The sequence below is a fragment of the Prevotella sp. AM34-19LB genome (assembly GCF_003468525.1).
In the GTDB taxonomy this organism is placed as follows: Bacteria; Bacteroidota; Bacteroidia; order Bacteroidales; family Bacteroidaceae; genus Prevotella.
In genome coordinates this window covers 57,672-139,342 of the sequence record NZ_QSIG01000003.1, presented here as the reverse complement: position 1 = coordinate 139,342, position 81,671 = coordinate 57,672, and the positions used below count along the sequence as shown (strand labels likewise).

The 81,671-nt window shown below is 46.7% G+C and carries 55 protein-coding genes, 4 tRNA genes and 8 pseudogenes (1 of these 67 only partly in view); 39 read left to right on the top strand and 28 right to left on the bottom strand.

The genetic code is table 11. The features are described 5' to 3' along the window. Positions 1-153: 153 nt before the first annotated feature. From DW830_RS01925 to DW830_RS01900, 7 genes are all read left to right on the top strand, one after another. Positions 154-3,378 (top strand): SusC/RagA family TonB-linked outer membrane protein, encoded by a 3,225-nt coding sequence (locus DW830_RS01925; RefSeq protein ID WP_233544336.1) that lies wholly within the window; start codon positions 154-156, stop codon positions 3,376-3,378. A 34-nt stretch (positions 3,379-3,412) separates the two neighbouring features. Beyond that, positions 3,413-4,996, top strand: a complete 1,584-nt coding sequence (locus tag DW830_RS01920) for a RagB/SusD family nutrient uptake outer membrane protein (protein WP_119248662.1) — start codon at positions 3,413-3,415, stop codon at positions 4,994-4,996. Positions 4,997-5,021: 25 nt separating this feature from the next. Continuing rightward, entirely contained in the window at positions 5,022-5,864 is an 843-nt protein-coding gene (locus DW830_RS01915) for a hypothetical protein (RefSeq protein WP_147487177.1), read from the top strand. 94 nt (positions 5,865-5,958) lie between these two features. Beyond that, entirely contained in the window at positions 5,959-7,590 is a 1,632-nt protein-coding gene (locus DW830_RS01910) for a C10 family peptidase (RefSeq protein ID WP_119248660.1), read from the top strand. Positions 7,591-7,778: 188 nt separating this feature from the next. Continuing rightward, positions 7,779-7,922 carry a hypothetical protein gene (locus DW830_RS15710; protein ID WP_158573411.1) on the top strand — a complete coding sequence of 48 codons (144 nt, stop codon included), beginning with the start codon at positions 7,779-7,781 and terminating at the stop codon, positions 7,920-7,922. Positions 7,923-7,926: 4 nt separating this feature from the next. Further along, a complete protein-coding gene (locus DW830_RS01905) occupies positions 7,927-8,547 on the top strand; it encodes a hypothetical protein (protein WP_119248659.1) in 621 nt (206 codons plus the stop codon). A 233-nt stretch (positions 8,548-8,780) separates the two neighbouring features. Continuing rightward, positions 8,781-9,668 (top strand): Rpn family recombination-promoting nuclease/putative transposase, encoded by an 888-nt coding sequence (locus DW830_RS01900; protein WP_119248658.1) that lies wholly within the window; start codon positions 8,781-8,783, stop codon positions 9,666-9,668. Positions 9,669-9,758: 90 nt separating this feature from the next. Here DW830_RS01900 and gluP read toward each other — a convergent pair whose 3' ends face one another. Beyond that, the gene (gene gluP, locus DW830_RS01895) at positions 9,759-10,967 is read right to left on the bottom strand and encodes a glucose/galactose MFS transporter (RefSeq protein ID WP_233544335.1); all 1,209 of its coding nucleotides are present in this window, start codon (positions 10,965-10,967) and stop codon (positions 9,759-9,761) included. A gap of 126 nt (positions 10,968-11,093) precedes the next feature. On the opposite strand from gluP, the pseudogene DW830_RS01890 reads away from it, so the two are divergent. Further along, a pseudogene (locus DW830_RS01890) lies at positions 11,094-12,286 on the top strand (SGNH/GDSL hydrolase family protein). 68 nt (positions 12,287-12,354) lie between these two features. Here the strand turns inward: DW830_RS01890 and xpt are convergent. Continuing rightward, positions 12,355-12,921 carry a xanthine phosphoribosyltransferase gene (xpt, locus tag DW830_RS01885; protein WP_119248656.1) on the bottom strand — a complete coding sequence of 189 codons (567 nt, stop codon included), beginning with the start codon at positions 12,919-12,921 and terminating at the stop codon, positions 12,355-12,357. A 169-nt stretch (positions 12,922-13,090) separates the two neighbouring features. On the opposite strand from xpt, the pseudogene DW830_RS01880 reads away from it, so the two are divergent. Further along, positions 13,091-14,076 (top strand): annotated as a pseudogene (locus DW830_RS01880) (YqiA/YcfP family alpha/beta fold hydrolase). 61 nt (positions 14,077-14,137) lie between these two features. Here the strand turns inward: DW830_RS01880 and DW830_RS01875 are convergent. Continuing rightward, positions 14,138-15,385 (bottom strand): uracil-xanthine permease family protein, encoded by a 1,248-nt coding sequence (locus DW830_RS01875; RefSeq protein ID WP_233544334.1) that lies wholly within the window; start codon positions 15,383-15,385, stop codon positions 14,138-14,140. A gap of 140 nt (positions 15,386-15,525) precedes the next feature. Beyond that, the gene (locus DW830_RS01870) at positions 15,526-15,993 is read right to left on the bottom strand and encodes a nucleoside deaminase (protein ID WP_119248655.1); all 468 of its coding nucleotides are present in this window, start codon (positions 15,991-15,993) and stop codon (positions 15,526-15,528) included. A 200-nt stretch (positions 15,994-16,193) separates the two neighbouring features. Between DW830_RS01870 and DW830_RS01865 the strand changes: the two genes are divergently transcribed. The 3 genes from DW830_RS01865 (at position 16,194) to DW830_RS01855 (ending at position 20,895) form a co-directional block, all read left to right on the top strand. Further along, positions 16,194-19,700 (top strand): DEAD/DEAH box helicase, encoded by a 3,507-nt coding sequence (locus DW830_RS01865; RefSeq protein ID WP_119248654.1) that lies wholly within the window; start codon positions 16,194-16,196, stop codon positions 19,698-19,700. 214 nt (positions 19,701-19,914) lie between these two features. After that, complete coding sequence (gene greA, locus DW830_RS01860; protein WP_119248653.1) at positions 19,915-20,382, top strand: transcription elongation factor GreA; 468 nt, start codon at positions 19,915-19,917, stop codon at positions 20,380-20,382. A gap of 111 nt (positions 20,383-20,493) precedes the next feature. Next, positions 20,494-20,895, top strand: a complete 402-nt coding sequence (locus DW830_RS01855; protein ID WP_089544840.1) for an HIT family protein — start codon at positions 20,494-20,496, stop codon at positions 20,893-20,895. 43 nt (positions 20,896-20,938) lie between these two features. On the opposite strand, the gene DW830_RS01850 is transcribed toward DW830_RS01855, so the two are convergent. Next, positions 20,939-22,030: a mannose-1-phosphate guanylyltransferase gene (locus DW830_RS01850; RefSeq protein WP_119248670.1), complete on the bottom strand. Its 1,092-nt coding sequence runs from the start codon at positions 22,028-22,030 to the stop codon at positions 20,939-20,941. A gap of 210 nt (positions 22,031-22,240) precedes the next feature. On the opposite strand from DW830_RS01850, the gene DW830_RS01845 reads away from it, so the two are divergent. Together DW830_RS01845 and DW830_RS01840 are read left to right on the top strand one after the other, a co-directional pair. Continuing rightward, positions 22,241-22,322, top strand: a tRNA-Leu gene (locus tag DW830_RS01845). 50 nt (positions 22,323-22,372) lie between these two features. Next, positions 22,373-22,454 (top strand) — tRNA-Leu (locus DW830_RS01840). Between the two features lie 155 nt (positions 22,455-22,609). On the opposite strand, the gene DW830_RS01835 is transcribed toward DW830_RS01840, so the two are convergent. The 9 genes and pseudogenes from DW830_RS01835 to DW830_RS01795 all read right to left on the bottom strand — a co-directional run bounded on the left by DW830_RS01835 (position 22,610) and on the right by DW830_RS01795 (position 34,711). Further along, positions 22,610-23,218: a ribonuclease HII gene (locus DW830_RS01835; RefSeq protein WP_119248652.1), complete on the bottom strand. Its 609-nt coding sequence runs from the start codon at positions 23,216-23,218 to the stop codon at positions 22,610-22,612. A 60-nt stretch (positions 23,219-23,278) separates the two neighbouring features. Beyond that, complete coding sequence (locus DW830_RS01830) at positions 23,279-24,493, bottom strand: aminotransferase class V-fold PLP-dependent enzyme (protein ID WP_119248651.1); 1,215 nt, start codon at positions 24,491-24,493, stop codon at positions 23,279-23,281. 11 nt (positions 24,494-24,504) lie between these two features. After that, a pseudogene (sufD, locus tag DW830_RS01825) lies at positions 24,505-25,847 on the bottom strand (Fe-S cluster assembly protein SufD). A 13-nt stretch (positions 25,848-25,860) separates the two neighbouring features. Continuing rightward, on the bottom strand, positions 25,861-26,616 hold the full coding sequence (gene sufC / locus DW830_RS01820; protein WP_119248650.1) for a Fe-S cluster assembly ATPase SufC: 756 nt from the start codon (positions 26,614-26,616) through the stop codon (positions 25,861-25,863). Between the two features lie 43 nt (positions 26,617-26,659). Beyond that, positions 26,660-28,111: a Fe-S cluster assembly protein SufB gene (gene sufB / locus DW830_RS01815; RefSeq protein ID WP_119248649.1), complete on the bottom strand. Its 1,452-nt coding sequence runs from the start codon at positions 28,109-28,111 to the stop codon at positions 26,660-26,662. Between the two features lie 90 nt (positions 28,112-28,201). Then, positions 28,202-31,096, bottom strand: coding sequence for a translation initiation factor IF-2 (gene infB / locus DW830_RS01810; protein ID WP_119248648.1), 2,895 nt, complete (start codon positions 31,094-31,096; stop codon positions 28,202-28,204). A 63-nt stretch (positions 31,097-31,159) separates the two neighbouring features. Continuing rightward, a complete protein-coding gene (nusA, locus tag DW830_RS01805) occupies positions 31,160-32,422 on the bottom strand; it encodes a transcription termination factor NusA (RefSeq protein WP_119248647.1) in 1,263 nt (420 codons plus the stop codon). A gap of 2 nt (positions 32,423-32,424) precedes the next feature. Next, positions 32,425-32,892, bottom strand: a complete 468-nt coding sequence (gene rimP, locus DW830_RS01800; RefSeq protein WP_117661810.1) for a ribosome assembly cofactor RimP — start codon at positions 32,890-32,892, stop codon at positions 32,425-32,427. Positions 32,893-33,046: 154 nt separating this feature from the next. After that, positions 33,047-34,711 carry a S41 family peptidase gene (locus DW830_RS01795; RefSeq protein WP_119248646.1) on the bottom strand — a complete coding sequence of 555 codons (1,665 nt, stop codon included), beginning with the start codon at positions 34,709-34,711 and terminating at the stop codon, positions 33,047-33,049. A gap of 211 nt (positions 34,712-34,922) precedes the next feature. Here DW830_RS01795 and DW830_RS01790 point away from each other — a divergent pair. Further along, positions 34,923-34,997: transfer RNA gene (locus DW830_RS01790), tRNA-Asn, on the top strand. 322 nt (positions 34,998-35,319) lie between these two features. On the opposite strand, the gene pnp is transcribed toward DW830_RS01790, so the two are convergent. Beyond that, positions 35,320-37,638, bottom strand: coding sequence for a polyribonucleotide nucleotidyltransferase (gene pnp, locus DW830_RS01785; protein WP_119248645.1), 2,319 nt, complete (start codon positions 37,636-37,638; stop codon positions 35,320-35,322). 194 nt (positions 37,639-37,832) lie between these two features. On the opposite strand from pnp, the gene DW830_RS01780 reads away from it, so the two are divergent. The 9 genes and pseudogenes from DW830_RS01780 to DW830_RS01740 all read left to right on the top strand — a co-directional run bounded on the left by DW830_RS01780 (position 37,833) and on the right by DW830_RS01740 (position 48,016). After that, positions 37,833-39,011: a TlpA disulfide reductase family protein gene (locus DW830_RS01780; RefSeq protein WP_119248644.1), complete on the top strand. Its 1,179-nt coding sequence runs from the start codon at positions 37,833-37,835 to the stop codon at positions 39,009-39,011. A 120-nt stretch (positions 39,012-39,131) separates the two neighbouring features. Beyond that, positions 39,132-40,585, top strand: a pseudogene (locus DW830_RS01775) (sialate O-acetylesterase). Between the two features lie 63 nt (positions 40,586-40,648). After that, a complete protein-coding gene (locus tag DW830_RS01770; RefSeq protein WP_119248643.1) occupies positions 40,649-41,182 on the top strand; it encodes an NUDIX domain-containing protein in 534 nt (177 codons plus the stop codon). A gap of 106 nt (positions 41,183-41,288) precedes the next feature. Beyond that, positions 41,289-43,625: a type I DNA topoisomerase gene (gene topA / locus DW830_RS01765; protein WP_119248642.1), complete on the top strand. Its 2,337-nt coding sequence runs from the start codon at positions 41,289-41,291 to the stop codon at positions 43,623-43,625. A gap of 1 nt (position 43,626) precedes the next feature. Further along, on the top strand, positions 43,627-44,154 hold the full coding sequence (locus tag DW830_RS01760) for a shikimate kinase (RefSeq protein ID WP_119248641.1): 528 nt from the start codon (positions 43,627-43,629) through the stop codon (positions 44,152-44,154). A 108-nt stretch (positions 44,155-44,262) separates the two neighbouring features. Then, positions 44,263-46,155 carry a biosynthetic arginine decarboxylase gene (gene speA / locus DW830_RS01755; RefSeq protein WP_119248640.1) on the top strand — a complete coding sequence of 631 codons (1,893 nt, stop codon included), beginning with the start codon at positions 44,263-44,265 and terminating at the stop codon, positions 46,153-46,155. Positions 46,156-46,174: 19 nt separating this feature from the next. After that, a complete protein-coding gene (gene argB, locus DW830_RS01750) occupies positions 46,175-46,948 on the top strand; it encodes an acetylglutamate kinase (protein WP_119248639.1) in 774 nt (257 codons plus the stop codon). Positions 46,949-47,013: 65 nt separating this feature from the next. Then, on the top strand, positions 47,014-47,529 hold the full coding sequence (locus DW830_RS01745) for an RNA polymerase sigma factor (protein ID WP_119248638.1): 516 nt from the start codon (positions 47,014-47,016) through the stop codon (positions 47,527-47,529). Further along, positions 47,519-48,016 (top strand): pyruvate ferredoxin oxidoreductase, encoded by a 498-nt coding sequence (locus DW830_RS01740; RefSeq protein WP_119248637.1) that lies wholly within the window; start codon positions 47,519-47,521, stop codon positions 48,014-48,016. The genes DW830_RS01745 and DW830_RS01740 overlap by 11 nt, the downstream gene beginning before the upstream one ends. A 476-nt stretch (positions 48,017-48,492) precedes the next feature. Here DW830_RS01740 and DW830_RS01735 read toward each other — a convergent pair whose 3' ends face one another. The 4 genes and pseudogenes from DW830_RS01735 to DW830_RS01720 all read right to left on the bottom strand — a co-directional run bounded on the left by DW830_RS01735 (position 48,493) and on the right by DW830_RS01720 (position 53,985). Beyond that, entirely contained in the window at positions 48,493-49,455 is a 963-nt protein-coding gene (locus DW830_RS01735; RefSeq protein ID WP_233544333.1) for a hypothetical protein, read from the bottom strand. A gap of 68 nt (positions 49,456-49,523) precedes the next feature. Further along, positions 49,524-50,357 carry a CPBP family intramembrane glutamic endopeptidase gene (locus tag DW830_RS01730; protein WP_119248636.1) on the bottom strand — a complete coding sequence of 278 codons (834 nt, stop codon included), beginning with the start codon at positions 50,355-50,357 and terminating at the stop codon, positions 49,524-49,526. A 51-nt stretch (positions 50,358-50,408) separates the two neighbouring features. Further along, positions 50,409-51,346: pseudogene (locus DW830_RS01725) on the bottom strand (bifunctional riboflavin kinase/FAD synthetase). A gap of 1 nt (position 51,347) precedes the next feature. Continuing rightward, positions 51,348-53,985: pseudogene (locus DW830_RS01720) on the bottom strand (calcium-translocating P-type ATPase, PMCA-type). Positions 53,986-54,160: 175 nt separating this feature from the next. Here DW830_RS01720 and DW830_RS01715 point away from each other — a divergent pair. The 3 genes and pseudogenes from DW830_RS01715 to pafA all read left to right on the top strand — a co-directional run bounded on the left by DW830_RS01715 (position 54,161) and on the right by pafA (position 58,278). Then, positions 54,161-54,234 (top strand) — tRNA-Ile (locus tag DW830_RS01715). A gap of 384 nt (positions 54,235-54,618) precedes the next feature. Beyond that, a pseudogene (locus tag DW830_RS01705) lies at positions 54,619-56,586 on the top strand (heavy metal translocating P-type ATPase). Positions 56,587-56,667: 81 nt separating this feature from the next. Next, positions 56,668-58,278, top strand: a complete 1,611-nt coding sequence (gene pafA, locus DW830_RS01700; protein ID WP_119248669.1) for an alkaline phosphatase PafA — start codon at positions 56,668-56,670, stop codon at positions 58,276-58,278. A gap of 126 nt (positions 58,279-58,404) precedes the next feature. Here pafA and aat read toward each other — a convergent pair whose 3' ends face one another. The 5 genes and pseudogenes from aat to DW830_RS01675 form a co-directional block, all read right to left on the bottom strand. Then, on the bottom strand, positions 58,405-59,070 hold the full coding sequence (gene aat, locus DW830_RS01695; RefSeq protein WP_119248634.1) for a leucyl/phenylalanyl-tRNA--protein transferase: 666 nt from the start codon (positions 59,068-59,070) through the stop codon (positions 58,405-58,407). A 6-nt stretch (positions 59,071-59,076) separates the two neighbouring features. Next, positions 59,077-61,310 (bottom strand): annotated as a pseudogene (locus tag DW830_RS01690) (AAA family ATPase). A 68-nt stretch (positions 61,311-61,378) separates the two neighbouring features. Further along, positions 61,379-61,681 (bottom strand): ATP-dependent Clp protease adaptor ClpS, encoded by a 303-nt coding sequence (locus DW830_RS01685; RefSeq protein WP_117663422.1) that lies wholly within the window; start codon positions 61,679-61,681, stop codon positions 61,379-61,381. Between the two features lie 10 nt (positions 61,682-61,691). Beyond that, the gene (locus DW830_RS01680) at positions 61,692-62,198 is read right to left on the bottom strand and encodes a flavin reductase family protein (protein WP_119248633.1); all 507 of its coding nucleotides are present in this window, start codon (positions 62,196-62,198) and stop codon (positions 61,692-61,694) included. Between the two features lie 276 nt (positions 62,199-62,474). After that, the gene (locus tag DW830_RS01675; protein WP_119248632.1) at positions 62,475-63,896 is read right to left on the bottom strand and encodes an AAA family ATPase; all 1,422 of its coding nucleotides are present in this window, start codon (positions 63,894-63,896) and stop codon (positions 62,475-62,477) included. Positions 63,897-64,232: 336 nt separating this feature from the next. Between DW830_RS01675 and DW830_RS01670 the strand changes: the two genes are divergently transcribed. Together DW830_RS01670 and DW830_RS17045 are read left to right on the top strand one after the other, a co-directional pair. After that, the gene (locus DW830_RS01670; RefSeq protein WP_317125365.1) at positions 64,233-65,672 is read left to right on the top strand and encodes a TonB-dependent receptor plug domain-containing protein; all 1,440 of its coding nucleotides are present in this window, start codon (positions 64,233-64,235) and stop codon (positions 65,670-65,672) included. Positions 65,673-65,677: 5 nt separating this feature from the next. Beyond that, positions 65,678-66,289, top strand: a complete 612-nt coding sequence (locus tag DW830_RS17045; protein ID WP_317125364.1) for a TonB-dependent receptor domain-containing protein — start codon at positions 65,678-65,680, stop codon at positions 66,287-66,289. Between the two features lie 50 nt (positions 66,290-66,339). Here the strand turns inward: DW830_RS17045 and DW830_RS01665 are convergent, their stop codons facing one another. Further along, positions 66,340-67,323 (bottom strand): cation diffusion facilitator family transporter, encoded by a 984-nt coding sequence (locus DW830_RS01665; RefSeq protein ID WP_410524476.1) that lies wholly within the window; start codon positions 67,321-67,323, stop codon positions 66,340-66,342. A 308-nt stretch (positions 67,324-67,631) separates the two neighbouring features. Between DW830_RS01665 and DW830_RS16060 the strand changes: the two genes are divergently transcribed. From DW830_RS16060 to DW830_RS01640, 6 genes are all read left to right on the top strand, one after another. Beyond that, positions 67,632-68,117 carry an AAA family ATPase gene (locus DW830_RS16060; RefSeq protein ID WP_199656031.1) on the top strand — a complete coding sequence of 162 codons (486 nt, stop codon included), beginning with the start codon at positions 67,632-67,634 and terminating at the stop codon, positions 68,115-68,117. Between the two features lie 50 nt (positions 68,118-68,167). Beyond that, positions 68,168-68,962 carry a DUF4143 domain-containing protein gene (locus DW830_RS16055; RefSeq protein WP_199656029.1) on the top strand — a complete coding sequence of 265 codons (795 nt, stop codon included), beginning with the start codon at positions 68,168-68,170 and terminating at the stop codon, positions 68,960-68,962. A gap of 163 nt (positions 68,963-69,125) precedes the next feature. Beyond that, positions 69,126-70,355 (top strand): nucleoside recognition domain-containing protein, encoded by a 1,230-nt coding sequence (locus DW830_RS01655; RefSeq protein WP_119248631.1) that lies wholly within the window; start codon positions 69,126-69,128, stop codon positions 70,353-70,355. 16 nt (positions 70,356-70,371) lie between these two features. Beyond that, positions 70,372-71,835: an oligosaccharide flippase family protein gene (locus DW830_RS01650; RefSeq protein WP_119248630.1), complete on the top strand. Its 1,464-nt coding sequence runs from the start codon at positions 70,372-70,374 to the stop codon at positions 71,833-71,835. A gap of 49 nt (positions 71,836-71,884) precedes the next feature. Next, positions 71,885-72,427, top strand: coding sequence for a hypothetical protein (locus DW830_RS01645; protein WP_233544332.1), 543 nt, complete (start codon positions 71,885-71,887; stop codon positions 72,425-72,427). A 43-nt stretch (positions 72,428-72,470) separates the two neighbouring features. Then, positions 72,471-73,157: a hypothetical protein gene (locus DW830_RS01640; protein ID WP_119248629.1), complete on the top strand. Its 687-nt coding sequence runs from the start codon at positions 72,471-72,473 to the stop codon at positions 73,155-73,157. A gap of 66 nt (positions 73,158-73,223) precedes the next feature. Here the strand turns inward: DW830_RS01640 and DW830_RS16050 are convergent, their stop codons facing one another. Then, positions 73,224-73,901, bottom strand: coding sequence for a hypothetical protein (locus DW830_RS16050; protein WP_199656027.1), 678 nt, complete (start codon positions 73,899-73,901; stop codon positions 73,224-73,226). 562 nt (positions 73,902-74,463) lie between these two features. Here DW830_RS16050 and DW830_RS15705 point away from each other — a divergent pair. From DW830_RS15705 to DW830_RS01620, 4 genes are all read left to right on the top strand, one after another. Next, complete coding sequence (locus tag DW830_RS15705) at positions 74,464-74,622, top strand: hypothetical protein (RefSeq protein ID WP_158573410.1); 159 nt, start codon at positions 74,464-74,466, stop codon at positions 74,620-74,622. A 410-nt stretch (positions 74,623-75,032) separates the two neighbouring features. Continuing rightward, complete coding sequence (locus DW830_RS15700; protein ID WP_158573409.1) at positions 75,033-75,173, top strand: hypothetical protein; 141 nt, start codon at positions 75,033-75,035, stop codon at positions 75,171-75,173. 387 nt (positions 75,174-75,560) lie between these two features. Continuing rightward, entirely contained in the window at positions 75,561-76,727 is a 1,167-nt protein-coding gene (locus tag DW830_RS01625; protein WP_119248627.1) for a Fic family protein, read from the top strand. Positions 76,728-76,759: 32 nt separating this feature from the next. Beyond that, positions 76,760-78,901, top strand: a complete 2,142-nt coding sequence (locus DW830_RS01620; protein WP_119248626.1) for a S46 family peptidase — start codon at positions 76,760-76,762, stop codon at positions 78,899-78,901. A gap of 243 nt (positions 78,902-79,144) precedes the next feature. On the opposite strand, the gene DW830_RS16220 is transcribed toward DW830_RS01620, so the two are convergent. Further along, positions 79,145-80,308: a hypothetical protein gene (locus DW830_RS16220; RefSeq protein WP_233544331.1), complete on the bottom strand. Its 1,164-nt coding sequence runs from the start codon at positions 80,306-80,308 to the stop codon at positions 79,145-79,147. After that, positions 80,305-81,671: the 3' portion of a hypothetical protein gene (locus DW830_RS16215; protein ID WP_233544330.1), read on the bottom strand. Its footprint extends 133 nt past the window's final position; 1,367 of the gene's 1,500 nt are visible here — the last part of the coding sequence; its start codon lies beyond the right edge, outside the window — the gene reads right to left on this strand; the stop codon is at positions 80,305-80,307. Before DW830_RS16215 ends, DW830_RS16220 begins: the two co-directional genes overlap by 4 nt.

Sequence of the window (81,671 nt, the reverse complement as noted above, 5' to 3'; positions counted from 1 at the left end):
ATGGTGGCTACATATTGATGTTGTGCTGTTGCTTTTTACTGAAAGCTGCTACTAACGACTCATAAATCTACCCTTAATCGTGTATTGGATGATAGTTGCGGATTTTAGGATTATAAACATTATATATTCATTTATTAAAAACGAGAGAGATTTATGGAAAAAAGACTCATGACGGTAGTTGCAGGTCTTGCTCTCAGTACGAGCATGGCTTTTGCACAAAGTCAAATCTCTGGTCACGTAACCTCTTCTGAGGATGGCAGCCCTGTTATCGGTGCTTCTATCAAGGTTGCGGGCACTAACACAGGTACAGTTACCGATATTGACGGTAACTTCTCATTGAACGCTCCTGCCGGAGCCAAGTTGGAGATTACATACATCGGTATGCAGTCTAAGACTGTAAAGGCTGGCAAGAACGTTAAAATTATGTTGGATCCAGATGATACTTTGCTGGATGATGTTGTTGTTGTGGCTTATGGCACAGCTAAGAAGTCAGCTTATACTGGTGCTGCTTCAGAGATTAAGTCTGCCAAGATTGAGGCTCGTCAGATTTCTAACGTGTCAGCAGCTTTGGTAGGTACAATGTCTGGTGTTCAGACTTTCCAAACTAGTGGTCAGCCAGGTTCTGATACATCAATCCGTATTCGTGGTATCAGCTCTATTAATGGTACCAACTCTCCATTGTATGTTGTTGATGGTGTTCCATTCGATGGTGATCTCTCATCAATCAACTCTCAGGATATTGCGTCTATGACCGTATTGAAGGATGCTGTATCTACATCTCTTTATGGTTCTCGTGGTTCTAACGGTGTCGTTATGATTACTACCAAAAAGGGTCAGCAAGGTCGTACTCAGATTACTGCTGATGCTAAGTGGGGTGCCGTTTCACGTGAGAATAAGAATTATGACGTAGTAACTGATCCTGGTCAGTATTATGAGTTGTTGTACAAGGGCTTCTATAATGGCTATCGTTACAACAGTGGATTCTCTGCAAATAAGTCTTTCCAACTTGCCAATGCAGATTTGAGCAAGACAGGCTATCAAATTTATACAGTTCCTGCTGGTCAGTACCTGATTGGTAAGAATGGTAAACTCAACCCAGAGGCTACATTGGGTTATACTGATGGTGTTAACTACTTTACTCCAGATGATTGGGAAGATGAGACTTTCAAGACAACCATGCGTCAGGAATATAATATAGGCGTTTCTGGTGGCTCAGATAACTTCTCTTTCTATACATCATTTGGTTATTTGCAGGATGATGGTACCATTAAGGGATCTGGCTTCGATCGTCTTACAGGTCGTACTAATGTAGAATACAAGGCTTATAAGTGGTTGACTCTTGGTTCTAATATGGGTTATACCCATACAAATAGCAGAAATCCTGGAGACCAGGATGCTAACAGTACTGCATCATCAGGTAACGCATTCTATCTTGCTAACGAGATAGCTCCTATCTATCCAATGTACGTTCGCGATGCTCAAGGCAATATCACATATGATAAGGCTTCTGGTAAGAAGATGTATGACTTTGGTGATGGTGCAAGTACTTCTGCAACTCGTAACTGGATGTCTATGTCTAACCCTATCGGTACCCTTATTTACGACAAGGAAGAGTACAATATGGATATCTTCGAGGGTAACTGGTTTGCCAAGGTTGACTTGACCCATGGCTTCACCGCTACAGCTCGTTTGGGCTTGAATGTTGATAATACAATCAACTTTAGCTATAGCAACCCTCTCTATGGTCAGAGTAGCAGTTATGGTGGTGAGGTATCAAATACCCAGGCTCGTACAACTGCTTTGACCCATCAGTATCTCTTGAACTATCAGAATGCTTTTGGCAAGCATAATGTAAGTGCTATGGCTGGTTTCGAGGGATATCGCCTGAAGTATGTATATTTCTATGGCAATGCTAATCAGTTGTATAAGATGGGCGACTTTACCCTTGGTAATGGTACATCTCAGTATAGTGCTAGTGGTCAGCAGCATAAGTATAATACTGCAGGTTTCTTCTTCACAGCTAACTACAACTATGATGAGAAGTATTTCGTGAATGTGGGTTATCGTCGTGATGGTACCTCAGCATTTGCAAAGAACAATCGTTGGGGTGACTTCTACAACTGCGGTTTGGGTTGGAATATGAATAGAGAGGCTTGGTTGGAAGATTTCACTGCTCTTGATCAGTTGAAGCTCAGAGCTTCATTTGGACAGACTGGTAACGATAACCATAATTACAGTTCATATTATTATGGCTGGTATGCTTATCAGGATATTTTCCAGATGACAGGTACTGATGGCGTATTCTCTGATGGTACCTTGAAGTATAAGGGTAATCCTAACTTGAAGTGGGAGAAGACCAATGCATTCGACTTTGGTGTAGATTACTCATTCTTTAAGAGCCGTCTTTATGGTTCCTTGGATTTCTACTTCCGTGCCACAAGCAACCTTCTTGATTTTAAGCAGGTAGCAATCTCTAATGGTTACTCAAAGATTCCTGTCAATATGGGTACCGTACAGAACTATGGTGTTGAATTCGAGGTAAACTATGATATCATCAAGAATCAGGATATGCAGTGGGGTGTATCTCTCAATGGTACATGGACAAAGAACCGCATCCACAAGCTCTCATCTGATTACGAGAATGGTCAGTATATCAATGGTAGCCGTATCTTTAGAGAGGGTTCTTCTATCTACAACCTGTATCTCCCACACTATCTTGGTGTGAATGAGAAGGGTGAGGCTCTCTATCTTGGTGTGAAGACAGTTAAAGATGCTGAAGATAATGAGACTCCTGTTAAGGATGAGAATGGCAACTACATAGAGGAGGCAACTACAGACTATCAGAATGCTTACAACTACAATCGTAAGGAGACTGGCAATATCTTGCCTAATGTTTATGGTGGCTTCGGTACGAACTTCGCTTGGAAGGGCATAGATTTCGCAATCCAGACTAGCTTCCAGCTTGGTGGTAAGGTATATGATCAAGGTTATGCTAACTTGATGACAACAGGTGGTACAGGTTTCACTGCTGGTCATAACTTCCACAAGGACGTGTTGAAGGCTTGGAGCGAGGATAATGTAAATTCCGATATTCCACGTTTGGATGTTGTGGATCAGTATGCAACAAACGAGTCAGACCGTTTCATGACAAGCTCTGATTACTTCTCTATCGATAACATCACATTGGGTTATACACTTCCTAAGGCTTGGACTTCTCGCATCGGTATCTCTGGCCTGCGTTTCTATGGCTCAATTGAGAACGTAGCTTTGTTTACTGCTCGTCAGGGTATGGACCCACGTATGAGTCTTACTTCCGTATCTAGCAGTTGGTACACAGCTCGTAGAACAATCTCTGGTGGTGTGAAGATTACATTCTAAAGTCAAACAAGAATAAAATTAAAATTAAACATTTATGAAATTAGCAAAATATATCATGATGGCCTCTGCGCCTCTGCTCTTTGCATCTTGCCTTGACACAGAGCCATTAGGAAATTACGTAACTTCTGACGAGAAGGCTGAGACTGTAGAGCAGAATCCAGACCGTTTGGAAGCTAGTGTTACTGCTATCACGACTAACTTCAGTACATTTGGTGCTGTTCGTGGTTCAAATGTGCATAGCGATATTGGTTACCCTGGTATCATGCTCCTCTTGGACTCAAGAGGTATTGATATGGTAGGTCAGAATATAGGTTACAACTGGTTTAGCTTTGCCTTGACTTACGATGACATAGATTATACTTATGGTGATAATCGTATGATTTGGCAGGGTATGTACAACCAGATTTATTCTGCCAATAATGTAGCCAAGTCAGTTGCTGCGGATACAGAGAATCCACAGCTTCAAGGTTATTTGGCACAGGCTTTGGCCATCCGTGCATTCGATTACTTCACATTGGTACAGTGTTACCAGAAGACTTATGGTGATGTTGATCCTAATACCGCTCTTGGTGTGCCATTGATTACTGAGGCTAACCAGGATGATGCTGCAACCAATGGTTGTCCACGTGCAACTGTAGCTGCAACTTATGAGCAGATTCTTGGTGACTTGAACAAGGCCATCGATCTTTTGGAGAAGAGTGGTTATAAGCGTACTGATAAGCGCTATGTTGATGTTTACACAGCACGTGCCATTCGTTCACGTATCTATCTCGTGATGAAAAACTATAGTGCTGCGCTTGAGGATGCAAACTTTGTTATTAACAATAGTGGTGCTAAGCCATTGTCTATTGCAGAAGCTAGTCGTCCTGGTTTCAATGATATCACTGCCAACAACTGGTTGTGGGGTATTAAGATTAACGAAACAGACCGTGTTGTAACAACAGGTATCTGTAACTTCCCATCTCATATGGGTTCATTGTGCTATGGTTATGCAACTGTTGGTGCATGGAAGAAAGTTAATAAGAAACTCTTCAATGAAATCAATGAAACAGATGCTCGTAAGGGCTGGTTCCTCGATGGTGATGGAAACTCAGCTAATTTGAATTCAACAGAGAAGGCTTATCTTGCAGCTCAGGGTGCACCTGCTTATACTCAGGTAAAGTTTGCTCCTTATCAGGGTAAGGTTGGTACATCTACCAATGCTTCTGACATTCCTTTGATTCGTATCGAGGAGATGTATATGATTAAGGCAGAGTGTGAGGCTCAGACTGCTCCTGCTACAGGTGCAGCAACTTTGCAGGCGTTTGTTCGCCAGTATCGTGACCCACAATATACATTGAATGCTTCTACCAAGGAAGGTGTTGTAAATGCAATTCTTGAACAGCGTCGTGTAGAGTTCTATGGTGAGGGTATTACATGGTTCGACTTCATTCGTTTGGATAAGGACTTTGATCGCCGTGGTGCAGGTTATGATGCAACAGAGGTTTATAATATCAAGGCTGGTGACAATTGCTTGATTTGGCGTATTCCTTATAATGAGCAGCAGTATAACAAGCAGATTTCAGAGGAGCAGAACAATCCTGTAGGTACAAAGCCAACAGCTGTGGCTGATATTTAATGTTTCATAGATTAATAAGACAATTATGAATAAGATATTCAAATATTTAATGATGGTTGTCGTTGCCATCGCAGGCTTGTCATTGGCATCTTGCTCTGACGATGATGACAACTACACTGTTGGTGAGGCTTCAGATGGTGCATACCTCTATACTGATATTGTCTCCAAGACATATTTGCCAGATGAAAACCAGACCTTCACTATCAATGTGGGTCGTACAAATACTACTGGTGAGCAGAGTTTTGAACTGAAGTGTGATAACGAGAAGTTCACAGTTCCTTCAACTGTTAATTTCAAGGCAGGTGAATCTGTGGTTGCTGTTCCTGTTACTTTCAACATTGGTTTGGGTGATACAGAAACTGCCAAGTTTATTATTCCGTCAAAGGAGGCTAGTGCTTATGGTAATGATACTATTTCAGTAACTGTTTCTCGTGACTACACTTGGGAGAAAATTGGTACGGCAGACTTTACTGATGGTATTTTTACGGGAGCAGCTGCAACGGTAGATGTAAAGAAAGCAAAGGAAGGTACAAATTTATATAAGTTTGTTGCTCCTATGCGTACTCTTTATAAGCAGAATGGTGAGACCACACTTCCAGGTGGTGTTGATTTGATTTTCACCATGGATGAAGAAGGTAATATCACCATGGATCAGGGTACCTATGAAGTAGAGAGTGGTACATCTTTGATAGCAGAAGGTAATGCTTTACTCTATTATGATTGTAAACAATATCCTGATGCGTGCTTCTTTGATAACAACAATGGCGTAATTACATTGAGTACATTAGTAGCAATCGGAGAAAATTTGCAAGGTCCATTTACATGGACATTTGATTGGAACAAAGGTTATCCATATGCTGCAAAGTAATGATGGATAATTTGAAATGATAATATGATATAGTGGAATGATATGCTTTTTTTAGAGAATATCATTCCACTTCTTGTTTATAAATAGCTTAGATGTGAAAGAAATAGTTTTCTCTTTCGCTTTGTTATGGATAACTCTTAGCATTTTCGCTTCTTCAAGAAGTTATTCGGAGAAATTGGCGATTGCCAAAATGGTTCTTCAAGATTTACCTTCTTCTGCGACACGGGCAAGTTTCTCGAAGTTGCAGATTTTGCAGGAAAATCAGGCTCTTTCTGTTATCGGTTATTCCCAATGTGGTTATGTTGTCATTGCTAATGATAATCGTTTTAATGCTGTTATTGGTTATTCAGCCAAAGCTTTTCAGGAAAATAATCCTGGGTTAAAATGGTGGCTAAATACGATTAGTGAGGTGATGACCTCAAATCAGACAAGTGCTTCTGAAACCAATCTTGCTGATAGCAAGGAGGCTATTCCTCAGTTAATGAAGTCTGAGTGGGGACAATCTGCTCCTTTTAATAATTTGTGTCCGATGGGTGCAAGTGGCAGATGTCCTGCTGGATGTGTAGCAACAGCGATGGCACAGGTTTTTTATTATCATAAATATCCCGTAAAAGCAATTGGTAAAGGTAGTTGTACCTATGGAGGAAAAACTTATGCACAGAATCTTTCTGGAATAGAATATGCTTGGGATAAGATGCTTCCTAAATACGATACACCCTCTGGCGTAGGAAGTGAAGATGTGGCAACGTTACTTTATGATTGTGGATTATCTATAGGTATGAATTACGATGACAATGGTAGCGGTTCGTATAATTTTGAGGCATGTAACGCTATCAATGAACATTTCAATATGTATGCTACCTATTATGATCGCTCATATTATACAGCTTCCGATTGGATGAATATCTTGTACCAACAGTTGAGCCAGAAAAATCCTGTAGTTTATACAGGTGTTTCTAAGGTTGAAGGTGTGGCTAGTGGACATTGTTTTGTAATTGATGGCTATAGAGAAGATGGACTGGTTCATGTAAATTGGGGATGGGATGGACAAGGAGACGGATATTATGATATAGCCTTGTTGAATCCTGTGGTTGGTGACTCTATGAGCTTTAGTTCAATGCAAGATATGGTTATTTGCCAAAAGAATTCAATAGAGGTTTTTTCAAACATAGGTATGAAGGGGATAACAATGAAGGTTGCTGATGATAATCATTTCACGGTAATCATTTCATCGGTAACTAATCTCCTTCCGCAAGATTTTAATGGTGAGTTAGCCATTATTGCCGAAGCAAATGGCAAGAAGTATATACTGAAGAGTGTTTCTAAAAAACTTGTGTTTGGAGTTAATTATTCTTCCCTGTTTGAGGATAATAAATGTTCTGTTGAAGACTTGGAAGATGGAGAATATCGAATTTATGCTGCTGCTAAATCTAAGGATGATTCCGATTGGCAAGTGTTCCGCTCTTCTTATGGTGGGAAAAACAGCTATATCTTGACAAAGGCTAATGGTAGTATAAAATTGGTTGCAGACCGCAAAGCATGGTCAACGGGAATCTCTCTTCCTATAGTTGGTGATAGCGTTTCGCCTATTACTTATGTTTATGATATGAATGGAAGATTGGTGTATCAGGCTACGACCTCTGATTTTTCTCCTTCGAATATTCCTGCTAAGGGTTTATTTGTAATAAAACAAGGAGATAAATATCAGAAGATAGTTAAGCAATAACTATTCTCTAGCATGATCCCTCTATAATGTGTATCTTCGCTTGCCCATACATCGGGCAAGTGAGGATACACCTTTTTCTTTTTATCTCCCTCACTCTCAAACATTTTTCAATAATTCCTTGCTTCTTTCAGAAGAAAAGCGTATCTTTGCAGCACGAAAGTTGAATCATTAAAATAAGGAGGTAGAAAATGGATTTATTTGATAGCAAAAGACAAGAAAGATTAGAGGCTGTAAGAAAGGCTTCTACTGCCAGTAAAGAAGCAGCAAGAAAATTTCTCATTGAGGCAGGAATCTTGTTGCCAAACGGAGAAGTTGCACCACATTTGAGATAAAACTATGGACAAGTCTTTGTATTCAAGGCGCTCCAACCTGGTAATTGGATTTCATGGTTGCGACAAGTCTGTTGTCGATGCCGTAGTTGCTGGAAAGACCGATCTTCTTTCCAGTACTAATGACTATGACTGGTTAGGTAATGGTATTTACTTTTGGGAGAATAACGAAGAAAGAGCTTGGCTATGGGCTAAAGATTTAGCAAAAAGAAGAAATTCGCAAGTAAAAGAACCGGCTGTTGTTGGAGCAATAATAGACTTAGGTTATTGTTTTGACCTTACGGACAGTTCTTATCTTCAGGAATTAAAAGATGCGTATGAGTCTATGGTTGAACTTTATAAAGAGTCAGGATTAGAATTACCCAAAAATACATCTATCGGTAAATCTACAGATTTACTGATTAGAAAATTGGATTGTGCTGTTGTTCAAACAGCATTAACATACAACAAAAAGGCTAATGCCCATCCTTATGATTCTGTAAAAGGTGTATTTTGGGAAGGGCAGGAACTATATCCTAATGCAGGATTCAGAGAAAAGAATCATATTCAGATATGTGTCTGCAATCCAAATTGCATCAAGGGTTATTTTCTTCCTAGAGGTATCAATCAAGATTATCCTAACCCATAATATAAAATGGTGTATCCTTCTTGCCCCATATATCGGGCAAGCGGGACACACCTTTTTCTTTTTATCTTCCTCAGCCTCAAATATTTTCCAATAATTCCTTGCATCTTTCAGAAGAAAAGCGTATCTTTGCAGAAGATTAGCAGCGCTCGGCAATTTGTAAGCAAGCTTATATCACGCTCGCTAGCATAATCTTTGCAGCACGAAAGTTGAATTATTAAAATAAGGAGGCAAATATGACAGAGCTAAGAGATAGATACATAAGATTTGACTGGGCTATCAAGCGTTTGCTTCGCCAAAAGGCGAACTTTGGTGTGCTTGAGGGCTTCTTGACTGTGTTTCTGAATGAACCTATTAAGATTGTTGATATCCTGGAAAGCGAAGGAAACCAGCAACAGGCTAATGATAAGTTCAACAGGGTAGATATCAAGGCGAAAAACAGCAAGGGAGAAATCATTATCGTCGAGATACAGAACACAAGCGAGCTGTATTACCTGGAGCGTGTGCTATATGGAGTAGCTAAAGCTATTACAGAGCATATCAATCTGGGAAATACATACAAAGAGGTGAAGAAAGTATATTCCATCAGCATTCTGTACTTTGATCTGGGAAAGGGATCAGACTACATCTATGTGGGACAGAATAACTTCGTGGGCTTGCATACCCAAGACCATCTGATCATCAGCACCAAGGAGAAAGATACGATAGTGAGGAAATCGCCTTCCGAGATTTTCCCAACTTATATTCTGGTTCGTGTAAACGAATTCAACAAGGTGGCTAAATCACCATTGGAAGAATGGGTTGAGTATCTGAAGAATGGTGTCATCTCTCCAGAAACCCAAGCGCCAGGTCTGCAGGAAGCTCGTGAGAAGCTGAAATACTATTCCATGTCGGATGCAGAACGCTATGCATACGATGAGCACATCAATGCCATCATGATTCAAAATGACGTTCTGGGAAATGCAAGATTGGAAGGTATGGAAGAAGGCAGAGCTGAAGGCAGAGCTGAAGGTAGAACTGAAGAGAAAAATAACATTGCTCGCAAAATGCTGGCTAATGGATTGAGCATAGAGCAGATAGCTTTAATTACTGGTTTGACAGAGCAGGAAATTAAAAGACTATAATATAAAAGGTGTATCCCCTAGCCTTTCATCATCGAAGGCTATAGAGGATACACCTTACTTTTTTATCATCTCAGCTGATAAGAAACGATACTATGAACGGATCTTGTAGCCGTGGATGCTGTAATACAAAATGTAGAGGAAGCAAGGGAGACAGAGCCAATATGCCTGCTGAGCACCTACTGCATCCTTCAAACTGCCATAGAGCGTAGGAAGAACGGCTCCACCAAACATCGCCATGATGAGCAGGGAAGAACCAGACTTGGTAAACTTACCCAGATCTGCCATTGCCAATGGCCAGAGAGCAGGCCACATCAGAGAACAACCCAATGCCATCAATGAGATGAAATAGATGGAAATCTCGGCTGGAGTAAGAACCACCAGCAAAGCTCCGGCGATTGCCAGGAACGAACAGAGCTTCAAGGCTACCGCCTGACTGATGTACTTAGGAATCAGGATGATACCGCAGATATAACCGATAACAATACCGATAGGAGCAATCCAGGCATAGTTAGCTGCACCAGGCAAACCCAGGGAATTGGCATAATCTACCAATGTACCGAGAGAAACCGTCTCAACACCTACATAAAGGAACAGCGCCAGACAGCCCAAAAGCAAGTGAGTGAACTGGAAGACAGAGGTCTTGGTTGCCGCATAAGCGCAGGCTGCAGATTCCTCCTCCTCTGATTCATCCTCTCCGGCAGCCTTTACCTCTGGTAATGGAGCCAGGAATGCCAGAACACCCAAAGCCAGGAACGCTACGATGATGATCCAGAATGGCTTGGACAAATCCTCGATTCCGATGAGATGAACATCCTTGCTCAACAGCCATACGATGAACATAGATGGGATTGGCCAAGCCAGCTTGTTGCAGATACCCATCATACTGATACGCTTGGCTGCACTATCCAAAGGACCCAGAATGGTGATGTAAGGGTTGACAGATGCCTGAAGATAGGCATTGGCAGCACCACTCACAAACGAAGCAAGCAGGAACAGAGGAAAACTCTTCTCATCTGCAGAAAGGATGAAGAGATAGAATGCTGCTGCGAAGATGACAAACGACAGCGACATCGTCTTCTTGTAACCGATAGCCTTGATGGTGAGTCCGGCAGGATAACCGAAAATCAGGAACGGAATGAAGGTGGCTGCGATGATGAGATAAGAGGCAGCATTGGAAATACCCAGCGAGCCCTGCAATACAGGCACCAGTAAGGAATTAATACCCAGGGCAAAGCCCAAAGAGAAAAACATGATTCCAATAAACGACAATGGAATCGCAAAACTTTTTGTTGGTTGCATAGACTTATATTTTAGTTAGAATTTTGGGCAAAGGTACAACTTTTCTCTATATTCTCCAAAGTTTTATGAAAAAAGTTTTTAAATTTCTTGGTTTTATTGCCTTTTCTATCTAACTTTGCACGTATGATGAAAAGATTATTAGTTTTCTTTATGGTGTTCTGTGCCATATCAACTGTTTCATTTGCACAGAACTGGGTAGGCACCTGGGCCACAGCTCCGCAAACTGTAGTCAAATCATTTATGCCCTATAACAATTGCATGACTAACCGTTCGGTACGCCAGGTGGTAAAGGTTAGCATAGGAGGTGACGTGATTCGCCTCAAGTTGAGTAACATCTATTCGATGCAATCCGTGGAAATCCGCTCCATCTACATCGCTCATGCCAAGGATTCCTTTGCCATCGATGCCAAAACGGCACAATACTTCAAATTCGGCAACAGCTACAAGACCGTCATCCCTGCCGGCAAGCAGATTGTGAGCGATGCCTGAAGTTCAATCTCAGAAATCTGGAACGGGTAGCCATCACCATCAACTATACCTCGGCTCCCGAAGTGCCGACCGTACACATGGGTTCCCGCACCACCTCTTATATCATGAAGGGAGTAACCAATGCCCACTCCAACTTTGAGAAGGCTTTCCGGGAGAACCACTGGTACAACATCAGCGGCATCGATGTCTATACGATGAACAACAACATGAGTGCCATCGCCATCATCGGAAATTCCATCACCGACGGAAAATGCTCTACCGACAATGCCCAGAACCGATGGCCCGACGTGATGTCGGAGATGCTGCAGCTGAAGCATAAGATAACCAATCAAGGTGTGCTGAACCTGGGCATCGGCAACAACCGCGTAACCGTACCGGGCGGTTTCGGAGCCCTCGCCAAGGAACGTTTCGACAGAGACATCCTGATGCAGAGCGGCGTCAAGAAGGTGGTGATCTTCGAGGGAGTCAACGACATCGGTGCAGCCAGAAGCGGCAGCAGCGAAACCGTAGCCAGGAAGATCATCGAGAGCATCCAGGGAATGGTGAAGAAGGCGAAGGCAAGGAAAATGAAGGTTTATCTGGGCACCATCACCCCTTTCAAGGGCGCAGGATATTATACCCACTTCCACGAAGCTGCCCGACTCTATGTAAACGACTGGATCCGAAGTCAGGCGAAGAACGTGGATGGCATCCTGGATTTCGCCAAGCTGCTTCAAGATCCGAATGATGACAGAAGAATGAAGCGGGAATATGCCAGCAGCGACTGGCTCCACCCTAACCCAACAGGCTATAAGGCGATGGGAATCTATGCAGCAGACATTGTAAAATAGCAGATATAAAAAACAGCAAAAGCCGCCTTGTCATGTGGGCGGCTTTTGTTATATATAAAATAGGTGTATTATTTCAGGATAATCTTGCAATCTTCCAGGCTCTCTACAGTAGCGAGCGCCTCATAACGGATTCCCTCCTTGCGCAGGAAGTCACCACCATGCTGGAAAGCCTTCTCGATGATGAAGCCCATCGCCTCGATCTTGGCACCAGCCTTCTCGCAGAGATCCATCACACCCTTGGATGCGTTACCATTGGCGAGGAAGTCGTCGATGAAAATCACGTGGTCCTCAGGAGTCAGATAGCTGTTGCTCACACAAACCGTATAGTCACGATCCTTGGTAAAAGAGTGAACCACAGAGGTAATCATACCCTCCATCGTCTTAGGCTGCTTTTTCTTGACGAAGACAACAGGAAGATTGGTCAGGTAACCCACCATGATGGCAGGAGCGATGCCCGAAGCCTCAATAGTAACAATCTTGTTGTACTTGATGTCCTTGAAAAGGCGCACGAATTCCTTAGCCAGGTCCATCATCAGGATTGGGTCCATCTGATGATTTACGAAGCTATCTACTTTTAAGATTCCACCAGGAAAGCAGCGGCCCTCCTGCATAATTCTTTCTTTCAGTAAATCCATTATGACTTGAACTTTTTGGTTATTGGATGCAAAATTACTACTTTTTTCGCAAACAAGAAAGTTTATCGCCCAATAATTTTGTTTTGTCTGCAATTTACCGTAATTTTGCAGCAAAATAACTGGGGGTGAAAGAAGTTAAGGAGTTACCCCCAATAAAAATTATAAGAATATGAATCCATATATCAAGCAATTCCCCGACCTGATGTCGGGCAAGAAAATCATGTATGTGCACGGTTTCCTCTCTTCTGCTCAGAGCGGCACCGTGAAGATGTTGCAGGAACTGATGCCTAACGCCATTCTCGTGGCTGAAGACATCCCGGTTCATCCGGAAGAAGCCATAGAGATGCTGCAGAAGATGGCAGAGACTGAGCAACCCGACCTCATCATCGGTACTTCGATGGGCGGAATGTACACCGAGCTGCTGAAAGGATTCGACCGCATCCTCGTAAACCCAGCCTCGAGATGGGCAACACGATGAGCAGCATGACCGGCAAGCAGGAATTCCAGAACCCGAGAAAGGATGGAGTGAATGAGCTGATGGTTACCAAAGGTCTTATCAAGGAATACCGCGACTTCACCGAGCGATGCTTCCAGGATATCACTCCCGAGGAACAGGAGCGGGTATATGGCCTCTTCGGCGATGAAGATCCGGTGGTACATACCTTCGACCTCTTCCATGAGCACTATCCACAGGCCATCCACTTCCATGGCGAGCACCGACTCATCGACAAGGTGGCATTCCACTATCTCTGTCCGGTAATCCGATGGATTGACGACAAGCAGAACGGCAAGGAGCGCCCTATCGTATATATCGACTTTGATGCCCTGCACGACAGTTACATGAAGGCAACCAGTTCAATGCACAAGGCTTACGAGATGCTGATAGAGCATTACAACGTATATATCGTAGCCCCAGCGCCAACCAACGACCATGAATATATGGCGAAGGTGCAGACCTGGGTAGAGGAATATCTCTCTACCCCAACCTACAACCACATCATCTTCTGCAATCAGAAGAACCTGCTCTACGGCGATTACTTCATCGACCCTCGCCCATGCGACGGTTTCATGGGTACAACCATAGAATATGGCAGTGATGAATTCAAGACCTTCGAAGAAATCATCACCTTCTTCGAAAGACTGGGTGGACAGTAATCTTATGCCTTATCCAGATTCTTTGGCAATACGAGGTTCAGGATCACGGCAAGCAGGAAGACTACTGCCACACAGTTATCAGCAAAAACGGTGCGTACAATCTCAGGGAAGATATTGAACATACCTGTTGCTGATGTAAGCCGAGACCCACGCTGAGTGAAAGACTCACGATGACCATGTTGCGCTGAGAGAAACCCGTGCGAGCCATCATACCAAAACCGGCAAAAAGGATGCTACCAAACATCATGATGGTACAGCCTCCCAATACTGCCTGAGGGATGGTGGTGAGCACATATCCGATAGCAGGGAATACACCACCGATAATCATGATGATGGCACCCAAGGCTATGGTAAAGCGGTTTACAACTCCCGACATGGCTGCCAAACCTACATTCTGGCTGAAGGAAGTGATAGGAGTACATCCGAAGAGACCCGATACGGAGCTGACAAAACCATCACAGCATACGGCAGCACCCATCTCCTTGGTATTAGGATCGCGCTTCAAGGCACTGTTGCAGAGCGCAGAAGTATCACCGATGGTCTCTGTGGCAGAAACCAGATAAACTGCTACCACCGAGAGGATGGCACCGATATTGAATTCAGGAGTGAATGGCAACAACTTTGGCAAGGCAATGATAGAAAGACCAGAAAGTCCGCTAAAATCTATCATTCCCATAAAGAGCGCCAAGACATAACCTACCAGCAGACCAACCAATACCGACAGAGAGCGGAGGAATCCCTTGGCAAAAATCTGGCAGAGGAGACATGCGAGCAAGGTTACTGAACCCACAACCCAATTGTTCATGCTTCCGAAGTCGGCAGCACCCTGACCACCGGCAAAAGAGTTCGCACCTACTGGAAGCAGCGAAAAACCGATGGCTGTTACTACGGTTGCTGCCACTACAGGCGGAATGAGCTTGATCCAGTACTTGGCAAAGAGACCGAGTGTACCTTCTACCAGACCGCCGACGATAACCGCTCCCACCAGGGTACCTATGCCATGAGCACCGGCAATGGCGATGGCAAGCGAAAGGAAGGTGAAGGAAATACCCATCACGATAGGCAGACGGGAACCGATGCGCCATACAGGATAGAGCTGTATCAAAGTACCGATACCGGCGATGACCATACAGTTCTGGATGAGCACGGCGCTCACCGAACTATCCAATCCAATCGCACCGGCAAGAATCATAATTGGAGCAATGTTGCTGACGAACATCGCCAAGACATGCTGAAGACCAAATGGGAGTGCTTTACCGACGGGCACTCTACCGTCAAGCTTGTAGAGATTTTCTATTGGCTGTTCCATTGTCGTTATAATAATTAGAGAATTTCCATATAATCAGAGAATTCAGGGTTTTTCTGAATTTGGCGGCAAAATTACAAAGAAAATCCGAGAAATCGGTTCTTTTAGTAGAATAATTCGTTGAACAATAAAAAAACGGAGTGTTAATACTCCGTTTTTTCTGTATTTTCCTCCCACATGCGGAAAGCGCCCAGCGCCTCATCGCGCATCAGGGCAATCATCGGCTTGTGGCGGTCTTCTATCTTGCGGTCTATCTCCTCGTAGATAAACTCATCGTCGAAACCTATCTTTGCCGCATCCTTTCTATCATTGGCATAATAGATTCTGTCGAGATGCGCCCAATAGATAGCACCCAGGCACATCGGACAAGGCTCGCAGGAAGTATAGATCTCGCAACCCTCCAGGTTGAAGGTCTTCAGCTTGCGGGTAGCCTGGCGGATGCAGTTTACCTCGGCATGAGCCGTAGGATCGAGGTCGATGGTTACACTGTTGGAAGCCTCAGCGATGATGATTCCGTCCTTGGCGATAACGGCACCGAAAGGTCCGCCACCCGTCTTCACGCTATTCTTTGAGAGCTCAATGGCTCTATGCATCAATTCTTCTTTTGTCATAGTTTATTTTTTTAGATGAATCATATCCCATCTTTTCATTTGGGGGCTACAAATATACAAAAAAGAAATGATACGGCAAGCATTTCTTACCTATATTTTAGAAAAAGCCCTGCTGCTTTTTTCTTTTATCTCTATTTTCTTGCTTTTATCTATAAATTAATGTATCTTTGTACCTACATTTCAAGAATTAGCAATATCTCATGAATCAGAACAATATCAGCGCCGCAGAACTTTTCCAAAGGGTAAGGGAACTCCTGATGCTCCCAGAACTGGAACCGCAGACTCGCAACAAGATGATGCATGATACCCTCATCCTCTGCTGCCACGAAGGAGTGAAGGATACCAGACAGGCTTTCGGTAACCTTTTCTCCCAGGTGGACTATCTATGCAAGGCACGCGGTATCAAGGTGGCAGACAAGATTGCCATCCAGACCATGCGCCGACACAGCAACTCGCAGGAACCGCTTTCGGGCGAAGACCTGAAATACGATGCACGTGCCCTCGCCCTCTTCATCTCCGCAGTATTCGGAGTGGATGTTCCCCACAAACTCAACGTACTCATTCCGCATACTCCCCGACCTTATCAGAAGGGACTGGAAATCAACAACCGCCGTATCCGATGCATCGTGAAGAACTGGGACGGAGATTTCATCCGTGTGGACATCGACCAGGATGCCGATGAGGAGGAATATCTCGTGCAGTTGAAGGATGAGGAGAATCATATCGACCATACCTATCTCTGGGATATCCTGAAGGAAGGGATGCAGCTCAACCTGCTCGACTGTCAGGTGAAGCAGCCCATCATCACTCCCCGCCTCATCGTGGTGGAACCGGATTATCTGGTAGATATCAGTAGCATCGCCACCTGTTTTACGGCTTTCGGTCATCATCCCCTGCTCTATCTTCTCAACCTGATGAAGCCCAGAGCCAACACCCAGGCTACCCTGCTGGGTAACTTTGCCGGAGCTGCGCTGGATGACATCATCAACAGCCACGGCAAATACCAGATGAACGAGACGGTGAAGACAAACTTCCGGGAGAAAGCCCTGGAATTCTGCACCTGTCCCTGGTTTGACCCCAAGAAGTTCTATACCGATGCCAGCCTGCAGGCTTTCAATCTGCAGCAGGTTGTGGATATCCTCTTTCCCCGCACCGCATCTCAGGCACAGATGTCAGCCTTCCGTGGCGAAAGTCTTTACGACCGGAAGAAAGCTATCCTGGAACCTTCGTTCGTCTGCGAAGCCCTCGGCATTCAGGGACGTGTAGATTTGATGACCACCGACTGCAAGCTGCTGGTGGAACAGAAATCGGGACGCAACATGAATATCGAAAACCATCAGGTGGATCCAGGTTATCACAGTTATCAGTTGGAGCCTCACTATGTGCAGCTCCTGCTCTACTATGGTGTATTGCAGCACAACTTCAAGTTGAGCAACGACCGCGTGAACATCCGATTGCTCTACTCCAAATACCGTCCACAGGACGGACTGATGGTGGTAGCCTACTACCAGAAGCTCTTCAAGGAAGCCATCCAATACCGCAACCAGCTAGTAGCCGCCTCCTTCGAGATAGCCAAGGAGGGTTTCGAACATGCGCTAAACGAGTTTACCCCCGAGGTATTGAATGTGGCAGGCACTCAGGACTTCTTCTACAACAAGTATCTGAAACCACAGATAGAAGCCATCACCAAGCCGCTCCATACCCTATCGCCCCTGGAGGAAGCCTACTTCTGTCGCATGATGACCTTCGTATTACGGGAACAGATGATCAGCAAGGTGGGTGCACAGGAAGGAACGAACACATCGAGCAGCGACCTCTGGACCATGCCACTCACCGAGAAGAAGGATGCCGGAAATATCTATACCGACCTGCACATCATCCGAAAGGAACAGAGCTGCGCCGGAAGCGGATATGATACCATCACCCTGAGCGTACCCGACCAGGGCAAGGACTTCCTGCCCAACTTCCGCATCGGCGATATGGTGTATCTCTATACCTACAAGCTGAAGGAAGAACCGGATGTGAGAAAGGCTATATTATATAAAGGTGTGCTGCAGGAGATTCACAGCGATGAAATCGTGGTTCACCTGACCGATGGACAGCAGAACGCCGACATCTTTGAGAAGAACCTGCCGTATGCCATCGAACACGGAACGAGTGATGCCTCTACGGGGGGAAGCATCCGCAACCTGCACCAGTTTATCTGTGCACCAAAGGACAAACGCGACCTTCTTCTGGGCCAGCGTGTTCCAGAGAGAGACACTTCGCAGGAATTGACCAGACACTATGACGATGTATTGGACGACATCATCCTCCGTGCCAAGCAGGCACAGGATTACTTCCTGCTCGTGGGACCTCCTGGAACAGGAAAGACCAGTCGTGCCCTGAAGTTCATGGTGGAAGAAGCACTGAACGACGGAACTGGGATGCCTACAGCAGAAAGCATCGCCGCCGGAGGCAAGTCGGCTTTTCAGCCTGCGTCCTCTATCCTGCTGATGAGCTATACCAACCGTGCCGTGGATGAAATCTGCGAGATGCTGGTAGATTCCGGCATCCCATTCCTTCGCCTCGGCAACGAGTATTCCTGCGATGAGCGATTCCGCCCTTATCTGATAGAGAAAGCTATCAGCGACTGTCCGAAGCTGGAAGCCATCAAGCAATATATAATAGGTACGCGCGTGATTGTGGGCACCACTTCGATGATGACCTCCAAACCCTTCATCTTTACGCTGAAGCACTTCAAGCTTGCCATCATCGATGAGTCGAGCCAGATACTGGAGCCCAATCTCATCGGTCTGCTATCGGCTGTAGATAAGTTCATCCTCATCGGCGACTACAAGCAGTTGCCAGCCGTCGTGCAGCAGAGCGAGAAGGATTCGGGCATTCCTACCATCAACGACAGTCAGAAAGGGGGTGTCATCGATATGAGTATCCTGCAGGACATCTGCCTCACCAACTGCCGCAACTCCCTCTTCGAGCGCCTGATCAGATGGGAAGACCACGAGGAGCGCACCGAATTTATCGGCATCCTGCGCCGCCAGGGAAGAATGCACCCGGAAATTGCCGAGTTCCCTAACCGAATGTTCTATCGCCGGGAGCAGCTGGAGCCCGTACCTTGTCCGCATCAGTTGGAGCCGGAACTGTCGTACACCCTCCCATCAGAAGATTCACTCGATGACCTGCTGAAGGAACACCGCATGATCTTCCTCCCTTCCAGATTCTGCAAGGAACCGAATGTGTCGGACAAAATCAATGCCAACGAGGCAGAAATCGTAGTGGATATGCTTCGCCGCATCCACCGTTTCTACGGCGACAGGTTTGATGCCCAGAAGACGGTGGGCGTCATCGTACCCTATCGCAACCAGATAGCCATGGTGCGCAAAGGCATCGAAAAGCTGGGCATCCCGGAACTGGAAAAGATCAGCATCGATACCGTGGAGCGATACCAGGGCAGTCAGCGTGATGTCATCATCTACAGTTTCACCATCCAGAACATCTGGCAGCTCGATTTTCTTGCCGGCAACAGCTTTGTGGAAGACGGAGCCATCATCGACCGCAAGCTGAATGTCGCCATTACCCGAGCCAGGAAACAGATGATTATGACCGGCAACCCGGAGATACTGCGCAATAATCAGATTTTTAGCGAATTAATAGAATATGTAAGAGGCAAGGGAGGATATTTGGAAAGAAAAGCGACGGAAAGTTGAATAAAAGCAGGAAAAGCTTCTCGTTTTGCAAAATTTCCCCCAAAAAGTTTGGTGATTCAGAAATAAAGTCCTATCTTTGCAATCGGATTATAAACAAAAGGATAAACAAGAGACACAATAAGATATAGGATTCCGGTGCTCAACAGGCACTGGAATTCTTTATTTTTTATGCCTCCTGCCAACTTAATTAATAACAATAAACAAAAAGAAAATTATGGCTTACATGTCACAAGAAGGCTACGACAATCTCGTAGCTGAGCTGAAACAGCTCGTAACTGTAGAGCGCCCTAAGGCATCAGCCGCAATTGCTGAAGCCCGCGATAAGGGTGATTTAAGTGAGAACTCTGAGTATGATGCCGCTAAAGAGGCTCAGGCTCATCTAGAAGATAAGATCAATCGTCTGAAGCTCACCATTGCCGAGGCTAAGATCATCGATACCAAGCTGCTCAGCACCGACAGCGTGCAGATTATGTCGAAGGTAGAGATGACCAACATGGCTAACAAGGCAAAGATGACCTATACCATCGTGAGCGAGAGCGAGGCTAACTTGAAGGAAGGCAAGATTTCCATCAAGACCCCTATCGCACAGGGATTGCTCAACAAGAAGGTTGGTGAAATTGCAGAAATCAAGATTCCTCGCGGCACCATCAGTCTTCGCATCGACAAGATTTCATTTGAATAAAAAAGAATAAAGGAACTATCATACGGACAGTGATGCCCGTATGACGGTTCCTTTTATGTTATATGTAAGCCCATCAAGATATATTATTCATTTTAAACAGAAATAGAGATTATGGCAAGCATTTTTTCAAAGATTGCAGCGGGAGAGATTCCTAGCTACAAGTGTGCAGAAAGCGACAAGTTCTATGCTTTCCTCGACATTAGCCCTATCGGCAAAGGTCATACTTTGGTGATTCCTCGCAAGGAAGTGGACTACATCTTCGATATGGAGGATGCAGACCTGGCAGAGTTTGAGGTATTCGCCAAGAAAGTAGCCAAGGCTATCAAGGCAGCCTTCCCATGCAAGAAGGTGGCTCAGGTGGTTTTGGGCCTGGAAGTTCCTCACGCTCACATCCATCTCATTCCTATGAACAGCGAGGCTGACGTGAACTTCCGCAAGGAGCATCTCAAGCTCTCAGAAGAGGAGTTCAAGGAAATCGCCAACAAGATTTATACAGAATTCCAGAAGTTATAAGCATAGAAAAAGAGCAGCGAAGATTCGCTGCTCTTTTTCTATACTATACGTATTCATCGCCCTTCTTCATCTGTATCTCATTCACATACTTGCGAATCAGGGCAGAGGAATCTTCCTTCTTGCATACCAGGAGCACATTGTCTTTCTCGGCAACGATAAAGCCATCAAGACCATTGAGTACGGCAAGCTTGCCCTTCGGCATCTTCACCACCGTATTATGGCAATCCTCGATGATGACATCGCTGTCTATCACCACATTGTCATCCTCGCTCTTCTGCATCGCCTCATAGATACTGTGCCAGGTACCCAGGTCGGCCCATCCGAAATCGCATTTCATCATGCAGGCATTGGATGGCTTATCCAATATGCCAAAATCTACCGAGATGTTAGGATAGGAAGAGAAGCTCTCCTTCATATAGACATTCTCCGTCTCTATGCTGAACTCCGGATATTTCTTATCGTACTCACGAAGCACGGGAGGCAGAATCTTGCAGAAGCACTCACGCAGATGCTTGACATTGCTCAGAAAGATACCCGTATTCCAATAGAACTCTCCACTTTCAACAAAAATCTTGGCGAAATCACGTTCAGGTTTCTCCGTAAACGACTGTACGGCATAGATATCCTCTTCTACCACATCGCCCATCTGGATATAACCATAACCCGGTTCAGGACGGGTAGGCTTGACAGCCATCGTCAGGAAACGGTCGTTAGCTGCAACAAACGCCAATCCCTCCAAAACATTCTTGCGGAAAGCCTCTTCATTGAAGATGGCCTGATCGGAAGGAGTATTGATGATGCACGCATCAGGGTTCAGCATGGAAATGCGATGGTTAGCCCAAGCCATACTTGGAGCCGTATTGCGATGAATAGGCTCAGCCATAATGCGGTCGGCAGAAACCTCTGGCAATTGCTCTTTCACCAGATCTACATATTCCTCGTTGGTATTGATATAAATATGGTCGGCAGGTACTATCTTTGCCATGCGATCGAATGTCTGCTGCAATTGGGTACGTCCGACTCCAAAGAAGTCAATGAACTGTTTTGGATGACTGCTCCGACTACATGGCCAAAGTCTTCGACCTTTTCCACCTGCGAGAATCACACAATAATTATTATTATCATTAAGTGTCATATTATAGTTCATTTTTTATAAGTTACTAAATTCAAGTGTAAAATTACTCATTATCTGCGAAAAAGCCAAATCTTTTCTAAGAATTTAATAAAGAATAGGAGAAATAAAACACATTTTTAGCTTTTTTCGCCCTTGGAATTGTTTTTCAGAAAAAAAATCACCAAAAAGTTTGCTATTTCAATTTTTATTTGTACCTTTGCACCCGCAATCGCCCAGATGGCGGAATCGGTAGACGCGCTGGTCTCAAACACCAGTGGAGCAATCCATCCCGGTTCGATCCCGGGTCTGGGTACAAGGAGCTGCAAGTTTTTACTTGCGGCTCTTTCCTTTGCAAACACCATCGCCCAGATGGCGGAATCGGTAGACGCGCTGGTCTCAAACACCAGTGGGGCAACCCATCCCGGTTCGATCCCGGGTCTGGGTACAAGGAGCTGCAAGTTTTTACTTGCGGCTCTTTTTTTTGCCTGATTAGGAAAAGGGCATCACCCTCGACTTCTAATCAAAATCAAAAGCCGCTCAACAGGCAAATCTGTTGAGCGGCTTTTTTATATGGAAATCATAGCACTGCAGCTATGATGCCTAGTCTTTAAAATCGAGTGAGAGTTCACCTGTGCCTAGAAGATTGTAGCTCTTGCGATGATAAGGCGTAATGCCAAACTCCCTGATGGCGTCACGATGCTTCTTGGTAGGATAACCCTTGTTGCCCTTCCAGTCGTACTGTGGATATTCCTCTGCAAGCTCATCCATATAGTCATCACGATAAGTTTTGGCAAGAATGCTCGCCGCAGCTATCGAGAGATACTTTCCATCGCCTTTTACAATCGTGGTATAAGGCAGGTCCTTGTAAGGCTTGAAACGATTACCATCCACAATCACCGCCTCAGGACGTACCTTCAGCTGGTCCAAGGCACGATGCATCGCCAGGAAACTCGCATTCAGAATATTGATCTGATCGATTTCTTCGGGAGTAACAATGCCCACAGCCCAAGCCACAGCATCCCGCTCTATCTGTTCACGGAGCGCCTTGCGTTTCTTGTCAGTCAGCTTTTTGCTATCATTGAGGTCAGGGTTGTGATAATCGGGAGGAAGAATCACTGCTGCAGCATAGACGCTACCAGCCAGACAACCTCTGCCCGCCTCATCGCAGCCCGCCTCAATCATATCCTTATAATAATGACTTTCTAACATATTCATATCTACTTAAGAAGATAAATGAAGTTAAGAAGACGAACAAGTTCACTGTCCGACCTAGAACATCTGAGAAACGCGTTTTACGCCTGCTATAAGCGCATCAACCTCCTCCTTAGTGTTGTACAGGGCGAAGCTTGCACGAACGGTTCCCAGAATGCCATAGCGGTCCATCAAAGGCTGTGCACAGTGATGGCCTGTACGAACGGCGATGCCCAGGCGGTCGAGCAAGGTTCCCATATCCATGTGATGAATATCACCAACCAAGAAGCTGACAACGGCATCCTTGCCTTCCTGCTCACCAAAAAGCCTGATTCCATTGATGGTTCTCATCTGGTCCATACAGTAGCGGGTGAGTTCCTGCTCATGCTTGGCAATGTTATCCATACCGAGCGCAGAGACATAATCGATGGCTTTTGCTAAACCATGGGTAGCTACATAATCAGGAGTACCAGCCTCGAACTTGAATGGCAACTTCTCGAAAGTGGTCTTCTCGAAGCTCACACTCTCAATCATCTCGCCACCTCCCTGATATGGAGGCAACTTCTCCAGCCACTCTTCCTTGCCGTAAAGCACACCGATACCGGTAGGACCATAGATTTTATGACCGCTGAAAGCGAAGAAATCACAATCCATATCCTGTACATCCACAGCAAAATGAGGAGTACTCTGAGCGCCATCCACCATGACAGGCACATCGTGCTCATGAGCAATCTTTATCATCTCTTTTACCGGATTCACCGTACCGAGCACGTTGCTCACCTGGGCAATGCTCACGATTTTGGTGCGTTCGGTAAATAAATTGGCGAATTCATCGAGGTTAATCTCACCTTTATCGTTGATAGGGATTACACGGATGGCGATTCCCTTCTTGGCAGCCTGCAACTGCCAAGGCACGATATTGGAATGATGCTCCATGGTAGAGATAATCACCTCGTCGCCCTCGCTCATAAAGGCATCGCAGAACGATGAAACCATGAGATTCAGACTCTCTGTAGTGCCACGGGTAAAGATGACTTCCTCAACCTTAGGCGCATTGATAAACTTGCGCACGGTTTCGCGGGCTGCCTCATGAAGGTCGGTAGCCTGCTGAGAGAGATAGTGAACGCCACGATGCACATTGGCATTTACATTGAGATACTCGTCGCGCATGGCATCGAGCACGCACAATGGCTTCTGCGTGGTTGCCGCATTATCCAGATACACCAATGGCTTATCATAGACCTTTCTCGATAAAATCGGGAAATCTGCTCTTACTTGATTGATATCATACATAGCAAAATAGTTTATTTACAGAGTTTACAACCCTCGCACTTATTGAGTTCACCACGGAATCGCTTCTCTACGAGATGATGCAGGCGGTCACGCAATGGCTCCAGCTCCATCTTGTCGATGACTTCGTTGATAAATGCAAACTGAAGGAGCAACCTTGCCTCCTCGCGGCTCACACCACGCTGCTGCATATAGAACAGGGCGGCATCGTTGAGCTGACCTACAGTACTACCGTGTGCACACTTCACATCGTCAGCATAGATCTCCAGCATCGGCTGGGTGAACATGCGGGCAGTCTTCGTAGCACAGAGGTTCTGGTTGGTTTCCTGCGAAGTGGTTTTCTGGGCACCATGACGAACCAGCACTCTGCCGGCAAAAGCGCCACGTGCCTCACCATCGAGTACATACTTATAAAGCTCGTTGCTGGTACAATGACCCACCTGATGATCGATGAGCGTATTGTTATCAACACCTGGTTCTTGTCGGCTATCACACAACCATTGCAGAAGCACTCAGCTCCCTCGCCCTTGAATACGAGGTCAAGACGGTTGCGGGTAATACCGTTATGAAGCGTGATGACGTTATGGTTCACGCGGCTGTTAGCCTGCTGCTCGATATACACGTTGCTTACACGGCGGTTCTTGTAATGAGTCTCCTCCAGGCAATAGAGGTCGAGACTGGCATTCTCGCCTACAAATGCCTCGATAACCTGGGTTGCGAGGAAGTTCTTGTCATCGGCTGCATGGTCGCAGAAGAGGAACTTAGCCTCAGCACCCTGTTCCATGACGATGAGAACACGGCGGTTTACCATCAAATCTACATCCGAACGGAGAATATTGATGACCTGAATGGTACGCTCCACCTTCACGTTCTTTGGAACATAAATCAGCAAGCCATCCTGCGCCAGGAAAGTATTCAATGCGGTGATGCCATCTTCATCGGTTTTGGCAATCTTAGCGTAGTATTTCCCGATGAATTCAGGGTTTTCTGCAGCAATCTTGCTCAAAGAATCCACGATTACACCCTCCGGCAACTCTACCTTAGGCAGTGCCTTGCTATAGAAAGCATCATTTACCACAAAGTAGAGTGAGGTGCTCAGATTAGGCACATCGCAGCGGAAAGCCTCGTATGGATCTACCGGAATTTCCAGACGGTTCAAGTTCAAGCCATAGTCTGGCTCGAAGATGGCACTCATATCTGTGTACTTATATCTTTCTACCTTTCGGGAAGGGAAGCCCAAGCGACGGAAGTCCTCGAAAGCAGCATCGCGCACCGCATTGAGAACCTCAGCACTGTTCTTCTTGATCATTCTCGAAGAAGACTGATACAAGTCTAAATATTGTTTTTCTGAAAGCATAGCCATCCTCCTATTATTTCTCATCTACTTCAGCCTTGATCCAGTCGTAGCCACGAGCCTCAATCTCCTTGGCAAGTTCAGGACCGGCAGTTTTCACGATTCTACCCTTATAGAGAACGTGAACCACACTTGGCTTAATCATATCGAGCAGACGCTCATAGTGAGTGATGACAATGGCAGAAGTCTGGTCGGTATGCATCTTGTTTACACCGTCAGCCACAATACGCATCGCATCCACGTCGAGACCAGAGTCGGTTTCATCGAGGATAGAGAGCTTTGGCTCCAACATTGCCATCTGGAAAATCTCGTTACGTTTCTTCTCACCACCAGAGAAACCTTCGTTTACAGAACGGCGAGCCAACTTGCTGTCCAGTTCCACCAACTCGCGTTTCTCACGCATCAGTTTCATGAATTCGCTGGTATTCAATGGCTCCAAACCCTGATACTCACGCTTGGCATTGATAGCCGCACGCATGAAGTTGGTCATAGATACGCCAGGAATCTCCACTGGATACTGGAAAGAGAGGAACAAGCCTTCACGGGCACGGTCCTCTGGCTTCATATCCAGAAGGTTCTTACCGTTGAAGATAGCCTCACCCTCGGTTACGGTATAGAGAGGGTTACCTGTAAGCACAGCGCTCAAGGTTGACTTACCTGAACCGTTAGGTCCCATAATCGCATGTATCTCACCATCCTTAATGGTCAGGTTGATACCTTTCAATATTTCTTTGCCTGCAATAGTAGCATGCAGATTCTTTACCTCTAACATAATTTTAGTCAATTTTTATCGATTTCATCGGGAATTATGATGATTATCCTACGGTTCCTTCGAGTGAAACACTCAGGAGTTTCTGTGCCTCTACGGCAAACTCCATAGGCAACTTGTTGAGCACATCCTTGGCATAACCGTTTACGATCAGACCGACTGCCTCCTCAGTAGGAATGCCTCGCTGATTGCAATAGAAGAGCTGGTCTTCTGAAATCTTCGAGGTGGTTGCCTCATGCTCGAACACGGCTGTGTCGTTATGGGCATCCATATATGGGAAGGTATGCGCTCCACAATCGCTACCCAGCAACAAGGAGTCGCAGGAACTGTAGTTGCGCGCATTGTCGGCATTGGATGTGGCACGAACCAGACCACGATAGGAGTTCTGGCTATGACCTGCCGAGATACCCTTCGAGATGATGGTACTCTTGGTGTTCTTACCCATGTGAATCATCTTGGTACCCGTATCAGCCTCCTGATAGTTGTTGGTAACAGCCACACTGTAGAACTCAGCTACAGAGTTATCACCACGCAAGATGCAGGAAGGATACTTCCATGTGATTGCAGAACCAGTCTCTACCTGAGTCCAACTCAACTTAGAGTTCACACCACGCAAGTCGCCTCGCTTGGTTACCAGATTCAGCACGCCACCCTTACCATGTTCATCACCAGGATACCAGTTCTGAACGGTAGAGTACTTCACCTCAGCATTGTCCTTGACAATAATCTCTACGATAGCTGCATGGAGCTGGTTCTCATCACGCATTGGCGCTGTACATCCCTCCAGGTAAGAAACGTAGGCATCATCATCGGCGATGATCAATGTACGCTCAAACTGACCGGTGTTACGGGCATTGATGCGGAAGTAACTGCTCAACTCCATCGGACAGCGGACACCCTTAGGAATATAAACGAATGAGCCATCACTGAATACGCAACTGTTCAAGGCTGCATAAAAGTTATCACGATAAGGAACTACGGTTCCCAGATACTCTCTTACCAAATCAGGATGCTCCTTCACAGCCTCACCAATACTGCAGAAGATGACGCCCTTCTCACGGAGTTTCTCCTTGAAGGTAGTCTTCACCGACACAGAGTCCATGATGGCATCTACGGCGGTGCCGCTCAAAGCCAGACGCTCCTCCAGAGGAATACCGAGCTTGTCGAATGTCTTCTCCAGCTCTGGGTCTATCTCCTTGTTCTTCGGCTTCTTAGCCAAAGGATCGGCATAGTATGAAATCTCCTGGTAGTCAACAGGTGGCACGTGCACGTGTCCCCACTTTGGCTCCTTGAGCGTCTTCCAGTAATTGTAGGCTTTCAGACGAAATTCGAGCATCCAGTCTGGCTCTCCCTTCTTCTGCGAGATCAGGCGCACAACATCCTCGTTGAGACCCTTTTCTATGATTTCAGTATGTACTTCGGTGGTAAAACCATACTCGTATTTCTGGTCTATCACGTCCTTGACAACCTGATTCTGTTCTTTCTCTATTTCTGCCATTTTATTTAGAATAACCTTTCGTTATTTTAACCCTAAATAGGGATAAGCCACCAAGGCTCATCCCTACCTTATTATATAATATATGCTATATTACAATTTCTGCTCTACCTCGATCTCAGTGAAGGTCTCGATAACGTCGCCCTCCTGGATATCGTTGTAGTTGACGAGGCTCAAACCGCATTCCATACCGGTAACCACCTCCTTGACATCGTCCTTGTAACGCTTCAAGGCACCGATTTCTGCTGTACGGATCACGATACCGTCACGGATGACGCGAGCCTTATCCTTAGCGTGTACCTTACCCTCAGTAACGAGACCACCGGCAATAGTACCCACCTTGGAAATCTTGAAGGTCTGCTTCACCTCTACCTGACCGGTAACGATTTCCTTCTTCACCTTGTCGAGCATACCTACCATCGCGCTCTTGATATCATCGATAGCATCGTAGATGATAGAGTATGTGTTGATTTCAACACCCTCACGGTCGGCAGCCTTGCGAGCATCGGCAGATGGACGAACCTGGAAACCAACGATGACTGCATCTGAAGCAGATGCCAGCATCACGTCGTTCTCTGAAATCTGACCTACTGCCTTGTTGACTACGTTCACCTGAACCTTCTCGGTAGAAAGCTTGATGAATGAGTCGCTCAATGCCTCAACAGAACCATCGGTATCACCCTTTACGATGACGTTCAACTCGTGGAACTCACCACGTGCGATACGGTGAGAGATATCACCCAAGGTCAAGCGCTTCTGAGTACGCAAGCCCTGTTCACGCTGCAACTGCTCACGCTTGTTGGCAATTTCGCGAGCCTCCTGCTCTGTCTCGATTACGTGGAACTGGTCACCTGCTGTAGGTGCGCCGTTCAAACCGAGGATGATAGCTGGCTCAGCTGGAGCAGCCGACTTGATATTGGCATTACGCTCATTGAACATCGCCTTGACACGACCCCAAGAAGTACCTGCGAGAACAATATCGCCTACCTTCAAGGTACCGTTGGCAACCAATACGGTAGAAACATATCCACGACCCTTGTCGAGCGAAGACTCGATGATGGTACCTGTGGCACGACGGTTAGGGTTAGCCTTCAAGTCGAGCATATCAGCCTCGAGGAGCACCTTGTCGAGCAAATCGTGAACACCGATACCCTTCTTGGCACTGATTTCCTGGCACTGGTACTTACCACCCCACTCCTCAACGAGCAGGTTCATGTTAGCCAAGTCCTCACGGATACGGTCTGGGTTAGCACCTGGCTTATCAATCTTGTTGATAGCGAATACCATTGGCACACCGGCAGCCTGCGCATGGGCGATAGCCTCCTTGGTAGTAGGCATCACAGAGTCATCGGCTGCGATGATGATGATGGCGATATCGGTGGCCTGAGCACCACGGGCACGCATAGCGGTAAACGCCTCGTGACCTGGGGTATCCAGGAAGGTTACCTTGCGACCGCTGTTCAGGGTCACACTGTAGGCACCGATGTGCTGGGTAATACCACCCGCCTCACCGGCAATCACATTGGTATTGCGGATATAGTCGAGCAAAGAGGTCTTACCGTGGTCAACGTGACCCATCACGGTTACGATTGGAGCACGTGGAACCAAGTCATTCTCATCATCCTCTTCCTCGCTCACAGCCTCCTGAACCTCGGCACTCACGTATTCGGTCTTGAAACCGAACTCCTCAGCCACCATGTTGATGGTCTCTGCATCCAGACGCTGGTTGATAGAAACCATGATACCTACACCCATCAGGGTAGAGATAACCTGAGTAACGCTGATGTCCATCATCGTAGCCAACTCGCTAACGGTAACGAACTCAGTAAGCTTCAGGGTCTTGCTTTCCTTCTGCTCCTGGCGAGCCTGGTCCTGCAACTTCTCCTGTACAGCCTCACGCTTCTCCTTACGATACTTAGCACCCTTCTTGTTCTGGCTCTTGCTGGTCAAACGGGCAAGAGTCTCCTTTACCTGACGTGCTACAGCCTCGTCGTCCACCTCAATCTGACGCTGGTTGCCACGGTTGTTATTGTTATTGCCGCGGTTATTATTATTATTGTTATTATTATTTCTATTCTTGTTCTTATTCTTCTTGTTGTTGCCACCATTATTGCCCTTATTCTGGCCATTACCATCGGCACTGTTGTTCTTAGCCTCGGCATTAATGTCAACACGCTCCTTGTTGATACGAACACGCTTCTTGCGATCATTGTGCTGCTGCGCCAACTTCTCCTCACGCTCCTTGCGGCGCTCCTCCTTAGACTTCTTCTTAGGACGAGTGCTCTGATTGAGAGAAGAAAGATCAATCTTACCCAACACCTTAGGTTCATTTGAAGTATATTTCTTCTCACTCTTCAATGTGAACACGCTAGAAGGCTGGCTGTTGCCAGCAGTCTTCTGCTCAGCATTCTGCTGCTGAGTCTCTACATTCTTATTACCTTGTGCAGCATTCTTCTGACCCTTAAAGTCGTTCATCTTTGGCTGCTGTGACTTTTGCTGATTCTCTTGTTTCATCTCTTGTTTTTGATGAGATCCATGGTTAGATCTCTGGTCATGTTTTGGCTCATTACGATGAGCTTCTTTCACTGGCGCAGGACTGACGGCAGCAGTCTCATGCTTCGGTGCCTCCGACTTTTTAGCAGCAGACTCTGCAGACTTACCCTTTCCGATGCTATTCAAGTCGATCTTACCCAACGGCTTATACTGCTGCTGGTTGCTCGACTCCAATAAGCTTTCGGCACGATGGTCCTTCTGCTCAGGCGCACGCTTCTTATCCTTGGCCTTTTTGGTGATGAGTTTCTCGGCCTGATCACGAACCTCCTTATCTTGACTGAAGGCATCGTTCAATGCCTTGTATTGCTGGTCGCTGAGTTTGAAGCTAGGTTCGGCCTTGACCTCTCCCAGGTCCTTTCTTTTTTCTAGGAATTCAACTGCCGTCTGAAGTCCTATATTCAATTCACGTAGTGCTTTATTTAATCTGATGCTCATAAATTATTTTATTCTCCTATTTTTAAAGTTAGATTCCCCGCAAGCACTCGCCAGCTAGGGAAATTATTGTTCGAATTCAGCTCTCAATACCTTGAGTACGTTATCCACGGTTTCCTCCTCAAGGTCAGCCTTCTCTACGATCATATCACGTGGGGCATTGAGCACCTGCTTAGCAGTGTCATAACCGATACCCTTGATGGCATCGATAACCCACTGGTCAATCTCGTCAGAGAATTCATCCAAGTAGATATCCTCGTCAGCCTCATTCTCATCTACCTCACGGAATACATCGATGGTATATTCTGTCAACATAGAAGCCAACTTGATGTTCATACCGCCACGGCCGATAGCCAGGCTAACCTCCTCAGGCTTCAGGAACACCTCTGCCTTCTTGTTCTCCTCGTCGATGTTCACAGACGTAATATTGGCTGGTGCCAAGGCACGCTGGATAAACAGCTTGGTATTAGAGCTATAGTTGATGACGTCGAGGTTCTCGTTGCAAAGCTCACGAACGATACCGTGAACACGGCTACCCTTAACACCTACACAAGCTCCAACTGGGTCGATACGCTCATCGAAGCTCTCTACAGCAATCTTGGCACGCTCGCCAGGGAGACGGGCAATGCGACGGATAGCAACCAAGCCATCTGCAATCTCAGGAACCTCAGCCTCCAACAGACGCTGCAGGAAGATTGGTGCGGTACGGCTCAAGATAATCTTAGGATTGTTATTATCGTTGTCAACACGAAGGATGACGGCACGTACAGTCTCGCCCTTACGATACATATCGCCAGGAATCTGCTCTGCCTTAGGCAACATCAACTCATTGTTCTCGTCATCAACGATAAGAACCTCGCGCTTCCAAACCTGATAAACCTCACCAGAGATTACCTGTCCAACACGGTCTTTATATTTATTGTAGAGTGAGTCGTGCTCAAGCTCAAGAATCTTAGAAGCCAAAGTCTGGCGAAGAGTCAAGATGGCACGGCGACCGAACTTATTGAAATCTACCTTCTCGCTCACATCCTCACCTACCTCATAGTCAGGCTCAATCTTGCGTGCTTCGGTAAGCGTAATCTCCTTGTTCTCATCTTCTACCTCACCATCAGCAACAACGACACGGTTACGATAAATCTCGAAATCGCCCTTGTCTGGGTTTACGATTACATCGAAATTCTCATCACTACCGAAAATTCTGGCAAGTACATTGCGGAAGCTTTCCTCCAATACACTTACCAATGTTGTACGGTCGATATTCTTGGTTTCTTTAAACTCGCGGAATGTATCAATCATACTCGCTGTTAATTCTTGCTCTTTTTTAGCCATAGCTATTTGAAACTGATTATATATTTTGTATATTTTACTTTATCCATCTGGTAAACATGGTCAACCTCCTGCTTTACAGGACGCTTCTTGCCCTCTACCTTCACTTTTTCTTCTACGCCTACTGTGAAATCATTGCCATCCACAGCCTTCAAGATGCCCTTTACCTTGATACCGTCAGCATCGAGCACCTCTACCTCCTTGCCAATGAAGTTGATATACTGCTGTGGAACCTTAAATGGTTGACCCAGACCAGCAGAGCCTACTTCCAGCTCGTAGTCCTCGTCATCACGACTCAATCGTTCCTCGATATATCTACTCAAAGCCACACAATCTTCAATCCATACACCGTCAACATGGTCAATCTCGACTACGATACGATTGTCTGGACTGATTTCAATGTCCACCAAGAAATATTCCTGATCTTGGAGCCATTCATCAACTAATTTTTTTACGACGTTTTTATCTATCATATATACCTATTTAAAATAAAATGAGGAACTCTTGCGAGCCCCTCATTCCACTGAACGTGTGCAAAATTACTAATATTTTTGAAAATCTCCAAAGAATTTTCTGTTTTTTATTCATAACCTGCGCAATTTTAGGCGATTGTGCAGGTTTTTGTTGTCATTTCTTCACGGGATGGAGTATTTTTCCGTATTCTTCCGGTGAATTTAACAACTTAACGGCAGCCTTAATCTGCTTGTCGTAGCGCAGGGAATTCTGGATGGCTCCAGCCTGGAAATAATAAGCTGCCACGATGTCGTTTTCCAAAAGCTGCTTGATGTAGTCTTTGTTGAAATCCAAGTCTTTTGCCACATTGTGACTCAACTTCTTTTTCAACGCCTCGAACTCTGGCTTTGCATCTTCGTAATATCCTTCAAACTTAGCAAGTTTCTCCAAATCCTTGAGATATTTTTCAGTCTCACGGTCGTACTTGAAATCCGCTTTCAGAACGCGGGACTTAAACTCATCATAGTCGGCATCTGTCAAAGTAAAATCCTTGGCTGGTGCGATAGCAGGATGTTTGGCGATATAATCCACTTCGTAATTGAGCATCACCTCATTACTGTCGCGGGCACCGGCGAGATAGAAAGCAATGTTTGGCAAGGAATCCGGCTTCACCTCTACATCCGGCTTCACACCGCCTCCATCACGCACCTCTCTGCCACCGGCTGTATAGAACACCTTGGTAAGTGAATCTGGAACATGCTCTACATAACCACCTTTGGTATGCTTGTAATTAAGCGCCTGCACGCACCTGCCACTTGGAATGTAATACTTGGCTGTGGTAAGTTTCATCTGTCCATTGTATGGCAAATCCATCGTGGTCTGTACCAGACCTTTTCCATACGTGCGCGTACCTAATATAATAGCACGGTCATAGTCCTGCAGACAACCGCTCATAATCTCGCTGGAACTGGCTGTGTTTCCACTCACCAGAACTACCATCGGCATCACAGAGTCAACAGGTTCTACCGTTGTCTTGTATTCATTGTTGGAACGTTGCAATCTGCCCTTCATCTTCAATACGGTCTTTCCCTTTGGCAAAAACATATTGACGATGCTCACGGCCTCGCTCACCGAACCACCGCCATTGCTTCTGAGGTCGAAGACGAGTCCCTTGGCTCCCTGCTTCTTCAGGTCGATGAAAGCACGGCGCACATCCTTGGCACAATTATCGGTGAAAGAATTGAAGTTGATATAACCGATACCACCTTCCATCATTCCGTAATATGGCAGGAAAGGCATCTGGATAGTACGGCGAGTTACCTTTACCTTCAGTATTTTACCTGTACTTGGTCGCTTTACCTTCAACATAAAGGAAGAACCCGGTTCTCCACGGAGATGATCGCTTACATAGCTAACTTCCTTATTGGTCATATCCTCGTCATCGATACTCAGGATGATATCACCCTTCTTCAATCCCACTTCTGCAGCGGGCATATTGGCATAAGGTTCACTAATGCACACACGCTGCAACTGGAAGTTGTAGCGCACCACAGCGCCCACACCAGCATATTTGCCGGTGAGCATATTCTTCAGTTCGTTGACTTTTTCCTCCGGATAGTAGGTAGTATAAGGGTCGAGGCTTCCCAACATCGCCTTAACGCCATTTCCCACCACCTCATCAGCATCGAGCGTATCAACGTACATCAAGTCAAGATTCTTATAGATGGCATTGAAGATATCCATATTCTTAGCCATCTTGAAGTCGTGATCTTTATCTGTTTGTGCAATAGATGGCACCACGAGGAGCGCCATCAGCAATGAAACCAATACTTTTTTCATGTTTACCTTGTTATATGATTATTCGACCACAAAAGTACTCATTTCTTCTCGAAAACTGCCATAATTGATGCAAAAAGTAGTGAAAACTACCGAAAAATGCACTTTTTTAAGGAAAAACAGAAAAAAGTTGCCGAAAAATTTGGCTGATTGAAGAAAAGTTAGTACTTTTGCACACGCAAATAAGGAACGCAATATTCCTGCAATGCAAAATGCTTCAATAGCTCAGTTGGTTAGAGCACCTGACTGTTAATCAGGGGGGTCGTTGGTTCAAGCCCATCTTGAAGCGCAGAAAGCAAAGCCTTGCAAGTTTCACTTGCAGGGCTTTATTGTTTTTTAGACATCTCGAAGTTTCCCGGTATTTACACCCGTTATCCTTAGACCATCTCTCCCATTACACTCATCGCGAATCTTTTACATATAATTCAGCAATTAAAAGTTTCCTTAAGAGAAAATATTTTTTTCCTTAAGGGAAAATATTTATTTCCTTAAGGGAAAGTGTATTTTTCGTTAAGGGAACTATTTCATAGGGTTCTGACAAAAAACGGGTGCATTCCGCTTTTTTGACGAAATACACCCATCTATATTTATTAATGTATATAATACTAGGATTATTCTACATCATTGTTGTGATCCAAAGAATCGTTGAAATCCTTAGGAGCCTGCTCCTCATTACGATGCTCGTAACGACGTGGCTGACGAGCTGGACGCTCACCACGACCCTCATGACGATCATCACGACGACCGCGACGCTCACCACGCTCTGGACGTGGACGACGCTCACGCTCCTGATAGCCCTCTGGCTTCTCCATCAACACACGGTGAGAAAGCTTGTACTTACCAGTCTTAGGATCAATCTCCATCAACTTCACCTTGATCTTGTCGCCTTCCTTGATGCCAGCCTCTTCAACTGTCTCAAGACGCTTCCAATCGATCTCAGAAATATGGAGCAAACCATCCTTACCTGGGAGAATCTCTACGAAGCAACCGTAAGGCATGATAGAGCGAACAGTACCCTCGTAAACCTCACCAACCTCAGGAACAGCTACGATAGCCTTGATCTTAGCCAAAGCAGCATCGATAGAATCCTTGTTAGGAGCAGATACCTGTACGTGACCCTTACCATCAGTCTCCTCGATAGTAATAGTAGCACCTGTATCCTCCTGCATCTGCTGGATAATCTTACCACCAGGGCCGATGACAGCACCGATGAACTCCTTAGGAATATCGAATGCTACGATACGTGGAACCTGTGGCTTCATCTCAGCACGTGGCTCAGAGATAGTCTCCATCATGCAGTTGAGGATGTGCTCACGACCAGCCTTAGCCTGCATCAAAGCCTCCTCAAGAATCTCGAAGCTCAAACCGTCACACTTGATATCCATCTGTGTTGCGGTCAAACCATCGCGGGTACCAGTGGTCTTGAAGTCCATATCACCCAAGTGATCCTCATCACCGAGGATATCACTGAGGATAGCGTACTTGTCCTCACCTGGGTTCTTGATAAGACCCATAGCGATACCTGAAACTGGCTTCTTCATTGGAACACCTGCATCCATCAGAGCGAGTGTACCTGCACAAACAGTAGCCATAGAAGAAGAACCGTTAGACTCAAGGATCTGGCTTACCAAACGAACTGTGTAAGGGAAGTCTGTAGGAATCTGGCCCTTCAAACCACGCCATGCCAAGTGACCGTGACCAATCTCACGACGACCTACGCCGCGCTGAGCCTTAGCCTCACCTGTAGAGAATGGAGGGAAGTTATAGTGAAGGAGGAAGCGCTGGTAGCTCTTCTCGAGCACACCGTCGATAAGCTTCTCATCCATCTTTGTACCAAGAGTACATGTAGAGAGAGACATGGTCTCACCACGCTGGAAGATAGCGCTTCCGTGAGGCATTGGAAGTGGAGATACCTCGCACCAGATAGGGCGGATATCTGTAGTAGCACGACCATCAAGACGCAAGCCCTCATCGAGGATGCAACGACGCATAGCATCGCGCATTACGTCATCATAGTAGCGGGTAGCCTCAGCGTGCTTCTCCTCCAAGTCTTCCTCAGAAAGATCGGTATGAGCTGCGTCATACTTCTCGAGGAAGTCAGCCAAAACCTTGTCGAAAGCATCCTGGCGAGCATGCTTCTCCAACGCCTGGTGGTTGATATCATAAGCAGGCTTGTAAAGCTCAGACTTGATCTGCTCACGGAGTTCCTCGTCGTTGATCTCGTGATCATACTCACGCTTTACGTCAGTACCCTTCTCCTTAGCCAACTCATACTGGAGCTCGCACATAGGCTTGATAGCCTCGGCAGCAGCCTTGAGGGCGCCAATCAGATCCTGCTCAGAAACTTCCTTCATCTCACCTTCCACCATCATGATGTTCTCCTTGGTAGCACCAACCATGATATCCATGTCAGCCTCTTCCATCTGCTGGAATGTAGGGTTAACAACATACTCACCATTGATACGAGCTACACGAACCTCAGAGATGTAGTGCTCGAAAGGAATATCTGAACAAGCCATGGCAGCTGAAGCAGCGAAACCTGCAAGGGCATCTGGCTGGTCAACACCATCGGCTGAGAGCAACATTACCTGTACGTAAACTTCTGCATGGTAGTTAGAAGGGAAAAGTGGACGCAAAGCACGGTCCACAAGGCGAGAGGTAAGGATCTCCTCGTCGCTAGCCTTGCCTTCGCGCTTGGTGAAACCACCAGGGAAACGGCCAGCAGCACTGTACTGCTCACGGTAATCTACTTGCAAAGGCATGAAATCTGTACCCGGAACTGCATCCTTTGCTGCACAAACAGTTGCGAGAAGCACTGTGTTACCCATGCGGAGAACCGCAGCACCATCAGCCTGTTTTGCAACTTTTCCGGTCTCAATTGTGATGGTTCTTCCATCAGGCAACTGAACACTTTTTGTAATTACGTTCATCTAATTATTAAAACTTATTGTTTTGTCTAACATCTAATATCTAAAACGGTGCAAAGATACCTCTTTAATAATTAATAAACGAATATTTGGGCAACTATTTTCTACTTTTTTAATAATTTTATCTATCTAAGGTGCATTATTCCCGATTTTATTACTACCTTTGCAGTCGATAATTTCGCAAAATACTAAAATTCATGAAGATATCTAGAATCTATTCAGCGGCAGTGATTATGGTAGCTGCGCTGGCTCTCACTTCTTGTAACAACAAGAAATTTCATATCAACGGTAATATTACCGAGGCTCAGGACTCTATGCTCTACCTGGAGAACCTCAGCCTGAATGGTCCGGTGAAGATTGACTCGGTGAAACTGGGTGAAGATGGATCCTTCGCTTTCGAAGAGAATGCGATGGACAGCATCACTCCTGAATTCTACCGTCTCCGCATTGCCAACCAGAGCATCAACCTCAGTATCGACTCAACCGAGACCGTCAACGTGAAGGCAGCTTATCCTCAGATGAGCTACAAGTACGAGGTGGAAGGCTCAGAGAACTGCAGCAAGATCAAGGAACTTTCGCTCAAGCAGATGACTCTGCAGAGCAATATCAACGGCATCGTCAAGAGCCCTAACATCGGGGTGGACTCCATGGATGTTATCGTAGCTCGCATGCTGGCTGCATACAAGCAGGATGTAAAGACCAACTACATCTTCAAGGAGCCGATGAAGGCTTCCTCTTACTATGCACTCTTCCAGACTATCCAGTTGGGCAACACCAACTCACTCATCTTCAACCCTCGCAACAACAAGGATGACGTGAAAGTATTCGCTGCCGTAGCTACAAGCTGGGATACTTACTATCCAGGAGCAGAGCGTGGCAAGAACCTGCACAACATCGCCATCGAGGGCATGAAGGATATCCGTATCATTGACAGGCAGCGTGCACAGCAGCAGATTGAGGCAAGCAAGGTGAGCGTAAACGGATGCATTGAAATTGCCCTACAGGACAACAAGGGACAAGTTCGCCGCCTCTCTGATCTCACCGGCAAGGTGGTATTGCTCGATTTCCATATCTTCGCCAGCAGCGAGAGCACCAAGCGCATCATGATGCTCCGTGAGCTTTACAACAAGTATCATGCCGCCGGACTGGAAATCTATCAGGTTTCCGCAGATCCAGATGAGCACTTCTGGAAAACATCTACCGCTGCCCTTCCATGGATCTGTGTACGTGAAGAGAACGGCATCCAGGGAACAAGTCTCCAGCTCTATAACGTGCAGAGCATCCCTACCTTCTTCCTCATTGACAGAAGCAATACTCTGAGAGCCCGCGACATACAGATCAAGGACATTGATGCAGCCATCAAGAACCTTCTTTAATACGAGCTTTCATACAACAGACAAGTCGGAAGTCTGGACTTTTCTCCAGGCTTCCGGCTCCTATCATCCAATACGAGCTACAATAGATTAACAGCAACAATAAATTTTAAGCACTAAAAAATGAACAAGAAACTTTTAGCTTTCGCAGCATTGGCTCTCGTAACAGCAGGAGCAAACGCTAAAGTAAAGTTGCCACACATCCTGGGTGACAACATGATTATCCAACAAGATTCAGAAGCCAATCTCTGGGGTTGGGACAAACCTGGCACCCTGGTAGAGGTAAGCACCTCATGGTCGCAGCAGAAATATTCGGCAAAGACCGGAAAGGATGGCAAGTGGGCTGTCAAGGTACAGACTCCCAAGGCTAGCTACACTCCGCTCTCCATTACCTTCGATGATGGCGAAAAGACTACCCTCAATAATGTACTGGCTGGTGAAGTATGGGTCTGCGCCGGACAGAGCAATATGGAGATGCCGGTGAAAGGTTTCGGCAACTGCCTATAGAAGGCTACAACAAGGCTGTATTGGAAGCCAACCAATATAAAGGTGTACACTACGTGAAGATTCCTAGCGTGATGAGCAGCAAACCGCTGGATGACGCCAACTGCGAATGGAAGGAGGTTAATCCGGAAACCGTGGGCGATGCATCTGCCACCGGATATTTCTTTGCACAGGTTGTCAACAAGGCGCTCAACGTGCCTGTGGGACTAGTCATGGCAAACAAGGGTGGAAGCCGAGTAGAAAGCTGGCTCGACCGTGACTATCTGAAAAAGAACACGAAAGAAGACCTCGACTCCCTCAAGATGACGAAGAATCCTAAGTTCAAGTGGGACTTTCTCTACCCTCTTCTCTGGGGCAACGGAACCTTCCATCCTATCCTCAACTATAGCGTAAAGGGAATCCTCTTCTATCAAGGCTGTTCCAACGTGGGCGACCCGGCAGGTCAATACACCCAGCGTCTTGCCGACCTCGTAGCCCAGTGGCGCAGAGACTTCAAGCAGGGCGAACTGCCATTCTATTTCGTGCAGATTGCACCTTATCATAATGGCGATGTGAATGGTGATGCAGGTCCAAGACTTCGCGAGCAGCAGTTTAATGCAGCCAAGATCATCCCGAACAGTGGCATAGTCTGCACCGAAGATCTGGTTTATCCATACGAGGTAGAGCAGATTCACCCATGCCAGAAGCAGCCTGTAGGTGAGCGTCTGGCTCTTCAGGCACTCAGCAAGACCTACGGTATGAAGGGACTCTTCTGCGAGAGTATGACTTTCAAGGAGATGAAGATTGTTGGCGACACTGTGAAGGTTCACTTCGACAACACCTACGGAGCCTATAACCGCTTTGAAGGCATCAAGGGCTTCGAGGTAGCCGGCGAAGACAAGGTGTTCCATCCTGCCACAGCCAAGCATTTCTGGCAGGAAGGCAACGACGGATGGAACGAGTGCATCGTCGTAACCAGCCCTGAAGTCAAGAAGCCGGTAGCTCTGCGCTACTGCTTCCGCAACTTCCAGCTCGGCAACATGGCAAATGCAGGCGGCCTGCCTCTCTTCCCATTCCGAACAGACAATTGGTAATTAATAACATAGCGGTCGATCTTTGTGAAATCCAAAGACCGACCGCTCTTTAATATATATATTATGAGTCACGTTTTAGACAAATTCAAGTTTTGCCCAGTTTGCGGCTCTCAACATTTCGAGATCAACAACTTCAAGAGTAAAAAATGCAAGGACTGCGGATTCACCTACTATCTGAATCCCAGCAGCGCCATAGTAGCCTTCATCCTCAACGAGAAAGAAGAACTTCTGGTGGTTCGCAGAAAAAACGAGCCAGCCAAAGGCACCCTCGACTTGCCGGGCGGATTCGTAGATATGGATGAAACCGGTGAAGAAGGCGTGGCTAGAGAAGTAAAGGAAGAAACGGGTCTGGAAGTAATCGGGGTGAACTATCAGTTCAGCATCCCTAACCTCTATCTCTATTCCGACTTCCTGGTTCATACCCTAGATATGTTCTATGCTGTAAAGGTGAAAGACCTCTCTCATGTGGAGGCGATGGACGATGCCGAGGAGTCATACTGGATTCCTCTCAGCAACCTCCATCCCGAAGAGTTCGGATTAGGCTCCATAAGACAAGGTGTGGCTAAATTTCTTGCAAAACACAAGACGAAAGAATGAAAATACGCCCCAAAACATTTAAAAAACCAAAAAAATCACTATATAATAAGGTATAAGCAAAAAGTTTATTTACTTTTGCAGACCAAAAGAAATTGTGTAGAAGCGTATGCAAGAAAATTTAGTAATCGTCGAGAGCCCTGCAAAGGCTAAGAAAATCGAAGAGTTTTTAGGTAAAGACTTCAAGGTGATGTCTTCTTACGGTCATATCCGTGACCTCAAGAAGAAGGAACTCAGTATAGACGAGAAGACCATGGAACCTTGTTATGAGATTCCAGAGGAAAAGAAAAAGCTCGTCACAGAATTGAAATCAACAGCGAAACAAGCTAAGAAGATTTGGTTAGCATCCGATGAGGACCGCGAGGGAGAAGCCATCAGCTGGCACCTTTGCGAAGTACTCGGACTGGATGAAGCGAAGACAAGCCGTATCGTCTTCCATGAAATTACCAAACCTGCCATCTTAGACGCTATTGAGCACCCACGCCACCTGGACATGAACTTGGTGAATGCCCAGCAGGCACGTCGTGTGCTCGACCGCATCGTGGGCTTTAAGCTCTCTCCTGTATTGTGGAGAAAGGTGAAGCCAGCCCTCTCTGCCGGTCGTGTACAGAGTGTTGCCGTACGCCTCATCGTGGAGCGTGAGCGTGAAGTCCAGAAGTTCAAGAGCGAACCATACTATCGTGTCAACGCCGTATTCGCCCTGATCAGCGAGAATGGCGCAGCCACAGAGGTAAAGGCAGAGCTCGATCACCGTTTCAAGACCCATGAAGAGGTGGAAGCCTTCCTGGAGAAGTGCAAGGACGCCAAGTTCACCGTAGAGGCTGTCACCAAGAAGCCGCTGAAGCGTACACCAGCGCCTCCTTTCACCACATCAACCCTGCAGCAGGAAGCAGCCCGCAAGCTCGGCTTCACCGTAAGCCAGACCATGATGGTGGCTCAGCGTCTATACGAGGGTGGACGCATCACCTACATGCGTACCGACAGTGTGAATCTCTCTTCCCTCTGCAGCAATGCCAGCAAGGATGAAATTATCAAGGAGTACGGCAAGGAATACAGCAAGCCACGTGCCTATCATACCAACTCCAAGGGTGCACAGGAGGCTCACGAGGCCATCCGCCCTACCTACATGAGCGAGACAAGCATCGATGGCACCAGTCAGGAGAAGCGTCTTTACGACCTGATCTGGAAACGTACCATCGCTTCGCAGATGGAGGATGCACAGTTGGAGAAGACTACCATCAATATCAGCATCGACAACACCAGCGAGAAGTTTGTTGCCAATGGTGAGGTTGTTGTATTCGATGGTTTCCTCAAGGTATATCGCGAATCTACCGATGAGGATGAGAACGTAGAAGATTCAACCCATCTCCTGCCTGCTATGAAGGAAGGCGATGAGTTGCAGCGCCGTGAGATCATCGCCACAGAGAAATTCTCTCTGGCGCCAGCAAGATACACCGAAGCAAGTCTGGTGAAGAAGCTGGAAGACCTCGGCATCGGCCGTCCATCTACCTATGCTCCTACCATCAGCACCATCCAGCAGCGTGAATACGTGGTAAAGGGTGACAAGCAGGGCGAGGAACGCACCTACACCGTAGATACGCTGAAGGGTATCATGATTACCCAGAAGACCAAGAAGGAACAGGCTGGCTCTGAAAAGGGAAAGCTTCTCCCTACCGATATCGGTATTGTGGTAAACGACTTCCTGATGGCCAACTTCCCTAACATCATGGACTATAACTTTACGGCCAACGTAGAGCAGAAGTTTGATGATATCGCCGAGGGAAAGACCGAGTGGACCAAATGGATGAAGGATTTCGACAAGCGTTTCGAACCGGAAGTAAAGGGTGTGATGGAAGCACGCAGCGAGCACAAGGCCGGTGAGCGTGAACTGGGCAAGGACCCAAAGAGCGGCCGCCCTGTATTCGTAAAGATCGGAAGATTCGGTCCTGTGGTTCAGATTGGTACCGCAGAAGACGAGAACAAGCCGCAGTTTGCCCAGTTGCCTGCCGACAAGAGCATCGAGACCATTACTCTGGAGGAAGCATTGGAACTCTTCAAGCTGCCTCGCCAGGTAGGTGAGTTCGAAGGCTCTACCGTAACCATCGGAAGCGGCCGTTTCGGTCCATACGTACTCCACGACCGCAAGTATGTATCCATTCCAAAGGAAATCGACCCAATGGCCATCACCCTGGAACAGGCAGTGGAACTTATCAACGAAAAACGCTCTAACGAGCAGAAACGCCATATCAAGACCTTTGAGGAAGACAACAAGCTGGAGCTCCTGAACGGGCGCTATGGTCCTTACATCGCATTCGATGGCAAGAACTATCGCATTCCTAAGGCAAAGCAGGAGAACGTAGAGTCACTCAGCTACGAGGAGTGCATGACCATCATCAAGGAAGCACCAGAACCAAAGGCAAGAGGCAGAAGAAGTAAAAAAGAATAAAATGAAGTCTATCATCATCATTGGATATATGGGAGCCGGCAAGACTACTGTCGGCAAAGCCCTCGCCAAAGAGCTTGGCGTGATGTTCTACGACCTCGATTGGTACATCGAGAGCCGTATGCGCAAAACCGTGAAGCAGATCTTTGACGAAGTAGGAGAAGAGGGATTCCGCCACATAGAGCATAACATGCTCCACGAGGTGGCGGAGTTTGAAAACGTAGTGGTTAGCTGTGGCGGAGGAACACCTTGTTTCTTCGACAATATGGAGTATATGAACCAGTCGGGCTGCACCATCTACCTCAAGGCAACGCCAGAAACCCTCTATGCTCACCTCAAGATGGGCAAGGGCGTACGCCCCCTGCTGCTCAACAAGACTCCGGAGGAAGTACAGGTATTCATCCGCGAGCAGCTGAAGCAGCGCGAGCCTTTCTACGAGAAGGCAAAACATATCATAGACATCAATGTGATGGACAACTTGGATAAAGTAAACGAAACAGTACAGGAGGTTCGTAGCCTGCTGAACGTATAAAGAAAAAAGGTAAGCCAACTCAAGACAAGAGACGGCTTACCTTTCTACGATTTATCATAAACAGAAAATATTATAAAACAAACTTTTTAGCAAGACCAAGAACAGAAAATGAAGAAATGGACTATTGAAGACTCGAAGGAGCTCTACAACATTGGTAGTTGGGGCACTTCTTACTTTGGCATCAACGACAAGGGTGATGTCTATGTAACTCCATGCAAGGACAACACGCAGATAGACCTGCGCGACATCATGGACGAGTTGGCATTACGCGACATCAACGCTCCCGTACTGCTCCGTTTCCCAGACATCCTCGACAACCGCATCGAGAAGACAGCCAGCTGTTTTCAGAAGGCCAAGGAGGAATATGGTTACAAGGGGGAAAACTTTGTCATCTATCCTATCAAGGTGAACCAGATGCAGCCGGTTGTAGAGGAGATCATCTCTCATGGAAAGAAGTTCAACCTGGGACTGGAAGCCGGTTCCAAACCAGAACTTCATGCCGTTATCGCCGTACAGGCACAGAGCGACTCACTCATCATCTGCAACGGTTACAAGGACGAGAGCTACATCGAACTTGCCTTGCTCGCCCAGAAGATGGGTAAGCGCATCTTCATCGTGGTAGAAAAGCTCAACGAGCTGGATATCATCGCCAAGGTGGCAAGTAAGCTCAACGTGAAGCCAAACATCGGAATCCGCATCAAGCTCGCTTCTTCAGGCTCAGGCAAATGGGCTGAGAGCGGTGGCGATGCTTCGAAGTTCGGTTTGACAAGTGCCGAACTGCTTACTGCCCTCAGCAAGATTGAGGAGATGGGATTCCACGACTGCCTGCGCCTCATCCACTTCCACATCGGAAGCCAGATTACCAAGATCCGCCGCATCCAGACGGCTCTCCGTGAAGCGGCTCAGTTCTACATCAACCTCCACAAGATGGGCTACAATGTAGATTTCGTAGATTGTGGCGGTGGTCTTGGCGTAGATTACGACGGCACCCGTTCTGCCAGCAGCGAAAGCTCTGTAAACTACTCTATCCAGGAGTATGTGAACGACTGTGTCTATACATTCGTTGATGCAGCCAACAAGAACAATATCAACCATCCTAACCTCATCACCGAGAGTGGCCGTTCGCTCTCTGCCCACCACTCCGTATTGGTGATTGATGTGCTGGAGACTGCTTCCCTGCCGGAAATGCCAGAGGAGTTTGAAGCAAAGGAAACCGACCACCAGCTGGTTAAGGACCTTTACGAGATATGGGACAACCTGAATCCTCGCAACATGCTGGAGGATTGGCACGATGCCGAACAGATTCGCGACGAGGCATTGCAGCTCTTCTCTCACGGCATCGTAGATTTGAAGACCCGTGCCGAGATTGAGGCGATGTACTGGAGCGTGTGCCACGAGATCAACAACCTTGCCAAGCACATGAAGCATGTGCCTGAGGAGCTCAGGGGATTGGACAAGATTCTTGCCGACAAGTATTTCTGCAACTTCTCATTGTTCCAGAGCCTGCCAGACAGTTGGGCCATCGACCAGCTCTTCCCTATCATGCCAATCCAGCGCCTGGACGAGCGTCCTACCCGCAACGCCACCTTGCAGGACATCACCTGCGACAGCGACGGCAAGATTGCCAACTTCGTAACCGATGGTCATATCGGCAACGTTCTCCCTCTTCATCCATTGAAGAAGAACGAGCCATACTATCTCGGCGTGTTCCTCGTAGGTGCCTACCAGGAGATTCTGGGCGACATGCACAATCTCTTCGGCGACACCAATGCTGCCCACATCTCTGTAAAGGATGGCAAGTACTGCATCGACCAGATATTCGATGGCGAGACCGTAGAGGAGGTATTGGATTACGTACAGTACAATCCTAAGAAGCTCGTCCGCCAGTTGGAGCAGTGGGTAACCAAGAGTGTGAAGGAAGGCAAGATTTCACTCGATGAGGGTAAGGAGTTCCTGGGCACCTATCGCAATGGTCTCTTCGGATACACATATCTTCAGTAAACATTCAACATAAGATAAGATGAAAAAAGTAACAGTAGTAAAGGTAGGCGGTGCCATCGTTGAAGACAGCGAGCAGCTGGCACAGCTCTTGAAGGATTTTGCAGCCATTCCCGGCAAGAAAGTATTGGTACATGGCGGTGGACGCCGTGCCACCAAGGTAGCTGCAGCCCTCGGCATCGAGAGCAAGATGGTAAACGGCCGTCGCATCACCGATGCAGATATGCTGGAAGTGGTAACGATGGTTTATGGCGGTTTGGTAAACAAGAACCTGGTTGCCAAGCTTCAGGCTAACGGCGTGAACGCCCTCGGCCTGACAGGTGCCGACATGGACGTAATCCATAGTCATAAGCGCCCATTGAAGGATGGCATCGACTTCGGATTCGTAGGCGATGTAGAGCGTGCCAACGGCAAGATGCTCCAGACCCTGATTAACGAAGGCATCACCCCGGTGATGGCTCCGCTGACCCACGACGGAAAGGGCAATATCCTCAATACCAATGCCGATACCATCGCAAGCGAGACAGCCAAGGCTTTGGCTCCTTACTACGACGTGACATTAATATATAGTTTTGAAAAGAAAGGTGTGCTCAGCAATCCTGAGGATGACGACAGCGTGATTCCAGTGATTACCCATGCCGATTTTGAGAGATACAAAGCAGACGGTACCGTGGCAGGCGGCATGATTCCAAAGCTGGAGAATGCCCTTGCAGCCATCGATGCAGGCGTAAAAGAAGTGATTATCACCCTTGCTACCGCCATCGACGGAAAGCACGGAACTGTTATTAAGAGTTAAAAATAGAAATAATTCAGAGTTGCTTGTAACTTTCTTACAGGTGAGTCGTCATTAATTATAGAGGGATGAAAAAAATCAGTTTCCAAAACGATGTTTTGCCGCTGAAGAATAAACTCTTCAGGCTGGCACTTCGCATTACTCTCAACCGGGAGGAAGCGGAGGACGTTGTGCAGGATACCATGATTAAAGTCTGGAATGCCCGCGACAGATGGCAGGAGCTTGACTCCATCGAGGCCTACAGCCTCACCATCACCCGCAACCTCTCGCTCGACCGCATCAAGAAGATGGATAATCAGAACGATTCGCTGGAAGAGCAGACCACAGAAAGGCTCGACGAGACATCATCCACTCCTTCCGAACGAATGATTCAGAAAGACAAGCTGAACATCGTAAGGAACATCATTAATGAGTTGCCCGAGAAGCAGCGCAGCTGTCTGCAACTTCGAGACATCGAAGGAAAATCCTATAAGGAAATAGCAGACATCCTCAGCATCACCGAAGACCAGGTCAAGGTGAACATCTTCAGGGCTCGACAAACAGTTAAACAAAGATTTCAACAATTCGACAGTTATGGATTATAAGTACATCAACCAACTTTTGGACCGCTATTGGAAGGCCGAGACTTCTCTCGAAGAAGAGGAGATTCTCCGTGCATTCTTCAGCCAGGACGAGTTGCCTGCCGAGCTGAAGCCATATCAGGCGCTCTTCTCTTACGAGATGGGCGAGGCTAAGCAAGAGACGCTGGGTGATGACTTCGATCAGAAGATGATGGCGATGATTGAAGATGAATACACCAAGGAGCCTAACAAGGCAAAGGTTGTTTCATTGACAGAGCGTCTGAAGCCTCTCTTCAAGGCTGCTGCCGTGGTAGCTATCGTCTTGACCCTGGGCAACGCTGCTCAGGTGCCATTCCAGAACGATGTCGATAATCAGATTGAAAACGTAGGATACACCAAGAGTGGCAAGGGCGTTTCCGTAGCCATGGGCGATTCAGCTTCGGTTGATTCCATGCAGCGCACGGGCATCGACCAGATAAGCACCACCCCTTCTCCTACGATATTGAAGTAGTTATTTCTATGCTTTCTCTATATAAAAAATCATGTTTAGTAAAACAATTCTGAAACTGTGAAGTTTCAATTCTCTCAAATTTTTCATAACATACTAACGTAATAGGGCTGCCAGGATGTACTGGCAGCCCTTGCTGTTTTATAAATAAACTAATTCATAGTTTCGTGGGGCACAATTTATCGCCATCAAGAGTCATCATTAAAGCCTCCTGCCGGTCATCATTGATGACTCCTGCCTGCCTTCATATAAGGCTCTTGGCTAGCTCAAGAAGGAGAAATTAAAAGGATGATTTTCCTGATGAGGGTTAACAGGTTAACAGTTAACAGCCCGAAAATGCATACTACTCCCCACTCACATATAATAATAAGTATATATATATTTAAATATAATAAGGTACGCAGGAGGGGGAGGATGCAAAAAACAGCTGTTAACTGTTAACCTGTTAACTCCTTGCCCTCTTTGTTAACGAATCTAACTCATAGTTTTCTCCTCAAGAACTCACCGTTTCTTGGGGCAGAAGTCATAAAAAAATAACACGGACAAATTGAATTTGTCCGTGTTTTATTTTTCAAACGAAAATCGAATATAAGTTCTATCATCGAAGCTCTTATTGCCCTCAACGATGCCCTTGGTGGCGATAAAGGAATGGATGTTCTGAGGGTCGTTGGCAATCTGCTCTGCCAATGCCGCCTCGCTCGCTGCCAAGGTTGGCTCCAGGAAAGGATAGCCATCACTTGCCAATACAATCTCGGAGGAAGAGACAAAAATGTACCTGATGCAGAAACGGAGTCAGAACAAGGGACAGAATCTGATGCTGGAACAGAATCTTGAACAGAACAAGAATCTGAAACAGAGACAACCTTCACTCCCTCCCGATAGATAGGAAATCCATCGATAACCGGATAGGTCTGGTTCTGCCCGGAAAGCATCGCCTCGATCAATAATGGCTCTATCTGCTTTCTAGCCTCAGCAGGCGAAAGGCCCTGCTCTATCAGTTCTACCCTCTTTCTGGCAATCTCCTGCTCATAAGGCTTGCCGTTCTCATAAAGCTTTCCATCGATGATAGCCTGGCAATCACCCACCATCCATACTTCATTCCTTGTCCGGCTATAAAGGATAGCCGAGGCGGTAAGCCGCTCTTCCGGATGCTCCTTCAACCGCTCTTCCACCCCTAGCTTTTCATACACCTTATTATATATATAGACTGTCACACCCTGGCAGAAATCATCTACCGAGGCATCCGCTTTCAACTCTTCACGAATATACTCCGAGATAAGCATCATGGCATATCTTCCGTTCTTCATATCAGGATTGAGATGCTTCGGAGTCTTGCTCGTACTGCCATCAATCACTGCGATGAAATCATCGGTAACTACCATTCCATCCTCACAAGCCTCAGGGCTCTTCTTTCCTATGATACTGCTTTCTATAATCTTCATAATATCTACTTGTATATCTGAAAAAAGGCTACCCATTCAGGTAACCTTTTTACTCGTTTATTTATCTCTTAAGCCTTTGCTTTCTTTAATCTGATAATCATCTGTATAAAACTTGGAATCATGATGCAGAGAGAGAAGCCTACGGCATAATACATGGTTTTCTCATCGCCATGGAAGAGGTCGATGAGTTTGCCATCGCTCTGCGGCATGATATTGGCAAGGACATACGCCATCGTATTGTTCACCCAGTGGAGCAGGATGCCCGGAACAAGACTCCCGGTGCGATAATACATCCATCCCAGGAGCAAGCCCATCAGGAGGGCATTGATAAACTGTGCCAGATTGGCATGAACTACTCCGAAGATGGCTGCCGAAATCATGATGGCAACCCAATGGTTCTTCTTGCTCATGATGCCCAGCAGGGTGCGGAGGATGGCTCCACGGAATACTACCTCTTCGGCAAGAGGCGCCAGGATGCCGATTGCTACATAGCCCCAAGGCTCCTTCATCAGCGAGGTGAATATCTGCTGAGTATTCTCATCCATCTCGATGCCCAGCTGCTCATAGAGGAACGACAGGGGGATGATGGTTCCCAGGGAGAACAATGCCACCCAGAGAAGCGTGCCCCAAGGCTTGGAAAGCAGATAACTGCGGGTAAGCGGCGTCCACTTCGTCTTCAGGAAGATGATGAGGGTGATGACACTGCTGAACACCTGAACAAGCGCCGTAAGAATGGCGTTGCCGCCCGTACTTACTGCCTGAAGCGTTGCCTGATAACCTTCACCCTTGATGCCTGCCCAGATTCCAACACCGGCATACATCATGATGATTTGTACTACTATAAATATAATAAGGTAGAGGACCACATCCGTCAAACCTCTCTTTAAATTAATCTTTGCCATTGCTTTTATAGTTTATAATTAACTGTTTTATAGTTAATAGCATTCTTGCTATCATTCCACTTCCTTTTCGAAGAGATCCAGCACGGTCTGCTCATCCACCTTTAGTTGCGCCGCCAACTCCTCGGGACCGTCAAACTTCTGTTCGCCCCTTATTCGCTTCACGAAGCCTACTAGCAGGAGCTGGTCGTAGATGTCGCCATCGAAATTGAAGATATGCGTCTCCAGCGTTATCTGCTTGCCATTGAAGGTAGGACGGTTGCCCACGTTCATCATTCCCCGCTTCCATACCACCGAATTCTCCAGTCTTACCTTTACGGCATAGACGCCAGGGGCAGGAATCATCTGTCCGAAGTGCGAGATGTCGAGATTGGCAGTAGGGAAGCCGAGCTTTCTGCCTTCATGGAATCCGTTCACCACCTTTCCGATGATGGTATAAGGGAAACCGAGGCACTGGGCTGCCATCTCCACTTCTCCCTCTTTCAGGAAAGAGCGGATGACGGAAGAAGAGATGTTGATGCCATCTATCTGGAAGGCTTCGTTCCTGATTACCTCGATACCCATCTCACTGCCGTAGCGCACGTAATCCTCGAAAGTCTCTGCACGATTGTGACCGAAGCGATGGTCGTAGCCGATGAAGAGTTTCCTTACGTTGAGATGGTCGTGGAGCACCTGCTGCATAAACTCTCTTGCCGACATGGCAGCCATCGCCTTGTCAAAATGCAGCACCACGGCGTTATCCACTTCCGTCTTCGAAAGCAGCAGCAGCTGGAATCGAGCGTGCTCAGCATCTCCGGCTGATAATCCGCCTGCAACACCTTGCGGGGATGCGCATCGAAGGTGATGACGGTGGATTGCAAGCCATCCTTTCGTGCTGTCTCTACGAGATGATGAATCAGGAACTGATGTCCACGATGCACCCCGTCGAAGAAACCGATGGTTGCCACACATGGCGGCAACTGCACGGTATCGTTATAATGTATTGTATTCATTCTATCTTCTCTTTGCTATCATTCTCTTAAAAGCTCTCCACAGCTCGCCCACCCAAAGTACAACGGAGGTTGAGCCGATGATGAGCAGCCACTCGTGGAGCGACAATGGTGTGGTGCGGAACATTTCGTCACCAAAGGTTACAATAATCCACTGACCCACCAATACCAGTACAAGCACCAGAATCATTCCCTTATCCTTCAGGAAATGGCGGAAGGCGGTGTGATGACTCATCAGCGCCTTGGCATTGAAGAGGTTCCAGAACTGAATCATCACGAAAGTGGTGAAGAACATGGTCAGTTCATGCACATCTACTCCACCCTTGCCTCTGCGCTCGCAGTAAACCAGCAGGGCAAACATCACGAGGAAGAAGACGATGCCGCAGAACAGGATGCCGAAACCGATGCTCTTGTTGATGATGAAATCGGATGCCTTGCGTGGTTTCTCCTTCATCACCTCGTGAGATGGAGGCAATGAGGCGAGTGCCAGGGCTGCGAAGGTATCCATGATAAGGTTGACCCAGAGAATCTGAGTAACCGTCAAAGGCATCTCGGTTCCGATGACAGATCCGCCAAGCACCAGCAGGAGGGCTGCCACATTTACTACCAACTGGAAGAAGAGGAAGCGCTGCAGGTTGCGATAGAGCGAGCGTCCCCACATCACGGCGTTGGCGATAGACTTGAAGGAATCATCGAGCAGGGTCATATCCGAAGCCTCTTTTGCCACGGAAGTTCCCGAACCCAGCGACAAGCCACGTGGGCATAGTGAAGCGCCGGAGCATCGTTGGTACCGTCGCCTGTTACGGCAACCACTTCGCCTCGCTTCTGGAGCATCGCCACCAGTCGCTGCTTATCGGTAGGACGGGCACGGCTCATCACTCGGATATCCTTTGCCCGTTCGTAAGCCTCTTCGTCAGAAAGAGCCTCCCACTGTTCGCCCGTAATCATCTGCTGGTCGAGCGAAGTCATGGAGCCATCAGCTCCGATATTCTCAGGTTCATCTTCGAAGACACCTATCTGCTTGCCTATCTCCAAGGCGGTGGCAGCCGTATCACCCGTAACCACCTTCACCTCGATACCCGCATGGCGGCACTCCTGCACGGCGGCAGGAACATCCGGACGGATAGGATCGGCAATGGCTGCAATGGCCTGCAACTGAAGGTCATTGGCATCGAGAAGTGCTACCACTTCGGCAGTAGAGGTTCTCGATGTTCTCATGATAGAAGTTTCTATCTTCTTATAGGCGAACGCCAGGGTTCTCATCGCCTTATGCTGCCACTCGTCGAGTTCTTCGGCTGACTGTCTCTGCATTCTATCTTCGATGATGCATTTCTTCATCACGATTTCAGGCGCACCCTTCACGAAGAGATAGGTCTCGCCATCAACTTCTGCCAAGGTTGCCATCATCTTTCTCTCGGTAGAGAAAGGCAACTGCTTGAGCACGTTCACCTGCTTGCGGAGTTCTTCATAATCCTTGCCCTGGGCATCGAGCCAGAGCAGGAGAGCCGACTCGGTAGGGTTTCCGATAGGTTTGCCGTCATTCAACTCAGCTGTAGAGTTGAGGGCGATGGCAGTATCGAGCAGCGCCTCATCGCCCTGCTTGAGTTCCAGGGCGCTCACCTGCATCTTGTTCTGGGTAAGCGTTCCGGTCTTATCGGTACAGATTACGGTAACGGCACCCATGGTTTCGCAGGCATGGAGCTTGCGCACCAGATTGTTCGACTTCAGCATTCTTCGCATGTTGAGCGCCAGAGAAAGGGTAATCGCCATCGGCAATCCCTCAGGCACCGCCATCACAATCAGGGTAACAGCCATCATGAAGTATTTCAGCACGATTTCTGCCATATAGAAATAATCCTTGCCGCCCCATGCCGGGTTGGTGAGGATATCGTGAATCAGGAAGATGAAGAAGGCTGCCACAGATACCACGGACCCCACCCTGGAAATCATCTTCGCCAACTTATCGAGCTGCATGTGAAGCGGTGTCTCCACCGAAGTCTGTTCGGTAGATTTCTTCGCCACCTTACCAATCTCGGTAGCATCGCCCACGGCAGTAACCACGAACTCGCCCCTACCATTCATCACCATGGTAGAACGGAGGATGACGTTGCGTGGATAGCTCCATCGCCACCGCCTTCCAGAGATTTCTCGGCAACAGGTTCGCCCGTAAGGGCTGATTCGTTAATCTGCAGGTCGTTGCAGACGATGAGTTCTCCATCGGCAGGCACCTCATCGCCCACTTCCACGAGCACCACATCTCCCACCACCACATCGTGGCGCGGAATCTCCATCACCTTGCCATTGCGGCGCACCTTTACCGGCTGCTCTTCGCTGAGCGCCGTAAGCAGATTAAACTTCTTAGCAGCATCACGCTCAAAGTAGAAGCCCACGGTGGTAGCAAGGAAAACAGCCACGAAGATACCGATGGTCTCCATGAAATTCTTTTCGATGAAAGCGAGGATAAGGGAAACGAAAGCCGCCACAAGGAGTATCTGGATAATCGGATCGCGATACTTATCCAAATACAGTTTCCATAATGAGGTACGTTGAGGAGGGGTGAGCACGTTTTTGCCATGCTGTTCCCTACTCTGTTTTACTTGTTCGTCGGTAAGACCGATTCTTTTGTTTTTGTCTATGTCCATTTCTGAATAGAAATACTTTTCTTTTGTACGATTAATAAGTACATACGCACGTGTGCGCACATAATTTGGTGCAAAGATACGCTATTTTTCTGATTCAAGGAAAATTTTTAAGATTTTATTTGGTTATTTGCCTAAAATCTAGTATCTTTGCACTCGAATTTGATAAAAATTCAATGGACTTGTAGCTCAGTTGGTTAGAGCAACAGACTCATAATCTGGAGGTCCTAGGTTCAAGCCCTAGCTGGTCCACTTTGAAAATCAAGCAGTTAAGCAGAAAGTGCTTAACTGCTTTTTTCGTTGCTGGTTTGCTTGAATTTGGTCTATTTGTTTTTGCGTAAACAAAAAAAACATTAAGAGGGCGATTTGGACTTTTGCAACCAAGTTGCAGAAACCTTTTCGTAATTTTGCAACCGAAATAGAAAAAGGAACTGAATGTTCCGGGGTATATAGAACTAAAAGTATTGCAAAATTATGGAAGAAATGAAACTTTCTCACGAACATCATCATGAATGCCATTGTGAAGATTCTCACGAACATCATCATGAGCACAATCATGACTGCTCATGCTCCACAGAAGAACATGAGCACCAGGGGTGCGGTTGCCACCACCATCATCATCATGAAGAAGGCGGTTTGAAATCCAAACTCTTTCTGATTGGAGCTACCATCATCCTCCTGATTATCGCTGTTTTCATCGAAAAGAATTACGACCTGGCTACCTGGCAGTTGCTCCTCGTCTATCTCATTCCTTATTTATTAATAGGACACGAGACGCTGGGCGAAGCTGCAGAAGGTATTGCCAAGGGCGATATGTTTAACGAAAACTTCCTGATGGCTATTGCAACCATCGGAGCACTTTGCATCGGATTCTTTCCTGGATCAGACACAGAATTTCCAGAGGCTGTCTTTGTGATGCTCTTCTTTCAGGTAGGCGAACTCTTCGAAGGATATGCGGAAGGAAAGAGCCGCGACAGTATTTCGCATCTGATGAATATCCGACCAGATGTAGCGAATGTTGAAAGAAACGGAAAAGTAGAGGCCGTTTCGCCGGAAGACGTCAAGATAGGAGAAACTATCGTAATCCGTCCGGGAGAGAAAGTGCCTCTGGATGGCGTTGTCATTGAGGGCAATTCAGCCTTGAATACTGTTGCCCTGACGGGAGAAAGTATGCCACGGGATTTGAACGAAGGCGATACTATTATGTCTGGATGCATCAACCTGTCGGGAGTGGTTCGTGTACGCACCACCAAGAGTTTTGGCGAAAGTACCGTATCCAAGATTATTTCTCTGGTAGAGAGTGCAGACAAGAACAAGTCGAAAAGCGAGGCTTCATCACCCGTTTCGCCCGAGTCTATACTCCTATCGTTGTTTTCGCAGCCATTGCCCTGGCTTTTATTCCTCCATTCCTGGCAGCAACAGGAATCGTAGGTGAAGGAACCTTTGGCGAGAACTTCCCATTATGGCTCAACCGCGCCTGATATTCCTAGTAGTTTCCTGTCCTTGCGCCCTGGTCATCAGCGTGCCCCTCACCTTCTTTGGCGGCATCGGCGGAGCATCCCGGAACGGTATTCTCATCAAGGGCAGCAACTATATGGATGCTTTAGCCAAGGTGGGAACCGTAGTGTTCGACAAGACGGGTACCTTGACCCACGGAGAGTTTGCCGTAGCTGCTGTTCATGCAGATGCTTCCTGCCCAGACCATTCATCCCATGATGCAGATAATGTACATATTGGCGAATATTCTGACAAGGAGAAAATCCTGCTTCATCTGGCAGCTCATGCTGAACATTTCACTACCCACCCTATCGGAGCAGCCCTGCGTACTGCCTTCCCTCAAGAAGCAACGGATGGCTGCGAGGTGACCGATGTAGAGGAGATTGCCGGACAAGGTATCCGTGCCAAAGTGAACGGCAAGGTGGTTTGCGTGGGCAACAAGAAGATGATGGAAAACATCGGCGCAAAATGGCACGACTGCAACCAGGTGGGAACCATCATCCACATCGCCATTGATGGCAAGTACGCAGGACATATTGTGATCAACGACACCCTTAAGGAAGGAAGCGCCCATGCCATCAGAGAGCTGAAAGAACTGGGAGTAGAGAAAACGGTAATGCTGACGGGCGACCGCAGAGAAGTGGGAGAAGATGTTGCCCACAAACTGGGACTGGACGAGTGCCGCGCAGAACTGCTGCCAACCGACAAGGTTTCGCATGTAGAGCAACTGCTGAAGACAAAACCGGCAGGCAAGACGCTCGCTTACGTAGGCGACGGCATCAACGATGCCCCTGTATTGAAACGTGCCGATGTGGCATTGCCATGGGTGGACTTGGAAGCGATGCAGCCATCGAAGCTGCCGATGTAGTACTGATGGATGATGACCCTAGAAAGATTGCCCTTGCCGTGAAGATAGCCAGAAGAACCATTCATATCGCTCACGAGAACGTGATATTTGCCATCGGAGTAAAGGTTGCCGTACTGATTCTCGCCACCATCGGTCTCGGCACCATGTGGATGGCTGTCTTTGCCGATGTAGGTGTTACGGTACTGGCTGTATTGAACGCCATGAGAAGTTTGGGTAAAAATCGTCTTTTTTATCGTTAAATACCAAAATAAGTTGTATCTTTGCAACCGAATTGCAATATACAATACTGAATGGTTATGTATAAAAAAGACATTTTGACTATGAATAAGATTATCAAACTCATCTTCGTGCTCTGCTGCTTCTGCGGCATTGCACAGGCTCAGCCTCAACGTCCAAAGCTCGTTGTAGGCATCGTTATCGACCAGATGCGATGGGATTATCTCTATCGCTACTACGCCCGCTACGGCGAAGGCGGATTCAAGAGAATGCTCGGCGAAGGATTCAGCGTGGAAAACTGCAAGATTCCTTATATCCCTTCGGTTACAGCCATCGGACACACTTCTATCTGGACCGGTTCCGTGCCTTCTATCCACGGAATCGCCGGAAATAACTTCGTGAAGGATGGAAAGGTTGTGTACTGTACTGCCGACGATACCGTCAACCCGGTAGGTTCAGACAGCAAGGCGGGCAAGATGTCGCCTCGCAATCTGTGGGTAACCACCATCGGCGATGAACTCCGTCTGGCTACCAACAACCGCTCTAAGGTGATTGGTGTAGCCTTGAAAGACAGAGCATCCATCCTCCCTGCGGGCCATCACGCCAATGGCGCTTTCTGGTTTGATGACAAGTCGGGCAAGTTCATCACCAGTACTTTCTATATGGATAAGTTGCCAGAGTGGGTGAACAAGTTCAACAAGCAGAAACTCCCAAACAAGTATCTTTCAAAGAAATGGGAGACGCTCTACCCTATCGATTCCTACAAGGAGAGCACCAGCGATGACAACAACTACGAGAATGGAATCGCTGAGGGCGAGAAGGCTGTATTGCCACTCGATCTGCCTACCTTATATAAAAAGCATGGTTACAAGATTCTCCGCAGTACCCCATTCGGCTGCAACCTGACTTTCGATATTGCCAAGGCAGCCATTGAGGGAGAAAATCTGGGTAGAAACACAGATACTGACCTGCTGACCATCAGCTGTTCAAGCACCGATTACATCGGTCATCAGGTGGGCGTAAACGCTATCGAAACAGAGGATTGCTATCTCCGACTTGATAAGGCTCTGGCTGATTTCTTCGCTTATCTCGACCAGACCGTGGGCAAGGGAAATTATCTCACTTTCCTCACCGCCGACCATGGAGGCGTGAACAACGCTACCTTCCTGCAGGATCAGCGAATCCCTGCCGGCATCTGGAACAAAAAGGGATTGGTAGAAGAGCTGAATCAGATTCTGAAAGCTAAGTTCAACACCGACAAGGACCTCGTGAAGACCATCATGAACTACCAGGTGTTCTTCAACACAGATATCATCGAGGAACTCGGTTTGGATTACGCAGCCATCAAGCAGGCAGTGGTAGATAGATTGAAGAAAGACAAGGATGTGCACTATGCCTTCGACATGGAGAAGACCTCCACAGAGAGCATTCCTGAAGAACTGAAGTTCCGTGCCATTAACGGTTATAACCGTGAGCGCAGCGGAGGTGTTCAGATTGTACTGAAACCAGGTCACTACGAATATTACAGCAGCAAGGGAACTACCCACGGAGCATGGAATCCATACGATATCCATATTCCTTGTCTGTTTATGGGTTGGGGCATCCAGCACGGCGAGAGCGCCCAGCCTCACTATATGACAGATATTGCCGCCACCATTTGCGCAATGCTTCATATCCAGGCACCTAACGGCTGCATCGGCACACCGATATTTTGAAAAAAGTAAATGCTAAAAAATAAAGGCTAGGTTTTCCTGTTTCGGGAACCTAGCCTTTATTATTTTTTCACCAAAAGAAGAAAGTCGTCTTTTTACAATAGAGACGCTACTCGCTTTCAGCAGGAATTATTCTTCATTCATGATTTCCATATATTCCTCGTAGGAAATATATCTGCCACCCATCGACTTGAGATGCGGGGTTTCCAACTGGCAATCTATCATCTTGCCTCCATGCTCCTGCAGATAACGGGCCAGGAAGATGAGGGCTATCTTAGAGCCTGACGGAACCTTGGAGAACATGCTCTCGCCAATGAAGACCTTGCCGATGGTGACGCCATAAAGTCCACCTACCAGTTCACCGGTCTCATTATCCCATACCTCCGCGCTTGCCGCAAAGCCCTGCTCATGAAGGGCGGTGAATGCCTGAATGATGTTTTCACCCAACCAGGCACCCTCTTCCTCGTAACGGCCGTTGGTCTTGCTGCAGGCACGAATCACAGCATCGAAATCCTCGTTGATGCCCACGCTGTATCGGTTCTTCCTCAGCAGGGTGCGCATGGAATGACTGATGTGGATTTCGTCCGGGAAGATGACGAAGCGCTTCATCGGACAGAACCAGAGAATCTCCGGCTGGTCGCGAAAGCTATACCAGGGAAAGATGCCGTTGCTGTAAGCCAACAGCAGGCGGTCGATGCTCAAATCGCCACCTATCGCAAAGCAACCGTCTTCATCACCATAATGCGGATCGGGAAAATAAATATCTTCCGCATTTTCATCTATCTGTAATATCATAGCTTCTTAACAATTAATCACCAGTTCCTTGCCATCGAAATCTACGCAGCCCTTACCTGCTTTCTTGAGCTTGCCAAAGAGCAGCGCCTTCATCAGGATTGGCTTCAGACGATTGCCGATGACACGGTCCATCTCGCGGGCACCATATTCCTTGGTGAAGCCCCACTCCAGGATCTTCTCGCGTGCCGCATTGGTAAGCGTGATAGAAACTCCCTTTGCTGCCAATTTTGCATCGAGCTGACGAAGCTTCTTGGCTAGAATCAGTTCTGCCATGTGCTTATCCATATCGTTGAACACCACAGTGTCGGAAAGTCGGTTGATGAACTCAGGCTTGAAGGTCTTCTTTACCTGAGCCAACATCGCCTCGCCACGGGTAACATTACCGCCGAAACCTACACTTGCCTGGGATGCATACTGCGCTCCGGCATTGGAAGTCATCACGAGGATTACGTTTCGGAAATCAGCCTTCTGACCCTTGTTGTCGGTCAATCGGGCATAGTCCATCACCTGCAGCAGGATGTTGTAAATGTCGCTATGCGCCTTCTCAATCTCATCGAGCAGGAGCACGCAGTTTGGTGTCTTGCGGATGGCATCGGTCAGAAGACCGCCATCTTCATAACCCACGTATCCGGCAGGCGAACCGATGAGCTTAGCCACGGTATGCTTCTCGGTGTATTCACTCATATCGAAACGCACCAGTTCGATGCCGAGTTCCTTAGCCAGAACACGAACCACCTCGGTTTTACCCACGCCCGTAGGACCCACGAAGAGCAGCGAAGCCATCGGCTTGTCATCATCCACCAGTCCAGCCTTCGCCATCATCACAGCCTCAACCACCTTATCCACAGCCTTATCCTGACCATAGATCTTGTCGAGTATGCGCTGGCGAAGCGTAGCCAAAGCATCGTTATTCTCATCTTTCATCGCAGCCGCATCAATCTTGCAGACCTTAATCAGAATCTGCTGGATGATTGACTTGGTAACGTAAGAGCGCTGGCGAGATTCTACCGGATGCACCTCCAGATAAGCACCCGCCTCATCCATCAGGTCAATGGCCTTGTCTGGCAGACAGCGGTTGCTGATATATTTGGCGCTGGCACGGACGGCATATTCCAGGGCGTCCTTACGATAGGTTACATTGTGGAACTTATTGTATTTATACTGCAAGCCCTCGAGGATTTTGATTGCCTCCTCCTCGGTAGGTTCCTTGATATCTATCTGCTGGAATCGGCGCACGACGCCCTTGCTCTGAGCCATGTAGCGGTTGAATTCCTCATAGGTGGTGGAACCGATGAATCGGATGTCGCCTGCCTCCAGATACTGCTTCAGCATATTTGAAGCATCCGGTCCGCCATCAGAGCCACGACCGGCACCTATCATATTATGAATCTCATCAATGTAGATGATGGTGTTGCCTTCCTTCACGGCTCCTTCCATTACCATCTTGATGCGCTTTTCAAAGTCGCCACGATATTGGGCGCCGGCAAGCATCTGTCCCATATCCATACCGTAGATGCGAGCTCCCTTGAGACGTTCGGGTACCTGATTCTCGTTGATGAGCTTGGCAAGGCCATAAACTAGGGCGGTCTTACCTACGCCCGGTTCGCCGATGTGAAGCGGATTGTTCTTCTCGGCACGGCAGAGCACCTGGATGGTTCTATCCAGCTCCTGCTCTCTGCCGATGAGCGGATTATGTTCCTCCACCTGATCAGAAATACAGGTAACCAACTGGTGCCAATCCTGAGGCTGTCGGCTTCTACCCTCCTCTTCATCTTCATCATAATCGTTGTCATAATCGTCCTCATCATATCCATCGCCCATCAGGAGGGTTTCGTCTCCCGGTTCGTTATCGAGCGGATAATAGCTATCCACACTCGCCAGGAATTCGCCCTGACGGTCGCCCACATTCTTGCACAACAGAAATGCAGCTTCAGAGTCTGCAAGCCAAACATTGCCTGTACGAAATGAGGCACGTTCACGAGTTTTCTATCTGCGGCTGCAGCCAGGGCGCACGCCGTTCCAAACATAGTCTTGAAGAGTGATGATGGTTCTGGCAGGAACTTGATGTTTTCAGGCACACGTTCCTGCTTGGCGAGCCATCCCACCAAGTCTTCGTGCATCTTGATGCTATCCACTCCTTCCTCCTGCAAAGCCTGGCAGAAGGCATACTGGCGGAGCAATGACAGAAGCATGTGCTCGGGCATCACGAACTCGTGATCGAAAAACCGGGCCTGCTTCATGGCATCGTCCATCAAGACACTCATATATCGGGTTAATCCCATACTATCCATTCTATATTTTCCTTTCTTTATTCTGGCATATAAGTGAGCTTCAGTGGATACTTCTGCGTACGGGCTTTCTCCATCGCTTTCTCCACTTTGCTCTTGGCGATGTCATAGCTGTAGGTGCCCACCACGGCTTTCTCCTCGTGATGAACCTTGAGCATGATTGCTTCAGCCTCAGCCTGCGACTTGAAGAAGATGGATTCGAGGATTTCTACCACGAAGTCCATCGGTGTAAAGTCATCATTAAACATCACCACCACGTAACGCCCCGGCTCCTTGAGCCTGGTTTTCTGGCGTTCACGAATTGCTGTCTGTTCTTGAGCCATATCTTAATTATTACTTTTTATAAGCATTGGTAATCTCCACTACGTAAACATCGTGGAATCCACCCTTGGCACCATACCACTGCAGAAGATCCTTATCGAGAAACTTCTCGGCAGTCATACTGTCCTTATAAAGTTTGCGACATTCCAGTGTGAGTCGTGACTGCTCGAAGCCGATGCAACCATTATCGGTCTCTACAGGAGTCAATCCTGTTTCCTTTACCTTATCGAAATCACGTCCGCTCTTGGATCCGCAGAAGTTATATATCTTTCGAGCCTCCTCGCTATTGCCGAGGAAAGAGAGGGTCATGAATTCATTCTCCTCAATGATGCCGTGGGTGTAGCGTTCCGGACGGATAAATACCACAGCCACCGGCTTGTTCCAGAGCCATCCCAGGCAACCCCAAGAGGCAGTCATCATATTGAACTTATCCTTGTTGCCGGCGCAAACCAGCATCCACTCCTTACCAATAGTCTCGAAGACATTATCATTCAGTTCTTTTACGTTGATTTTCTCCATTTTATCTTTTCCTTTCTCTGTATATTTTAATTAATGAAATAATGCAGCATTCAACAAAAGCCATGCCAATTCATCGCCTAACACCGCATATCACCTGCAAAGATACAAGAATAATCTGAAAAAGCGAATGATTCTATCAGAAAATATCGAAATCGCAGAAAATATTAGTAGAGTATCAAGATATCTTTTTCCCACAAAAACAAGAAAATGGGCGATTTTTTACCCATATCTACGTTTTTTTATGAGATATGGGTAAAAAATCGCCCATTTTTACAATTATTCACTAAACAGGTCATCTGCCACAACCTCGCTCTGCACCCTATTCCAATAGGCATTATGAGCTACCCCATATGTGGTAACCATCGTAAGATGAATCGCCTTGCGATGAGAAACGGAAGCACCAAAGCGGGAGAGCTTGTGTCGAAGAACTACATCGTAATCCTTATCTATCACAAACTCATTCTGTGAGAACTTCATCTCGCAGATATTGACCGTATTATCGGCCCGCTCTATCAGCATATCAATCTGCGCTCCAGCACCATAAACCGGGTCATCTTTCACCTGCCAGGAATACGTATTGGTAACAACGCCCGAGATGCCAAGCGCCTGCTTGATTTGAGGAATATGCTGGAAACATACCCGCTCGAAAGCCAAACCACACCACGAATACCGGAGGGGCGAAGTATAATTGTGAGACCAGAACGAAGGATCATCAGTTTTGTTCTCCTGCATGAACTTCAGGAAAAACAAAGAGAAATTGTCCATCAAGCGATAGATGGCATTATATTTCCTGGCACCATAGGCATTGGTACGGACGATAAAGCCACAATGCTCCAAATCTTCCAAGATTCTGGAAAGATTGCCATTATCTGTAATTCCCAAACCAGACACGATTTCCTCTCTACGCATTCCGCCTAACTTCTTCCCCAAAATACTCACTACATCTATATATTTATCAGAATTACGGAAGAGAGAATCATACAACTCCCTGAACTCATAATGCAAAAGGCCCTGAGGTGCAAAGAAAAGAGCATCTATATTCTGTGCCAAACTCCTGCCCTTCTGCATCAAAGACCAATAATAGGGAACACCACCCATCACCATATAGGCTTCCAGCAAATCATATCGAGAATAAGCCAAGCCCATAGCCTCGCTATATTCCTCACACTCGTGAAGGGTGAAAGGCTCCAGGAATATCTGATAGTTCACACGATTATGAAGTCCGCCATGATTCCTGAAAATCTTATTGATAATCCAGGATGTGGCAGAACCGCAAATAATGAGCAGGATGTCGTCTCGCATGGAAGCCCATCCATTCCAGAAGAACTCCAAAGCCGTGACAAACTTAGACCTAGGCGTATCCATCCAAGGCATTTCGTCGATGAAAACAACTTTCTTCTTCGCTGATGACTGGCGAATAAGCTCCTTCAACATATCAAAAGCCTCCAGCCAATGCTTGGGGGTAGAAGGCGCAACATATCCTGCGTTCTCTAAAGAAGAACGCCAACCATATAGTTGCTCTTGCAAAGACCCATTAGCAAGACCGGAATGAGAAAAAGTAAACTTATCCTTGAACGTCTGTTTGATGAGATAAGTCTTTCCCACACGTCTTCTTCCATACAACGCAACGAATCTTGAGTCATCGGAATTATAAGCTTCCAGCAACTCAGCCTGCTGTTTCTTTCTGCCTATCAACATATTATAATCCTCCCTAATTTAATGATTCTACATTTTAAACTAGGGGCAAAGATAATAAAAACAATCGGTATAATTGGCGGAAAATACATTTTTTAACCCACATTCCGCCAAGTATACGCTTATAATTGGCGGAAAACGCCTTTTTCAACCCTTTTTTCGCCAAGTATAGCAAGCCGACCTCTCTTGATTTAAATTAAAATCTTTACATGCAGGATAAAAATAAATCACATTTTGCTTTGTCATTTCGAGGAAAGACCGTACCTTTGCACCCCGAATGCCGAAAGCCGGGAAGGCGGAAGGCTTCGATTTATTATTCATTTATAAACATTTTATTTAATGTACAAAACAATTTTCAACAAGCGCAACAGCTTGAAGTTCAACCGATTCTCTAACAAGAATTACTCACTCTTCGCAGTTTTGGGAAGAGAGGTACTTGTTGGTGCACTCAGCGTTGCTACCCTGAGCCATGCCAAGGCAGCAGGCGTAAGCACAGAGGGAGCCAAGGTTGATTCTACCCTCTACAAGGGCGGAAAGGCTTACGAGCTAGATGCGGTGAGCGTTACCGGATCTCGTGCGCCGATGACTGTAGAGCAGTCACCTAAGATTGTGTCTGTCATTACCCGCGATGATATTCATCGTGCGGCAGCGCAGACTATCAACGATGTATTGAAATTAGCTACCGGCGTGGATGTCCGTCAGCGTGGTGGCTTTGGTGTTCAGACGGATATCTCCATCAATGGTGGAACCTTCGACCAGATTACCATTCTCTTGAATGGCGTCAACATTTCCAATCCTCAGACTGGTCACAATGCTTCTGATTTTCCTGTAGCTCTTGCCGACATCGACCACATCGAAGTGCTCGAGGGGGCAGCATCGCGCATATTCGGAACTTCAGCCTTCAATGGTGCCATCAACATCGTGACCAAGAAGGCAAAGAATGATGGAGTATCTGCAAGTGTAGAAGGCGGAAGCTTTGGAAGTTTCGGAGCACAGGGACGTGTGCAGACGGCTTATGCCAAAGGCAAGTGGACACACGCCTACTCTGCCAGCGGAGGCTACAAGCGTTCGGACGGAGGCACGGAGAACAGCGACTTCGAAAAAGGACAAGGTTTCGGACAGGTTAACCTGAGCTACGACCAGCGTTTCGACATCAATGCCCAGGTGGGTATCTCTACCCAGAGCTACGGTGCCAACACTTTCTACAGCGCCAAATACAACAACCAATATGAGAAGACAGACCACGGTATGGCTTCTCTCAACCTGAGTCTGCACAACCAGGAGAAGACTTGGGAGATTGCGCCTCAATTCTATTATAACAATTTCAAGGATCACTATCAGCTGATTCGCGGTATGGCTGGAGCCAAGGCGGGCGAGAACTATCACGACCTCGATGTTTATGGTGGTGGTCTGAATGCCAACGTGGCTTGGGCTTTGGGTAAGACCGCAGTGGGTTTCGACATCAGCAAGGAGTGCATCTACTCTACAGCATTGGGCGAGGAACTCGCAGAGAAAGACTATAAGGACATCTCGGGTTCAGACCGTCAATATACCCGAAAGGGTGAGCGCACCAACACCAACATCATGCTGGAGCACAACTTCATCTTCGGCGGCTTCACCTTGTCGGCAGGTGTCTTGGCAAACAAGAACACAGGTTTGGACAACGACTTCCGCTTCTATCCGGGTGTAGATATGAGTTATCGTCCTAACGACAACTGGAAGTTCTACGCATCCTGGAACAAGGCGCTGAGAATGCTACCTACACCGACTTATATATAAGTAATGTGGTGCAGCAGGGCGACATCAACCTGAACCCGGAGAAGAACTCCACCTTCAAGGTAGGAACCCAGTATCGCCAGACCGGTTTTGCCGCAACCATTAGCGGATTCTATGCACACGGCACCAACATGATTGACTGGGTTCAGACTTCAGTAACCGAGCAGAACGACAGCAAGTATCATGTAATGAATATCGGAAAGCTCAACAACATGGGCTACAACGTGGATGCAACTATCTACATGAGAGAATTGGTGCCAAACAGTTTCATCACCCGCATCAAGTTGGGTTATGCTTACATTTATCAGGATCATAAGACCGAGACCAACATTCTGAAATCACTCTATGCATTGGAGTATCTGAAGCACAAGGCAGTATTCGGTCTGGATCATCAGATCTGGAACAAGCTTTCAGCATCGTGGAGCGTAAGATGGCAGCAGAGAATGAATGGCTATCATCCATACACCAAGGTGGATTGCAAGCTGATGTGGGATGAGAAGAAATACAATATCTTCGTGAAAACCGACAACATCACTTGCCACCGCTACTACGACCTCACTGCTGTTAAGCAGCCTGGTTTGTGGATTATGGCAGGAGCCAGCGTAAATCTCGGCTGGTAATATAAAACAAAAAAGTCTTCAAGCCATTTTGGCTTGAAGACTTTTTCCGTTTATTCCGGTTTCTGATATTTTCCATTCACTTTTATCGGTTCGAGATGGATTCCCACATGGGTATCTGCGCCGAAGTGCTGCTTCAGTTTTGTTTCGATATGAGTAGCATGTTCATGCGCCTCATAAAGCGAGAGAGAACCCGGCATGCGGACGTGCATCTCTATCGCAATCTTGTTTCCGATGCGACGGGTACGCAGGTTATGAATCTCTCCTACTCCCTGCTCTTCGTTCGCAATCTTCAGGATTTCATCTTCCTCCGTTTCAGGAAGACTGGCATCCGTCAGTTCCTTTACAGATTGCATCACCAGTCCCCAGGCAGCCTTGATGACGAAGGCACTTACCACGATGGCAGCCAGCGGATCGAGCACCGCCCACTTTTCTCCCAGGATAATGGCTCCACCGATTCCGAACATCGTTCCGATGCTCGATAAGGCATCGCTGCGATGATGCCATGCATTCGCCACTACTGCCTCGGAATGATATTTCTTGCCGGCTTTTACCGTAAACTGATAAGCCCACTCCTTCATCACGATACTTACGATGGCAGCTATCAAGGCTACAACGCCCGGCTGCTGGAGTATCTCACCACAGATGGCACGATAAGTCTTGGTTACGCCCGAATAGCAGATCATCACACCCACCACAAAAAGCGAAATTCCGATGATGACCGTAGCTAGCGTCTCGTATTTGCCATGACCATAATCATGGTCCTTATCCTTCGGCTTATTGCCCAGTTTTACGAATACCAATACCACCACATCTGTGGCGAAATCGGTAAGCGAGTGGATGGCATCCGCTATCATTGCTGCAGAATGTCCGAGGATACCTGCCGCAAACTTCAATACGAGCAGCACCACATTGATGATGCTTCCCGCTATCGTCACCTTATATACTTCCTTTACTCTATCCGCATCTGCGGAATGATTCTTTTTCGTTTCTGCGGGCATCTCTTGCTCGTTATTTATTCTCTCATTCTTGTCCATACTATAAAATATAACAGAAGTCCTTTGCTTCCTTAATAATGTTTTTGTATAACCAAATTCCTGTCTTTCATGAATTGAGCGGCAAAAGTACATCTTTTTTCTGAAATCGGATAAAAAGAGAGATTAAAAAAGTATAACGAATAGGGAATAATGTGATAGCGAAGAGATAAAAGCATGGAATTTTGTGATAAAACACCTTAAAACAATAGGAATTTTGTGATTTTCAGTCCGAATTACTTTGGAATTTTGTGATAAAGTTGTATCTTTGCACTCGAATAAGAACTATAAATATATTGATTATGAAGCTTTTGCGCAGAAAGATTGATAATTATCTCAAGGAATGGAAAAGCGATAAGGAGAGAATGCCCCTCATCGTGAAGGGAGCACGACAAGTGGGAAAGACCGCTTCCATCCTACAATTCGCCTATGACAACTATCAAAATGTGGTTGCCATCAACTTCGTATTGCAACAAAAATACAAGGCAATCTTCGAAGAAGGTTACGAGGTGGATAGTATCATCCGGAACCTCACCCTCATCAATCCTTCTCTCAAGATAGAAGCAGGTAACACACTCATCTTCTTCGATGAGATGCAGGATTGTCCTGCCTGCGCCACCAGTCTGAAAGCCTTCAAGATAGATGGCAGGTACGATGTTATCTGCTCCGGTTCGCTCATGGGCATCAATTATCGCGAGATAGAATCGAACAGCGTAGGATATAAGGAAGACTACACGATGCACTCAATGGATTTCGAGGAATTCCTATGGGCAAAGGGCTATGATTTTGCTTTATAGAACGCCTTTACGAAAAGATGGTCTCCAGCACACCACTTTCTAATATAGAAATGAATGTGTTGGAGAGGCTATTCCGTGAATACATGACCATCGGAGGGATGCCTGCCGTAGTCAATATGTTCGTGAGCAACGGAAACTTCAGCGGCACGCTCAAGATGCAGCGCCAGCTTCTTCTTGACTATGAGGAAGATATTACGAAATATGCACAAGGGCTCGACAAAGGAAAAATCAAGAACGTGTACGATCATATTTCTGTCTTCCTGGGACAAGACAACAAGAAATTTCAGATAAGCAAGATTGCCCATGGAGCAAGAAACAGAGAATACATAGGCACCATCGAATGGCTTCGTGATGCAGGTATCATCAACGTTTGCTATTGTCTCGCTCAAGTATCCTTACCTCTGAAAGGCAACTACGACCCGAAATCATACAAACTCTATTATAAGGATACGGGCTTGCTGGTTGCTTCGCTAGATGAGGAATCGCAAGAAGACATCAGAGTGAACAAGAACTATGGTACCTACAAGGGCGCCATCCACGAAAACATCGTTGGCGATATGCTGGTAAAGCAAGGCTATAATCTTTACTTCTATCGCAACGAGAAATCTACCTTAGAAATGGATTTCTTCATTCGTGACGCCCAGTCGCTCATCCCCGTTGAAGTAAAAGCCACGGATAATGCCACCAGGTCGCTCGCCAAGCTGACAGCACAAGACGGTAAATATCCCGACATCAAATACGGCATCAAACTCTGCAATAAGAATATCGGGTTCAATGGTAAGTTTTACACCTTCCCCTACTTCCTCACCTTCCTGCTCAAACGATTTGTGAGAAGAGAAAGATAGAAATGCAGAAAAATCATCCCTCTCTGAGGGATTTTTCTGCATTTAACCGCGCTATGCGAAATTTTTATTGTACTTTTGCACCCGATTATCAGGTATTATATTTTTCAAAGACAAGAACATTATCACAATAAAAGCGGTTGATAAAACCGCAAGATGAAACAATATGGTTTTAAATTACATTTGGATAGCATTTTTCGTGATTGCGTTCATCTTCGCACTCATCGGATTGGCAATGGGAGATACGACTATCTTCCAGAAAATTGTAGATTCCACCTTCGACTCATCCAAGAATGCCTTCGAGATTTCTCTTGGACTGACGGGCGTGCTCGCCCTCTGGCTTGGCATTATGAAGATTGGAGAGAAGGCGGGAGTAGTAAATGTATTGGCAAGAGCGCTCAGCCCGGTCTTCACCCGTCTCTTCCCAGATATTCCGAAGAACCATCCGGTGATGGGAAGCATCTTTATGAATATCGCTTCGAACATGCTGGGACTCGATAATGCAGCGACACCAACAGGATTGAAGGCGATGCAGCAGATGCAGGAACTCAACACGAAGAAGGATACGGCGACGAATCCGATGATCATGTTCCTGGTTCTGAACACTTCAGGACTCACCATCATCCCTACCACCATCCTCGCCTTCCGTGCCTCCTATGGAGCAGCCCAGCCTACGGATGTCTTCATCCCTATCCTGATAGCTACGCTCGTGGCTACGCTTGCCGGCATCATCATCACTTCGCTCTGGCAGCGCATCAACATCCTACAGCCGGTATTGCTCGCTACCCTACTGGGAATGTGCGCCTTCGTAGGCATCATCATCTGGGGATTCGGACAGATGGACAAGGATACAATGAACACGGTTACCACCTTGGCTTCTAATATGATTCTTCTGGGCATCATCCTCTGCTTCATCCTGGCTGGTTTCTGGAAGAAGGTGAATGTATATGATGCATTTATCGAGGGAGCGAAGGAAGGCTTTACCACAGCGGTGAAGATTATTCCTTATCTCGTGGCTATCCTTGTGGGCATCGGTGTGTTCCGTGCTTCGGGAGCGATGGATATGGTGATTCAAGGCATTTCGTGGTCGGTAGAACAATGCGGCTTGAATGCTGATTTCGTAGGTGCCCTGCCTACCGCCATCATGAAACCGCTGTCGGGAAGTGGTGCACGAGGCATGATGCTGGAGGCGATGAAGAACTATGGTCCTGATTCGTTTGTGGGCAGATTGAGCTGCATCTTCCAGGGTTCCACCGACACCACCTTCTATATATTGGCTGTATATTTCGGAAGCGTAAGCATCAGGAATACCCGCCACGCCGTAGCTTGCGGCTTGCTCGCCGATTTGGCAGGAGTCATCGCAGCAATCACTATAGCATATTTATTCTTCGGATAATAAAAAACAAATTAATATGGCAAACCTCAAAAGTTTAGCAAAGGATACCGCCATCTATGGTTTGAGCAGTATCATCGGCAGATTCCTCAACTATCTGCTTGTGCCACTCTACACGGCTTCCATCAGTGCAGCCAGTGGTGGTTATGGTGTCATCACCAACATGTATGCCTATACGGCTTTGATTCTCGTCATCCTGACTTACGGTATGGAGACCACCTTCTTCCGCTTTGTCAACAAGGAGGGAGAAGATGCTCACAAAGTATATACCACAGTCTTGAGCATGGTGGGCTGCACCTCCTTGCTCTTCGTGGCCTTGGTATTCATCTTCTTGCATCCATTGAGCAGTGCCATGGGATATGCCGACCATCCGGCATACGTCTGGACCATGTTTGTCACCGTGGCTATCGATGCCTTCCAGTGCATACCATTTGCCTATCTGAGATACCAGAAGCGCCCATTGAAGTTTGCAGCCTTGAAGATGCTCTTCATCATCGGCAATATGGCGATGAACATCGCTTACTTCGGCTTCATGGGTGGAAGTGATGTGGAATATGCTTTTTACATCAACATCATCTGCACCTCTACCATGACTATCTTCTTCTATAAGGAATTGAAGGAAGGTTTTTCTGGTCCTTACGCCTCTTGGGCTGAGACCAAGGTGCTCATCAAGAAGATGCTGGGCTACAGTTGGCCTATCCTCGTGCTTGGTATTGCCGGTATTCTGAACCAGACAGCCGATAAGATTCTCTTCCCTTACATCTATGAGAAGGGCGATGCTCATGCGCAGCTCGGAATCTACGGAGCAGCCAGCAAGATTGCGATGATCATGGCGATGATTACCCAGGCTTTCCGCTATGCTTATGAGCCGTTCGTTTTCGGCAAGGCGAAGGATAAGGACAACCGACAGACTTATGCTTCGGCGATGAAATATTTCGTCATCTTCACCCTGCTTGCCTTCCTCGTAGTGGTAGGCTATCTGGATGTATTGCGCCACATCATCGGTCGCGACTACTGGGATGGATTGAAGGTCGTACCTATCGTAATGGCTGCCGAAATCATGATGGGAGTATATTTCAACCTCAGTTTCTGGTACAAGCTCATCGACAAGACCATCTGGGGTGCTTACTTCTCAGGCATCGGTTGTGCGGTATTGATTGCCATCAACGTTATCTTCGTACCTATCTATGGTTACATCGCCTGTGCCTGGGCTGGTTTCGCAGGATATGGAACAGCCATGATTCTCTCCTACTTCGTGGGGCAGAAGAAGTATCCAATCAACTATCCGGTGAAAGAGATTATGATTTATGTGGTTCTCTCCCTCATCCTCTTCGCAGGAATGACCGAGACAAACAAATACTTCTCTACCGCCATCGCCTGCCTCATCAACACGGTACTCATCCTCATCTTCGCCGCTTATCTCGTGAAGAAGGATTTCCCTTTGAAGAGTCTGCCAGTAATTGGAAAGTACTTTAGGAAATAGAGCATCTTATGATGTTATGAGAACAGAATAAGAAGTTATAAGAGCTGAAATGATGAGAAATCAACTCCTAAACAGATTAAGTGTAAATGATATTTATTCTCTTTGCCTTCAGACGCAAGGCAAAGAGAATAATTGTTTAAAGGAAGAGCTTTACCAGCTCACCTTTGATGAGAACGACCGCGTATCGTTCAATGCGCTTTGGGCTTTAAGCCATTTCGATGAAGCCAACAATCCGTGGCTCTTTCAGAAGCATGATGACTTGATAGATAGGGTTCTCGTAGAGAAGAATGAGACCAAGCGCCGCCTGATGCTCCAACTCCTTCTCCGTCAGCCTTTCGAAGAAGAATCACTCCGTTCCGATTTCATCGATTTCTGCATTGCCAAGATTACAGCATGTTCCCAACCCTACGCCATCCGCTGCTACTGCATGAAGCTCGCCTATGAGCAGATGAAGTACTATCCCGAACTCCTTGAAGAGTTAAGAATAGCATTGGATATGCTGGAACAGGAGGTTCTATCCCCGGGAATGTTATCGGCAAAAAGGCAAATTATGAAGAAAATCAAGCGAAGCCTTGGAAGTTTCGGGAAATAGTCGTAACTTTGCAAACGTAATATTCTAACAATATAATACATTAATGGATGGAGATACAACTGAACGATTATCACAAGAAAGTCAATGCCCAAAAGATGGCTTCAATGGCTTATTGGCGAGAGCATCCGCTTTCGCTGGAGGAGTGCTTAGCTCAATTCAAGCGCTTGCGGGAACAACGGCTTGCAAGGGAGTCCAAATTGCAAGGCTAAAAGACTGGGCTAAGGAGAATGATTGCTGGATTGAAGATCCGGAATCATTAGGTGTGTTCTCTGACCGAGGTTCAGAGAACGAGGTTTATATGGCCTATGATGGAATACACGTTTATAAACTTAACGACTTCCGTTATTCAGACGACAACCTTACTCCTTTCTTTGAACGCATTCCTACCCATAACCAATACTTTCCTGATTGCGCCTACAATTTCATCGGTTTCTCACAGAATCGAGATGGAAAAGTTTGTGCTGTTCTTCGCCAACAACTTGTTGTAAATGCGAGGGAAGCTACTCCCGAAGAAATCAAGGCTGAGTTTGAGCGTATCGGTTTTCACGCAGAAGACAATGGAGAATATTTCACCAATGGTATTCACGACATCTTCGATGCCGTGCCTAATAATGTTTTGGTTGGAGATGACGGCAACTACTATTTCATAGACACCATCATCTTCAAATCGGATACAGATGGATTAGATACTTACAAGAAATACTCTCCGAACTATTCAAAAAAAGAGTGAAGCTTATGCCTCACTCATTGTCTCTTCTACGTAAGTAAAACTTTGCTCAACTAGTTGCAGAGCAAGTTATTCGGGAATTAATGCAGTTGTTGGAATTATCATATTAAAAGCTTCACCCTCTATATGAACAACAGCATCTCCCCGTATAATTTTAATAAATCTTGCCCGACGTCCAGCAGGTATCATTTTTGCCCTACCATCAAGTAACATCTGGGTAACGCCCATATCATTCTGATCCACAGAATATTGTATTAAAAGCGCATTGCTTTCCTTATCATAAGTAGCTATTGTGTTCTGTTGTATGACATATTCTTTGTTGGGAATTAATTCTTCCATACAACCTATTGCATCAAGACTCGGTTTACTTGAAAACTTTATCAACAGTCCCAAGACAATACATAGTAAAACTATCACATAAAACTTTTTATTGTTACTTTTGCTTTTACCTTTTGTTGAGTTTTCGTTATCAACTATAGGCTTTATTAATTCTCCTTTTTCTCTATCATTTAACACAAAATCATCCGACGCAGGAGTCTTAACCAGATTTGCTTCCACCAATATAGCTAGTGCTGGAGATTGCACACCACCAACATAAGGCTTGAGAGTCGTTGTATTGATAATAGGTAAATCTATATAGGCATTATATAGTTTTGCCAATTTAATTTGAAAAGAGGTTCCGATTCCTCTTTTGCCGCATATCAAATTATCAATGATATGAATATCATAATATTTCTGACCAGTCACACTTGTCGCACTAGTAACCTTAGATAATGTGCAGACAAATTCGTTATAAGATAAATACATTATTACCAACTATTTTGCCAACTGTTTCCCAGAAGTATAGCGGTTAATAAATAGGAAAAGCGTGGGAACTATTGCTTATTACTTCATTGAGGCTCTGGACTGCCCACTCCCTAGTAATGAAGCAATAGCCCACGCCTATACGATATATTACGCCCTTCAGAAAAGGGTACAATAATCCTAAGCGTGAGCAGTATTGCCATTATCTCAGGGAATGAAATTGTCCAGATTTCAATGAGAGATAATATCAAAACGCTCTATATAAAATTGAGTCTTCATCACGGCAAGTCTTTTCATGCCGCTCCAACTCGAATGCAAAGGTAGTGATTATTTCTGAAAGTCGTATCATTTTAAATAAGTTTTTTCTAAGAAAATTAATGTTTAGGCACACAAGTAAGCTATAAATGGGCTATTCATTAATATTTTACCCTAAATCATTGGTATTTTCAGAAAATAGTCGTAACGTTTGCAAACGTAATATTCTAACAATATAATACATAAATGGATGGAGATACAACTGAACGATTATCACAAGAAAGTCAATGCCCAGAAGATGGCTTCCATGGCTTATTGGCGAGAGAATCCGCTTTCGCTGGAGGAGTGCTTAGAGGAAAAGCATACAAAAGGATGTAAATTGTTCCGTCTTTGCAATCCGCCGGAATAGTAAGCCACTTTCAAAAATACTCTTCACTCTTCACCGGAAGGGCATAAATATCTGTAACTTAGAAACTTGCACGGGTGAAGAGCTTACGCCACTCTTCACCACTCTTCACCCGGAGCCGCTTACCCTGAAAATCTGTGTAAATCTGTGAAATCTGTGGGACATAAAAAAGTGGTTTCAGCCCCCAACCGAACAGGGCGAGCATCCGATTCAATTCCGTGCGCAATCCGAAGGTGAAGAGTGGTGAAGAGTGGTACGTAACTCTTCACCTCTCGCAACCCCAGTGTTTATCGGGGTTTCAGCCGATTTGGTGAAGAGTGAAGAGTAAAAAGAAGAGTGGTGCTTTTATAAAAAAAGCTCCCGACGTATCGTTTTGTGCCTGGCAATGGCAGATTATTGCCTGGTAAGGGGCAATGTTGTGCCATAGTGAGGCAATAAGCGCTACAAGCCGCTTTACGCCTCGTCAGTACTATCATGGCGACCTCTCAGTAACGTCTTTGCGCCTTGTAAGTACTATCGCTGTTGCTTGTAAGTACTATCATCGTGCCTTGTAAGTGCTATCATTGTTGCATCGGTTTTACGTAAAAAGTCTTCGGAGTAACCTTTACTTGTTGCCGGAAGAATTAATGTTATAAGCCGGAGAAGCCTATATCTTCAGCCGCACAACAGCTGTTGTGCGCTTGCATAACAGCTGATATGCGCTCGTCCAACACCTGTTGTGCAAGCGGATATCAGCTGATGGGCGATGAGTTGTTGGATATAAGTTCTGTGTATGTGTATGAACGAGCCGTAAACGGCTTGGATACTTACAAGAAGTATTCGCCAAATTACTCGAAAACTTAATGAAGAAAAGTATAATTCTTTAATATTTTGCCCTAAATCATTGGTAATTTCGGGAAATAGTTGTAACTTTGCAAAGTCAAATACCAAGCATTACATCTATGAATAAAGATATTATCAACGAGTTCGCATCCTTCGACGAGTATCTTCGACAAGGAGAACCTTCGCAGAAGGAAAGTGCCGAGAACTGGAAGACAGCTATCGGATTGCAGGCTGTAGATGGGCTGCACCCATCGGCGTATCTCATAGATGTGGCTAAGCGAAACATCGAAGGGGAAATCTCTCTGGATGAAACAAGAAAACTGATTGATTTCTACTATCAGAGCAAGACGGTTCGCACACCTAAAGATGAAGACGAGGAAGAGGCAGATAAGGTTTCAGCCAACATCGCGAAGATTCTCGCCAGCAAGACCTTTGCCTTCAATACCAATGGATATGTTTCCCTGCATCGAAGAATATTCGAGGGGGTATTCAAGCACGCAGGCGAAATCCGCCAATACGATATTTCCAAGAAGGAATGGGTGCTCGAAGGAGATTCCGTAAACTACCTGAATTGGGAAGACTTGCGAAGAGCCTTGGACTGGGATATTGAGCAGGAGAAGAACTTCTCATATAAAGGTCTGACGGATGATGAGAAGATTGAGCATATTGCCAAATTCATTTCAGGCATCTGGCAAATCCACGCTTTCAGAGAGGGCAACACCCGAACCACGGCGATTTTCACCATCCAATATCTTCGCTCTTTAGGCTATAAGGTGAATAATGAGATGTTTGCCAAGCACTCTTGGTATTTCCGCAATGCCCTGGTTCGTGCCAACTATCGAAACATTCAGAAAGGCATAGATTACTCTCCTATCTACCTGGTTCGTTTCTTCAGAAACTTACTCCTAAAAGATAGCTGGGTGCTCAAAAACAGATACTTGCATATCCGACCGACCGATGATTGGAAAGAGCAGCCAAGAATAGGTACCCCACAAGTACTCCGCAAGCTATCCTCAAGTACCCCACAAGTACCCCACAAGTTCAGTCAACATGTGGAGACTCTTATTCTATCCTTTAACGATGAATATATGACATCTGCGGAAATTATGGGTGCAATCGGACTAAAGGACAGAAAAAGTTTTAGTGAACTATATTTAAACGCTGCCCTCTCAGAAAAAGCTATTGAAAGGAAATATCCAAACACCCCAAGACATCCACGCCAGCAATATCGAATGACAGAACAGGCAAAGATTTGGAAAGAATGGAACGAGAAAAAGAATAAATAACATCATAATAAAAATAGAAAACAAAACAAGTAATGAAGAAAAAAGCAACGGTCCTTATCGCCTCTATCATGGCGTTCTGCGGAATCAACACCGCACACGCTGACGAGGGAATGTGGACGATTTACAACTTACCTAACGCTGTGTATGAGATGATGCAGCGCGAAGGTTTCAGTATGACTTACGACCAGCTCTACAACGGCGAGAACGCCTTGAAGAATGCTGTGGTTAATTTCTCTGGCTACTGCTCAGGCGTAGTCGTTTCTCCAGACGGTTTGGTATTTACCAACCACCATTGCGGTTTCGAGGCTATCAGAAGCCACTCTACCGTGGAGCACGACTATATGCTCAACGGTTTCTTTGCTAAATCTTACGCTGAGGAATTGCCTAACGAGAATATGTTCGTCAGCTTTATGGTTGAACAGAAGGATGTAACCGATAAGGTGATGAGCCTCGGATACGACAAACTCGACAACAAGAAGCGCGATGAACTCATCGATTCTCTGGAGAACGAGATGACTAAGGAGGTGAAGAAGAACGATTCTACCCTCCATATCACCGTTCAGCCTTTCTACGAGGGCAACAAGTGGTACGCTACTACCTATCGCGACTTCACCGACCTGCGTCTGGTTTTCACCGTACCAAAGTCTATGGGTAAGTTTGGTGGCGATACCGACAACTGGATGTGGCCTCGCCAGACCTGCGACTTCTCAGTATTCCGCATCTATGCCGACCCTAAGACCAATGGTCCTGCTGCCTACAGCAAGGATAATGTGCCTTATCATCCAAAGCGTTGGGCACAGGTTTCTCTCCAGGGTTACAAGGATGGCGACTATGCGATGACCATGGGTTACCCAGGCAGCACAGAGCGCTATCTTTCAAGCTACGGAATCCAGACCATGCGCGATGCAGAGAATGCTCCTCGTGCCCAGGTTCGTGGCGTAAAGCAGGAGGTGATGCAGAAGCACATGCGTGCCGACGAGGCTGTACGCATCAAATACGACAGCAAGTACGCCAGCTCTTCCAACTACTGGAAAAATGCCATCGGTATGAACAAGTGTATCGACTCTATCGGCATCGTGAATCTGAAGCGTGAGTACGAAACCCGTCTCCGTGCTTGGCAGGATACAGCCAAGGCAGCCAACGACCTTGCCCACAAGGTAGATTTCGACAAGCTCGCCAAACTTTATAAGGAGAGCGCAGACGTGAAGTATGCCTGGACCAACTTCGCTGAGTCTTTCACCAGAAGAAGCAACATCGAGTTCTCTACCCGTGCCATCAAGCTCCAGACCAACATGGAGGTGAAGGGTCCTGAGAAGAACAAGAAGAAGCAGTATCATGAGTTTGAAGATAACTCTGCAGAATGGGATATGGCGCTCGACAAAGAGGTGCTCGCTACCCTCTTGAAGAACTACAAGGAGCACGTAGATGCAAAATGGTTGCCTAAGTTCTACAAGACCATCGACGCTGAGTTTGGCGGCAACTACGCCAAGTATGTGGATTATCTCTGGGAGAAGTCGCTCATTATGAAGAAGGGCGCCAAGCTCTACTTCAACAAGAAGGGATATGAGAAGGATCCAGGCGTAAGCTTCGGTATGGATCTGAACGATGTATTTGCAGATTTCGCTGCTCAAATGGGCAGCATCAACGATAGCATCGCCGAGCAGGAGAAGTATCTCTGTGCTGCCAAGCTCCGTATGGAGGAAGACATGCCTCACTACAGCGACGCCAACTTCACCATGCGATTGAGCTACGGTCAGGTAGGCGGTTTCGACCTCGGTGGCAAGCCATCTGGCTACTATACCACAGCCGAGAGCATCGTAGAGAAGATGAAGAAGGGCGATAAGGTTATCGATTACTACGCTGAGCCTATCATGCACGAGCTCCTCTCAGAGAAGGATTTCGGCAAGTATCAGGACAAGACGACTGGCAAGATGCAGCTCTGCTTCCTCACCAACAACGATATTACCGGCGGTAATTCTGGTAGCCCTATGTTCAACGGCAAGGGCGAGTTGATTGGTCTTGCCTTCGATGGCAACTGGGACAGCCTCAGCTCTGATATCAACTTCGACAAGCGCCTAGCTCGCTGCATTGGTGTAGATATTCGCTATGTGCTCTACCTGATGGATAAGTGGGGACACGCAGACCGCCTCTTGAAGGAGATCAATGCGAAGTAAATCCTATCTCTGAATCAACAGAGATGATATAAAGGTTTTTCCTGGAATAAAAGTTTATCCTGGAATAAAGATTAATCTCAGGACAAAGATTAATCTCAGGATAATATAAAAAGAGCGGAAAATCAGCTGTTAACTGTTAACCTGTTAACTCCTGGCTTTCCGCTCTTACTTTATTCTGCTGTTTCGCTATTGCTTATCTTATAGATTCGCAACTTGCAGAATCGCAACTTGCAGAATCCCTATTTAATATTGCGAGATATTATTCAATTCCTTCATCGTAATCTTTCTAGGCTCTTCTGCGAGTTTCTTCTTCAATTCATCCACCGTTATTTCTGCAGATGGATTGAAATCGGCAGAGCGCATGTAATCAATTACACTCTGATAGAAAGCCTTGCCTTCCGGATATTTGGCTGCCTTCTCCAAATCGCTCATGCAGACGAGGAGCTTTCCGGCTCCCACCTTCCATTCCATCACCAAGCCAAGTTTATGGTTCCGCTCAATATTATCTATCACCTGAACTATAGGGCGATAATCCTTGGCGAAGTTGTCAAGCACCAGCGGATGCGATTCCTTGATAACCGGGAACCATTGCCAGTTGGTGTGCATCTCCGTAGGGAATCCCTTGAATATCGGATGTTCCGGATTCGTCAGAATGCCCAGAGTTCCTGGAGAAACCTTCTTCTTGTTGTTCTCGCAGATGGTCTTGAACATGCGATAGTTCCAGTAATCGGTCTGGAAGAGTCCGCCAACAGTATAAGGAGTAGCGTTATCTGACTGCAAAACCGAATTATCTGACTGCAAAGCCTTATCATCGGCAGCCACAAAATGGCTGGAAGCCGTAGGCATCCAAAGCACCTTTCCACCCTTTTCCAAGACTTTCACTACTTCCTGGTTCAAATCTCTGGCAATGATGACGCCCTTCTTTTCCAAAGCCTTCTTCGGATAAACCCAAAGTTCGTAGGAGTTTCTCGCCTCAGTTCCTTCAATGTTTAATGTAAGAAGCAGCTTGGTAGGTTTCTGCACGTGGAAAACACCATTCAGTTCACCCACATCCACCAAACCTTCATCGTATGAAAAGATGTTCAATACTCCCTCATCCTCAGCCAGACGCCATTTCAGTTTCTTGCCCTTCAGCGAAGAACCGCCATAGTTGGCAACCTTAACCTTAGCCTGAATCTTCTCTCCGTCCTCGAAGCAGAATTTCTCCACTTCCAGCAGAGGAACTACAGGCGAACACCACTGGCGCCATTCCTCGGGCGTAGTAATTCCCTTGCTCTCCATAAAAGCATCGAGAATGCCTACGAAAGCACTTCCCTGACCGGGATAATCCTGAATATCGAGCAGTTGGAAGCCCGCCATATTCCGGGTTCTCAAATCCATCTCTATATCGGCTTTATAGAGTTTCACGCTCCATAAGCCGAAGCCTTGTGGAAATCATCTGCCTGCGAGAGCATTCCGGCTGCAGCCAGCCTGCGACGGAACACTTCAAAGTTATAAGGATGAAGCACTCCGGTGTATTTCTTCATCTCCCGATAATCAGGATAGGTCTGAAACTGTCCTGTTTCGTGAGAGATGATTGGGATTCCTGCCTTATCGCAAGCCTCATCAAAGTTCATCGTAGAATTAGGATGGAAATGATTGATCATTCCTCCATCGTAAGCGTCGGCAAACGAGAAGGAACCACGGGTATGGGTATTGTATTTGCCCCATCCCTCACCTCCGATTCGACAAGTGGTGAAGTAATCCATTCCTTCTTTTATTCCCTGATAACCGAGATAGTAATTGCTTCCGAAGGTATAGTATTTATCGGGCGCAATCTTGCGGAAATCATCCACAAACTCCTTCATCTTGTCGATGTCGCCCCAGAGTTCATTACCCAGCGCCATCATTCTGAAAGAAGGATGATGACCGTATTCTCTGAGGATGTTCTCGCCTTCCTGATGCAGGAACGCCATCAGCCTTTCATCCTTCTTGTCGAAAGAACCCCAGAAAGGAAGTTCCGGCTGGAGATAGATTCCCAGACTGTCCGCTGCCACGAAAGCCGCCTCCGGTGGGCACCAGGAATGAAAGCGCACATGATTGATTCCATACTCCTTGCAGATTCCGAGATATTTCATCCAGCCTTCCACGCTCATCTCCACATGTCCCGTCAGCGGCCATACAGCCGCATCGTGCTTGCCACGAAGAAATATCCTATGACCATTGGCATAAAAGTGAGCACCCTCAATATGGAAATCCCTTGCGAAATCAGGCATCTGAAGGGCGGAAGGAGAAGCTACAGAACGGCTAGGGATTGTTCCTGTTAGAGTTTCTGCAGATTTGCTCTCTACTGAACTGACAAGTTGGAGTTCTATCCTTCCGATAATTCCATTCCAGTTGGTCTGCGTATCTTCCGTATAAGCATGGCTAGAGCCGTAAACTTGATCAGGCACACCTCTTCCATTATCCACCACGATTTCCAGGAGATGCTTGCCCGGCTTCACCTTCTTTGGTAGAAGATAGCGCTGAGGAGTAGAGACGAAGTTACAGGAATCCACCAGTTCTCCATCCACATACACCCATGTCGGTCGGGTACGCTCCAGGAAGAGTTCCACCGGTTTCTTCTTCCAATCCTTCGGGATATTGATGGTTCTGGAATATCTTGCAGCTCCTTTATAGGCATAGAGTCTCGTAAGATGCGTAGTCTCCATCGTATCTTTCGGAGCGAATCCCAGACGGTTCGTATCGATGGTACCGGGAAGGATGGCTCGCTTCACCTCACCCTGCGAGG

What these genes read in the sequence shown, in the direction of transcription:
- argB (WP_119248639.1), top strand. Translation starts at nt 46,175, where the DNA reads ATGAAAAAAGTAACAGTAGTAAAGGTAGGCGGTGCCATCGTTGAAGAC.
- DW830_RS01835 (WP_119248652.1), bottom strand. Translation starts at nt 23,218, where the DNA reads ATGTTAGAAAGTCATTATTATAAGGATATGATTGAGGCGGGCTGCGAT.
- nusA (WP_119248647.1), bottom strand. Translation starts at nt 32,422, where the DNA reads ATGGCTAAAAAAGAGCAAGAATTAACAGCGAGTATGATTGATACATTC.
- DW830_RS01795 (WP_119248646.1), bottom strand. Translation starts at nt 34,711, where the DNA reads ATGAAAAAAGTATTGGTTTCATTGCTGATGGCGCTCCTCGTGGTGCCA.
- topA (WP_119248642.1), top strand. Translation starts at nt 41,289, where the DNA reads ATGCAAGAAAATTTAGTAATCGTCGAGAGCCCTGCAAAGGCTAAGAAA.
- DW830_RS15705 (WP_158573410.1), top strand. Translation starts at nt 74,464, where the DNA reads ATGGAGATACAACTGAACGATTATCACAAGAAAGTCAATGCCCAGAAG.
- DW830_RS01640 (WP_119248629.1), top strand. Translation starts at nt 72,471, where the DNA reads ATGGATGGAGATACAACTGAACGATTATCACAAGAAAGTCAATGCCCA.
- sufB (WP_119248649.1), bottom strand. Translation starts at nt 28,111, where the DNA reads ATGGCAGAAATAGAGAAAGAACAGAATCAGGTTGTCAAGGACGTGATA.
- DW830_RS01730 (WP_119248636.1), bottom strand. Translation starts at nt 50,357, where the DNA reads ATGGCAAAGATTAATTTAAAGAGAGGTTTGACGGATGTGGTCCTCTAC.
- DW830_RS01925 (WP_233544336.1), top strand. Translation starts at nt 154, where the DNA reads ATGGAAAAAAGACTCATGACGGTAGTTGCAGGTCTTGCTCTCAGTACG.
- DW830_RS01850 (WP_119248670.1), bottom strand. Translation starts at nt 22,030, where the DNA reads ATGACACTTAATGATAATAATAATTATTGTGTGATTCTCGCAGGTGGA.
- infB (WP_119248648.1), bottom strand. Translation starts at nt 31,096, where the DNA reads ATGAGCATCAGATTAAATAAAGCACTACGTGAATTGAATATAGGACTT.
- DW830_RS01680 (WP_119248633.1), bottom strand. Translation starts at nt 62,198, where the DNA reads ATGGAGAAAATCAACGTAAAAGAACTGAATGATAATGTCTTCGAGACT.
- pafA (WP_119248669.1), top strand. Translation starts at nt 56,668, where the DNA reads ATGAATAAGATTATCAAACTCATCTTCGTGCTCTGCTGCTTCTGCGGC.
- DW830_RS01670 (WP_317125365.1), top strand. Translation starts at nt 64,233, where the DNA reads ATGTACAAAACAATTTTCAACAAGCGCAACAGCTTGAAGTTCAACCGA.
- DW830_RS01770 (WP_119248643.1), top strand. Translation starts at nt 40,649, where the DNA reads ATGAGTCACGTTTTAGACAAATTCAAGTTTTGCCCAGTTTGCGGCTCT.
- DW830_RS01760 (WP_119248641.1), top strand. Translation starts at nt 43,627, where the DNA reads ATGAAGTCTATCATCATCATTGGATATATGGGAGCCGGCAAGACTACT.
- aat (WP_119248634.1), bottom strand. Translation starts at nt 59,070, where the DNA reads ATGATATTACAGATAGATGAAAATGCGGAAGATATTTATTTTCCCGAT.
- DW830_RS01620 (WP_119248626.1), top strand. Translation starts at nt 76,760, where the DNA reads ATGAAGAAAAAAGCAACGGTCCTTATCGCCTCTATCATGGCGTTCTGC.
- rimP (WP_117661810.1), bottom strand. Translation starts at nt 32,892, where the DNA reads ATGATAGATAAAAACGTCGTAAAAAAATTAGTTGATGAATGGCTCCAA.
- DW830_RS01900 (WP_119248658.1), top strand. Translation starts at nt 8,781, where the DNA reads ATGACAGAGCTAAGAGATAGATACATAAGATTTGACTGGGCTATCAAG.
- xpt (WP_119248656.1), bottom strand. Translation starts at nt 12,921, where the DNA reads ATGGATTTACTGAAAGAAAGAATTATGCAGGAGGGCCGCTGCTTTCCT.
- DW830_RS01920 (WP_119248662.1), top strand. Translation starts at nt 3,413, where the DNA reads ATGAAATTAGCAAAATATATCATGATGGCCTCTGCGCCTCTGCTCTTT.
- DW830_RS01650 (WP_119248630.1), top strand. Translation starts at nt 70,372, where the DNA reads ATGGCAAACCTCAAAAGTTTAGCAAAGGATACCGCCATCTATGGTTTG.
- DW830_RS01625 (WP_119248627.1), top strand. Translation starts at nt 75,561, where the DNA reads ATGAATAAAGATATTATCAACGAGTTCGCATCCTTCGACGAGTATCTT.
- DW830_RS16055 (WP_199656029.1), top strand. Translation starts at nt 68,168, where the DNA reads ATGAATGTGTTGGAGAGGCTATTCCGTGAATACATGACCATCGGAGGG.
- gluP (WP_233544335.1), bottom strand. Translation starts at nt 10,967, where the DNA reads ATGCAACCAACAAAAAGTTTTGCGATTCCATTGTCGTTTATTGGAATC.
- DW830_RS01780 (WP_119248644.1), top strand. Translation starts at nt 37,833, where the DNA reads ATGAAGATATCTAGAATCTATTCAGCGGCAGTGATTATGGTAGCTGCG.
- DW830_RS01830 (WP_119248651.1), bottom strand. Translation starts at nt 24,493, where the DNA reads ATGTATGATATCAATCAAGTAAGAGCAGATTTCCCGATTTTATCGAGA.
- greA (WP_119248653.1), top strand. Translation starts at nt 19,915, where the DNA reads ATGGCTTACATGTCACAAGAAGGCTACGACAATCTCGTAGCTGAGCTG.
- DW830_RS01675 (WP_119248632.1), bottom strand. Translation starts at nt 63,896, where the DNA reads ATGTTGATAGGCAGAAAGAAACAGCAGGCTGAGTTGCTGGAAGCTTAT.
- DW830_RS01735 (WP_233544333.1), bottom strand. Translation starts at nt 49,455, where the DNA reads ATGAAGATTATAGAAAGCAGTATCATAGGAAAGAAGAGCCCTGAGGCT.
- sufC (WP_119248650.1), bottom strand. Translation starts at nt 26,616, where the DNA reads ATGTTAGAGGTAAAGAATCTGCATGCTACTATTGCAGGCAAAGAAATA.
- DW830_RS01915 (WP_147487177.1), top strand. Translation starts at nt 5,022, where the DNA reads ATGAATAAGATATTCAAATATTTAATGATGGTTGTCGTTGCCATCGCA.
- DW830_RS01875 (WP_233544334.1), bottom strand. Translation starts at nt 15,385, where the DNA reads ATGGAACAGCCAATAGAAAATCTCTACAAGCTTGACGGTAGAGTGCCC.
- DW830_RS15710 (WP_158573411.1), top strand. Translation starts at nt 7,779, where the DNA reads ATGGATTTATTTGATAGCAAAAGACAAGAAAGATTAGAGGCTGTAAGA.
- DW830_RS01685 (WP_117663422.1), bottom strand. Translation starts at nt 61,681, where the DNA reads ATGGCTCAAGAACAGACAGCAATTCGTGAACGCCAGAAAACCAGGCTC.
- DW830_RS01645 (WP_233544332.1), top strand. Translation starts at nt 71,885, where the DNA reads ATGATGAGAAATCAACTCCTAAACAGATTAAGTGTAAATGATATTTAT.
- pnp (WP_119248645.1), bottom strand. Translation starts at nt 37,638, where the DNA reads ATGAACGTAATTACAAAAAGTGTTCAGTTGCCTGATGGAAGAACCATC.
- DW830_RS01905 (WP_119248659.1), top strand. Translation starts at nt 7,927, where the DNA reads ATGGACAAGTCTTTGTATTCAAGGCGCTCCAACCTGGTAATTGGATTT.
- DW830_RS15700 (WP_158573409.1), top strand. Translation starts at nt 75,033, where the DNA reads ATGTTGTGCCATAGTGAGGCAATAAGCGCTACAAGCCGCTTTACGCCT.
- DW830_RS01855 (WP_089544840.1), top strand. Translation starts at nt 20,494, where the DNA reads ATGGCAAGCATTTTTTCAAAGATTGCAGCGGGAGAGATTCCTAGCTAC.
- speA (WP_119248640.1), top strand. Translation starts at nt 44,263, where the DNA reads ATGAAGAAATGGACTATTGAAGACTCGAAGGAGCTCTACAACATTGGT.
- DW830_RS01655 (WP_119248631.1), top strand. Translation starts at nt 69,126, where the DNA reads ATGGTTTTAAATTACATTTGGATAGCATTTTTCGTGATTGCGTTCATC.
- DW830_RS01865 (WP_119248654.1), top strand. Translation starts at nt 16,194, where the DNA reads ATGAATCAGAACAATATCAGCGCCGCAGAACTTTTCCAAAGGGTAAGG.
- DW830_RS01870 (WP_119248655.1), bottom strand. Translation starts at nt 15,993, where the DNA reads ATGACAAAAGAAGAATTGATGCATAGAGCCATTGAGCTCTCAAAGAAT.
- DW830_RS01665 (WP_410524476.1), bottom strand. Translation starts at nt 67,323, where the DNA reads ATGGACAAGAATGAGAGAATAAATAACGAGCAAGAGATGCCCGCAGAA.
- DW830_RS01740 (WP_119248637.1), top strand. Translation starts at nt 47,519, where the DNA reads ATGGATTATAAGTACATCAACCAACTTTTGGACCGCTATTGGAAGGCC.
- DW830_RS01745 (WP_119248638.1), top strand. Translation starts at nt 47,014, where the DNA reads ATGAAAAAAATCAGTTTCCAAAACGATGTTTTGCCGCTGAAGAATAAA.